Origin of the sequence: Mogibacterium kristiansenii, assembly GCF_009695905.1 — a bacterium.
GTDB classification, from domain to species: domain Bacteria; phylum Bacillota; class Clostridia; order Peptostreptococcales; family Anaerovoracaceae; genus Mogibacterium_A; species Mogibacterium_A kristiansenii.
The window spans coordinates 57,672-171,688 of record NZ_VUNA01000003.1 but is presented as its reverse complement, the minus strand read 5'-3'; the positions used below and the strand labels follow the sequence as shown (position 1 = coordinate 171,688).

The window sequence follows — 114,017 nt, the reverse complement described above, 5'->3', positions numbered from 1 at the left end:
CAAGCACGGGCTCCATTGCACATAAAGTGTAGCTGGTGCTATGGACATCCATTCCGATTTTTAGTATTCTATTCATAAATGACCTCCTTTTGTATGTGGTAAACCACTGTCTATTGATTTAGTCGTCAATTACAGTATAGTGGCGAATCCACGATATTACAAATGTGAGGTCATTTCATATTATCTTATTCTTCCGTCGAGAGGCGCAAACCCTTCACCGGGAAATCCGCCCGGAGCCAGTGTGAGTTTGCGCCCCCCTCCCGGGAAAGCCTTATTACTCCGTTGAGAGGCGCAAACCGGTTGCCCGGAAAAGGCGCCGGCGGCCGTGGGAGTTTGCGCCTCCTTCCCGGGAAAGCCTTATTTCTCCGTCGAGGGGCGCAAACCCTTCACCCGGAAAAGCCCCCGGCGGCTGCGGGAGTTTGCGCCTCACTCCCGGGAAAGCCTTATTTCTCCGTTGAGGGGCGCAAACCCTGCACCCGGAAAAGGTGCCGGCGGCTGTGTGAGTTTGCGCCTCACTCCCGGGAAAGCCTTATTTCTCCGTCGAGAAGCGCAAACCTTTCACCCGGAAGAGGTGCCGGCGGCTGTGTGAGTTTGCGCCTCACTCCCGGGAAAGCCTTATTCTTCCGTCGAGGGGCGCAAACCCTTCACCCGGGAAGAGCCCCCGCCGCCGGCGGGAGTTTGCGCCTCCCTCCCGGGAAAGCCTTATTCTTCCGTTGAGAGGCGCAAACCCTTCACCCGGAAAAGCCCCCGGCGGCTGTGTGAGTTTGCGCCTCCCTCCCGGGAAAGCCTTATTCTTCCGTTGAGGGGCGCAAACCCTGCACCGGAGAATCCGCCCGGAGCTTTTTCTGAAGGGATTCGGCGCACACCGAGGCGGAGGAAAAGGCGAACTGCAGGTTGTAGCCGCCGGTAATTCCATCCACATTCAAAGCTTCCCCTACGGCGAAGAGACCGGGATGCTCCCGGAATTCCATGGTGCGCAGATCCAGCTGGGACAGGGCGATGCCCCCGCGGGTGGCCATGGCTTTGTTCCAGTCCGGGAGGCTTTCTACCGTAAAGGTATCGTCGCAGAGAAGAGCGGACACTTTCTTTGGGGAAAGTCCGTTCACATTCGAGCTACCCCTAAAAACATCATCCGCGTCGATGGATTTTCCGAGGCTCCGCAGGAGAATGCTCTGGCAGAAGCGTCGCGGCAGGCTCAGCCGGGACGCCATGGCGGAAACCGGGTTTCCCTTCTTCCCGCTGAAAATCTCGGAGAGAATTCCGGTAACTTCCTCCCGGCTCCGGGGATACACGTAGTTGATGTGGAGTGCATCCCCGGGCTCGGCCGCGCCGCAGATGTTCAGCGCGGCCGGGCCGGAGAAATCCCGATGGGTAAGGAGCAAGTCTCCCACGCTCCGCTGGATTTTTTTGCCGGGAGCGGTAACGGAGAGTTCCGCGGTTTCAAAGGACAATCCGGCCACGGGGCCATAGGGATACGAGCGAACCGCTACCGGTGCCAGCACCGGCCGGGGGGAAATCACTTCCACATCCAGGTCCCGGCTCAAAACGTCCCACATGCGGCCGTTTGAGCCGGTAGCCGGGAAGGATTTTCCCCCGGTGGCGATGACCATCGCCGCGGTTCGGAAGGCGGAGCCGTTGTCGCAGGCGACCTGCCAGCCGGCGTCCGGGAGCCGAGTCACTTGGGAAACTCGGAATCCTTTTTTTAGGGCGAACCCGTTCTCCGCGGAAAAATCCAGAAGAAAGTTCAATATATCCTGAGCCTTCTCGGATTTTGGGAACACCCGGCCTCCGTCCCGGGAGAAGGAAGGAATCCCGTGGCGGTCCAGAAAATCCACGAAAGCGTCGTTGTTGTACCGGTAAAGCACTCGGCGGATGGCACGGCCCTGTTCCCCGTAGGCCGCCACCATGTCCTTTACGGAACCGTCGTGGGTGAAATTGCAGTGCCCGGCGCCGCTCATGCGGAGTTTGGTCCCCGGGGAATCCGTCGCCTCCAGTATCAGGCCGGCCCCTTTCGGCGAAAAGGCCGTCAGATCCAGCCGGGCGGCGGTGAGAAGCCCCGCCGCCCCGCCGCCGATAATGATGCAGTCGTATTTCTTATCCATGCGTACCTCCGAAATCAATATTCTTTCAGTATAACAAAGACCGTCGGAAGTTGCCACAATACGGGGTTGAAAAGAAAAGCCTTTCACATGTATAATCGAAGTATGAACGAGAGAAATGAGACGAGAAAAGTGAATCATCCTCTGTACATGAGCCACCTGGCCCTGGCGGAATACGTGAACTGGGAGATGTCCGCGGCTCCGGTGCTTTTGGCGGAAACCTGGAAGAACAGCAAGTGGGCGGATGCCGTGGTGATTACCGGCCCGGACCGCTACGAGGGTTTCCTGCAGTGGCAGAAGTTCCACCGGGAGACCGGAAAGGACGTGGCGGCTTACGAGCATTGGGTTGCCCGAAAAACAGACCTGCATCGCCATCTCCTTCGCCAGCTGGAGGACTCAGGCTTGGGCAGCGGTTCCTATCGAGCCTGCCGCTACATGATTACCCGGCTGACCGACGAGGGCTACCTTCGGTACAACCGAAACGAGGCGGCGGAGATTTGTTATGCCAACTCCTGGGACGTGGAGCTGGCCGAGGGCATGCTCCAATCCATGGATCCCATCGGCGTGGGCACGGCAGACGGGGCGCAGTGTGTTCGGTTTCAGCTAAAATCAGGTTCGCCGGCAATTCCGAAACCGGGCATCCGGTATCGTGACCGGGCGGCGGAGCCTTACGTGGTGCCGGATATCGTGATTCGGCGCGGCCGAGAGCAGGCGGATGCCTTCCTGGATATGACCGGCATTCCGATGCCGCTGGTGGACAACCGCTACCGGTCGGTGATTCCGGATCTGACGGACCCGACAAAAATAGATTTTCTCTCCAACTGTTTCCGGGAGGCCGAGGATTTGATTTACAATTTGAACGTGCGAAATTACTTCCTCCTCCGGGCAGCGGATGTTCTGACGGAGGCCAATCAGGACTTTTTCTTGGGGCGGCAGGAACTTCCGACGGAGATTACCTCTTTGAAGCTGAGTACCGAGACGGGAATCCCCCTTCCGGAAGTCGAAGGAATCCTTCGGGGAAAGTACGTCCGGTGCGGAAGAGATTTGTATTCTTTGTCTTATTTTCTCGGGTAGACTTTGGGAAAGAAGGTATATAAAAAACCAATGCATACATTTGATGGAATTTGAAATTTTGATGAAAAATACAAAAAATTCTTGACACCGCCGAGCAAACTGATAAAATGAATGAGTAAAGTTTGTTTTTAACGGGCTTCATTAAATTTGTTATTCTACACTTGCCATTTGTATTGTGCAAAGACCACCCCCAGGATACTAGCTCGGCATCTGGCAAGTATAGAATATATATGCATAGTAATGTGTTGCAAAGGGTCCCTCGGGCGTACGCCCGAGGGACCTTTCCTGTTTTTGGAATGCAAAACGCGGGGTGTAAAAAAAATCGGCAGTTGTTATTTTTTTACAAATTACAAAAAATAAACACAATTTATTGAAAAATATTTCTTCATTGTGTTAAAATTACTTTGTTCGGAAATCCGAACGTCAACGTATTGAGGTAATAGTAGTAAGGAGAAAAGACATGATTGCAAAAAGCATGGAACCGTTCCTCGTTGGAAGCTCTGTCATCAGAGCGATGTTCGAGGAAGGAAAGAAGATGGCAAAAGTTTTCGGTGAAGAGAATGTATATGATTTCAGTGTAGGCAACCCGGGACTGCACCCACCGAAAGAAGTAAAGGAAGCCATCAACTATATCAACAACGAGATGGATCCCCATGTGGTTCACGGCTACATGGCAAATGCCGGCTATGAAAGCACCAGACAGGCCGTAGCGGACAATCTGAACAAGCGTTACGGTTCGGATTTTGACATGAACAACATCATCATGACTGTTGGTGCGGGATCCGCCCTGAACGTTATCATGAAGACCGTATTCGATCCGGGCGACAAGCAGGTGGTATTCGCTCCGTACTTCGTAGAGTATGCCAACTGGGCACGCAACTACGGTGCAGAGACCATCGTGGTTCCGCCGAACGAAGCCAACGGATTCGAGCCGGATCCGGAAGCACTGAAGGCTGCACTGGATCCAAAGGTAAAGATTGTTATCATCAACAACCCGAACAACCCGACCGGTGCCATCTATTCCAAGGAGACCATTCAGGCAATCGCCGATGTTCTGAAGGAAGCGGAGAAGGAATACGGACACCCAATCTACATCCTGTCCGATGAACCGTACAGAGAACTGGTATACGTGGACAGAGAAGTTCCGTACATTCCGGATTTCTACGACAACACCCTGATCGCATACTCCTGGTCCAAGTCTCTGTCCCTGCCGGGTGAGAGAATCGGATACATCGCAATTCCGAAGAAATCCGACAATTCCGAGGAGTTCTTCAATGCAGCGGTTGTTGCCAACCGTGTATGCGGAGACACCAACGCACCGTCCCTGATGCAGCTGGTGGTTGAGCGCTGCATGGACGCGCAGGTAGATATTCCGTATTACGAAAAGAACGCGAAAGACCTGTACAAAATCGTAACCGATGCCGGATTCGATGCACTGGTTCCGCAGGGTGCATTCTACCTGTGGATCAAATCTCCGGTGGCAGACGAGAAGGAGTTGGTTGCGGCAGCAAAAGAGGAGAGAATCCTCATGGTTCCGGGAAGCGCATTCGCTTGCCCAGGATACGTAAGACTGTCCTTCTGCATTTCGAACGAGACCATCCAGAGATCGGCGGAATCCTTCGCAAATCTGGGAAAGAAATACTTCGGCTAGTCGGACGTGTAATTGAACAGAAACAGGGCGGCGCTCCACATTTTGTGGCGCCGCCCGCTTTTTTTACGAAAAATCCCGGAAGTTGGCAAAAAACCCCGGATATGCTATTATGTTAGGGATTCTTTTAGACAAAGGAGAAAAAACATGAAGAAAATTGCAAGCTTTACCGTAAATCATGACACCCTTCAGAAGGGCATGTACATCTCCCGCATCGATGGGGATGTGGTGACATACGACATTCGCATGAAGCGCCCAAACATGGGGGACTACCTCACCAACGGAGCGCTCCACACATTCGAACACCTTTTTGCCACCTACGCGCGGAACACGGCGCTGGCGGATTCCGTCATTTACATCGGACCGATGGGCTGCCGCACGGGTTTTTACTTCCTGGTTCGGGACACGGTGAGCCATGAGGAGGCGCTGAATCTGGTAAAAGAATCCTTCGCGTTCGTCCGGGATTTCGACGGGGAGATTCCGGGATCTCGCCGGGAGGAGTGCGGCAATTATTTGGAGCACGATCTGCCGGGTGCCAAAGCGGCGGCAAAGGACATGCTGGACGTGCTGAAGGATTGGACTGTGGAAAGGATGGATTACAACTATGGAAAATAAGAGAAACGGCATTGTCGGAACCTCAGGCCCGCGGCCGGTGGGAATCATCTGCGCGCTGGAGGTGGAGCTGAAGGACCTGTTGGCGGAGCTCCGGGACCGGGAGGATGTTGCGTTTAACGGATACGAGTTCCACTGCGGCCGTTTCGGGGAAATCCCGGCGGTGCTGGTGCAGTGCGGCGTGGGAAAGGTGAATGCGGCGCGTGGGACCCAGATGCTGATCGACGCCTTCGGTCCTTGCTGTGTGATCAACAGCGGAATTGCCGGCGGAACAAAACCGGGTCTGGCTATCGGCGATATCGTGATTGGCGAGGATTTGGCGCAGCACGATTTTGATGTGACTGCTTTCGGATATGCCCTCGGGTATATGTGCACCGGAGAGAACAGCAGTGAGCCGACCCGCTTTACGGCGGAATCGGTGCTGGTGGAGGAACTGGAACAGGCGGCCCGCACGGCGGCGCCGGAGCGGGGCGTGCACCGTGGCCGAATCGTCAGCGGCGACCAGTTCATTTCCGGAGCCGAGAAGAAGAAACAGCTCCGGGAGGCGTTCAATGCGGTGTGCGCGGAGATGGAAAGTGCGGCCATCGCCCAGACCTGCCAATACGCCGGAGTGCCTTTCGGCATTCTCCGGGTAATCTCGGATCTGGCCGACGGAACGGCACCGGAATCCTACGATCGGTTCGAGCGCACCAGCGCCGACCTGTCTGCGGCAGTGATTTTGGAATTCTTGAAAATCCACCGGAAGCTCCGGGCAGAATAATGTAAATAGTGGAAGAGAGTGATGATGAGAAGAGATGCACGAAGGCCGTGAAAGCCTTTCGTGCATCTCTTTTCATCTTTCATCTAAACGCGGCCCGGGTCTAATTCGGGCGGCCGGTACAAATCGGAAAATTGATGCAGGAACACTGAAAAATGATGTTCCTGCATCAATTAGTCCGCAGCTTCCAGCTTCCGGTTCGCGCCTGATTCCCCGCAAACCCAATGAATTCGGTTTTTGAGCGCGAACCGAGAGGCCGGGAATCTGAAAAAGCCGGCCCGTGCACAAGGAAAGTTCGCGCCTGATTCCCTGCAAACCCAATGAATTCGGTTTTTGAGCGCGAACCGAGAGGCCGGGAATCTGAAAAAGCCGGCCCGTGCACAAGGAAAGTTCGCGCCTGATTCCCTGCAAACCCAATGAATTCGGTTTTTGAGCGCGAACCGAGTGGCCGGGAATCTGAAAAAGCCGGCCCGTGCACAAGGAAAGTTCGCGCCTGATTCCCCGCAAACCCAATGAATTCGGTTTTTGAGCGCGAACCGAGAGGCCGGGAATCTGAAAAAGCCGGCCCGTGCACAAGGAAAGTTCGCGCCTGATTCCCTGCAAACCCAATGAATTCGGTTTTTGAGCGCGAACCGAGAGGCCGGGAATCTGAAAAAGCCGGCCCGTGCACAAGGAAAGTTCGCGCCTGATTCCCTGCAAACCCAATGAATTCGGTTTTTGAGCGCGAACCGATGGGCCGGGAAAAAGGAAAAGCCGGCCCGTGCACAAGAAAAGTTCGCGCCTGATTCCCTGCAAACCCAATGAATTCGGTTTTTGAGCGCGAACCGATGGGCCGGGAAAAAGGAAAAGCCGGCCCGTGCACAAGAAAAGTTCGCGCCTGATTCCCTGCAAACCCAATGAATTCGGTTTTTGAGCGCGAACCGATGGGCCGGGAAAAAGGAAAAGCCGGCCCGTGCACAAGAAAAGTTCGCGCCTGATTCCCTGCAAACCCAATGAATTCGGTTTTTGAGCGCGAACCGAGTGGCCGGGAAAAAGGAAAAGCCGGCCCGGCCTCAAGATATAATAACAATCTATAACCCACTATTTATTATTGAAAATTGACGGGAGACCCGGATGGAGTTATTATAATGCTACCAACCAACCTAGTAAGTAGGCAAAAGAAAAACGCCGGACGGGCAGCGCCCGAGCAAACAAAAGACTGGACGATAGTAGAAACAAGGAGAAAAAACAATGGCTAACAATAATAATTACAAATTCGAGACACTGCAGCTTCACGTAGGACAAGAACAGCCGGATCCGGCCAGCGATGCGAGAGCCGTTCCAATCTACGCCACCACATCTTACGTATTCCATAACAGTCAGCATGCGGCAGACCGCTTCGGTCTGGCGGATCCGGGAAACATTTACGGCAGGCTGACCAACTCCACCCAGGGCGTTTTCGAAGATCGAATCGCCGCACTGGAGGGAGGCGTTGCAGGACTGGCAGTCGCCTCCGGCGCCGCTGCAATCACTTACACCATCCAGGCTCTGGCACAGAAGGGCGAACACATCGTTGCTCAGAAGACCATTTACGGCGGCAGCGTTAACCTGCTGGAGCACACCCTTCCGCTGTACGGCATCGAATCCACACTGGTGGACGTACACAAGCTGGACGAAGTAGAAGCGGCAATTAAAGAGAATACGAAAGCACTTTACATTGAAACCCTGGGAAATCCTAACAGTGATATTCCGGATATCGAAGCATTGGCGGAAATTGCCCACAAGCACGGGCTGCCGCTGGTCATCGATAATACATTCGGCACACCGTATCTGATTCGTCCGATCGAACACGGCGCAGATATCGTGGTTCATTCCGCTACCAAATTCATTGGCGGTCACGGAACCACCCTGGGTGGCGTCATCGTGGACGGCGGAACCTTTGACTGGGCCGCTTCCGGACGCTATCCATGGATTTCGGAACCGAATCCAAGTTATCACGGCGTTAAATTCACGGAGGCAGCAGGTGCGGCAGCATTTGCCACATATATCAGAGCGATTCTCCTCCGGGATACCGGGGCTACCATTTCTCCATTCGCGGCATTCCTCCTTTTGCAAGGCACCGAGACACTGTCCCTCCGAATCGAGAGACACGTGGAGAACACGAAGAAGGTCATCGAATATCTGTTGAACAACCCGAAGGTAGAGAAGGTCAACCACCCATCGCTGCCGGATCATCCGGACCATGCGCTGTATGAGAGATACTTCCCGAACGGCGGAGCTTCCATTTTCACATTCCAGATTAAAGGCGGAAGAAAAGAGGCATTTGAATTCATCGACAACTTGGAAATATTCTCCCTGCTGGCCAATGTGGCAGATGTGAAATCTCTGGTCATCCATCCTGCAACTACCACTCATTCTCAGATGACACCGGAGGAGCTGGAAGACGCCGGCATTCACGAAAATACCATTCGTCTGTCCATCGGAACAGAGCATATCGACGACATCATCGCGGACCTGGAAAAGGGTTTTGCCGCAGTGAAATAGGGGTGTTTCGTATAGGGGTATACGAAAGATTAGGGAGCGGGGAAGGTTGATTCGATCGACCTTCCCGATTATAATAATTTTAAGATGAATCATGAGAGAAAGGATCGAATCATGGCAAAAGTATATACATCGGCCGATCAGCTGGTCGGCGGTACGCCGCTTCTGGAACTCACGAATCTGGAGAAGGAATTGGGGCTGAAGGCGCGTATTCTGGCAAAATTAGAATATCTCAATCCGGCAGGATCCGTAAAGGACCGGGTGGCAAAAAGAATGATCGAGGATGCGGAGGCTCGCGGGGACCTGAAAGAAGGTTCTGTCATCATCGAGCCGACTTCCGGAAATACAGGTATCGGCCTGGCAGCCATTGCGGCGGCAAAAGGATATCGAATCATCATCGTGATGCCGGAGACCATGTCTGTGGAACGGCGCCAGCTGATGAAGGCGTACGGTGCAGAGCTGGTACTTACCGATGGCAGCAAGGGTATGACCGGAGCCATCGAGAAGGCCAATGAACTGGCGAAGGAAACACCGGGCGGATACGTTCCGGGACAGTTTGTGAACCCGTCCAATCCGGCGGCACACAGAGAGACCACCGGTCCGGAAATTTACCGGGATACCGATGGAGAAGTGGATTACTTTATTGCCGGAGTGGGCACCGGCGGCACTGTCACCGGCGTGGGTGAATACCTGAAGAGCCAAAAGCCGGAGGTAAAGGTCATCGCGGTGGAGCCGGCATCGTCTCCGGTTCTGACTACCGGAAAGGGCGGTCCGCACAAGATTCAGGGAATCGGTGCCGGTTTCGTACCGGACGTGCTGAACACAAAGGTGTACGATGAGGTCATTCCGGTATCTAACGAGGATGCCTTTGAATACGGCCGCAAAGTGGGAAGACATGAAGGCGTGCTGGTGGGAATTTCCTCCGGTGCGGCAGTAGCTGCGGCAGTGGAAGTGGCAAAGAGACCGGAGAGCGAAGGAAAAACCATCGTGGTACTGCTGCCGGATACGGGAGATCGGTACCTGTCCACACCGCTGTTTTCGGAATAAGGAAAGCCGAGGCGAAATTATTTTTACGGAAAAATGAAGAGGGTCGCTGTTCTGCAAGAAGGTTGCGGGACAGCGCCCTTTGTGGTATATTCCAGTTGAAACGGATTAGCATTGAGTAGGAGGGTGTAAAATGTTGGTCTCAACGAGAGGGCGTTATGCCTTGCGGGTGGTTATCGATTTGGCGGAGAATGCCAACGGGGGGTATATTCCCATGAAGGATGTGGCAAATCGCCAGCGTATCTCTCTGAAATACATCACGAAAATCATGCCACTGCTGACGAAGGGCGGCTTGGTGGAAGGGGTTCACGGAAAGGGCGGCGGATATCGGCTGCTGAAGGAGCCTCAGGACTGTACGTTGGGGGAGATTTTGCGGCTGACGGAGGGAACTCTGGCGCCGGTCAATTGCGTGGAGCTCTGTTCGGAGCCTTGCGACCGGGTGGAAGATTGCCGTACTCTTCCCATGTGGCGGAAGCTGGACGAGCTGATTGAGAATTATCTGGACAGCGTGACCGTTGCGGATTTGATGCAGCGGAATCTGGCGGATAATTACATTATATAATTTACTAATACGATGTTTTGTGGAAAGGAGCAGTCATGGCACATTGCCTTACTCTTAAGAAATCCAATTGCAAGAATTGCTATAAATGCATTCGAAACTGCCCGGTGAAGGCCATCCGGTTTTCCGGCGATCAGGCCCACATCATCGCCGACGAATGCATCCTCTGCGGCCGATGTTTTGTAGTCTGTCCGCAGAACGCCAAGGAGATTGTCAGCGAAGTGGAGAAGGTCAAGGTGATGATTCAGAGCGGAGAGCCGGTAATCGCCAGCATGGCCCCTTCTTTCATTGCCAATTACGACGGCGTGGGCATCGACGCGATGCGGGAAGGTCTGCAGAAGCTGGGTTTTGCAGATGTGGAAGAGACGGCGATTGGAGCGACCATGGTAAAAACAGATTACGAACGCCTGGTGCACGAGAAGCAGAAACCGGTGATCATCAGTTCTTCCTGCGCGTCCGTTAACCTGCTGATTCAGAAGCACTATCCGGAGATGATTAAATATCTGGCGGATACCCTTTCGCCGATGCAGGCCCACTGCCGCGACATCAAGCGCCGGAATCCGGAGGCCAAGACCGTGTTTATCGGCCCTTGTGTGGCGAAGAAGGACGAGGCACAGCGGTATCCGGGAATCGTGGACGCGGCCCTGACCTTTGAGGAGCTGACAGAATGGCTGGAGAAGGAAAACGTCCGGCTGGAGAAGAAGGTGGACAGCAATCCGGAAAGCCTGGCCCGCATCTTCCCGACGGTGGCGGGCATCCTTCGAACCATGAAGGACCGGGATCCGGAGTACGAATACGTGGCTGTGGACGGAATCGAGAATTGCATCGCTGCTCTGGAAGATGTGGCGGCCGGACGTGTGAACAACTGCTTTATGGAAATGTCCGCCTGCAAGGGAAGCTGCGTGAACGGACCGGTGATGGAGAAATACCATCCATGGTTCATCACCGACTATCTATCGGTGACCCGGTATGCGGGAGATAAGGACTTCCCGGTGGAGCAACCGGAGATTAGCGAGCTTTCCAGACGATACGATATTCTGGAGGGCATGAAGGATATGCCGACGGAGCGGAAGATTCAGGAAATTCTCAGCAAAATGGGAAAGAAGAAGCCGTCCGACGAACTGAACTGCGGTACCTGTGGGTACGATACTTGTCGGGAGAAAGCCATCGCTATCTATCAGGGCAAGGCGGAAATCGAAATGTGCCTGCCGTACCTGAAGGAAAAGGCGGAAAACTTCTCCAACATCATCTTTGACAACACGCCGAACGGACTGCTGGTGCTGAACGAGCGCTTGGAGATTCAGCAGATTAACCCGGCGGCCTGCCGAATCATGAACATCCGCAGACCGTCCGATGTGCTGGGATCCCAGATTGTAACACTGCTGGATCCGAAGCCGTTCCTGGATGCCCTGGAGAGCCGGAAGAGCGTATTCCAGTGCGCATACCTGGCGGAGTACGACCGGTACGTGGAGGAGCAGGTGCTGTATGACCAGAGTTACCGGATGCTGTTCTGTATGCTGGAGGACGTGAGCGATGAAGCGGCAGAGCGGGAAAAGAAAGCGGAAATGCGGCGCCAGACCACCGAAGTTGCGGACAAGGTGGTGGAGAAGCAGATGCGTATCGTTCAGGATATTGCATCCCTGCTGGGAGAGACGGCAGCGGAGACGAAGATTGCGTTGACGAACCTGAAGGAGTCCATGAAAGATGAATGATTTAAGCGTTGACATCGGATACAAGAGCATCAACCATTACGGAGAGTATCTGTGCGGGGACCATGTGGATGTGGTGCAGCAGGAGAACAACGATTCCAAAGTGGTGGTGCTGGCGGACGGACTGAAGAGCGGTGTGAAAGCCAGCATTCTGTCCACCCTCACCGCAAAGATCATTTCCACCATGATGGCTCATGGCTTGTCCCTGGAGGAGTGCGTGAATACCATCGCCGCCACCCTTCCCATCAGCTCGGAGTACGGGGTGGCCTATTCCACCTTCACCATCATGCACATTATCGAGAATGAGACCATGAGCCTGATTCAATACGATAACCCGCTGGTTATCATGATTCGGGACTGCAAGGTGGTGGATTATCCGAAGATTGAGAGCATCATCGACGGAAAGAAAATTTATCAGTCGAAAATCCCGTTGCGGGAAAATGATATTTTTATCGCCATGAGCGACGGCTGCCCGGGGGCCAACGACACGCTGAGCTACAACAAGAACTGGACGGAAAAGGAAATCGGGGATTTTATGGAAACCATCTCCCCTATCGGCTATACCGCCAAAACCCTGGCGTCCATCCTGATTGAGGAGTGCAACAAGCTGTATGACGGCAAGCCCATCGACGACACCACGGCCTGCATCGTGCGGGTGATCAAGCGGTCTCAGGTGAATCTAATCTTCGGACCGCCGGCGAACCGGGACGACTGCGATCGGATGATGTCCCTGTTCTTTTCCAAAGAGGGCAAACACATCGTCTGCGGCGGAACCACCGCATCCATTGCGGCGGAATATCTGGGCAAGAGCATTCGCACCAGCTCGAAGTACAACGTGAAAGGGGCACCGCCGATGTCGGAAATCGACGGGGTGGACCTGGTGACGGAAGGCGTGGTGACGATTGACAAGGTGCTGAAATACGCCAAGGACTACGTCTCTCGGGACGAGTCCTACACTGAATGGAGCGTGCAGCACGATGCCTCGGCGCTGATCAGCCGAATCCTTTTTGAAGAGGCCACGGATATCAACTTCTTCGTGGGCCGCGCGGTGAATCCGGCCCATCAGGACGTGAGCATTAATTTTAACGTGAAGATGTCCCTTGTGGAGGAGCTGTCCCAGTGCCTTCGGAAAATGGGAAAGAGCGTAAAGGTAAGTTACTTCTAAAGACGAAAGGAATTAGAGATTGAATCAGATTTCGATGTTTGACAATGTGGACACGACGGCGAACGAGCCGCTGGCGGAACGACTGCGTCCTCGGACGCTGGAGGAGTTCGCGGGTCAGAAGCATCTGATTGGAAAGGGCAAGGTGCTCTCCAATCTGATTGCCAACGACCGGGTGACCTCCATGATCTTCTGGGGGCCGCCGGGGGTGGGAAAGACCACTCTGGCAAAAATAATCGCCAACACCACCCAGTCCCGGTTCATCACCTTCAGTGCGGTGACCAGCGGAATTAAGGAAATCCGCCAGGTGATGCAGGAGGCGGAGCAGAGCCGGAGATTCGGCGAGCGGACCATTGTCTTTATCGACGAGATTCATCGCTTTAACAAGGCGCAGCAGGATGCTTTCCTGCCCTTTGTGGAAAAGGGCAGCATCATTCTCATCGGCGCCACCACAGAGAATCCGTCCTTTGAGGTGAACGGGGCGCTGCTGTCCCGCTGCAAGGTATTCGTGCTGAAGGCCCTGCAAAAGGAAGAGGTGGTGGATCTGCTGAAACGGGCCATCCGGGATCCCCGAGGCTACGGGGACAAGGATATCGTCATCACCGATGAAATGCTGGGGGCCATTGCCGTGTTCTCCGGAGGCGATGCCCGGTCGGCGCTGACCACCTTGGAAATGCTGATTCTCAACGGAGACTACTATACGGAGGCAGATGGAGGCCAGCGCATTACGGTGACCCGGGACACCTTCGAGCAGTGCACCTCCAAGAAAATGCTTTTGTACGATAAGGATGGGGAGGAGCACTACAATCTGATTTCCGCCCTGCACAAATCCATGCGGAATTCCGATGCGGATGCGGCGGTGTACTGGCTGGCGCGTATGCTGGAAGCGGGGGAGGATCCCCTCTACGTGGCGCGGCGGGTGACCCGTTTCGCCGCAGAGGATGTGGGTCTGGCGGACCCGCGGGCCATGGAGATTGCCATCGCGGCCTACCAGGCCTGCCACTTCATCGGCATGCCGGAATGCTCGGTACACCTGACGGAGGCAATCATCTACCTGTCCCTGGCACCGAAGTCCAACGCCATGGAGACGGCCTATTTCGCCGCCCGGGACGATGCTCGGCAGCACCTGCAGGAACCGGTTCCGCTGCACATCCGAAACGCACCCACTAAGCTCATGAAGGAGCTGGATTACGGAAAGGGCTACAAGTACGCCCACGATTTCGAGGAAAAAGTCACCGCCATGCAGTGCCTACCGGATTCTCTGAAGGATCGGCAGTACTACAACCCAACGGAGCAGGGGAACGAAGGACGGTTCAAGGCTCGCTATGAGCAGCTGAAAGAATGGAAGGAGAACCACCGGAAATGACAATTTTACTGCTGGCAGCGCTGCTGCCGCCGCTGTTTCTGATGATTAAAATCTACAAGCTGGACAAGGTGGAAAAGGAGCCGGGGGGGCTGATCGTAAAGCTCTTGATCTTCGGCGTGCTGACCACCGTTCCGGCGGCCTTTCTGGAAGGCTTTCTGATTAGTCTGGTGGGAGGCGTCATCTCCCCGAAAACCACCCTGTTCATCCTGGTGGAGAATTTCTTCTGCGTGGGATTGGTGGAAGAAGGGGTGAAGTATTTCGCCCTAAAGAAGGGTTCCTGGAACCACCCGGCCTTCAACTACACCTTCGACGGCATCGTCTACGCGGTAGCGGTATCCATCGGATTTGCCGCCGCGGAGAACGTGCTCTACGTGATGGAGTACGGAATGGCCACGGCGGGAGTCCGTGCGGTCACCTCCATCCCGGGCCACTGCATCTTTGCCATCTACATGGGTATTTCCTTCAGCCTGGCAAAATACTGCGAAGTGCACGGGAATCTGCCCCTGCGGAAAAAACATCTTCGCAACGCCATTCGGATTCCGATGCTGCTGCACGGATTTTACGATTTCTGCGCGTCCATGAAGGAGCCGATTTGGACCATCATTTTCCTGGTGTTCATCGTGGCGCTGGATGTGGCTGCCTACAAGAAGGTGAACGAGATGGAACGGCAAGACCGGCCACTTTAATATTATGAATCTAAAAGAAGGGCGAAAGGAGCGCTGTTGCAGCGCGCCGTTCCATATGGGATTTTAAGTGTGTGATAACGACAATAGGAATAGAATGCCGCTGCTTCCCTGCCGACATACGCACATACTATATAATTTGAAAAATTTCAATCAGCAGTAGCCATGCCAGGCCGTAGTAGGTGACCACGGCCACCAAATCGTTCACCGTGGTAATCAGCGGGCCGGACGCCACTGCCGGATCGATGTTGATTTTATGGAAGAGGAGAGGCACCAGCGTACCCACCAGGCTGGAGATGATGATGGCCACCAGGAGGGAGACGCCCACGCAGCCGGAAATCAGGAGGGCGGTGCCCATGGCATATCCCTTGAAGAGGGCGATGTAGATGCCCAGAACTAGGAAGGTCATGACGCCCAGCAGGGAGCCGTTGCAGAAGCCTACCTTCATTTCTTTGACCACCAGCCGGAGTTTGTCCGCGCCGCTAAGGTTCTCGTCCATCAGCACTCGGATGGTCACTGCCAGGGACTGGGTGCCCACGTTTCCGGCCATGTCCAGAATCAGGGACTGGAAGCAGATGACCACCGGGAGGATGGCCACAACGCCTTCGAAGGCTCCCACCACCGAGGAAACCACCATGCCCAGGAACAGCAGGATGATCAGCCATGGAAGACGCTTTTTGATGCTCTCTTTGGTAGATTCGCTTAGATCTTCTTCTGCGGACAAGCCGGCCAGCTTTGCGTAGTCCTCACTCATCTCATCGTCCACCGCTTCCACAACGTCCTGGGCGGTGATGATGCCGATGATTCTTTTATCCTTGTTCAGAACCGGCAGGGAGTCCTCCGCGTAATCCTTAATCGCTTCGATGCTGTCCGAGATTTTGTCGTGGTCCGTCAGGTACGGATAGGCGGTGCTGATGATGGAGTCCAGGGCCACGTTTTCCCGAGCGATGATCAGATCCTTCAGATCGATGGCGCCGCAGAAACACTTTCTGTCGTCCACCACGTACAGGGTGGAGATGTTGTCCTTTTCCCCCGCCTGTTTCACCAGCTCGTGCATGGCCTGACGAATGGTCAGGCTGCGGCGGATGCAGATGTAATTGGTGGTAATCAGGCTGCCGATTTCATCTTCATCATAGGAGTTAATGAGCCGGATGTTCCGGCGGGTTTCCGGCTTCAGCATGGGAAAAAGCTTCACCTGAACGCTCTCGTCGATGTCTTCCCACAGATCCGCCGCATCATCAGCATCCATTTCGTTGATCACATCCGCCAGCTTATCGATGACAATCTCTCCGATGTAGTCCGCCGGATTGTCCATGTAGGAGATGATATCCGCCAGGGATTGGGCGTCCAGTCCGGTGTACAGGAGGTTCCGCTCCGCCCGGCTCAGGTGCTCGAAGCTCTGCGCGATATCGTGGTCGTGGTACTCCCGCAGCTGTTCCTGCATCGCCTCCACCGACGGGGACTGCCGGATGATTGCCGGAATCTTCTCGGTGCTGATCGGTTCTTTCAAAATTTCTTTTCTCATCATTGTAAGCCTCCTTCTTTTCGCCCAAAAAAGGGCATAAAAAAACCATCGTAACATCGACCGTTACACAATCAGAAGTTGTGAATTCGCTCATAACGATGGATTCCGGCTTGCAATATATTTCAAAAAATGGCGCACTTACAGACACTTGAAACCGATTCCAAGTCTCAATCCATCATTATATGTTTTTCGACTTCGACTGTCACAACCGTCCATATATTTCGCCTCCTTTTCTTGATTTTATTTACTTTGAAAGTGTAGCATTCCGAGAAATGATGTTCAAGTAAAATTTGTCATCGGTTTCGATAAAAATATTGTAAATTATGGTATGTACAGCCCCCCTTTTTATATAGCTAAAAAATATGCTCTATGTTATAATCATAACTGGAAGCTTAAATTTATGTAAGCAGACACAATACGATTTATAATTAGGAGGGGAATATACCCATGAAGGATATTGAAATCAGGGAATTATTCAGAAACAAGGAGAAGTACGGCGATCAGGAAGTGGTAGTCCACGGATGGGTTCGAGGCAACAGAAGTTCGAATCAGTTTGGATTCCTGTCCATCAATGACGGAACGTTCTTCACTCCGCTGCAGGTGGTATACGAAGCGGACAATCTGGCTAATTTTACCGAAATTTCCAAGGTGCATCTGGCAGCCGGCGTAACGGTACGAGGAACTCTGGCGCTGACTCCGGAAGCAAAACAGCCGTTTGAAATCAAAGCGAAAGAAATCGTGGTGGAAGCGGATTCTCAGTCGGATTACCCGCTGCAGAAGAAGCGTCATACCATGGAATTCATGCGTGAAATCGCACACCTGAGACCGAGAAGCAACACCTTCTCCGCCGTATACAGAGTGCGCAGCATCGTTGCGTATGCAATTCATAAATTCTTCCAGGAACAGAATTTCGTCTACGTTCACGCGCCAATCATCACCGGAAGTGATGCAGAGGGTGCCGGCGAAATGTTCCAGGTAACCACATTGGATCCGGACAATCTGCCGAGAACAGAGGACGGAAAGATTGACTACTCCCAGGACTTCTTCGGAAAAGAAACCAATCTGACCGTATCCGGACAGCTGGAAGCGGAAGCCTTTGCACTGGCATTCCGCAACGTATATACTTTTGGCCCGACATTCCGTGCGGAGAACTCCAACACTGCGAGACATGCATCGGAATTCTGGATGATCGAACCGGAGATTGCTTTTGCGGATCTTCAGGACGACATGGACCTTGCCGAGGCAATGGTTAAATACATCATCACCTATACGCTGGAGCACGCACCGGAGGAGATGAACTTCTTCAATCAGTTCATCGATAAGGGCCTCTTGGAGCGCTTGGATCACATCGTGAACTCCAGCTTTGAACGGGTAACTTACACGGAAGCGGTTGAAATCCTGCAGAAGTCCGGTAAGGAATTCCAGTATCCGGTAGAATGGGGACTGGAGCTTCAGACGGAACACGAGCGTTATCTGACAGAGGAAGTGTACAAGAAACCGATTTTCGTAACGGATTATCCGAAGGACTGTAAGGCGTTCTACATGCGCCTCAACGATGATGGAAAGACCGTTGCAGCGTGCGATATGCTGGTGCCGGGCGTGGGCGAAATCATCGGCGGAAGCCAGAGAGAGGAACGTCTGGACGTGCTGGAAGCGCGGATGAAAGAGCTGGGAATCAGCGAAAACGGCTATGAGTGGTATCTGGATCTTCGTCGTTACGGCGGCGTGAAACATGCCGGATACGGCCTGGGCTTTGAGAGAATGATCATGTACCTGACGGGTATGAGCAATATCCGTGACGTGCTGCCATTCCCAAGAACTCCAAAGAGTGCGGAGTTCTAAAAACACTGCCTGCGGCTTCGTATTTAAATATACCTGTATTGATGAACGCCGGCAGGCAATCAATGTGAACCGACTTGCCCTTGGGCAAAAAACATATCGGTTGTAAATTACAGGAGGATACTATGAAAGGTTATTCAAGTGACAAAATCAGAAACGTTGTACTGCTGGGACATGGAGGATGTGGTAAAACGACCTTTCTGGAGGCGGCATTACTCGCGACAAAAGTAATCAACCGCCTGGGCAAAGTGGAAGACGGAAATACCGTGTCCGACTATGACAAGATGGAAATCGAGAAAAAATATTCCATCAATACGACGATGGTACCGGTAGAGTACAATGGTTACAAGTACAACTTCCTGGATACTCCGGGATTCTTCGACTTCGTTGGCGAAGTAGATTCGGCAATGAGTACGGTCAGTGCGGCCATTATTATGGTGGATGCATCCGAAGGAATTCAGGTGGGTACCGAGAAGGCATGGGAACTTTGCAGTGAAACGGATACACCTAAATTCATGGTCCTCACAAAAATAGATAAAGACAGTGTTGACTGCGACAAGCTAGTAGAGCAGCTCCGTGAGAAGTTCGGTAACTCCGTGGTTACCGACGATGACGAGGATGCGCTGAGAGAAGCGGTTGCAGGTACCGACGAAGCGCTGATGGAGAAGTTCTTCAACGACGAACCGTTCACCGATGAAGAATTCACCAACGGCCTGATGGATGGTATCGCCAACGGTGATGTCGTTCCGATTATCAAGGCATCCAGCTTCACCGGCGAAGGAATCGACGAGGTACTGCGTTCCATCGCCAGATACGTGCCGACTCCGTCCAAGCACGCGCCATATATTGGAAAGAACAGCAAGAACGAAGACGTGGAAGTCATCACCGACGTCAGCGCCGACCCGGTAATGTATGTCTACAAGACAATCGCAGATCCTTTTATGGGAAAAATTTCCTACGCAAAGGTTCTCTCCGGAACGGTTAAGTTGGGACAGGAGCTGTACAACCCGAGATCACAGAAATCCGAAAAGCTGGGTTCCATGTTCTTCGTAAGAGGCAAGCAGCAGGAGAACGCAACGGAAGTTCCGGCGGGCGATATGGTGGCTCTGGCAAAACTGCAGCACACCAAAACCGGCGATACGCTGTGCCTCAAGGCAAAAGCGGTAACCATGCCGGGAATCAACTTCCCGAAGCCGAACTACTTCGTTGCCGTTGAGCCGGCAGAGAAGAAGGACGAGGAGAAGATGGCGCAGGGTCTGCACAAGCTGATGGAAGAAGATCCATCCTTCGTACTGGAAAGAAATGTGGAGACACACCAGTCCCTTCTGGGCGGCCAGGGAGATATCCAGATCGGTATCATCCGTGCAAAGCTGAAGGAAAGATACGGCGTATCCGTAAAGGTAATCCCGCAGAAGATCGCATACAGAGAGACCATCAAGGGTTCCTCCGATGTACAGGGTAAGCACAAGAAGCAGTCCGGCGGTGCCGGTCAGTATGGTGACGTATGGATTCGGTTCTCCCCATCTCAGCAGAACTTCGAATTCTCCGAAGAGTTGTTCGGCGGTTCCATTCCGAAGAACTACGTTCCGGCAGTTGAAAAGGGATTGCTGGAATGCATGGACAAGGGTCCTCTGGCAGGATGCAAGGTTCAGAACGTAAAGGCTGTTCTTTACGACGGTTCTTATCACGACGTGGACTCCAACGAAGTGTCCTTCAAGATTGCCGCTTCCCTGGCATTCAAGAAAGGTATCGTAGCGGCAAATCCTTGCCTGCTGGAGCCAATCATGAAGCTGGAAATCACCGTTCCGGAAAAGTACACCGGCGATGTGATGGGCGACATGAACAAGAGAAGAGGCCGCATCCTGGGCATGGAGCCGACGGACAACGGCAAAACCAAGCTGCTGGCAGAAGCACCGCAGTCCGAGCTCTTCGATTACGCAATCGTTCTGAGAGCAATGACTCAGGCAAGAGGAACCTTCACCGTGGAATTCTCCAAGTATGAAGAGCTTCCGGCTCACCTGGCAGAAAAGGTCATCGAAGCCCACAAGGCCGAGGTGGAAAAGGAACACAAATAGGATCATTGAGACAAATAGGATCATTGAGAAGAGAGGCGCATTGCACGTACCGTGCAATGCGCCTTTTGCTTTTTGGCATCAAAAAGCGGAGCTGCTACAGCAGCTCCGCGACATCATAATTCTTTCCGATGAAAACCGGGATTCGATCTCGGAAAATCCTTCCCGAATAGGCCTCGTGAGGGAAATCCACGAAGGTGTTTTGTTTGGAATCGTGGGGGATGGTTCGGTATAACGGGTCCCCGATGATATATCGGGATTTTCGAATCAGTTCCGCCAGCACATCCTCCGGGAAACCGTGGTCCACATCCGGCCAGACGGCGAAGGCCCGGAGCCCGTGGCGGCAATCCGGCGTCAATTGGTTGATTGCGGCGGCCAGAGACTGGGCGAACACCTCTTCCCCGATAATCAGAATCTGACCGTCCGGGACGTCCCAGCGTTCGTGCGCCGGATTGCCTTTCCAGAGGCAGATTCCTTCGGAATCTCCTTTTTTCTTTGCCAGCAGCATTCGGAGGGAGCCGGAGGTTCCATCCAAGGCTCCATGCGAATCTTCTTCCAAAGAAGCCCGCTTCTTCTCATACGCTTCTTTTGCCAGTTTCGGAAGGCGGGCGGCGCCGTAGGCGCCGATGGGTGTGCCTTCCACGTAAGGAATTCCGGCGGTCTGTTCCATGTAGCGGGCGAGGCGCCGGCCGCAGGAAGAAACCACCACGTTCACCGAAGCGCGGAAGATGTGCCGAAGGGAATCAAAGGATTCTCCCATGGCGGCGCAGCAGTTCACCGGGATGCCGGCATCTTCAAAGACTTTGCGCATGGCGTCCACATTTCCGTTAATGGAAAAATCCAGCGGCGTTACGCCCAGCAGGTTCACCGAGAAGGATTCCGGGCCGGCAGCGCCCTCTAAAGTATTCGCGGAGCAATCCGGGCCTCCCGAAGAGCTGACGCGATACGGGCTTTCCAACGAATCGGCGAAGCGTTTCACCCATTCCGTCAGGGCGGCGCCCACACCGGCCACGTAAGAACGGTTTCCCGTAGTGGTTACCGGGAGCATGGGAACGCCGGTGCGTTTTTCCAGCAGGTGAGCCACGCCCTTGCAGTCAAAGGCGATGATGTGGGGAATGGAGCCGCTGCACAGGGTGACGAAGCGGGGCTTCAGATCTCGAACGGCGTGAGTCACGTCGTCAATCAATACGTTGTCGTCCCCCAGGACCGCCGTCATTTCATCCAGCCCCGAGACGAACATCAGGCTGTCGGTGTCAAACCACCGCGGCTCGTCGTGGGTGGAGTAGGTGGAGTTGCATCCCGAAGGATCGTGGATGACGGTCATTCCACCCAGCTCGTAGAGTGCCGAGCAGACACCGGAAACGTCCGCCGTATATGTACTGGTAAAAACATGTGTCTGATAATCACTCACCGCATTCACACTCCCATCCTTTTACTTGAACCAGGTCCCGCATCGGCTTCGGGTTCCGGAAGGCGTCGGAAATCAGATCCATCAGCCGGCGGAGGCCCCGGTAGCCATACATTCCCGCGTTTTCCACCTCGTTGACGAAGTAATCCGAGTCCATAAAATAAGCGCTTTTCTGTCCGATGCACAGGATTTTGCCCGCGTGGACCCTCTGCATCTGCCGGATATTCCAGCCGTAAGTTTCGTAGATACGAAGGGTCGGCTTGGTGTTCCGAAGCTTCTGGAATACATCCTCCGACTCGGTAAAGTTGTCCACCATCACGGATTCCACGTTGAAACCGTGATCCAGCAGGAACTGCGCCAGCTCCAACGGGCAGTCCACCGCCGTGTAATCGATGGAAACCGGCGTGTCTTCCAACAGGGATTGGGTTTCCCGGATGCACGCCTCCGTCCGCGCCTTCTCCGAATCCAGGAAGGACTGTTTCGGTTCCGGAATGCCCAGTATGGACGCCGCTTTTCGCAGGTCCTCGTCGTATTCATCGTAGGCGTAGCCCGGGCGCATCCGGTACCACGGCTGCTTTTGGCGAATTTCCAAATCCTTGGCGGCGGCGATGCCGCTCTTGTGGAACAGGAAATTGCAGGTGGATTCCGCCATGGTCAGGTATTCATCGTAATCCTTGCAATTGCAGGCCTCCAAGACCTTAATGCCGTTGGCTTCCAGCAGGGAGACCAGGTCGCAGTATGCTCCTTCGTGAGGGAAGCAGTTGCCCAGAAGGGTGACCTGCTTCGGATTTTTCGCTTCGGTATAGCGGAGCACTCGATGCATCTGCCGCCACAGGGACGGAACCACCGGATTGGTGCGGCGCATAATCGGGTCCATGTAACAGTCCACGAAATCGATTTCCGGAAATTCTTTTGCCAGAATATTGTATACCCGCTGGTAGTTGACCGCCATAAAATGATGGATGCAGCTGGTGAAAATCATCATCATGCGGGGTTTTTCCGGCAGCTCCCGGATGACCCGTTCCACCCCGTGCTGCAGCATTTCTTCCATGTCCCCTTCCAGGATGTTCTCTTCGCCTACGGTGATGGTGGACATTTTGTCCATGCGGCCCAGCTCCGCGGTGGTGAGCACTACGCCCCGGAGGCAGCTGGTAGGACAGACGAAAATCTGGTGACCTTGAGGTACCAGGGTGGCGATGTGGACGATGTTCCACACGCCCCGAACCGGGGAGGCGTAGGCCAGCCCGATGTCGGCGGAATATTCGTAATCCATATCCCGAATCTCACGAAATGCTCCTTCCATGCGGGTGCTGTGGAGGGCGGAATTTCTTTTTGTGAGATTATCCTTCTGAATATCACTGAGCTTCTGAATCATGGGTGTTCTCCTTGTCATAATCCGCCAGCATTTTGCGCGCCAGATCCCGAACGGCATTGACGTAATCCGAATCCGGTGCGGTCTCGAACACCGGCAGGCCTTGAACCTCCGCATCGGAAATGGCATTTTCCCGAGGCAGATCGGCGGCAATGTCCGTGTGAATGTCCGCCGCCAGGGTTTCCACTTTGGCACGCTCGTCCGGCACATCTCGGCGGTTCAGAATCAGGCCGCCCAAGGAAGCGTAGCCCCGCTCCCGGAAGTTCTCCACCGCCATGGCGATATTGGCTGCCGCGTAGATGGCCATGTTCTCGCCGGAGGTGACGATGTAGACCCGGTGGGCATAGCCCTCCCGGATGGGCATGGCGAAGCCGCCGCACACCACATCCCCCAGCACATCGTAGAGCACCACGTCCGGTTGGATGATGTCGAAGGCATCTCGGGCTTCCAGCGCCTCGAAGGCGGCGGCGATGCCTCGCCCGGCACAGCCCAGGCCCGGTGTGGGACCGCCGGCTTCCGCACAGACGATGTCCTTATATCCTACATGTACCAGATCCGCCAGATCCGCCGAATCTCGCTTCTGCCGGAGCACGTCCAGCATGGTGTCGATGCGCTGACCGCCGTGAAGGTACAAGGTGGAGTCCGCTTTCGGGTCACAGCCTACCTGCAGCACGCGCAGCCCCATTTCAGCAAAGGCACAGGACAGGGCAGTGGTAACCGTGGACTTTCCGATGCCTCCTTTTCCGTATATTGCAAAACGATACATTGTTTTCTCCTTCCGATTCCGGTACAAGATAGTTTTTTCAATCTGTAAAATCATCCTAATCATAGCACAAACGGACTTCCGATACCATGGGGGTCAAACATGAAGAAGTGTTGGGGCAAACATCTTTTATTCTTCACATTGATGTGATATTATGTCAATCTGTGATTAAAGAAAGGGCAAAGATGATTATACAGAAAAAAAGCAAGAGGAAAATAGCTTTGATGATAATAAAGATTCTGGTGATTTTGGGCATTCTGGGACTTCTAATCGTCCTGGGAATGGACCGGCAGGTGAAAAAGGAAGGCGGCAAGCACCTCACCACTTTGGAGGAGAGCCGATACACGAAGGCCAAGCCGGCAGACTGTGCGCTGGTGCTGGGTGCTTCGGTGTACGTGGACCGGAAGCCGTCGCCGATGCTGAAGGACCGGCTGGACCGGGGGATTGAGCTGTACAAGGCCGGAATCGTGAAGAAACTTCTGTTCAGCGGCGACAACGGTCAGGTGGAATACAATGAAGTGGAAGCCATGAAGGAATACGCCTTGAAGGCGGGAGTGAAGAAAAAGGACATATTCCTGGATCACGCGGGCTTCTCCACCTACGAATCCGTTTACCGGGCGAAGAGCGTTTTTGCGGTGAAAAGCATGATTGTGGTGACGCAGCAGTACCACGAGTATCGGGCGCTGTACACCGGCGAGAAGTTGGGCCTGGAGGTCGAAGGCATTCCGGCAGAGGATGTGACCTACCGCGGGCAGACCATGAGAGATCTGCGAGAGGTGCTGGCTCGGGCAAAGGATATGGGCAAGTGCATGTACGAACCGGAACCCACCTTCCTGGGAGACGTGATTCCCATCAGCGGAGACGGACGGAAAACCTGGTAGTGCCGGAATATTTTGCAATACGATAGGGGCTTCGGGGAAGCCCCTTTTGTTTTACTGAAAAAACAAAATGACGGGGCGAAAAACAATTGCGAGGGCGGCCGAATTTTGGTATAATAATTGCGTATTATTTTTAAATATATTTGCGCGAATATAAGGAATTTTCGAGAAGGTGGCGATGAAACGGGACCTGGGTTCTTCATCACTCTCCGGACGGAAAAACCTTATCTTTTTTATTTTTTGGAAGTTTTTTAGGCACCCGCGGGGCGCGGGGAAAGAAAGGGAGGGCATGATGAAAAAGTACATTTTTGTAACCGGAGGCGTTATTTCCGGACTTGGAAAGGGAATTACGGCGGCGGCGCTGGGGCGGCTGCTGAAGTCCCGGGGGTACAAGGTGGCCTCTCAGAAATTGGATCCGTACATCAATATCGATCCGGGAACCATGAGCCCGTATCAGCACGGCGAGGTGTTCGTCACGGAGGACGGCGCGGAGACGGACCTGGATTTGGGTCATTACGAGCGTTTTATCGATGAGAATTTGAATCGCTATTCCAACCTCACCACGGGAAAAGTGTACTGGAACATCCTGAACAAGGAGCGGAACGGGGAATATCTGGGCAGTACCGTGCAGGTGATTCCGCACGTGACGGATGAAATTAAATCCTTCATCTACACGGTGGGCCGCACCACGGATGCGGATGTGATTATCACGGAAATCGGCGGTACCGTGGGAGATATCGAGAGCCAGCCGTTCCTGGAGGCCATCCGTCAGGTGGCCATCGAAGTGGGCCGGGAGAACAGCATGTTCATCCACGTTACCCCTCTTCTGCATGTAACGAGCAGCGGGGAGTACAAGACGAAGCCGACCCAGCATTCGGTAAAGGAACTGCGAGGCCTGGGCATTGCACCGGACGTGTTGGTGCTTCGTGCCGAGGGAGATATCGACGATGAAATCCGTGAGAAAATCGCCATGTTCTGCAACGTGAAGCCGGATTGCGTCATCTGCAACAAGGACGTGCCGGAGCTGTACTACGCACCGGTAATGCTGGAAGAATCCCGCTTCAGTGAAATCGTGTGCCGAGAACTTGGACTGGATCCGGGGGTATTGGATCTGCACGAATGGAACGAAATGCTGCAGCGGATTGAATCCCGCCGGGGTCATGTGACCATCGGACTGATCGGAAAATACACCAAGCTCCACGATGCTTACCTTTCCGTGGCAGAGGCGCTGCATCACGGAGGCTACGAAAACAGCGTGCACGTGGACATCCGCTGGATCGAATCGGAGGATCTGGAGGAACAGGATCCGGGAACCATTCTGGGGGATGTGGACGGCATTCTGGTGCCGGGAGGCTTCGGCGTCCGGGGCGTGGAAGGCAAAATGCAGGCGGCTCGGTATGCCCGGGAGCACGATGTGCCGTATCTGGGAATCTGCCTGGGCATGCAGACCGCGGTGATGGAATTTGCCCGGGATGTGCTGGGCTATGAGGATGCGGACTCCGCCGAGTTCAACGAGGAGAGCACCCACAAGGTCATCGACTTCATGCCGGATCAGCGGGGCAACATCCCGAAGGGCGGCACCATGCGGCTGGGGGCATATCCTTGCGTCATTCGCAGCGGAAGCATTTTGGAACAGGCATACGGGAAAAAAGAAATTCAGGAACGCCACCGTCACCGGTACGAATTCAACAACGAGTATCGGGAGGCGATTCAGCTGGCGGGAATGGACGTGACAGGCACATCGCCGGACGGTCGTCTGGTGGAAGCGGTGGAAATTCCGGCCTTGAGGTTCTTCGTGGGCGTGCAGTATCATCCGGAATTCAAATCCCGCCCGAATGCCGCACATCCGCTGTTCCGGGAACTGGTTCGGGCAGCCATGCAGAAGTAGGGAAAATTCATTTTCATTTTCTCGTTTGATGCCATAGAAGTATTGAATAACCGGGGATTCTAGACTACAATAGAAGTCTAAAAAGAAAGCAATTTCGAAACCAATGATGGAAGCAAAGGAGTGGGAAGAATGGAAATTAGAATTGAAGAAATTATCAATGCAATCGCCACTTCGGCGAAGGATACAGAATACTACTACGACACCGAAACCGGAGATCTGGAAATGACCATCGACGGGGAGATTCTGGGAAACAGGGATATCGATTTGACCGATGATGAACGGTACATCCGCCTGCCGGATCGGTATGAACTGGATGAAAAGAAGATGGTGACGGATTTCGCCCGCCATGCGGACGATCCGGTGCTTCGGGCAAAGCTGCTCCAGGTGATTTCTCAGGATGACAGCCTGAACCTGTTCCGGGAGACGGTGCAGGATCTGAACGTCTCCGTTCACTGGGACCACTACCGGGAAGCGGCCTTCCGCAAAGTGGCGACGGAATGGTGCGACTACAACGATATCGATTACGTGGATGAGAATCGGGATCGGGTCATTGAAGGTGCGGTATACCGCCACTTCAAGGGAAAGAAGTACCGTGTTCTGGGCGTGGCAAAGCACAGCGAGACGCTGGAGGAGCTGGTGATTTACCAATCCATGGATGCGGACAAGGTGCTGTGGGCGCGCCCGAAGAAAATGTTCTGCAGTAAAGTGACCGTGGACGGCGAAGAGAAGGAGCGGTTCGAACTGGTTGAAAGGCCTTAAAACATTGACATTTCGGCGTTTTGGTGATAAAATACGATGCTACAACGAAGCCTTTGGCAGGGAATCTGCTACGGGCTTCGTCCTTTGACTGCTTAAAGATATTCACCGGCGAACCGAAGGGTAGAGGGACAGCATATGAACAACAAGAAGTATGACGGCGTTTATTATGAAGGGCCGTATGTGGAGACACTGAAGGAAGTTATTGAGAACACGGTGGCGGAATATCCGGATCGCACGGCCTACATGTACAAGGACGTGCATAAGGATCCTTTCCAATCCATCACCTATAAGGAATTTGACGTGCAGCGCCGGGCGCTGGGAACCGCGCTTCTCGGCATGGGCCTCAAGGACAGCAAGATTGCGGTGACCGGAGAGAACTCCCATCGTTGGGCGCTCTCTTATTTTACCGTTGTGACAGGTGTGGGCGTCATCGTTCCGATTGACAAGAGCCTCCAGATTGGAGAAATTGAGAACTTGCTGCGCCGCGCCGATGTGGAGCTGCTGTTCGTCTCCCCGAAGATGGTGGATTCTCTGATTCCGTGCCTGGATGCGGTGGAGTCCCTTCGGTATCTGGTAATTACGGATTCTCCGGAAAAGGATTATTCCAAGTATCGAGAGGATTCCCGAATTCTGCTTCAGTCCGAATTGGTCAAAGTGGGTAAAAGAAAACTTCGGGAAGGTCACTGCGAGTACGAGGAGGCGGAAGTAAACGCGGACGATTTGTCCACGATTCTGTTTACCTCCGGCACCACCGGCCTGGCCAAGGGCGTAATGCTTTCCCATCGGAACCTGGCACAGAACGTGTACAACATGTCCAAGTTCTTCCGTATTCCGGATGGTGGTCGGGTGCTGTCGGTACTGCCGATTCACCATGCTTACGAAATGAGCTGCACCGTGATGACCAGTTTTTACCAAGGAGCCACGGTGGTAATCTGCGAAGGCCTGAAGCACATTCAGTCCAACTTCGCTGAGGCGGAGTGCAGCGTTATGCTGGGCGTTCCCCTGATTTTTGAGAACATGCACCGGAAGGTATGGAAGCAGGCAGAGAAGAGAGGTTCTCTTTCCAAACTGCAGAGAGGAATCGCCCTGTCCAAGAAGATGAAGTTCCAGAACCATCCGAGGGCGACCCGGAAGATGTTCCAGACCATTCACAAGCTGTTCGGCAAGAACCACTACATGTTCATTGCCGGCGGTGCGGCAATCGATCCTGCGGTGATCGATGATTTTGAAGCCATGGGATTCCCGATGTTCCAGGGATACGGAATGACGGAATGCTCCCCGATTATTGCCATGAACTCGGATCGGTATCGGAAATCCGCAGCGGCAGGCAAACCGCTGCCGGGTACCGAAGTTCGAATTGTGGATGAGAATGAGGAAGGCATCGGCGAGATTATCGCAAAGGGACCGTCGGTGATGCAGGGATATTACAAGGATCCGGAGAACACGGCGAAAACCTTGCGGGACGGATGGCTGTACACCGGCGATTACGGATACTTCGATGAAGACGGCTTCCTGTTCATTACCGGACGGAAGAAGAATGTCATCGTCACCAAGGGTGGAAAGAATATTTTCCCGGAAGAGGTAGAATACTACCTACAGCTGGATGAGCGGATTCAGGAAGTCATCGTCTACGGCAAGCATGACGATACAAAGGATGACCTGGTCTGCACGGCAATCATCTATCCGAACTACAGCGTTCTTCGGGAACAGGGCGTTCAGGAAGATGGAGAGATTTACCGCGTCCTTCGAAAAATCGTGGACGACGCCAACGACAAGATGCCGCCGTATAAGAGGGTAAAGCGGATTGAGGTTCGAGATGAAGAATTCATCAAGACCACCACCCTGAAGATAAAGAGATTTGAGGAACAGAACTATGAATACAAATTTGATGATCGGTCGATCCATTCCGGCAGAAGAGTATAAGGAAATCCGCCGGCAGGAGCGGGCGGAAATGGACCGGATTCAGGAACAGATTGACAACTGGTCCAACCCCCGCGTACAGTACCGAGGACACGATATTCCGGTGGACCTAAAGGATTTGCTGGAGACCACGGTGGCACATTTTCCGGAGCGGGCCCTGTTCAAGCAGAAGTTCAACCGAAACGAGCCTTTCCGGGAAATCACATTCCGCCAAGTGCTGGACGATGTGTATGCGCTGGGAACCGCATTTCTGGATTTGGGACTGCGGGAGAAGAAAATCGGCGTCATCGGAAAGAACAGCTATCAGTGGTGTGAAACATATTTGGCGGTAACCGGCGGCGTGGGCGTCATCGTTCCGCTGGACAAGGAACTCCACGAAGAGGAACTGAAGCAGATTACCGTCAAGGGTGAACTCAGCGCCGTCATTACGGTGGAGAACAAATATTACGAGACATTCAAGGCCATCAAGGAAAGCGGAGAATCTCAGCTGGAATACGTAATCAACGTGGCCATGGAAGAGGATGAGTCGCCGAAGGACGGATACATCTCCTGGAATAAGCTTCGGGAGACGGGCCGGAAAGCGGTGCACAACGGCGATCGAAAATACATCGATGCCCCGGTAGTCAATACGGACCTGTCGGTCATTCTTTTTACCTCCGGCACCACCGACGTATCCAAGGGCGTAATGCTGAACCAGAAGAACTTGGTGCTGGACACCTATCTGGCACAGACCCTTCTGGAAGTGCGCCAGGGAGAGGATACCTTCTTCTCCATCCTGCCGCTGCACCACACCTATGAGTGTACGGCCACCTTCCTGGAGTGCGTGTACAACGGAACTACTATGGCGATTTGTCAGGGTCTGAAATATATCGTAAAGGATATGCAGGAAACCCGGCCGAACCTGCTGCTGGGCGTTCCGGTTATCTTCGAAAATCTGTACAACAAGATTACGAGAAACGTTCGGAAGAGCGGCAAGGAAAAACAGCTGAACACCCTGTTCCGAATCAACCGGGTGACGAAGAAAATCGGCCTGGATATTTCTAAGCGGGCCACCAAGCAGATTACGGAGCTCTTTGGCGGAGAGCTTCGCACGGTCATCTGCGGAGGTGCGGCGGTGGACGGGGACATCCTGGATTACTTCGGCGATCTGGGATTCCGGAGCGTGCAGGGATACGGCCTGACGGAGTGCTCTCCGGTTATCGCTTTGAATCCGGACAACGCCAAATTCATCAACAACAAGTCCGCCGGATACCTTTTCCCGCTGAGCGAGTGCAAGATTGTGGATAAGGATGAGGACGGATGCGGCGAGATCTGCTTGCGCGGTCCGACGGTGATGATGGGATATTACAAGGATCCGGAGCGGACGGCAGAGGCCATCGATTCCGACGGCTGGTACCACACCGGCGATCTGGGATACATCGATGAACAGGAGTACGTCTACATCACCGGTCGAAAGAAGAGCATTATCATCACCGGAAACGGTAAGAACGTGTACCCGGAGGAGCTGGAGTTCTACCTCCAGAAGAGCGAATACATCAGCGAGAGCATGGTGTGGGGCGATGAAACCAATGCAGACCCGACTCGCCGCGGTATATATGCTACCATCCGGGTGAACAAGGAGGCCATCGAGGATAAATTCGGTGCGGATTACTCCAAAGAGCAGGTGACGGAATTTATCAACCGAGAGGTGGATAAAGCCAATGAGAAGCTGCCGCTGTTCAAGAAAATCACCCACGTAATCATTCGGGAGCGAGAATTCAACAAGACCACGACGCACAAGATCCTGCGCCGAGATGAGGACAACAAATGGGCATAGGAGGCACGGGGATGACAGAGAAAAGATATCCTGCGATTGTGATTGACCACGAGAGCCTGAGACATAATGTAAAAACAATTTGCGATTGGTGCGAGGATACCGGGATTTTTGTGGCCGGCGTCATCAAAGGGGCCAACGGCATTCTGTCGGTGGCGGAAGATTACGTGGCCGGCGGCGCAAAGATGATTGCCTCCTCTCGCATGGAGCAGCTGAAGCGCTGCCGCGAGGGAAACATCGGCGTTCCCCTGCTGATGATTCGGGTGCCGATGCTTTCGGAGCTGGATGAGCTGGTGCAGGTGGCGGATTGCAGCCTGAACAGTGAACTGGTTACCCTGCGGGCGCTGGACAAGGCGGCCGAAGCTCACGGCGTGGTGCACAACGTGGTGCTGATGGCGGACCTGGGCGACCTGCGGGAAGGCTACTTCAACTACGATGAGCTGGTGGAAACCGCAGAAACCGTGGAACGGGAACTGCCCCACCTCCATCTGGCGGGAATCGGAACCAATCTGGGCTGCTACGGATCGGTAATGGCCACGGAAGATAAAATGCAGGAGCTGGCGGACCTGGCGATTCGGGTGGAGAAATCCATCGGCCGGGAGCTGGAAATCGTGTCCGGTGGAGCCACATCCAGCCTGATGGGTGTGTTCGGCGGATACATGCCGGAGAAAATCAACATGCTGCGCATTGGCGCGGCCGCTCTGGCGGGATCGCTGGAGGACATGCGGGTTTGCTACGGATATTCGGAAATGGATGCATTGCGAGATGATGCTTTTACCCTGGAAGCCCAGGTAGTGGAAGTCAAAAAGAAGGCCTCTCATCCAATCGGGCAGCTGGGCGTGGATGCTTTCGGCAAGAAACAGACCTATGTGGACCGGGGCGAGCGAACCCGGGCGCTGGTGGCCGTGGGTCGCGCCGACTACGGAGAAATTTCGGATCTGGTGCCGACGATAGAGGGCATGGAAGTCATCGGGGCTTCGGGCGACCACACCATTCTGGATATTGAAGATGTTAAAGAGCCGATTGAAATCGGAGATATAATTACGTTTAAACTGAAGTATTCCGCGATTCTGAGAATTACCGGAAGCGAAAATGTTCGAAGATATGAAAGGAGCAACTAGAACATGGCGAATGCAATGCATGAAATGACGAAGGTCGGTTACGATAACCTGGTGAAGGAACTGGAGAACTGCACCGGCCCGATGCGGCTGGAGATTGCGGCAAGACTGAAGGAAGCGATTTCCTACGGAGATATTTCCGAGAACTCGGAATACGATGCAGCGAAGGAAGCGCAGGCAGAGAACGAAGACCGCATCAAGGAAATCGAGGAAATTCTGAGAACCGCAAAGGTTGTGGATGCCGATGACCTGGAATCCGAGGGAACCGTGCAGACCGGTGTTACGGTTCGAGTAAAGGACCTGGTATACGATGAAGAGATGACATACCAGATTGTAGGAAACACCGAGGCGGATCCGTTCAACGGAAAGCTGTCCAACGTATCCCTGGTAGGCGAGCACCTGATTGGCACAAAACAGGGCGACGTTGTGGAATTCTCCGTACCGGAGGGAACCGCAAAATACGAGATTTTGGAAGTTTTATAGGAAGTTTGTACGCGCAGCACATTGCAGAAAGGAAAAGAAAAAGGAAACGACATGAGTAACGATAATCACAATGCTCCCGAGACCGTGGAACTGACCGCAGAAGAAGTCAGCGAACAGCGAAAAATCCGCAGAGAGAAATTGCAGGAACTTCGTGATATGGGCAGAGACCCATTTGTACAGGAAACGTACAACGTAACTGCACACAGCAAGGACATCAAGGAGAACTTCGAAGCCATGGAAGGCGAGGAAGTTGCCATCGCCGGCCGTATTATGAGAAAAAGAATCATGGGCAAGGCGGCGTTCTTCGATGTACAGGATAAGCAGGGCAGAATTCAGTGCTATATCAAGAGAGATGATATCGGCGTCGATGAGTACAAAATCTTCAAGACCTACGACATTGGTGATATCGTGGGCCTGCGCGGTTTTGTCTTCAAGACCCGTACCGACGAGGTATCCGTTCACACTCAGGAGCTGACCCTTTTGGCAAAATCCCTGCAGGTGCTGCCGGATAAGTGGAGCGGCCTTCAGGATATCGATCTGAGATATCGTCAGCGTTATGTAGACCTGATCATGAACGAAGATGTTCGGAAAACCTTCTACAACCGTGCGAAGATTGTAAAGACCGTTCGGGAAGTATTGGAAGAGGATTACGGATTCCTGGAAGTAGAGACCCCGGTTCTCCAGACCATCGCCGGCGGTGCAAACGCTCGTCCGTTCAACACCCACCACAACGCCCTGGACTTCGACCTGAAGCTGAGAATCTCCCTGGAGCTTCCGCTGAAGAGACTGATTGTCGGCGGACTGGACAGAGTATACGAGCTGGGCAAGGTTTTCCGTAACGAAGGTATGGACAAGAACCACAGCCCGGAATTCACCTCCATGGAAGCGTATATGGCATACGGCAACCTGGAAGATATGATGGACCTGATGGAACAGGTTGTGTATAAGTGCGCGATGGCGGTAAACGGTTCTCCGATTATCACCTACGAAGGAAAGAGCTTCGATGTTACTCCGCCGTGGAACAAGATCGATATGACGGAGACCGTTATCAAGGTAACCGGAATTCCGTTCGACAAAATCGACGATGATGAAGAAGCTCGTGCCGCAGCAATCAAGTACGGCATGAACGAGGAAGACGTAAAGAACTGGACGCGCGGCAAAATCATCGCCGAGATGTTCGAAGAATACTGCGAGGACCTGCCGGGCCTGCTGGACGGACCGGTATTCCTCACCGGACATCCGGTAGACGTATCCCCGCTGTCCAAGAGAGACCCGAAAGACCCGAGAATCACTCGTCGTTTCGAGGCATACATCAACGGATGGGAACTGTCCAACGCCTTCTCCGAGCTGAATGACCCAATCGACCAGTACGAGAGATTTGCAGAGCAGCAGAGAGAACTGGACCTGGGTATCGACGACGAAGCACACCCGATGGACACCGACTACGTCAATGCACTGGAAATCGGTCTGCCTCCAACAGGCGGCATCGGAATCGGTATTGACCGCCTGGTAATGCTCATCACAGATTCCACAACCATCCGTGACGTACAGCTCTTCCCGGTTATGAAGCCGCTCGCAGGCGAGTAAGCTTCGAAGAAGCGCCACTCGACTGCGCCGAGGAAAAGCGCAAACGGGTTTGCGCCCGAGGCGAGCGGCGAATGCAGCGGATGGAGCATTGCCACGACTGGGCAGAAAAGGAGCAATGCGACAGGAGTCGCGAAAGCCGAGTCAGAACTAGCGAGCTCCGCAGGAGCCGAATAGAAAACAAAAATGCCGACCTCAAACGTCTGTTTTGAGGTCGGTATTTTTGTTTACCGATTGATGGGCATAAGCATGTTGGCGCTATCCTCCCCGCAAAGCCTTTGTCTTCCGCCTGGTCACGCCAACAAGCTCAGGCTTATTCTTGTGGCCCTTACCATTGACATCCTTGCCGGGACAAGTGAAGAGTAAAAAGATTGCGAAATGATTGTGGTTCGCAATCAAAAAAAGATATAATGAAAAAAAGAGGAGGTGACATCAATGGCAAGAACTGCAAGTGTATTCGCACGTGTTGAACCTGAAGTGAAAGAACAGGCGGAGCAGGTACTCGATCGACTCGGTATTCCAATGTCCAATGCGGTGGGAATGTTTCTGAGACAGATTGTGCTTCAAAGAGGAATCCCTTTTGAAATGAAACTTCCATCCTGTGAAGAGCCGGTTTCATATGGCTCTTTGACAAAAGAGCAATTCAGTATAGAGATAGAGAAAGGGATGGAAGATATTAAGGCTGGCAGAGTGTATTCGGCGGATGAAGTTGAAGCAGAAATGAAACAGGAATTTGGTATATGAAGTATAAGGTGACGTATACAGCAGCGGCAAAGAAGGATTTACGAAATATTTTCAGATATATTTCAGAGAGATTGCTAGCACCCCAAAATGCTGCAGGGCAGACTGAACGGATTATGGCTGCTATTCGAAGCTTGGATACCATGCCAAAAAGAAATCGTCTTTAAGAGAAAGAACCATGGCATGGCAGAGGACTTCGATTTTTCCCGGTGGACAATTACCTGGTATTTTACAAGATAGATGAAGAAACTGAAATGGTATACGTAGTGCGAATTATGTATAGCGGACGTGATATCCATAAACTGTTACGGCAAACAGAAGATGCTTTAGAAACCTAAAAGAGGAGGGCGCATGAACAAAAAGTGGCTTTTAGTAATCCTGTTGATTGCATCGGCATCGTTTAATTTTGTTTTGTTAACGTTGCCGGAATCCCCGAAGGAAACGTGTTGACGTTGGATGGTAATGCCAAAGACAGAATGTACCATTCTGATGAGGACATCATTTATAATCTCGATAAGAATAGGTTCGCAGCACAGACAGACAAGCAGACCCGTGATTTCGAAGTTCGAAGTCGTGGGTCTACTTTTACTTTTTTCTGTGGTACAATATATGTATTGCGAAAGGCAGTGCAGCATTATTGAGAGCAAAGGCTTGGATGAAGTAATTGAAAGAAGGACGGCCATGGAATCCATTGAACAAAACAGCCTTTATGGGCGGAAATTTTCAATAGCAAAAGAGAACCCATCGATTCCCGGATGCACAATTTCAAAAGAAATTCATAGCGGCGAGAATTATATTACCGTTTTTTCACTGGCGAAGAACACGGACATTAGCGCCGAGATTTACCCTTATTATAAGATGATCGTTGTTGCAGCCGGAAGTCTGGAGGTGTATGGAAACAATGGTTTTACCCGAAACCTGGAAACCGGGGACAGCATCGTGACACTGACAGACACGCCGATGGGCATGCGAACGTCAGAAGGAACCGTTTATACCGAAGTAGCAGTAAGAAAGGATGATATTATGAACGAATTAATTAAAGCCGGAGAGGTTTTTCGTTTGGCAGAACTTGTACCTTATGCGGATGGCAAAATTGTAAATATGGATGTGGTGCACAACGATAAAATGAAATTCGTTGTCATGGCATTTGACGAGGGAACCGGGCTGTCGGAACATGCCGCTCCCGGGGAGGCAATCATATTCGCGCTGGATGGCGAGGGGGTCATCGGTTACGAGGGCGAGGAACATCCGATTCAAGCCGGTGAGAACTTCCGCTTTGCGAAAGGCGGGCTCCATTCAGTAAAAGCAACGAGGAAATTTAAGATGGCACTTCTTCTTACGTTGGAATAGGGAGGTGCGAATATGGGGATAGACCCGTTTAAGGAGTATTTGAGAGAATCTGAACCGGATAAGGTGTACAAAGGATATGCTTGGAGCACAGCAATCGGGCTTCAGGCGGTGGATGGACTCAAGCCATCTAAATACTTGATTGAGACTGCCATTCAAAATATTGAAGGCAAGATTACAATGAAAGAAGCGCAGAATCTTATCGACAGTTACTATGAAGAACGTCCGATGCACTTGATGGAGGGGGAACGTACGGAAGAAGCGGATAAGGTTTCTTCTCGTATTGCGGAAATTCTCTCCGAAACAGCGTTCTCGTTTTCGCCCAATGAATATATTTCTATTCACCGTAAACTATTTCAGGGAATTTACGAACACGCTGGAAAGATTAGAGATTATAATATTACAAAGAAAGAGTGGATCCTTGATGGAGAAACTGTTGTGTACGGCAGTGCTTCCGAACTGATGGCAACCCTGGAATATGATTTTTCACAGGAGAGGAATTATAGCTATAGAGGGCTGTCGATGGATGAAATCATTCATCATTTGGCGGTTTTTATCTCGAGGTTATGGCAAATCCATATTTTCGGCGAAGGAAATACGAGAACAACGGCCGTGTTCTTCATCAAGTATTTGAGAACACTGGGCTTCTCTGCAACCAATGATATTTTTGCGGAAAATGCGTGGTATTTCCGAAATGCACTTGTTCGTGCAAACTATACGAACCTTCAAAAAGGTATTCACGAAACAACAGAGTATCTGGAAACGTTTCTCAGAAATCTGCTTTTGAACGAGAAAAATGAACTTCATAATCGAGATCTTCATATAGGTGAAACTTTGAATAAAGAAAAAGTGGACATTCGAGTCGCTAAAGTGGACATTCAAGATAAAAAAGTGGATATTCAAAACAAGAAAGTGGACATTTTAAGTGTACTTGCCGAGAGAGGAGGGAGCTTTTCGATAAAAACAACGGTTCATATCCATAGGCTTTTCGACAAATATGGTTTTGATGGAGTATTCGGAAGAAGTGCAGTTATGGAGATTCTTGAGCTAAAAGAGTCAGGTGCATCAAAACTTCTTTCCAATCTGATGCAGGCAGATATTATCGAGCCGGTATCTGGTCACGGAAAAGGAAAGTATAAATTCAAGAAGTAATTAGAAATTCCAAGGAGTGACACTATGAACAAACAAGAAACCTATCAATATCTGAAAGATCACAACATTCCGTTTGAAATCACGGAGCACCCGGCGGTGTACAATATGGAAGAACTGGAGTCCATCGATCTTCCCTATCCGGAGGGGGACGCCAAAAACCTCTTCGTCCGGGACGACAAGAAAAAGAATTATTATCTGATCACGGTAAAAGGTGACAAGCGCGTCAACCTCAAGGATTTCCGGAAAACCCACGGGCTGCGGCCACTTTCTTTTGCCTCGCCGGAGGATTTGAAAAAATACATGGATCTGACGCCGGGAGCCGTGACACCTTTGGGATTGCTGAACGTGGAAGAGGCACCGATTACCCTGTATTTGGATTCGGAATTCAAAGACAGCATCATCGGCATTCACCCGAATGAAAACACGGCAACGGTGTGGCTGAAGGGAGACGACCTGGTGGCGCTCCTTCGCGAAAACGGATGCGAAGTGGAAATTGTGGAAATATAGGAAGACAGATGGTACGAGAAATTATGAAAGATCCCTTTTTCCTGGGACAGAAGTCGGAGCCGGCAACGAAAGAAGATCGGACAATCGGCCGGGATTTGATGGACACCCTGCAGGCGCACCGAGACGGATGCGTGGGCATGGCGGCCAACATGATTGGCATCCGAAAGAACATCATTATCGTAAACATGGGCATCATGGATATGGTCATGTTCAATCCGAGAATCCTCTCGGCAAAGAAACCCTTCGAGACGGAAGAAGGATGCCTCTCCCTTACCGGTGTCCGCAAGACTACCCGCTATGAAGAAATCGAGGTGGAATTCCGGGACATGGATTGGAAGCTGCAGCGGAGAGCGTTCACCGGCTGGACTGCACAGATTATCCAGCATGAAGTGGACCACTGCAACGGCATTGTCATCTAGTTTTCCTTGGGGATTATAATCGTATCTCCCACAAGCGCCTTCTTGACAATTGGAGCTTATCGAGCAGATGCAATGAAATACGCCTAGAATTTCAGAGCGACTTCACGCTGCTTTTCCAAATTAAGCTAATTAGCGTGAACGTTATTTCTGTGATACATGGTTTCGCCATGGTATTTCCTGTGTGAAAGTCAACCTGATAAGAACGGTTCACGCTTTTTTGAAGGAAATCAGCGTTCTGGCGTGAATTGTCAATGGCAATCCGACACTCCCAAATTAGAATTTTGCAAAAGCAGCGAATTGCGTTCACGCTGAATTCGCATTTTCAGTCAAAAAGCGTGAACTGTCTTTGAAATTCTAGACATATGAGATTGCGCGGGCAAAGCATAGATGATGCAATTAGAACAGCGCTTTTGACCTTGACTTATATCAAGTCGAAAACGGAAAGGACTTCACCGCAATCTGCGAAGTCCTTTTCATATACCTTATTTTTCATCTTCCGAATCCGAAGCTTCCAATTCAATCGGCTTAATCGGGTATTCTTGAATCACCTGTTTCAAACAGCGAATAAAATCATCCACCAGCGGGCTTCGGCCCGCATTTTTCTTTCTCGAAAGTCCGATTTCCCGGCAAGTCTCCGGCTCAATCGGCAGGATTTTCGGCTGCAATTCCGGAATTTCCGCCACCACCCGGTTGGAATCGATCATCAGACCGGTGGAAATCGAATATCCTCTTCCCACTGCCACGTTGGTATTTACCGACATCATGCTGATGGTGTTGTCGTTCGGCACCTGATAGGAAATGTCGTACTTATCCAGCAGATTGGTAATATCCCGGTTTCCGTATGGGTTCGGGATGAAAATATATTTGTCCTCGAAATCCTGCACCGAAACGGAATGCTGATGCGGGTCGTTTTTCGGAAGCAGTCCGAAGAAACGATCCTGAATCAGCGGCGTCCAACTGTAATCCGGATCGGTCCAGGAGCGAACCGTCAGGCCCACGTCCGCATCGTCGTCCCGAAGCCATCCGTTAATCTGGAACGGGTCTCCGGTAAAAACATTCACCGGGACGTCCGGGTGTTCCGCAGAGAAGCGGGAAATGGTCAGCGGAATCCATTTGATGGAAGCCGACTCGATGGCGGCAATGTTAAGTCCCGCCGCCATGCTGCTTCGCCCCAATGCAATGGAATGCTCCAGTCGTTCCATGGAATCCAAAACATTCAGGATGTCCGGCAGAATTTTTCGGGCATTGGCGGTAGGAATCCGACTGGTTCCCTTTTTCTCCAGAAGGGAAAAGCCCACCTCATCTTCCAAGCTTTTAATCATGTAAGAAATTCCGGCGTGGGTATAGCCGAATGATTTGGCAACCTTGGTATAACTTCCGGTGTTGCACACAGCCACAAAGGCCTTCAATTTATTAATATCCATAGTCAAACTCCATCATTCTGATGTAAAGAACTAATCATTTTCATTATAGAATTCAATGAATATTAATGCAATATATGAAAAAAATTTATCAAACGATAGATAGTTAATAGAAAATATCGATAAAAACTTGACAAGATAAAAGCCTTTAAAATCAAGGAAAATTTAGATAAAAAGAATTCCTTGCAAAATGAAAGTAAAACCATTTGTTAAAACGCTCACAAAATCGCCCGTGGATATTGACGAAAAATTAACGGTTGGTATAATGGAATTGCATTAAAGAAAACACAAAATGTCAGGGGTGGAAAATGATCACACTGGGAATTGATATCGGATCGACAACATCGAAATGCATTCTCCTTCGGGATGGAAAAGAAATCATCGGAAAAAGTCTCCTTGTGGGAGGTATGGGTACGGACAGTCCCAAGAAAGCGATGGATACCGTCCTGAAGGAGTGTGAAATAACACCCGAGGACGTTGCAAGAACGATTGTAACCGGATACGGAAGAAAAAATTTTGAATTCGGCGACGGCGAGGTCAGCGAGCTGACCTGTCACGGACTGGGCGGACGGTTCGTTTTTCCGGAACTTCGAAGCGTCATTGACATCGGAGGACAGGATGCGAAAGTCATCGTCTTGTCGGAGAGCGGCAGAATGTCCAACTTCGTCATGAATGACAAGTGTGCGGCAGGCACAGGACGTTTTCTGGATGTGATGGCAACGATTCTCCAAATGGACATTGGCGACTTTGATGCCTGTGCAGCAAAATCCAGCGATCCGGCCTCGATCTCAAGCACTTGCACGGTGTTCGCTGAATCGGAAGTCATCAGCCAGCTGGCAAATGGGGTGAAACGAGAAGATTTGATTGCAGGAATCTGCAGCAGCGTGGCAGCCCGGGTGTCCGCACTGGCAAGGAGGGCTGGCGTAATGCCTATGGTGTGCATGTCCGGCGGAGTGGCAAAGAACGGTGCTGTACGAAGAGCATTGTCCGAAAGCTTGGACATGGAGATCGCGGTGGATCCGCTGGCACAGTACTTCGGTGCTATCGGCGCAGCGCTGTACGCATATCGACAAGCGATAAAATAGCCGGAAGAGCTATTGAAGAGAATATTATTTTTACAACACATTACTGAATTGCGAAAGAAAGCAGGAGGTTCTTATGGCAGAGGAAAAGAAAGCCCGCCGTCCGGTGGATCCGAATTCGGCGAAGTACAAACTCGGTAAAATCGCTTCCGATGCATTTGCGGATGCCATCGAGGCGAAGAAGGAAGGAAAACCGGTTGCGTGGGTATCCAGTAACTTTCCGGTAGAAATTCCGGAAACTTTGGGACTGGCAACTGCATATCCGGAGAACCAGGCAGCGGGAATTGCTGCAAGAGGTGCCGGCGAAAGAATGTGCGAAGTGGCAGAAGCGGATGGATATTCCAACGACATCTGTGCGTATGCTCGAATCAGCATGGCGTACGCGAAGCTGAAGGAATGTCCGGAGCAGGATGTGGCAATGCCGGATGTACTGCTCTGCTGCAACAACATCTGCAACTGCATGATTAAATGGTACGAAAACCTGGCCATTGAACTGAATATCCCGATGATCCTTCTGGACATTCCGTTCAACCCGGATTACGAAGTGTCCCAGGCGGAAATCGATTATGTATCCGCTCAGTTCTGGGATGCGGTACACACCTTGGAGAACCTGTTCGACCTGAAGTGGTCCGACGAGCGGTTCAAGGAAGTGACCGGATTCAGCTGCCGCTCCAGCAGAGCATGGCTGGATGCAACGGCACAGGCGAAGTACACACCATCTCCGTTCAACGGATTTGACCTTCTGAACCACATGGCGGTAATGGTAACCGCAAGAGGCAAGGAAGCGGCCGGAGAGGCGATGGAGCAGCTCCTGAAAGAATACAAAGAAAACCACGAGAACGGCACCAGCACCTATCGCGGCGAAGAGAAATACAGAGTGATGTTCGAAGGAATCGCTTGCTGGCCATATCTGAGAGCGACTTCTCACGGCCTGCGGGACAGAGGCATTAACATGGTAACTACCATTTATGCCGATGCATTCGGTTTCGACTACCACTCTTTCGATGAGATGATCGCCGCATACTGCAGCGTACCGAACGCCATCAACCTTGAGAAATCCAGAGACAAGAGAATCAAGCTCTGCAAGGACAACAACGTGGAAGGACTTCTGGTTCATACCAACCGTTCCTGCAAACTGTGGAGTGGATTCATGAGCGAGATGAGCCGTCAGATCGGCGAAGCTTGCGGAATTCCGGTAACCAGTTTCGACGGCGACCAGGCAGATCCGCGGAACTTCTCCGAAGCACAGTACGATACCCGCGTACAGGGCTTGATGGAAATCATGGAAGCGAACAAAGAAGCGAAGGGAGAGTAACGATGGTAAACGAAATTTTCGATCAGTTTCATAAGATAGCAACAGCACCGCGTGCTCAGATGGATTCCTATCTCCAACAGGGTAAAAAAGTCGTTTTGACTTCCCCTGTCTATACTCCTGAAGAAATACTCCATTCAATGGGATTCGTGCCAATGGGCGCGTGGGGTGCTGATGTTGAACTGAACCGTTCCAAAGAATATTTTCCGGCATTCCTATGTTCCATCGTGCAGTCCATGCTGGAACTGGGAATCAACGGAGCCTATAAGGGTGCCAGCGCAATCGTCATTCCGTCTCTGTGCGATACACTGAAGACGCTGGGAGAGAACTGGAAATATGCCGTGAAGGATATTCCGTTCATTCCGATGACTTATCCGCAGCACAGAAAGCCGGCATACGGCATTGCGTACACAAAGGCCGGATATGAAAGAGTGATTCACGATCTGGAAAAGCTGGGTGGCAAGTTCGACGCAGCCGCACTGGCAGAATCCAATCGAATCTATAACAGACACAATCAAGTAATGCGCCGGGCAGAAGAAGTTCTGGCGAACCATCCTGAAATCACAGCGGCACAGCGTAGCGACCTGTTCAAGAGTGCGTTCTTCATGCTAAAAGAAGAGCATACCGCACTGGTAGAGCAGCTCATTAAGGAACTGGAAGGCACCGCACCGGCGGCGGAAAATCTTCCGGTTATCGTCTCCGGTATCCTGACAGACGCACCGCAGCTGAATGCCATCATGGATGAGCTGGGATTCCACATCGTGGCCGACGATGTAGCGGCACAGTCCCGTCAGTATCGGACCGATGTTCCGGAAGGCGAGGATGCCCTTCAGGCACTGGCAGAGAAGTTCGGAAACATGGACAACTGTTCCGTTCTCTACAATGTGGAAAAGCCAAGAGTGCAGTGGATTGTGGACACAGCAAAAGAGAGAAACGCCAAAGGCGTTATCGTGGTCATGACGAAGTTCTGCGATCCGGAAGAATTCGACTACGTGATGATCAAGAAGGCATGCGAAAAGGCGGACATTCCGGCGACATTAATCGAAGTAGACCGTCAGATGAAGCAGTTTGAACAGATTCGAACCAATCTCGAAACATTCCGGGATATGGTGAATATGTAGCTTAGAAAAGCAGGAGGTTATGAAATGAGCGAAGTAAGACTCCCCCTGGAAGGGGTGAAGGTTGTAGAGCTGGCAACATTTATTGCCGCTCCTTGTACCGCAAGATTCCTCGCAGACCTGGGTGCAGACGTTATCAAAGTGGAAGCTCCGAAGGGAGACCCGCTGAGATACACCGCTGTAAACGAAGGTCGTCCGCTGGATCAGAAGGAAAACACATCCTACGACTTGGAGAATGCCGGCAAGAGATGTATTTCCTTGAACACAAAATCCGAAGAAGGAAGAGAAGCTCTGGAGAAGCTGATTGCCGATGCGGATGTATTTATCTGCAACTGGCGTCAGGGACCGCTGAAGAGAGCCGGTTTGGATTGGGAAACCCTCCACGCAAAGTATCCGGCACTGGTATTCGGTTATGTTTCCGGATACGGCGAAGTGGGACCGGACAAAGATCTGCCGGGATTCGATTTCACCGCATTCTATGCAAGAGGCGGAATTCTGGGACCTCTGAGAGATAAAAAGAGCCTGCCGATGCTCACCGTACAGGGCTTCGGAGATCACCAGGTGGCAATGAACCTGGCGGCCGGCGTGCTGGCAGCACTGTATCGTGCAAAGACTACCGGTGAAGGCGATCAGGTTGTTGTATCCCTCTTCCACAGTGCCGTATGGGACGTATCCCTGATGCTGCAGGCCAGCCAGTACGGCTCCGACAGCTGCAAGTTCCCGATGGAGAGATGGGAGAACGGAAACCCGCTGACTCTGGCATATCAGACCTCAGACGATCAGTGGCTCCAGATTGCGATGCCGCAGTATGACAGACATTATCCGGTTCTCATGAATGCCATGGGACACCCGGAAATGGCAGAGAATCCGAAGTTCTATCCGCAGAAGAATCTGGTTCCGAACAGAAAAGAATTCTCGGAATGGATTACCAACGAGTTCCGCGGAAAGACCTGCGACGAGTGGTGCAAGATTCTGGATGCGGCCGACCTGCCTTACGCAGTGGCACAGAACTGGGATACCCTGCTGGAAGACAAGCAGGCATGGGCTTCCAACATCTTCTATGAAATGCAGTACAGCAACGGAAACAAGCGTACGCTGGTTAGACCGCCTGTAATGTTCAAGGAAATGGGCCTGCCGGAATACAACAGAGGACCGTATCTGGGTGAACAGACCGAAAGCATTCTGAAGGAATACGGATATTCCGATGAAGAAGTAGCAAAACTTCTGGAAGAGGGCGCTGCCATTCCGATGGACCCGGCACTGAGAGATTAGTGGGAATATCGGAAACGTGTAGATCGTGAAAATGTTTTTACACCAGCTGCTATAGAGTTAGGGACTGGAAACAAATTAGTGATCAAAACGGGACCCGGCAGAGGGTCAAAAGTAAAGGAGAAGAAGATATGAAAATTGCTGCTTATGAAGTCCGTCCGGACGAAAAACCGGTTATTGAAGCTCGCTGCAAGGAACTGGGAATCGAACTGATTTCCACCGGATCGATTCTGGATTCTTCCACCGTAGAGATGAGCAAGGGCTGTGACGGCGTGACCACACTGGGACAGAGTGATTTCTCCAAGAGCATTCTGGACACCATGGTAGAGAACGGCGTAAAGGTTCAGGCATTCCGCTGCGTTGGATACGACTATATCGACGTTCCCTATGCAAGAGAGCTGGGACTTCGGATTACCCACGGAAGTTACGCTCCGAACGGCGTTGCGGAATACACCGTAATGGCAATCCTGATGAGCATCCGGAAAGCGAAGAAGGCGCTGTACAATACAAACGACAACGACTTCACTCTGAAGGGTAAAATGAGCCGGGAACTGCGTTCCCTCACCGTGGGTGTTATCGGTGCCGGCAAGATCGGATATACCGTTATCAAGATTCTGTCCGGATTCGGATGCCGTATCCTGGCATACGATATGTACCAGAACGATGCAGTAAAAGAATATGCAACTTACGTGGATCTGGATACCCTGTACAAAGAATCCGATGTTATCACACTGCACACCAACCTGTCCGAGAGCACAGAGAATATGATCGACGGAGAGGCGCTGTCTAAGATGAAGAACGGCGTGGTTCTGGTGAACAATGCCCGCGGCGGTCTGATGGATATCGATGCCATCATCGACGGCGTGGAATCCGAGAAAATCGGCGCACTGTTCATGGATGCATTCCCGGGCGAAGAGGGCATCATCCACATCCCACACGATGAGGATATCATCCGCACACCTGGAATGCCTTACTTCAAGCTGAAGTATCTGCGGTCCTTCGTGAACGTAATTCACACACCGCATATGGCATTCTTTACAGAAGAGGCCAGCAGATCCATGGCACTCTCCGGTATCGACGGAATTTACGAAGTGCTGACCAAAGGTTCTTCCGCACACGAAATTCCACAATAAAATGAATCGGTAAGGCCGGGAGGGGGACTTACTCTCCCGGCATTTTCAAAGCAAAAATCAAGGAGGAAAACATGATTCTTGACAAAAAGCATGCCCTGCAGCAGAAGCTGTTCCGTCAGTTTGCAGAGACGGAATTCACCAAAGAACTGCAGGACGAACTGGATCTCACCGGGGAATTCAACTGGGAGATGCATAAAAAAATGGCTCGTTACGGCTTCATGGGAACAAAGATTCCGGCAGAATACGGCGGAGCCGGCGGTGATAGCCTGTCCTATGTACTGATGGACGAAGAATTTGCTCGTCAGGACCTGGTACTGGCAATCTATGCAAACACATCCAACTCTCTGGGCGGCGGCCCGCTGATGCTGGCAGGAAGCAAAGAGCAGAAGGAAAAATACCTGCCGCTGGTTGCAAGCGGTGAGAAAATCATGGTATTCGGATTGACCGAGCCGGGTGCCGGCTCCGATGCCGGTGGTACCACCACCACCGCAATTCCGGATGGTGACGATTATATCATCAACGGCCGTAAGTGCTTTATCTCCGGCGCACCGATGGCAGACTGGATTATTATTTTCGCAAAGACCGATCTTAGCCTGAAGGGTTCCAGAGGAATCTCCATGTTCATCGTGGACATGCACGCCGACGGCGTTTCCCTGGGCGCTCCGGAGAAGAAGATGGGGATCAAGGGTTATCCGACTTGCGACGTTGTATTCGAAGATGTTCGCGTTCCGAAGGAAAACCTGGTAGGACCTCTGAACAAGGGATTCCAGTATGCGATGAAGACTCTGGACGGCGGACGTCTGGGCGTAGCCGCAATGGCAATCGGTCTGGCACAGGGCTGCCTGGACGAAGCCGTGAAGTATTCCATGGAGAGAAAGCAGTTCGGACACAGACTGGCAGATTTCCAGGCTATTAGCTTCAAGATTGCTAAGATGCAGACCGAACTGGAAGCAGCTCGTCAGCTGACCTATCACGCAGCGGTTCTGAAGGATGCCAACCATCCGGATGCCAGCAAGGCGTGCTCCGAAGCGAAGTTCTTTGCCGCAGAGATGGCAAACAGATGCGCATACGAAGCCGTTCAGATTCACGGCGGATACGGATACATCGAAGAGTACAGAGTGGAAAGAATGTACCGTGACGCTCGTATCCTGAGCATCTTCGAAGGAACCAGTGAAATCCAGCAGGTGGTTATCGCCAACAGCCTGCTCAGAAAGTAAGGAGGTAACGGAAATATGAAAATTTTGGTAACTGTAAAGCAGGTTCCTGATACCTCCGGCAAGGTAGCAGTGAACGATGACGGTACGCTGAACCGTGCATCCATGCAGACAATCATCAACCCGGATGACCTGAATGCGGTGGAAGCGGCTCTGGCGCTGAAAGACGAATATGGCTGTGAGGTAGTTGCATTCACCATGGGACCGCCTCCGGCAGAAGGCATGCTGAGAGAGCTGATGGCAATGGGCGTGGACGAAACCGTGCTGATTTCCGCAAGAGAATTCGGCGGCTCCGATACGTATGCTACATCTCAGATCATTGCAGCGGCAATCGACACCTACGGACTGGGCGACGAAGACATCATCATCGCCGGACGTCAGGCAATCGATGGAGATACGGCACAGGTTGGACCGCAGATTGCGGAAAAACTCCATCTCCCGCAGATTACATATGCCGGAAAGATTGAGAAAGACGGAAATACACTGACCGTTCAGAGAATGCTGGAAGACGGCTACATGGTAGTAAAAACACACACACCATGCATGATTACCTGCATCAAGGAGCTGAACGAGCCGAGATACATGTCCGTAGCAGGAACCGAAAAGTGCTTCGACATGCCGGTTAAGGTAATGGATTACGAAGCGTTGAAGGATCACCCGCTGATCGACAAAACCACCATCGGTCTGAAGGGATCCCCGACCAACATCTTCAAGTCCTTCACTCCACCGAGGAAGGGCGCCGGAATGATTTTGGACGGCTGCGGAAAAGAAACAACAGACGAGCTGGCAGGTATCCTCACCGGCAAGCACATCATCTAAGAAAGGAGAAATATTTATGGCTTACGATAGTGCAGATATTGCTGCTTTCAAGAATGTATGGGTTTTCTGTGAGCAGCGTCAGGGCGTAATGATGCCGACAACTTTTGAGCTGATTTCCGAAGGCCGGAAGTTGGCAGACGAACTGGGAGTAAACCTGTGCGGTATCCTCCTGGGAGAAAACGTAGAAGGAATTGCAAAGGAATTGGGCGGTTACGGTGCCGATCAGGTCATCGTATGCGACAGCCCGCTTCTGAAGAACTACACTACAGATGGATACACCAAAGTCATCTGTGACATGGTAGAAGAATACAAGCCGGAAATCATGCTGTTCGGCGCTTCCAACATCGGAAGAGACCTGGCACCGAGATGTGCCGCAAGACTTCACACCGGTCTGTGCGCAGACTGCACCCACCTGGATGTAGATTTGGGCGGATACATCGACTTCCTGAAGACCGGTTCTTCTCTGGATGTGGAGAACACCAAATTCGAAAGCAAGCTCTTCGATGTAAATACCAATATGAAGATGACCCGTCCGGCATTCGGCGGACATTTGATGGCAACCATCGTGTGCCCGAGATTCCGTCCGGCAATGGCAACGGTTCGTCCGGGCGTTATGAAGAAGAGACCGTTCGACGAAGCAAAAGCAAATGCGGTTGAACTCGTTTATCCGGAATTCAAGCTGGAAGCATCGGATATCGAGACCGAAGTAGTAGATATCGTGAAGGCTGCTAAGAAGATGGTAGACCTGATTGGCGCGGACTTCATCGTATCCGTTGGCCGTGGTATCGCGAAGGATGTAGACGGCGGAATTAAGCTGGCAGAAGAACTGGCAGACCTGCTGGGCGGCGTCGTTGGCGCATCCCGTGCGGTGGTAGATGCCGGCTGGATCGGTGCGGATCATCAGGTTGGTCAGACCGGAAAGACCGTACATCCGAAGGTATACGTAGCACTGGGAATTTCCGGTGCGATTCAGCACAAAGCCGGAATGCAGGATTCGGAATGCATCATCGCTATCAACAAGGCAGACAATGCACCGATTTTCGAAGTGGCAGATTACGGCATCGTTGGCGACCTGTTCAAGGTTGTTCCGCTGCTGATTGACTCCATCAAAGAGGCGAAAGCGCAAGCCTAGCCTGCATAATAACTACCTGCTTGGATTGCCTGCGGCCGATGGCTGCAGGCAATCGCTTGAGCAGAAGGACACCGAATGAAACGCAAAGGAGACCGAGATATGCAAATCGTAGACGGCAAAAAGATCTTTACGATTGTAACGATCAACCCGGGATCCACCTCTACAAAAATCGGGGTATACCGGAACGATCAGAAGGTATTTATAGAGAACATCTATCATACCAAGGAAGAACTGGAGCAGTTCGACTGCGTCCAGTCTCAATTGATGTACCGGGCAAAGCTGGTAGAAAATGCCTGCCGGGTGAATCAGGTGAATTTGGATGATGTGGACTCCTTTGTGGCCCGGGGTGGCGGGATGGCATCCTGTGTTTCCGGCGTGTATTCGGTAAATGATCAGCTGATCTACGACTGTCAGACCGCACGAACCGGTGTCTCCCACCCGGCGATGCTGGCCTGTCAGATTGCCCGTTACCTGGAATCCAGATACGGCGGGAGAGCACTGGTATTCAATCCACCGGATGTGGATGAGTTTCAGGATTTGGCTCGCATCAGCGGAATTAAAGGAATGTATCGGGACAGCCATGTGCACTGTCTGAATCAGAAAGAGGCGGCACATCGATACTGTCTGGAGAAAGGCATTCGATACGAAGATCACAATTTTGTGGTCGCTCATATCGGTGGCGGGGTTTCTTTTACCGCCCATCGAAAAGGAAAGATGATTGACAGCAACGATAATCTGGCGGGAGACGGTCCGATGACGCCGACCAGAGTGGGTTCTTTTCCAACGGTGAAAATCATCAAGATGGCGTATAGCGGAAAGTACACCTACAAACAGATGGAGGAACTGCTTACTCGAAAAGGAGGTCTGTACAGTCACCTTGGAACGGACGATATGCGTGAAATTGTGTGTCGTATCCGGCACGGAGATGAGTATGCAAAGCTGTGCACCGATGCCATGGCGTACCAATTCGGAAAGGCCATCGGATCCTGTGCAGCCGCCTTGCAAGGAAAAGTGGAAGCGATTATTATCACCGGTGGCGTGGCGCATTCAACCTATGTGATCGATCAAATCCGTCCGTACGTGGAATGGATTGCGCCGGTGTGGGTTCTCCCGGGAGAATACGAGTTGGCGGCGCTGGCGAGAGGCGCATGGCAGGCGCTTACCGGGGAAGCGGAAGTGCTGGAGTATACCGGAGATCCGGTGTTCAAGGGATTTCACGCAGCCCGTTACGGCCTATAAAGAAGAAAATATCAACAATAGCGATAAAGCATTCACCCGAAGAAGCATGCAGTTTCTATGGGTGGATGCTTTTTTTCCTTGGAATTACACTTATTATACTGTACAAAATAATACAAGAATTAAACTAGAAGAACTATTTACAACACAAATGGTAAAGAATAAACTATACTGTGGAGAAAAAGAATAGTTACTCTCGGTAGTATTGTTTTTTTCAATGTATTTTTTCTTTATGTTTATTTTTTTACGTATTTTTTCTTTGAGGTGTAACAATGGGGAACAAAATTCTTAGGAGGGCGACCTTATGGTTGCTGGTTTTATTTGCTGTGTTTTGTTTTGCACCATTTTCGTCATCTGCGGACGATGGTTATGATGCACATTTTTTTATTCGGTATGACAGCAGTACGCAGAAGGAGGATGGTACAACGCAGTACAGTCCAAAGCACTACTTCCCGGTAGGTACTACTGCGCCGGATTATGTGTACGGAAACAGCGGAAGTGATTACACTTCTGTGGACGGAAAGGTGCTGACCAAAGTCGCAAACGTGCCCGGTGCAGAAAAGGTAATTACCGGCGGTAACGTGAATCTGTACGATTCTTTCGGTACAGAAGCCAATACGGAAGCACTGCACAAGTATTTCAAGACCGTATACGACAACATCCTTCAGGAACCTTCCAGAGATGTTATTCAGGCATCCATTGAGAAGGCACTGGGAGCCAAATATGCAACGCTGTATGCGAAAGGAGAAATCGACGTCCTGTGGTACGTATCCAAGGCGGAAAGCTCCTATGTTAACGTGGACGGTGTTGTGTACTACGTGAAGACCGGACAGGTCGTAGATAAGCCGGAAACGGACCGCGGTACGGTGGAAATTGATGGTATTAAGAATCTGAAGGGGCGGAATTTCAAGAAGGGAGATTCCTGGAATTTTGCCATTCAGGCGGATACGGACGACGCACCGATGCCGGAAAAGACAACCGCCCGCATTCAATCGGAAGACGGCGCGGTGGAATACTTCACCTTTGGCGAAATTCATTTTACCCGTGCGGATTTGAAGGGATCGAACTCGAAAACCTTTAGATACACGATTACCGAGAGCGGAAGCGTGGCCAACGTAACCAACGATTCTGCATCGCATACGGTAAACGTGACCGTTTCGTATGACCGAAATAAGAGCAAGCTGAGCGCGAAAGCAGAATATCTGAACGGCGGTAAAAGCGGCAGCTCGGCAGAATTCAATAACGAATATCATAAGCCGGTGACCCGCGTTCAGGTAGAGAAGGTTTGGTCAGATTCCAACGACCGGAGCCGGATGCGCCCGGAATCTATTACGATTCACCTTCTCCGAAACGGCGAGGAAATCAAGACCAAGACGGTCACCGAAGCGGACGACTGGAAATGGACGTTCGACAATCTGGATAAGTTCGATGCAAACGATAAAGAATATAAATACACGATAAAAGAAGATACGGTACCGTTCTACACTTCCGCAGAGAGTACGGATGCGGATGGAAATACGGTAATCACCAATACATACAAGCCGGAGAAGCTAGAACTGAAAGGCGATGCCGCACTGAAGGTTACAAAGGTTGTAATCGGAAAGAAATCCACAGAACCGTTCACCTTCAAACTGACTGCAGCGGAAAATTACGGGGATGCGGTGAAGATGCCGGCGAATACGGAAGTGAAGACTTCCGACAGTATTCCGGCAGACGGTGCGGAAACAAAATCCTTCCAGCCGGTGGAAATCACCAAGGCCGGAACATATAAGTTCAAAGTAAAGGAAACGACAACCACAACTGCAGGCGGTTGGAATTACGATAACCGGGAACGCACGCTTACCGTAAAGGTGGCAGACAATAAGGGCCATTTGGAAGTGGTTGACGCAGACAGTACATTGTCCGCAACCGTAACGAATACCTTTACCCCGGCAGTGATGGACGCTGATACCGCCATCACCGGACGCAAGACGCTGGTTGGCCGGAATATGCTGAAGGACGAAGAATTCAACTTCACGCTGAAGGCCGGCGATGCGGCCACTCGGAAGGCTATCGACGAGAAGGATATCGTGCTGGGAAGCACCAATGCAAGGGTAAGCACTTTGGCGGACGGATCCACTACGACCTTCATGTTCGGCAGAGCGGAATTCTCCAAGGAAGGAGAATATACCTTTATCGTAACGGAGAAGGATGGCGGAAAACCGGGAATGAAATACGACACCGAAGGAAAAGTCCTGAAGGTGAAGGTTTCCAAGGAAGATGGCGTCCTGAAAGCGGTTCAGATGAATTCGCCAAGCTGTAAGAACGTCTATGAAGCCGCCGGAGAATACACACCGGCAGGAACCAAGACTCTGCTGAACGAGAATGGAAACAAGCTGTCGGTGAAAGACGGTCAGTTTGAGTTTAACGTATACTATTCCGGTCATGAGGATCGGGAACCGGTGACCACCGGAACCACAGGAAGCGGCAAGGATGCACCGATTCACTTCGGAACCCTGTCCTACACCATCTCCGACCTGGAGAAGCTGGTGGCAAAGGGATATGCGGACAAGAAGGTGCTGGCAAACGGCGCCGAATACAGCATTAACTACGCGGTAACCGAGAAGGAGACGGGCAACAGTGCGCTGCAGCAGAATACGCAGACTCAGACCTTCCGGGTAGTAGTGAAGGATAACGGAACCGGAAAGCTGACCGTGGAATCCGGAACCGGAAAGAAACTGAATTTCGAGAACATATACAAGTCGGATAAGGCAACCGTAAACTTCGAGGGACAGAAAGTACTGGAAGGCCGTAAGCTGAATGCGGATGAGTTCACATTCCATGTGACTTCCGATGATGAAAATGCACCGATGCCGGAGCAGACGGAAGTGAAGAACAAGGCCAACGGCCGGATTAGCTTCGGAACCGTCACCTATGGAAAGGACGATCTGGGCGATGCGACGGAGAAGACCTTTACCTACAAGGTAAAAGAATCCGGAAACCGGCCGGGTGTTGCCAACGACACCGAGACAAAGACCGTAAAGGTAACGGTAAAGGATGACGGAAAGGGCCACATCACAGCAGAGACCGATCCGAAGACGGCACCGCTGTTTACGTTTAACAATACGTACAGCACCACCTCTCAGGAATCCTCTGTCACCGGACAGGTTCAGATCAAGAAGGCTCTTGCCGGACGGTCTATGGAAGAGGGCGAATTCCACTTCGTACTGAAGAACGAGGAGGGAAAGACCCTTGACAATGCTGTCAACGATAAGGATGGAAACATCACCTTCAAGAAGCTGACCTTCAAGAATGTGGGAACTTACAACTACACAGTAGAAGAAGTGGCCGGAAAGGACAGCCACATCACTTACGACGCGACTCCATACAAAGTCAGTGCAGTTGTAACGGATAATCTGGACGGAACATTGAAGGTAACCTGGACCAGCGGAACCGGAGCAATCCTGTTTAAGAACACCTACACGGTGGATCCGACGGATGCGACTCCGAGCGTGGAAAAGAAGATTGCCGGAGGAAATCCGGCGAAGGACAGCACCTTCCGCTTCACCCTCACCGGCAAAGACAATGCGCCGATGCCAAAGGGCAGTGTGGACGGCGAGAAGACGGAAACGATTACAGGGGAAGGACAAACGGACTTCGGAAAGATTACCTTTACCCGGGCCGGAACCTATACCTACAAGGTAACCGAGAAACTTGGCAATGAGGCCAGCTACAATTACGACTCCACCGAATACACCCTGACCTACAAGGTAGCGGATGTACGCGGTGAACTGAAAGCAGAACAGAGCATCACTGCCGGCGGAAAGAGTGCAGACAGCATCGTATTTACCAATGAGTATGCACCGGCGTCCATGGAAGGCGATGCGGCTATTACCGGTACGAAGGAACTGGTGGGACGCAGCATGCAGAAGGACGAGAAGTTCGAGTTCACGCTGAAGGCAGGCGATGAGGCAACTCAGAAGGCCATCGACGAGAAGGATATCGTTCTGGATGACACTAACGCAAGCCTGAGCGGCATGAAGGACGGCGAGAAAGCCACCTTCTCCTTCGGCAGAGCCGAGTTCTCCAAAGAGGGAGAGTACACCTTTACCGTAACGGAGAAGGACGGCGGAAAAGCCGGAATGACCTACGACACCAAGGAAAAGACATTCAAGGTTAAGGTTGCCAAGGTAAACGGCATCATGACGGCGGTTCAGGAAGAGACACCGGCATTCCGAAATACTTACGAGGCAGCCGGAGAGTACACGCCGGAAGGAACGAAGACACTTCTGAGCGAAAAGAAGAACAAGCTGACGATTAAGGCCGGTGAGTTCAAGTTCAGCGTATACTATGCCGGTCATGAAGATCAGAAACCGGTAACCACGGGAGTCACCACAAGCGGCAAGGATGCAGCCATTCATTTCGCCCCCCTGTCCTACACCGTTTCCGATCTGGAGAAGCTGGTGGCGAAGGGTTACGCAGCGAAAACCGCAAAGGATGACGGTGCAGAGTACAGCATCAACTATGTGGTAACCGAGAATGCAGCGGACAACAGTGCCCTGCAGCAGAATACCCAGTCCACACCGTTCCGGGTAGTGGTAAAGGACAATGGCGGCGGAAAGTTATCCGTGGAATCCGGAACCGGAAAGAAGCTGGATTTCGAGAACGAATACAAGTCGGAGAAGGCAGCGGTAAGCTTTGAAGGTCTGAAAGTGTTGGAAGGCCGTAAGCTGAATGCGGATGAGTTCACATTCCATGTGACTTCCGATGATGAAAATGCGCCGATGCCGGAGCAGACGGAAGTGAAGAACAAGGCCAACGGCCGGATTAGCTTTGGAACCGTCACCTATGGCAAGGATGACCTGGGCGACGAGACGGAGAAGACATTTACCTACAAGGTGAAAGAATCCGGAAACCGGCCGGGTGTTGCCAACGACACCGAGACAAAGACCGTAAAGGTAACGGTAAAGGATGACGGAAAGGGCCACATCACAGCAGAGACCGATCCGAAGACGGCACCGCTGTTCGCGTTTAACAACACCTACAGCACCAAGCCGATGGATTCCGCTGTCACCGGTCAGGTTCAGATCAAGAAGGCTCTTGCCGGACGGTCTATGGAAGAGGGCGAATTCCACTTCGTACTGAAGAACGAGGAGGGAAAGACCCTTGACAATGCTGTCAACGATAAGGATGGAAACATCACCTTCAAGAAGCTGACCTTCAAGAATGTGGGAACTTACAACTACACAGTAGAAGAAGTGGCCGGAAACGACCGACACATCACTTACGACGCGACTCCATACAAAGTCAGTGCAGTTGTAACGGATAATCTGGACGGAACATTGAAGGTAACCTGGAAGAGCGGAACCGGAGCAATCCTGTTCAAGAACACCTACACGGTGGATCCGACGGATGCGACTCCGAGCGTGGAAAAGAAGATTGCCGGAGGAAATCCGGCGAAGGACAGCACCTTCCGCTTCACCCTCACCGGCAAAGACAATGCGCCGATGCCGGAAGGAAGCAAGGACGGCAAGAAGTCGACATCTGTTACGGGCGAAGGAAAGGCGGACTTCGGAAAAATTACCTTCGATAAAGCCGGAACCTACACCTACAAGGTGGCAGAGGAGAACGGAAACGAGTCCAGCTACAACTACGACTCCAATGAATACACTCTGATCTACAAGGTAAAAGATGTGAAGGGCGAACTCAAGGCAGAACAGAGTATCACCGCCGGAGACAAGAGTGCAGATGAAATGGTATTTACCAATGAGTATGCACCGGCATCCATGGAAGGCGATGCGGCTATTACCGGTACGAAGGAACTGGTGGGACGCAGCATGCAGAAGGACGAGAAGTTCGAATTCACGCTGAAGGCCGGCGATGAGGCAACTCAGAAGGCCATCGACGAGAAGGATATCGTTCTGGATGACACCAATGCAAGCCTGAGCGGCATGAGAGACGGTCAGAAGTCCACATTCTCCTTCGGCAGAGCCGAGTTCTCCAAAGAGGGAGAGTACACCTTTACCGTAACGGAGAAGGACGGCGGAAAAGCCGGAATGACCTACGACACCAAGGAAAAGACATTCAAGGTTAATGTTGCCAAGGTAAACGGCATCATGACTGCGGTTCAGGAGGAGACTCCAACCTTCAAGAACGTTTACGAAGCATCCGGTGAATTCACACCGGCCGGAACTAAGACTCTGCTGAGCGAGAACGGAAACAAGCTGTCCGTAAAGGATAACCAGTTCAAGTTCAGCGTGTACTACACCGGCCATACGGATGGAGAAGCGGTAACTACGGGAACTACCGGAAACGGCAAGGATGCCGAAATTGGTTTTGGCAAGTTGTCCTACACCATTTCCGACCTGGAGAAGCTGGTGGCAAAGGGATATGCCGACAAGGCAGAGCTGGATAACGGTGCAAGATACTACATCGACTATGTGGTAATCGAAAACGCATCGGAGAACAATGCCCTGCAGGCAAACACCCAGGCGCCGACCTTCCGGGTAGAGGTAACGGATAACGGAGACGGAACCCTGAGGGCAGAATCGGAAGAGGGATCGAAGCTTGCTTTTGAGAACCTGTATAAGTCGGATAAGGCAACGGTTCACTTGAACGGTCAGAAGGTGCTGGAAGGACGCCCTCTGAAGGCGGATGAGTTCACCTTTAACGTGACGTCCGATGAAGAGAACGCACCGATGCCGGAGAAGACGGAAGTGAAGAATGAAGAAGGCGGAAACATCGACTTCGGAACTATCACTTACGGAAAGGACGACCTGGGCGACGCGACGGAGAAGACATTTACCTATCAGGTAAAAGAATCCGGAGAGCAGCCGGGAGTTGCCAACGACACCGGGACAAAGACCGTAAAAGTCACCGTAAAGGATGATGGGAAAGGTCATATCACGGCAGAGACGGAACCGAAGGAAGCACCGCTGTTCGCGTTTAACAACACCTACAGCACCACTTCCAAGGAATCCTCTGTAACGGATACGGTGAAAATCCGGAAGACACTGACCGGCCGGAAACTGAAGAACAAGGAATTCACCTTTGTTCTGAAGGATAAGGACGGAAAGAATGTTGCGGAAGCGAAGAATAATGCCGACGGAAGTATTGCCTTTAAGAGCCTGACCTTCGACGAAGTGGGTACCTACAACTACACCGTCAAGGAAGTAAAGGGCAATGCAAAGCGTGTATCCTATGATGCAAATGCATATCAGGTAACGGCAACGGTTACGGATAACCTGGACGGAACACTGTCCGTAAAATGGTCCACCGGAACCAAGAAGGAAATCCACTTCTATAACCGGTATAAGAAGAAAACAGTCACACCGAATCCGAGCGGAAAGCACGGCGGAAAGGCAGATAACAACAATATCGGGCCGTTCACCGGAGATGACAGCAACGCAGACCTGTATCTGGGTCTGATGGGCGCATCCGCTGCAATCCTCGCAGCGCTGGCCGGAAGCCGGAAGAAGAGAAAACTGTAAAAACAGGCAGATAAGGTAATCTGCTGAGAGCGAAAGAGGCTGCTGCACCGGAAGGTGCGGCAGCTTCTGTTTTTTTTAGCAGCCGGCAGCCGACAATGGAATTATCCCCTTGACAGATACCCCATGGGGGTATATTATATTGGATGTAATGATACCCCATGGGGGTATCCGGAGCCAAAGACCCCACTGAGGAAGGCCCCATTGCGGAAGGCCCTGCTGAGGAATGACTTGCAATCAATAAACGGCAACAGCCGGAAAGGAACCAACATGGATAACGAACACAACGAAATGATAGAGAAATCTAGCGAGCAAACTTGCGAGAACTCCAGCGAGCGCTCTTGCTGCTGCGGGACGAGGCACAAGAAAAGGACGGAAGAGGAGCAGAAGGCGCTGCTTACCCGGCTGCGTCGAATCGAAGGACAGATTCGGGGCTTGGAAAAGATGGTAGAAAACGACGCCTACTGCCCGGATATTTTGGTGCAGTCTTCTGCGGCCACCAGTGCATTGAACAGCTTCAACAAGGTGCTGTTGGGATGCCATATCCGAAGTTGCGTGGCCGAAGACATCCGTTCCGGCAAGGACGAGACTGTGGACGAACTGTGCGAGCTGCTTCAGCGCTTGATGAAGTAGAATAAGGAGGATTATATTTTGGAACAATATATCGTAACGGGAATGACCTGCGCCGCCTGCCAGGCCCACGTGGAAAAAGCCGTGAGCGGCGTGCCGGGGGTGGACCGCGTGAACGTATCGTTGCTGACCCATTCCATGACGGTGGAAGGCGCAGCAGCGCCGGAGTCCGTAATTTCTGCGGTGCAGAATGCGGGCTACGATGCGGAGCTAAAAAAAGAATCCGCCGGGCAGGGACGTCCGGGGATGACCGAGCGTTTTCAGGCCGAGGAGGATGCCCTCCGGGATCGGGAGACCCCGAAGCTCCTTCGCCGGTTAAAACTCTCCATCGGCGTGCTTTTGGTGCTCATGTACATCACCATGGGCCACAATATGCTGGACTGGCCGGTGCCGGAATTTCTGAACCACAACCACATTGGCCTTGGCATTTTGCAGATGTTGCTGGCTCTAATCATCATGACCATCAATCGGGACTTCTTCCGCTCCGGCTTCAAATCCTTGCGGCACGGAGCGCCCAACATGGACACTCTGGTGGCCCTGGGCTCCGGCGTATCCTTTCTATGGTCCCTGTTCATCCTGCTGAAGATGACATATATGATCACCGACGGCACGGATAACATGGCGCTGATGCCGCTGTACCACAACCAGCTGTACTTCGAATCCGCGGCCATGATTTTGGCCCTTATCACCATCGGGAAGACTCTAGAATCCATTTCCAAAGGCCGCACCACCGATGCCCTGAAGAACCTGTTGCAGATGGCGCCAAAGACCGCATTGCTGGAACGAAACGGCGAGCTGCAGGAAGTACCGGTGGATTCGGTACAGATCGGAGACATCTACATTGTAAAATCCGGCGACGCCATTCCGGTGGACGGGGTGGTGCTGGAAGGCACGGCCGCCGTGGACGAATCTCCGCTGACAGGGGAATCCGTACCGGTGGACAAGGCGCCGGGAGATTCCACCTCCGCCGCCACCATCAGCCAATCCGGCTATCTTCGGTGCCGGGCAGCTCGGGTGGGAGAGGATACCACTTTTGCCCAGATTATCCGGTTGGTAAGCGATGCGGCAGGCACGAAAGCCCCGATTGCCCGGATTGCGGATAAAGTCTCCGGAATTTTCGTGCCGGCGGTAATCGGCATCGCTGTCCTGGTCTTCGCTCTTTGGATGCTGCAGGGGGCGGCAGTGTCCCGGGCACTGGAACACGCCATCACCGTTCTGGTAATCTCCTGCCCTTGCGCCCTGGGGCTGGCAACCCCGGTGGCCATCATGGTGGGAAACGGAATGGGCGCCCGGAACGGTATCCTGTTCAAGACTTCGGAGTCACTGGAAAACGCGGGTAAAATCAATATCATCGCCCTGGACAAGACCGGTACCATTACGGAAGGTCGGCCTAAGGTGACGGATCTCCTTCCGGCGGAAGAAATTTCGGAAGAAACGCTTTTGAAATATGCCGCCGCGCTGGAGGAACGCAGCGAGCATCCTCTGGGAAAAGCCATTGTGGAATATGCCGGAGAAAAGGCGGGGGAGACGGAAGTGAAAGATTTCCGAGTACTCCCGGGAAACGGCTTGCAAGGCTCCGTGGATGGCGGTACTATAGTGGGAGGTTCAGAGAAATTTATCCGAAGCCGGATTTCCGTTCCGGAGGAATTCACGAAGGCCTCCGCCCGGTTGGCTGCCTCCGGCAAAACGCCGATTTATTTTACCCGGAATGATGAGATTCTGGGAATTATCGCCGTGGCGGATACGGTGCGGGAGGATTCCCGGGAAGCCATTGCGCAGCTGCGGAACATGGGCGTGGAAGTGGTCATGCTCACCGGCGACAACCGGAACACGGCGGAAGCCATCGGCCGAGATGCGGGCGTGAAGCATGTTATCGCCGGGGTGCTGCCGGAAGGAAAGGAGCAGGTGATTCGCCGGCTTCAGGAGCACGGAACCGTGGCCATGGTAGGGGACGGAATCAACGATGCACCGGCCCTGACCCGAGCGGATATCGGCATTGCTATCGGCGCCGGAACGGATGTGGCGGTGGACTCTGCGGAAGTGGTATTGATGAATTCCCGCCTTTCCGACGTGGCGGCGGCCGTTCGGCTGAGCCGGGCCACCCTTCGGAACATCCACGAAAACCTGTTCTGGGCCTTTGCCTACAACATCCTGCTGATTCCAATGGCAGCGGGGCTGTATTCCGGGATTAGCTTGAACCCAATGTGGGGCGCGGCGGCCATGTCCCTGTCCAGTTTTACGGTGTGCATGAATGCCCTTCGCCTGAACCGTTTCCGGATGCAGGATGCAGGAAAAGATCGACCGCTTCGAAAACAGGCGACATCGATGGAAGAAATCGAATATGAAATGGAATCGTTGTTGAAATCTAATGAAACAGAGGAGGAAAAGGAGATGACAACAGAAGTAAAGATTAAAGGAATGATGTGCGCGCACTGCGAGGCTCACGTGAAGAAGGCACTGGAGGCACTGGATGGCGTGGAGAGCGCGGCACCGGATAAGGATGCCGGCAATGCGGTGCTGACTCTTTCCAAGGATGTATCCGCCGATGCGGTCAAAGCAGCGGTCGAAGATGCGGGATACGAATTTCTGGGAATGACCGAATAAGAGGTGTAATCCTGATTCTCATCGGAATCGAAATTTTCGTAACGGGAATATAGATAAACAGAAAACGGCGCTCCTGACGGGTTCAGGGGCGCCGGATGTTTTTTGCGTTCAATCCGGGGATAGGGTATAATGGGGCATAGTTTCGAAATCAGGAGGAATGGGAAATGACGAATAATACAAAAAAAGAATGGACGCCGGGCAAGCGAATCCGGCACGGATTGATATATGGATTTTGCACGGCACTGCTGGTGCTGGTGCTGGAAGGCGCGCTGCGGGATTACGTGGTGGAAGGGGCGTTCCATCTGAAGATTGGTACCACGGCCGGCGGCCTGGTGCTGGGCGTGCTGATGGCAGCAGTGGAGGAATTCCTCTGCTGGTATTTTCTGTGCCGCAGTGAGAAGCAGCCGGGTTTCGACCGGTATGCCTTCCGGAGCTATCTCCATTCGGGCTTCTGGATTGTCCTGGGCTTTGTGGGACTGCTCTCGGCACTCACCACTTTGGGCGGAGGTGCGGTTCCGGCGGACGTGCGCTGGAACACCATTTTGAGCCCGTTCTTCACCATGGTGATCATGAGCTGCCTGCTGTGGAAGGGGTCTCGGGAAGGCGCGATGATTGTTCCGTGGTTCATCCACGCTTTGTGGCTGTGCCCGCTGCTGATGGTGCTTCCGGGAAATGAAGTTACATCCGATATGGACCGAACCGTGGTGACCTTCGTTCTTGTTTTTACCCCGGTGTTCTACGTGGCGGCGATGGTTCTTTTTATAAGAAACCGAAAGAAGGTACGGGATCCGAAGGAGTACATTCCGGCGGGACACGCCGTTTCCCTGCGGGGCAAGAAGAAGTCCCGAGAAGAGGAACAGCCGGCGCTGAGCCAGGCATTTGCAGAGGCGGCACCGGCGGAATCTGCGGAAGAAGCGGAAGCGGAGGACGCGCCGGATGTTGCGGAGGTGACGGACCGGTATGCGGCAGAAAAAGTGGAAGATCACTACCTATAATATAGAAGAAAGGGAATGCGTATGACGATGCAGGAGCGTAGAGAGTTGGAAGTAAATGAGGTGCTGCACGGGTTTCGGGTGCAGCGGCGGGTGCCTTTGGAGGAGCTGCAGGGAACCCTGATTCAGATGGAGCACGAAACCACCGGGTTGAAGCTGATTTGGCTGGATCGAGCGGAGGAGAACAAGACCTTTGGGATTGCATTCAAGACGCTGCCGTGGAACGACACCGGGGTGTTTCATATTTTGGAACATTCGGTACTGTGCGGGTCGGACCGGTATCCGGTGAAGGAGCCCTTTGTGGAACTGGTGAAGAATTCCCTGAACACATTTCTGAATGCCATGACTTTTCCGGACAAAACCTTGTATCCGGTGGCCAGCAAGAATAACAAGGATTTCATCAATCTGATGCGGGTGTACATGGATGCAGTGCTGCATCCGGCCATCTATCGGAACCCGAACATTTTCCGGCAAGAGGGCTGGCACTACGCCTTCGACGAAGCCGGGACGCCGTCTTACAAGGGCGTAGTGTTCAACGAAATGAAGGGGGCCATGGCCAACGCCGACGAGCTGCTGGAGGATGCCATGTGTCAGGCGATGCTGCCGGATACGCCGTACCGATTCAATTCCGGTGGCGATCCGAAACACATTCCGGATTTGACCTACGAGGATTTCATCCACACCCATCGGAAATTCTATGCACCGTCCAACGCCTACATCTGCCTGGACGGAAATCTGGATATCGACGAAGTGCTGGGCATTCTCCAGGACGAATACCTGAAGGATTTTGGACGGACCGAGCCGGTTCACTTCCCGCCGAAACAGGCGCCGGTGGACGGCGGAAGCCGCACGGTTACCTACGAGATTGCGCCGGATGAGGAGAACGAACCGCGGATGCGGATTGCCTGGGGCGGCGTGATCGGCGATTACGATGACCGGGAGAAGCTGGTGGCCATGCACGTGCTGCACAGCGTCATCGCCCACAACAACCACTCCCCGCTGGTAAAATGCATTCTGGACAGGGGCCTGGCCGAGGACGTAATCGTCTCCGTGATGGATTCGGTGCGGCAGCCCTACGCCCGTATCGAAGTCCGGAATTATGCACCGGAGAATACGGATCTCATCCGCACCTTGATTCACGATGAGCTGAATCGTCTGGTAAAAGAAGGATTAGACCGGGAGGAGCTGGATTCCGCCCTGGCCAATACGGAATTCATCATGCGGGAACGGGATTTCGGATCCTACCCATCGGGCTTAATCTACAGTTTTAACATCCTGGAGAGCTGGCTGTACGGCGGAAAGCCGGAAGCCAACCTGCAGGTGGGAGATATTTTCGAGAAGCTTCGGGAGAAAGCCGATCAAGGGTATTTCGAGGAACTCCTTCGGGCGGTTTATCTGGATAACGATCACCGCTGTGAGGTTATTATGGAACCTTCCCGCAGGGCGGGCGAAGAACGGCGAAAGGCAGAGGAACGGCGACTTCGGGATGAGGAAGCATCCTGGGATTCGGCGGAGAAGGAAACTCTTCAGCGTCAGGAAAGAGAACTGCAGAAATGGCAAGAGGAAACGGATTCGGAGGAGGATCTGCAATGTCTGCCGCACTTGACTTTAGCGGATATTCAGGATATGCCGGAGGATATCCCGACGGAAGTGCGGGACATGGAAGGCACCAAGGTGTTGGTGCACGACATCCCAACCGGCGGAATTCTGTACGTAACGGCATTTTTCGACATTACGGACCGGACCGAAGAAGAGCTGTCTCGGATTTCATTCCTGACGGAAATCCTGGGCAAAATCGCCACCCGACGGTCCACCGCGACGGATCTGCTGAACCGGAGCCGCCTGTACTGCGGAAACATTGATTTTAGCACGGCAACATTCTCGAAGAACAACGACGGAGAATCCTATAAAGCGAAGCTGGTCGCTACTTTCAGCACTTTGCCGAAGAATTTGGAAGCGGCGGTGGCCTTGGTAACGGAAGTGCTGAGTGAAACGCAGCTGTTGGACGAAGAGGCGGTTCGAAATCTGCTGAAGCAGGACCGCGGAGACATGCAGCAGCAGATGGCCATGGCGGGCCATTCCCTGGGACTGCGCCGTCTGACGGCCATGTTCACCGGCGCCGGTGTGGTAAATGAATGCACCGACGGACTGACCTATTACGAGTGGATGAAGAGGCAGGAAGAGAATTGGGACTGGACCTCCTTCCAAAACCTCCTGACCGAGGATCTGCACCGCTGCGTAAACCCGAACAAAATGATGCTGAGCATCACCGGGGGCACGGAGTCCGACGTTCAGACGCTGGTGACGGAGTTCCGGAACGGCTTGCCGTCAGAGGAATTCGAAGGGGCTTCGTCGGAAGCGGAAGGGCAGCCGGCGGTTCGTCCGTGGGGCGCCCGGAAAGAGGGTATCGTAATTCCGGCGGACATCTCCTTCGCCATCCGGGGCGGAGATATTACCAAGTTCGGCGCGCAGTGGAACGGGGAACTCTCCCTGGCGGCACGGATCGTTTCCTACGCCTACCTCTGGAATATCATCCGGGTGCAAGGCGGTGCTTACGGAACCGGCCTGACCGCCGGCGTGTCCGGCCTGACGGCCTGCTACTCCTACCGGGACCCAAAGGGTGCGGAGTCCTTGCAAAAATACGAAACCGTGGGAACCTTCCTGAAGGAGTTCACCGACGCCGATCCGGACCTTACCGGATTCATCATCGGGGCGGTGTCCGAGTCCTCTCGCGTACTGACGCCGCGCCTCAAAGGAAACGGGGCGGACAGCATGTACCTCAGCGGGCGGACCTACGAGGACCGCTGTACCGAGCGGCGGCGGGTGCTGAATTCCACGCCGGAGAAGCTGGCGAAGTATGCGGAACCCCTGGCAAAAGCCATCGCCGAAGGGGGCATCGTGCTGGTGGGCGGAAAGAACCAGCTGGAAGCCTACGGCGAGCTGGACCGGGTGATTACGGTATAGAAATAAGATTGAAAAGAGAGAAATAGATGAACTAAAGGGGGTATGACCATGAGAAAAACGAAAATAATCTGCACCATCGGACCGGCCAGCGAGTCGGAAGCTGTTTTTACCCAGATGTGTAAAGCGGGACTGAACGTGGCTCGGCTGAACTTCTCCCACGGAAATCACGAGGAACATCTGAAGCGGATCCGGACGATTCGGAAGGTTCGGGAGGAGCTGAAGCTTCCGATTCCAATCATGCTGGACACCAAGGGACCGGAGTACCGTATCGGCGTGTTCAAGGATCATCGGGTTACCCTGGCGGATGGGCAGGATTTCACCTTCACCACGGAGGATATCGAGGGGGATGAGACTCGAGTTTCCGTAAGTTACAAGGGATTCGCCAAAGATCTCCGGAAGGGCGATCGGGTGCTGGTGAACAACGGCCTGGTGGTGTGCACGGTAAAAGAAATTAACGGCAATGACGTGCTGTGCCGGGTGGATATCGGTGGCGAGCTGTCCGACCGGAAGAGCATGAATTTCCCGGGCCGGCTGATGAGCAATGCGTTCCTCAGCGAACAGGATAAGAAGGATTTGCTGTTCGGCATCGAGCAGGACGTGGATTACGTGGCGGCGTCCTTTATGTCCACCAAAGAAGATGCACTGGAGATGCGGAATTTCTTGGATGAGAACGGCGGTCAGGACATCGATATCATCGCGAAAATCGAGAACCAATCCGGCGTGGACAATGTGGAAGCGATTTCGGAAGTGGTGGACGGCATCATGGTGGCCCGGGGGGATCTGGGTGTGGAGATTCCCTTTGTGGAAGTTCCGGCGATTCAGAAGCAAATCGTCTCCAAGTGCCGGATGCTGGGAAAAAGAGTTATCGTGGCAACGGAAATGCTGGAATCCATGATTCACAACATTCGTCCGACCCGGGCGGAGATTTCCGATGTGGCCAACGCGGTGTACGAGGGAGCTTCGGCGGTGATGCTGTCGGGAGAAAGTGCCGCCGGAAAATATCCGGTGGACGCGGTTCGCACCATGGCGGAAGTGGCGGAATATACGGAAGAAAAAATCGATTACCGGAATCGGTTCCGCAAAACAGATTTCACCACGAAGAATATTCTGGACGCCATTTCCCACTCCGCCTGCCAGATGGCCATCGATGTGGAAGCGAAGTGCGTGATTGTCAGCTCCGTCAGCGGACTTACCGCGCGGATGGTAAGCCGTTTCCGAAATGCGGTGCCGATTATCGGAACCACCATTCGCCCGAAGGTATACCGGAAGCTGGCCCTTTCCTGGGGCGTCATTCCGGTGCTCTGTGAGGAATACGAATCCATGGACGTGCTGTTCTTCCATGCCATGAAGGAAGCCACCCGGATTCTGAACCTGGAAGTGGGGGACAACGTAATCATGATGGGCGGAAAGCTCAGCGGTATCACCGGAAATACCAATATGATTAAGTTCGAGACCATTAAGCGGATCTACGAATAGAAAAGCTAAAACCCTGCACGGTCAGCAATCACTTGATGCTGACCGTGCAGGGTTTTTTATTGAAGGAAGAATGCGGCGGGTCGGCGGGCCAGGTTCGCGCCCGCCTGCCCGCAAAGCCAATGAACTCGGTTTTCGAGCGCGAACCCCGGGGCGAAAAAAGCAGAAAAGCCGGCCCGGCGGCCGATCCGGTTCGCGCCCGCTTGCCCGCAAAGCCAATGAATTCGGTTTCCGAGCGCGAACCCCGGGGCGAAAAAAGCAGAAAAGCCGGCCCGGCGGCCGATCAGGTTCGCGCCCGCCTGCCCGCAAAGCCAATGAATTCGGTTTCCGAGCGCGAACCCCGGGGCGAAAAAAGCAGAAAAGCCGGCCCGGCGGCCGATCCGGTTCGCGCCTGCCTGCCCGCAAAGCCAATGAATTCGGTTTCTGAGCGCGAACCCCGGGGCGAAAAAAGCAGAAAAGCCGGCCCGGCGGCCGATCCGGTTCGCGCCTGCCTGCCCGCAAAGCCAATGAATTCGGTTTCCGAGCGCGAACCCCGGGGCGAAAAAAGCAGAAAAGCCGGCCCGGAGGCCGATCCGGTTCGCGCCCGCTTGCCCGCAAAGCCAATGAACTCGGTTTTCGAGCGCGAACCCCGGGGCGAAAAAAGCAGAAAAGCCGGCCCGGCGGCCGATCAGGTCCGCGCCCGCCTGCCCGCAAAGCCAATGAACTCGGTTTTCGAGCGCGAACCCCGGGGCGAAAAAAGCAGAAAAGCCGGCCCGGCGGCCGATCCGGTTCGCGCCCGCTTGCCCGCAAAGCCAATGAACTCGGTTTCCGAGCGCGAACCTCGGGGCGAAAAAAGCAGAAAAGCCGGCCCGGCGGCCGATCCGGTTCGCGCCTGCCTGCCCGCAAAGCCAATGAACTCGGTTTCCGAGCGCGAACCCCGGGGCGAAAAAAGCAGAAAAGCCGGCCCGGCGGCCGATCCGGTTCGCGCTCGCTTGCCCGCAAAGCCAATGAATTCGGTTTTCGAGCGCGAACCCCGGGCCGAAAAAAGCAGAAAAGCCGGCCCGGCGGCCGATCCGGTTCGCGCCCGCTTGCCCGCAAAGCCAATGAACTCGGTTTCCGAGCGCGAACCCCGGGGCGGGAGTACCCAAGATTCTTTTCTTAAGAAATCTTAAGAAACTTTTTTTGTATAGCAATGTTATTTTAATTTCTAGATGGTACAATTATGAAAATGAATGAAAGAAAGTGGTGTTCTGTGTATAAAGCGGAGGGCGGAGCGATGAGAAGATATATTGAGATTATTATCGGGTGTGCACTTGTTGGAATTTCGATATTGGTGCAAATGCGATACATTCAGGCAATAAAAAAATATGATTGAAAAACCTATGGGAATACATATCACCTACTTTGCATAAGTTTGCTTTCCGAACTTCCGATAATTTGGATGTACCGGAATTCTATTGCGGCAAACCAACAGGAAATCACCGGGATTGTTCGTGCCCTTATTTTTATTTTGGTTGTGCAAACGCTTCTTAGCGCAGTACTCAGTTTTACTTATCGGAAAAAGAAGTAATCGGTTATTTCAGAGAGGATTAGAATTGACGACGAAAAGGGGCAGAGGAAGCATTCGTCGTCAATTCTTTCTCCTTTGGAATTATGATGAGAAGAAGAGATGCACGAAGGCCCACGCCCCTTCGTGCATCTCTTTTCATCTGAACGCGGCCCGGATGCGGTGCGCCCCGATTCAATTCGCTCGTGTACTTGGGTGCAGGCTTTGCTGCGGGTTCGGCGCACCTCTAATTCGGGCCGCTTGCCGGGAAGTGGTGGAAAAGTGATGCAGGAACGCTCCGAAAAGAGGTTCCTGCATCACTTTTTAGGAAGCGCCGGGCGGTCAGCCCATCCGACCCTAGAGACGTGGTGCCCCGCGACGAAGGAACAAGGGTTAGCGGGGAGCGGAGCACCACGCCCAACTTGCCGGCGCCCCATCCGGCCCTAGAGACGTGGTGCCCCACGACGAAGGAACAAGGGTTAGCGGGGAGTAAAGCACCACGCCCAACTTGCCGGAGGCCCATCCGACCCTAGAGACGTGGTGCCCCGCGACGAAGGAACAAGGGTTAGCGAGGAGTAAAGCACCACGCCCAACTTGCCGGAGGCCCATCCGACCCTAGAGACGTGGTGCCCCGCGACGAAGGAACAAGGGTTCGCGGGGAGCGGAGCACCACGCCCAACTTGCCGGCGCCCCATCCGACCCTAGAGACGTGGTGCCCCGCGACGAAGGAACAAGGGTTTGCGGGGAGCGGAGCACCACGCCCAACTTGCCGGCGCCCCATCCGCCCCTAGAGACGTGGTGCCCCGCGACGAAGGAACAAGGGTTAGCGAGGAGTAAAGCACCACGCCCAACTTGCCGGAGGCCCATCCGACCCTAGAGACGTGGTGCCCCGCGACGAAGGAACAAGGGTTCGCGGGGAGCGGAGCACCACGCCCAACTTGCCGGAGGCCCCAGCAGGCCCGCTCCCCGCCCGGCTGCAATAGCAAAGCCGGTAAATCAAAAAATCGGGAGTTGCCCGCGGACAGCTCCCGATTTTTATCTGCATTTGTAATCCTGATTTTTAATCCTGCGGCTGTGCAGGATTCTTTCCCTTCGTGAACCCTTATTTTACCAGGGTATAGGTAACCTTTACGGTTTCGCCGTCGTCCGGAAGGTTTGCCGGCTTGTATTCGATCATCATCGGGGTGTCGAATCCGGAAGTGATTCCCATGTAGCATCCGCCGAAGCAGGTGATGCACCCGGTCTTTGCGCTGCGCTGGTTTTCCAGGTTTCCGGAGAATCCTATTTCGTAGCTTCCGTCATATGCCTTGCCCTTGTAGGTAGGATCGGTGATGACATCCTTCAGGTCGTAGTCCTTGCCGCCCCAGGAAACGGTCACCTTGAACTTCGCGAAATCAGAGTGGCCGGTGCCTTCCTTCAGCAGGTCCTCGATGGACTGATCTTCGCCGAACTCGGTATCCGTGTCGTTCCAAACTTTCTCGCCGGCAACTTCGGTCAGTGCCTTGTAGAAATCATCGGTGGTTACGGCGGTGTTCAGGATGGACTTCTTTGCCATGGATCCGTCCTTGTTTACGATGAACCAGTGCTTCGGGCTCTTTACCGCACCGTTTACCACGCAGTCGATGGATACGGTTCCGGCATCCTTATCGACGGTCGCCTCGGTGCTTGCTTTCTCGGACGCTTCTTTCGACTTCTCGGACTTGCTGCCGCAAGCGCTCAGTGAGAACATTGCAATCAGCGCGATGAGAAGAATCGGTAAAAACTTTTTCATCTTTTTCATATTATCCCTCCAAAGTAATTCCTTAAAAGATTCATAATTAACTTTCATCAATATAATATAACGAGAGAAAGAAGTCAAGGCGACCACCCGGCGAAGGGAGAGGAGCTGACGCCATAGAGGCGGATGAACCAATTGACAACCTTTTTGGTATGTGATAAATTTAAAGATAACTTAAAAAGGTTTTACGCGATTCAGGTGCCGGCCGTTTCCGATACAAATGGGAAACCGGGGCCGGTGAAAAGGGAATCCGGTGAGAATCCGGAGCGAAGCCGTCACTGTGTTAGGGAGTGAATCCGCAGCATCACTGGAAAAGTCCGGGAAGAGCGGAGGAGCGATAATCGAAGTCAGGAGACCTGCCTGAGTCGGGGATAGGGATTTGCGGTACTCGAATCCGATTCCGGGCAGAACAGCGAAGCACTCTTCCAAAGCAGGGACTACAAACGCTTTGAAGAGCGGCTTTTTCGGTATGTTCTTTTGAAAACGCCCCCGGAGACAGAGGAGGGAAGGGCTGCATGTTCGGCAGCCTTTTTGTGTATCCAAATCACTGAGGGAAAAGGAGATTTAAGATGAAAAAGAAAATGCTGTGGGTGCTTCTGGCCACAGTGACCTGTGCGCTGGCACTGACGGGATGCGGCAAATCCGATCAGGACAAGGCGGATGAAGTGGCGGAGAAAATCGATGCCATCTATGTGCAGAATTGGACGGAAGACACGGAGAAGCAGTGCAAAGAAGCCAAAGATGCTTGGGATGCATTGACTGAGGATCAGAAGAAAATGGTCAAGGGAGAGAATGCGGACCCGGATTATTTTGGCAAGGATACGGGGGATGCGTCCAAGGACGATCCGCTGAACGAGAACAAGATTGGAGACAAGGAAATTCTGGTGGTCAGCTTCGGAACCTCCTTTAACGACAGCCGTGCCAAGGATGTAGGCGGCGTGGAGAAGGCCATTCAGAAGGCGTATCCGGACTGGTCCGTTCGCCGGGCGTTTACCGCGCAGATCATCATCAACCACGTGCTGGCCAGAGACGGCGAGAGCATCGATAACGTGAATCAAGCGCTGGAGCGGGCGGTACGAAACGAGGTAAAAGAGTTGGTAATTCAGCCGACCCACCTGATGCACGGTGCGGAATACGACGAGCTGATGGATTCCGTGAAAGAGTATAAGGGCAAGATCAAATCCATCAAGGTTGCGGAGCCGCTTCTGGGTGAAGTGGGCAAGGATGCTTCTAGCGTAAACGCCGACAAGGCAGCCGTTGCGCAGTACATTACAGCGGAGGCGGTAAAAAAAGCCGGATTCGGAAGCCCGGAGGATGCCGCAGCGTCCGGCACGGCGTTCGTGTTCATGGGGCACGGAACCTCCCACACCGCAAAGATTTCCTACAGCCAGATGCAGAAGCAGATGGAGGATCTGGGATATTCCAACGTATTTATCGGAACGGTAGAAGGAGAACCGGAAGATACATCTGCCGAAGCGGTAATCAAAAAGGTAAAGAAGGCCGGATACAAGAAGGTCATTCTCCGTCCGCTGATGGTAGTAGCCGGCGATCACGCCAACAACGATATGGCGGGTGAGGAAGAAGATTCCTGGAAGAGCCAATTCGATGCATCCGGTGCGTTCAAATCCGTCACCTGTCAGATTGAGGGTCTGGGCCGGATCGACAGCGTGCAGCAGCTGTACGTGAAACACGTGGCGGAGGCCATGAACAAGTAGCATAAACCGTATTGAAATTTACAATAATTCACATGCGTCGAATCGAAAATTAGAATGAGGAGAACCATATATTAATGAAGAGAATTGAAATGACAAAGAAGAGCAAGTTATGGCTGATTGCAGCGCTGTCCGCCATCATGATTTTCACCCTGGCAGCCTGCGGCGGCTCCGACAAGAATTCCTCCGGCCTGGAGGACGGTACCTACACCGCGGAGTTCACCACGGACAGCCGCATGTTCCACGTAAATGAGACCAAAGACGACAAGGGCACCCTGACGGTAAAGGACGGAAAGATGACCATTCACGTGACGCTGGCCTCCACCCATATCGTGAACCTGTATCCGGGAACTGCAGCAGAGGCTAAGAAGCAGGATAAGGACGACCTGCTGCAGCCGACGACGGAGAAGGTGAAGTACGATGACGGAACCACCGAAGAAGCCTACGCCTTCGATGTTCCGGTGCCGGAAATCGACAAGGAATTCGACTGCGCCCTGATCGGCACAAAGGGAAAGTGGTACGACCACAAGGTAAAGGTCACCAATCCGGTGAAAGAAGATAAATAGAGATGAACAGGATGCAGTTGAGACGAGGTTTTTCCGGAATTCGGGGGCTGGTTCTTCTGCTGATTCTTGCCGCAATGCTTTCCGGATGCAGCTTGTCCGGTGCCGGCAGCGAGAAGGCACAATCCTGTGAAGTGACGATGACAGGGGGTTCCGGGCGCGCCAGCGTGGAATCCCCTGCTGACGTTACGGAGAAGAACGGTACGCACCGAGTGAGACTGGTGTGGAGCAGCTCCTACTACGACTACATGGTGGTGGACGGTCGGAAGTACATGAACGAGGCGAAGGCGGGGGAGAATTCTGTTTTTACCATCCCCTTCGAGGAATACGATGAAGCGTTCGAGGTAATCGGGGACACCACCGCCATGAGCGAACCTCACGAGATCAAATACCGGATTACGGTGCACGCCCCGGGAACGTCCTCCGGCAAAAACAAATCCGCCGAGGCAAAGACTGCCGGCTCCGATGGGGTGAAGCGGGGGGATATCACCGAAGCGCCGGAAATTTCCGGCCTGAAGTACCGGGGCCGGGAGAAGCTGGAAGCGGCCAAGGAATTCACCCTGGACCGGTACGAAAAGGACGGAAAGACCTACACCCTGCTCACTTTGGGGGCCAAGGATCTGTTTCTCCTGATTCCGGAAGGGGCGAAGGCGCCGAAGAATTTGTCCAAGAACATCACGCCGCTGTCGCTGCCGCTGCAGAACACCTATGTGGTGTCCACGGCGGCCATGGATCCCATCCGCCAGGTTGGCGGCTTGACCGGCGTAGGGTACACGGGAACCCGGGCAAACGGATGGCACGTGAAGGGAATCGCCAAGATGGTGCAGTCCGGGAAGATTCAATATGCCGGCCGGTACAGCGCACCGGACTACGAACTTCTTCGGGGAAAGGGCTGCGATCTGGCCATCGAAAATACCATGATCTACCATTCGCCGGCGGCGAAGGAGAAGCTGGAATCCCTGGGCATTCCGGTGATGGTGGAGCGGTCCAGCTACGAGAAGAGCCCGCTGGGCCGGCTGGAATGGGTGAAGCTGTACGGAGCGCTGTACGGCAAATCCCAAGCCGCGGAAGCTTTTTTTGAAAAGGAAGCGGCCCGCGTCCGCAAGTTGTCGGAGAAGGAGCGCACCGACAAAACCGTGGCGGTGTTCGCCGTGAACTCCGGCGGAAGCGTAACGGTACGAGCATCGGGGGATTACCTCTCCGCCATGATCCGTCAGTCCGGGGGAAAATACCTGGCGGCGGAAAAGGCGTCGGAGGAGTCCATGCGGTCCACCTTGAACATTCAGATGGAGGATTTTTACCGCATCGCTAAGAGTGCGGATGTGCTGATCTACAACAGCACCATCGAGGAACCCATCGACACCGTGGGGCAGCTGAAGAAGAAATCCCCGCTGCTGAAGAAATTCAAAGCGGTTCGGGAAGGACGGGTCTACTGCCTGCCGCCGGGATTCTTCCAGAACAGCACCAAAGCCGCGGATTTTATGGAAGATATGAATCAGGTGCTGAAGGGGGAGGACCGTTCCCTCAAGGTGCTGAAGAAACTGAAGAAATAACGGAAAGGAGTCTGCGTGAAAAGGGATAAAACATCCGGAACGAGGTACGTTTCGGCTTTGGCGGGATTGGCTGTTCTGCTGTTTTTACTGGCAGTGCTGAATCTCTGCCTGGGGAGCAGCGCCATCTCCCTCCGGGAAATCGGGCATCTCCTACGGGGAAGCGGGGAGAGCACCGCATATGACATCGTGTACAATATTCGCCTTCCGCGGATTCTCGCCGGAATTCTGCTGGGAGGCGCCCTTTCCATATCCGGATATCTGCTGCAGATCTTTTTCGCCAACCCCATCGCCGGACCCTACGTGCTGGGCATTTCCTCCGGGGCGAAGCTGACGGTGGCGCTGGCCATGGTCTTCCTGCTGGGGAAGGGCATCACCCTCAGCGCATTGGGAATGACGCTGACCGCCTTTCTGGGATCCCTGCTGGTGATGGGATTCGTATTGCTGCTTTCGGGAAAAATAAAGAACATGTCCCTGCTGGTGGTGGCCGGGGTAATGGTGGGTTACATCTGCTCCGCGGTGACGGATTTCGTGGTTACCTTTGCGGACGATTCCAATATCGTGAACCTGCACAACTGGTCCATGGGCAGCCTGTCGGGCATCCAATGGTCCGGCGTGCGCTTGTCTGCCACCTTGATTATGTTGGGAGTTCTGGCGGCATTCTTCCTGTCCAAGCCCATGGGAGCCTACCGGCTGGGGGAAACCTACGCCCGGAGCATGGGAGTGAACATCCGTGGGCTGCGCATCGCCCTGATTCTGATTTCCAGCTTGCTCTCCGGAGTGGTGACTGCTTTTGCGGGCCCCATTTCCTTTGTGGGAATCGCGGTGCCCCACTTGATTCGGGGATGGATCCGTTCCGACGAGCCCATCCGGATGATTCCCGCCTGCTTCCTGGGAGGCAGCGTGGTGACTCTGATGTGCGACGGCATCGCCCGCACCCTGTTCGCACCCACGGAGCTGAGCATCAGCTCGGTGACTGCCGTATTTCTGGTGCCGGTGGTGCTCACCATGATGGTACGGCGAAAGGGGGGACGCCCATGAGTACGGAACTGAAGACCCGCATCCTGGATGCGGGATACGACGGGAAAATCGTTATAGGAGATGTAAACCTTCAGGTGAAGCCCGGAGAAGTGCTGGCCCTGATCGGCCCCAACGGGGCGGGAAAATCCACCCTGCTTCGCACGGTGACTTCCCAGCTTCCGGAAATTCACGGCACGGTATTTCTCAGTGAGAAGCGAATTCAGGAAATCGAACGGACGGAACTGGCCCGGAAGATGGCGCTGGTTACCACGGAGCGGCCCCGGCCGGAATGGATGACCTGCCGGGAGATGGTGGCTGCGGGACGCTACCCGTACACCGGGAAGCTGGGCATCCTTTCGGACGCCGATTGGCAGATTGCGGAGGAAGCCCTTCGGATTGTGCAAGGGGAAGCCTTTGGGGATGCGGATTACAACCGAATCAGCGACGGGCAGCGGCAGCGGATTATGCTGGCCCGGGCCCTGTGCCAGGAGCCGGAAGTTCTGGTTCTGGATGAACCCACGTCCTTTCTGGACATCCAGTTCAAGATGGATCTCCTCTCGGTGATTCGGCGAATTGCGAAGCAGAAGAAAATCGGGGTGATTCTCTCCATGCACGAGCTGGAGTTCGTTCCGGCCGTGGCGGACCGAGTGGCATGCATCGGCGGCGGCCGGGTGGCCTGCCTCGGGACACCGGAAGAGGTGATCACCGGGAGGAATCTGGAACAGTTCTTTGGGCTGCAAAAGGATGCCGGGGAAGAAGTGGCCCGGGGAATTCACGAATACGCACAAGCACTTCGGAAATGGATTAGATAGATGGCAAAAGTAATTATGGTACAGGGCACCATGTCCAACGCGGGGAAAAGCCTGCTGGCCGGCGGGCTGTGCCGGGTATTCCGGCAGGACGGTTTTCGGGTGGCGCCCTTTAAATCCCAGAATATGGCGCTGAACTCCTTTGTGACGAAGGAGGGCCTGGAGATGGGACGAGCTCAGGTGATGCAGGCGGAATGCGCCGACATCGAGCCCTCGGTATACATGAATCCCATTTTGTTAAAACCCACCAATGACATCGGATCTCAGGTTATCGTCAACGGGGAGGTGCTTCGGGACATGCCGGCCCGGGAATATTTTCGCTACAAAACCCGGCTCATTCCGGATATCCGGAAGGCCTTTCAAAAGCTGGCCGCGGAGAACGACATCATCGTCATCGAGGGCGCCGGAAGCCCGGCGGAAATCAATCTCAAGGAAAACGATATCGTGAACATGGGACTGGCGAACATGGTGGACGCACCGGTAATCCTGGTGGGAGATATCGACCGGGGCGGCGTGTTTGCCCAGCTTTACGGAACGGTAATGCTGCTGCCTCCGCAGGAACAGCAGCGAATCAAAGGTATGGTTATCAACAAATTCCGAGGGGATGTCACACTTCTGGATTCCGGCATTCAAATGCTGGAGGAGAAGACGGGCATCCCGGTGATCGGCACGGTGCCCTATTGCCCGTTGAACATCGACGACGAGGACAGCCTCAGCACTCGATTTGAGGGAACGGCGCCGAGCTTGGTGAACATCGGGGTTATTCGGCTGCCGCGCATTTCTAATTTTACGGATATATCGCCCTTTGAAATGGTGCCGGGGGTAGGGATTCGCTACATTACGCGACCGGAAGAGCTGGCGGGATTGGACATGGTCATCCTGCCCGGAACCAAGAACACCATCGGGGATCTGCGCTGGCTTTGGGAGACGGAGCTGGCGGAGACCGTTCAACGGATGGCGGCGCGGGTGCCGGTGTTCGGCATTTGCGGCGGATACCAGATGCTGGGACGGATGGTTTCGGACCCGGATTCGGTGGAAGAGGGCGGAAGTCTAAAGGGACTGGGCCTTCTCCCCGGGGAGACGGTGCTGAAACGGCAGAAGAACCGACGGCAGGTAAGAGGACGACTTTCCCTTCGCACCGGAATTCTGGGCATGCCGGAGGATACGGAATACCGGGGATACGAGATTCACATGGGAGAGACCCGAAACGAGGGGGGCGAGGCGCTGACCTGCCGGGCGGACGGTGAAGTGAACGGCCTTCAGCAGGGGAATGTGTACGGAACCTACGTCCATGGAATTTTCGATACCGGCAATGTGGCGGAGCAGATCTGCCGGACGTTGGCGGCAAAAAAAGGCGTGGTTTTACCGGAGAATTCCGGGGAGAGCTTTCGGCAGCGCCGGGAGAAGGAGTACGATCGACTGGCGGACCTGGTGCGGGAAAGCCTGGATATGGAGAGGATTTACGGCATGCTGCGGGAGGCGGCGTGGCGCGACGAATAGGAAGGAAACGGGAGAGATGAAGGAGATTCAGTTGGAATACGTGCTTCCGGGGAATATTGAGAAGCGGAGTTTTGAGATTATCCGGGAGGAGCTTCGGGAGCGGGGCATTTGGCTTCCTGCAGATCAGGATCCGGTGACGCGGCGGGTGATTCACACTACGGCGGATTTCGACTACGCGGAAACCATGACCTACTCTCCGGATGCGCTGGACACCGCCTACCGGGTGCTGCGGTCCGGCGGGGATATCGTGACGGATACCAATATGACCCGGTCGGGCATCAACAAGAAATTTCTCCGCACGCTGGGAGGCGAAGTGCACTGTTTTATGGCGGAGCCGGATGTGGCGGCGGAAGCCAAGGAGCGGGGCGTGACCCGGGCGACAGTGAGCATGGAGCGGGCCTCGAAGCTGACCAAGCCCCTGATCGTGGCGGTGGGAAATGCGCCCACGGCGCTGGTATCCCTGCATGAAATCATGGAGAACACGGGCTGGCGGCCGGAGCTGATCATCGGCGTGCCGGTGGGTTTCGTGAACGTGGTGCCGGCCAAGGAACTGATTCTCCGGTCCGGCGTGCCCTGCATCATCAATCGGGGCCGGAAGGGGGGCAGCAATGTGGCGGCGGCCATCTGCAATGCTCTGCTGTATCAGATTCGGGACGGAAAAGTGCCGGAAAGGAAATAGACCATGGATTCAAAGAAGGAGCTTCGAAAGGGGTTTACCACCGGGAGCTGCGGAGCCGCGGCGGCAAAAGCGGCGCTGTACATGCTTCTCACCGGCAGCGTGAAGGACGAAATTGAAATCATCACCCCCGGAGGCGCGGTGTTCCGGACCGAGGTAAAAGATATTTTTCGGGGAGAAAACCGGGTGCGGTGCGCCGTGGTAAAGGACGGCGGGGACGATCCGGACGTGACCACGGGACTTCACGTGACGGCGGAGGTGCGTGCCGAAGAGCGGACCGACGGCGACTTGGAAATCCAAATTGAGGGCGGCCCGGGCGTGGGCCGAGTGACCCTTCCCGGTCTGGATCAGCCCGTAGGCAATGCGGCCATCAACCGGGTGCCTCGGCAGATGATTGAAAAGGAGCTTTCGGAAGTGGCGGAGCTGCTGGATTTTCGGGGCCGGATCCGGGTGATTCTCTCCGTACCCGGCGGCGAGGCGGCCGCGGAACGGACCTTCAACCCGCGGCTGGGCATCGAAGGCGGAATCTCCATCCTGGGCACTACGGGGATTGTGGAACCTATGAGCACCCGGGCGATTCTGGACACCATTCGGGTGGAGCTGAACCAGCGGAAGGCGCTGGGCGACCGGATTGCCGCCGTCTCTCCGGGAAATTACGGACTGAATTTCATGAAGGAAACCTACGGCTACGACCTGAACCGCAGCGTGAAGTGCAGCAACTACGTGGGGGATACGGTGGACATGGTTCGGGAGATGGACTTTCGGGGCATGCTCCTCACCGGCCACATCGGCAAGCTGATTAAGGTGAGCGGCGGCATCATGAATACCCATTCCAAGGAAGGGGATGCCCGGATGGAGCTGCTGGCCGCCGGAGTGATTCGCGCCGGCGGAAGCATGGACACCCTGCGGGGTATTCTGAACTGCCGGGTGACGGAGGAGGCGCTGAGCATCATTCAGGCGGAATCGCCGGCGCTGCTTCGAACGAGCATGGAATCGGTGATGGACCGGATTCTGTACTATCTGAGGAAACGGGGCGGAGAGGAACTTCCGGTGGAGTGCATACTGTACTCCAATGAATTCGGCTTGCTGGCGGCGTCACCGGGAGCGATGGATATGCTGGAGAAATTAAGGAAAGGATAAGGGAGCGATGGTATATTTCGTAGGTGCCGGCTGCGGTGCGGCGGATTTGATAACGGTACGGGGAATGCGGCTGATTCAGCGGGCGGATGTGCTGATCTACGCCGGGTCGCTGGTGAATCCGGAGCTTCTGGAATATGCGGATTCCGGCTGTGAGATTCACAACAGCGCCGAGATGACCCTGGATGACATCATTTCGGTGATGGTGCAGGCAGAGGAAGCGGGAAAGACGGTGGTGCGGCTGCATACCGGAGAACCCAGCATTTACGGCGCGGTGCAGGAGCAGATGCGGCAGCTGGATGCTCGGAACATCAAGTATGAAAGCTGTCCCGGCGTCAGCGCCTGCTTTGGGGCGGCGGCATCTCTGAACCTGGAATACACCCAGCCGCAGGTGTCCCAGTCCCTGATCATCACCCGGATGGAGGGGCGAACCAAGGTGCCGGAAAGGGAACAGATCGAATCCTTTGCGGCCCACCGCACCAGCATGGCCATCTATCTCAGCACCGGAATGATGGCGGAACTGTCCCGGCGGCTGATGGCGGGAGGATATCCGAAGGACACGCCGGCGGCCATCGTGTACAAAGCCACCTGGCCGGAGGAAGAGAAGTACATCTGCACCGTGGAGACCCTGGCAAAGACCGCCGAGGAACACGGCATCCGAAATCTGGCGGTGGTCCTGGTGGGGGATGTGATTGCCAAAAGCGGCTATGCGGATTCCCGGCTGTATGCGCCGGAATTCGAAACCGCCTACCGGAAGGCGGTGCAGCCATGATGGGGAAGCGATACATCCGAATCGCCTGCTTTACCCCTCGGGGGCGGGAGCTGGCGGAGCGCTTGATGGCGAACTGGACGGAGTACATCCCCCTCTGGCGTCGCCGGGAGGAATCCCCGGAAGAATGGGCGGCAGAGGGCTTTCGCATGCACCAGCCCCTGCTCTTCGTGGGGGCGGCGGGGATTGCCATCCGAACGGTGGCGCCCCTGGTGAAGGATAAGCTGCAGGACAGCCCGGTGCTGGTGATGGACGAGGGGGGGCGGCACATCATACCGCTTCTGTCCGGACACATGGGCGGCGCCAACGCCCTGGCCCGGGACATCGGAGCGCGCATCGGGGCGGATCCGGCCATCACCACCGCAACGGACGTGAACGGATGTTTTGCCATCGATGATTTCGCCCGGCGGAACGGGCTTCGCATCGGGAACCGGGAAGCCATCCGCCGGGTGTCCGGGAAGCTGCTTTCGGGGGAAAAAATCCTTCTTCGAAGTACCGTGCCGGCGGAATTTTCCGGGAGGGTGCCGGAGAACGTGGTGCTTCGGCAACGGAGCGACGGGACGGCCGAAGATACCGGCATCCCGGATGGGATTATCGGCTTTCCGGAGACGGAGGCGCCGAAAGAATGTCTGACCCTGATCCCCCGGAAACTGGTGATTGGAATGGGCTGCCGAAAAGGGGTGCCCTTTGAGAAGCTGAAGGAGTTCTTGGAATGCGTGCTGGAAGAAGAAGGGCTGCAGCCGGAAGACATTCGGTGCATTGCCTCCGTGGACCGGAAAGCCGGGGAACCCGGGCTGATTCAGCTGGCGCAGTACTGCCGGGTTCCCTACCGCTTATTCACTCCAGCGGAGCTGGAGCGGGTCTCCGGCGAATTCCCGGAGTCGGAATTCGTCCGGAGAACCGTCGGCACGGGGAACGTGTGTCACCGTGCCGCGGCCGCCGCGGCCGGCGGCGGCCGGGTGCGGCGGGGGAAGACGGCGATGGATGGGATGACCCTGTGCATCGTGGAGCAGGAAAAATGGCATTTTCAGTGGCAGCCGGAAAGGAATGAAATGTGAAGGGGCATATTTATGTAATCGGAATGGGACCGGGAAAACGGACCGGCATGACGGCGGAAGCCGCAGAGGCGGTGAACGCCTGCGATGTCATCGTGGGCTACACGGTCTACGTGGAGCTGATTCGGACGTCCTGGCCGGAGAAAGATTTTTTTACCACCCCCATGAGACAGGAAATCGCCCGGTGCCGAAAGTGCTATGAGATGGCGGAAGCGGGAAAAACCGTGGGGCTGGTGTGCAGCGGAGATGCGGGGATTTACGGAATGGCGGCGCCCATGTTGGAGCTGCAGCGGGAATACCCCGAAGCGGAAGTGACGGTGATTCCGGGCATTACGGCAGCGAACAGCGGGGCGGCGGTGCTGGGGGCGCCATTGAATCACGATTTCTGCGTGATTTCCCTCAGCGACCTGCTGACCCCGTGGGCGGTCATCGAACGGCGGATTCGCTGCGGCGTGCAGGGGGATTTTGTCATGGCGATCTACAATCCATCCAGCCGAAAGCGGGCGGACTACCTGCGGAAGGCGGCGGATATTATGTTGGCGGCCGGCGCGGAACCGAACCGGGCCTGCGGTTACGTGGAGAACATCGGCCGGGAGGGAACCCAGGCGGTGACCTGCACGCTGGCGGAGCTTCGGGAGGCGAAGGTGAACATGTTCACCACGGTGTACGTGGGGAATTCCCGGAGTTTTATTCAGGGCGGAAAGCTGATTACCCCTAGGGGGTATGAGTTGTAAGGAGTGAAGATGAAGAGAGTGCTGATCTACGGCGGTACCACGGAGGGACGGCGGCTGGCGGAAAAGCTGGCGGAAGCGGGGATTCCTTCCCTGGTGCTGGTGGCAACGGAATACGGGGAGCAGATGATGGCGCCGGGGGAGAAGTCCGGCCGGATTCAGGTGCTTCAGGGGCGTCTGACGGCGGCGGAGATGACAGCGCTGTATGAGCGGGAACAGCCGGCGGTCATCGTGGATGCCACCCATCCCTATGCGGAGGCGGTGAAAAAAAATATTCGGAAAAGCCGGGAGGGTTTCCGGCAAATCCCGTACTATCGGGTCTGCCGAAATCCGGAGGTGCCGGAGGAACGGGAAGATGCGAGGTATTTTGATTCCACCGCGGACTGCGTCCGGGCACTGCGGTCTGCTGCCGGAAACATTCTCCTCACCATCGGAAGCAAGACCCTTTCGGAATTCTGCCGGTATCCGGATCTTCGGGAGCGGCTGTACGTCCGGGTGCTGCCCAGCGTGGAAAGCTTGGAAATCTGTGGGGAACAGGGAATTCGGGGGGACCGGATCATCGCCATGCAGGGTCCCTTTTCCGAGGAAATGAATCGACAGATGCTGCAGGAAACGCATTCCGAAATCCTGGTGATGAAGGAAAGCGGCCGAACCGGCGGAGAAGCCGCTCGAATTCAGGCGGCGGAGAAGGCGGGGGCGACGTGCTTTATCATCCGTCGGCCTCGTGCCGCAGAAGAAGGACTTTCCTTGGAGCGGGTGTTCTCGGAAATACGAGAGCGGTTCCCATGGGAAGACATTGCCCGGGCGGCGGGGGGCGAAGGGTTCAGCAAAACCCGATTGAAGGTGGTGCTGGTGGGCATCGGCATGAACGGAGAACGCCATCTCACGCCGGAGGCCCGGCGGGCGCTGGACCGGGCGCAGGTGCTTTTCGGGGCGCCCCGCATGCTGGAATCCTTTGCCGGAAATTATAAAAAGTATCCCTTCTATACGAGGGACCGCATCCTGCCGGTTCTTTCGGAGTTGCAGGAGACGTCTCGAGAAGAGACGGTTTGTGCGGGGATCCTCTTTTCCGGGGATACGGGATTCTACAGCGGATGCCGCAACCTGGTTCCGGCATTAAAGAAGCTGGACGGAGCGGAGGTGCAAGTGCTTCCGGGCATTTCTTCCGTCTCTGCCCTGGCGGCGGCGGTGGGAATCTGCTGGCAGGACGGAAAGATTCTCAGCACCCACGGAATTTCGGAAGAAGACTGGATACCGGAATTCCTGGATGCGGCAGCACACCGAGAGAAAACCTTCCTGATTACTTCCGGTGCGAAGGACGTACAGCGGATGGGACAGCTGCTGGCGGAGCGGCATCGGGGAAACTGCATCTGTCACATCGGATGCAATCTGGGAACGGCGCAGGAACAGATTCTCCGGCTACCTCCGGAGGCGTGCAAGAATTTCGAAGAACCGGGGTTGTGCACGGTGCTGGTGGAGAATCCGGACCCGCAGCCTCGCCGGCTCACCCCGGGAATGGGGGATGATGTTTTTGTCCGGGAGAAGGTGCCCATGACCAAGGAAGAGGTGCGGGCGCTGTCCATTTGCAAGCTGCACCTCACCGCACCGGCGGTGGTGTACGATATTGGCAGCGGCAGCGGTTCGGTGTCGGTGGAGCTGGCCGGGTCGGATCCGTCGGTGAAGGTGTACAGCATCGAGGCGAAGGAGGATGCGTACAATCTGACCTGCCGGAATATTGAGAAATTTGGCTTTTCCAACGTAACAGCGGTCCGGGGAGCCGCCCCGGAATGCCTGGAATCCCTGCCGGATCCCACCCACGTCTTTATCGGCGGCAGCGGGGGGCACCTGGAGGAGATTCTGGTGCACCTGATGAATCGAAAGAGAACGATTCGGGTGGTGCTGAACACCGTTACGCTGGAAACTCTGGCGGAGGCTTCCCGGCTGATGGAAAAGTACGAGCTGGAGGGGGAAATCTGTCAGGTGCAGGTGAGCCGAAGCCGGAAGGCGGGGGCGTATCACTTGATGCAAGGGCAAAATCCGGTGAATATCATTTCTTTTGATCTTCTGTCGGGGGATAAGAACTGAGATTGCAAAAAGGGGAAAAACCATGAAGTATCCAAGAATTGTCATCGCTGCCACCGGCAGCGGGAACGGAAAGACGACGGTGACCTGCAGTCTGCTTCGGGCATTGCAGCAGCGGGGCGTTTCGGTATGTTCCTTTAAGTGCGGGCCGGATTACATCGATCCCCTGTACCACCGAAACGTCATCGGGGTACCGACGGGAAATCTGGACCTGTTTTTTACGGATGAAAAGCGGACGCGGAGTATTTTTTGCCGGGAATTCGCCGGGGATGTGGCGGTCGTCGAAGGCGTGATGGGCCTGTACGACGGGCTGGCCGGTATAAAAAGAGAGGCGTCCACGTATCATATGGCGGAGGCGTTGGACGCGCCGATTATCCTGGTGACAAACGGCTACGGAAAAGGACGTTCTGTTATTGCGGAATTGAAAGGCTTTTTGGATTTTGACAGGAGCAAACGCATCGCCGGTGTGATTCTGAACCGAGTATCCGCCGCATTTGGCGAGATTCTCGTGCCGGTCATCGAGGAAGAGCTGGGAATTCCGGTGCTGGGCTGCCTGCCCAACCGGAAAGACGATTTCTTCCGGAGCCGATACCTGGGGCTGGTGCTTCCCGATGAGGTGAAGGACTTTCGAGAGCAGCTGCAGACCCAGGCAAAGCTTTTCCAGCAACACGTGGATGTGGGTCGGATTCTGGAAATTGCCCGGGGAGCGAAAGAATTTCCGAAAGAAGAGGAGACTATGGACATCCGAATCGGGGAAGTGCAGTACCGAGAACGGTGGAAACCCCTCCGAATCGGCGTGGCCCGAGATGAAGCCTTCTGCTTCTATTACCGGGAGAACCGAGAGATGCTGCAGGATTTGGGTGCGGAATTGGTGGAATTCTCCCCGATGGCGGAGGAACACCTGCCGAAGGATATTTGCGGACTGTGGTTCGGCGGCGGTTATCCGGAGCTGCACCTGGCGGCGCTCAGCGGAAACCGCCGCTTAATGGATGAGATACGAGCATTGGCCCGGGAGGGGATTCCCATCCGCGGGGAGTGCGGCGGTTTTATGTACCTGGGGGACTCCATCGAAGACGCGTCGGGGCGGGTCTGGCCGATGGCGGGCATTCACCACGGACGGAGCTTCCGCAGCAAGAGCCGCCGGTTCGGGTATGTGACGCTGACCGCTCATGAGACCGGCGCGGTCATCCGAGGCCATGAATACCACTATTACGACTGTGACGATAACGGAACCGCCTACACGGCGGAGAAGCCGGTGACGGGCAAACAGTGGAAGTGCATCGTGAAGAATGGCGCCCAGCAGATGGGCTTCCCACATTTGTACTACCCGTCCAACCCGGAATTTGCGAAAGCGTTCGTCCGGGAATGCCGCCGGTGGGCAGAGGAGCGTGAACAGAGATGAAAAATTCCTTCTATTACTTCGAAAACCGGGACTGCCAATACTATCCCTGCCACAAGGGAATGGCGGAAATGAACTGCCTGTTCTGTTACTGCCCCCTGTATTTCCTTCCGGATTGCCCCGGAAAGCGGGTACAGATTGAACGGGACGGGAAGGTGATTCTGAGCTGCATGGACTGCGATTACCCGCACCGCCCGGAAAATTACGGCGAGATGATGAAGCTCCTTCAGAAAGCCATTCGGGAGCGATAGAGAGAAATGAAGGGGAGGACGATGGAGATTCATAAAAAAAATATTTCCGCCGCGGCGGTATTGTCCGGCCAAATTACCGTTCCAAAGGTGTCGCAGGAGTGGCGCAAAGAAATTCAAGGGGAGTGGGACCGAATTGCGAAGCCCCTGGGCAGCTTCGGCAAGCTGGAGAAAAGTCACACCGCCATCGGTGCCATCCAGCAGCGCCGGGTGCCGGACCTGGAGCGTATGGAACTGTTGGTGTGCTGCGGCGATCACGGAATTGTGGAAGAAGGGGTGAGCCAGTCCGGGCAAGAAGTGACGGCCATCTGCGCAGAAAATATCGGAAAGGGCCAAAGCTGTGCCGGCGTATTGGCGGCAGCGGCCCATGCAAAAATTCGAGCCATCGATGTGGGCATTCATCACCCGGGGCCGGTGCCGGGAACGGAGTTCCGGCGAGTGGCCGATGGAACAAAGAATTTCCTGAAGGAACCGGCCATGAGCCGGGCACAGTTCCGCACCGCGCTGCAGCTGGGACTGGACCTGGCGGCGGAGTGCCGAGAAGCCGGCGTAGGGGTGCTGGGCGTGGGCGAGATGGGCATCGGAAATACCACTTCTGCGGCGGTTCTGGCCGGAAGAATGTTGGGACTTTCGGCGGAGACGGTAACCGGACGCGGGGCCGGGCTGGATGGGGCCGGACTGCAGCGCAAGAGAAAGGTTATTGCGGCGGCGCTGAAAATGCCCGACGTGAACTCGGACGTGGAAGCCATATGGTGCCGGTTTGGCGGCCTGGAGCTGACGGCGATGATGGGCATCATTCTGGGGGGCGGCCTTCATGGCATTCCGGTGGTGCTGGACGGACTGCTGAGCCTGGTATCTGCGGAAGCCTCGGAACGATTGGTTCCGGGAATTCGGGAATACATGATTCCTTCTCATATCAGCCGGGAACCGGCGGCTTGCCGCCTGGCGGAGAGCCTGGGACTGGAACCGGTGCTGGATGCGGGCATGGGTGCCGGAGAAGGCGCCGGTGCGGCCATGATGATGTCCCTGCTTCGGGATGTGAACCGGGTGTACCGGGAAGCGAAGCGGTTCGACGGATACGGCATGGAACCCTATACCCGCTATGAAGAGTAAGAGATTCGCAAGGAGGACGGAACGATGATGGTATTGGTAACCGGCGGCAGCGGCAGCGGAAAATCTGCTTTTGCGGAGGAGCGGGCTCTTTCCTTTGGAAACCCCAATGCCTATTACGCCGCCACCATGGAGGTGATGGATGGAGAATCCCTTCGCCGGGTGGAGCGGCATCGGCAGATGCGGGAAGGAAAGGGGTGGATTACCCTGGAGCAGCCCCGGGACATTGAAGACATCACCGGACGCATTTGGAGCTACGATTCTGTGGTTTTAGTGGAATGCCTCACCAACCTGGTGGCCAACGAAATGTATCGGGAAGACGAAGAGTGTGAGAATCTGAAGGAATGCATCGGAAAAATCACCGGGGAGATTGCCGCTGTGGCGGATTCGGTGGAAAATCTGGTGGTGGTCACCGGAGATGTTTTTGACGATGGGGTGTCCGCTGCACCGGCACTTCGGAACTATTTGCAGGTCCTGGGCAACGTGAACCGGGAGCTGGCCGCAATGGCGGACGAAGTGGTGGAAGTGGTGGTGGGAATTCCCGTCTATTTGAAAGGAGATAGCGCGCGTGAAAATAGCATCTGTTTTTAAATCCGTGACGGTGGCTTTTTCCATGTATTCTCGGATTCCCATGCCCCGGTTTCGCTGGGAAACGGAGGATATGCGGTACCACCTGTGCTTCTTTCCCTGGGTGGGAGGCGTGATCGGCATCTTAGAATACCTGTGGTTTCTCGGAGTCGTGCGCTTTGAAATCGGTCCGACGGCGGCCACACTCATCGCACTGAGCATTCCCATCCTGATAACTGGCGGCTTTCACTTAGATGGATTCATGGATACCTGCGATGCCCTGTCCTCTTGGCGCACCCGGGAAGAGCGGCTGCAGATTCTGTCGGATCCTCACATCGGAGCCTTCGCGGTGATTCGGCTGGCATTGTTCGGATTGATCTATGGGGCGGCGCTGTCGGAACTGACGGCGGAAGGCCGAATTCTGTGGATGGGGTCCTTTTTCCTCTCTCGCTGCCTCAGCGGGTACACGGTGGTCGCCTTTCCGAAAGCGAAGAAAACCGGGCTGGCCCGAACGGAATCGGATACCGCGGCTCGAAGAACTGCGGGCATCCTTCTGCTGCAAGGAGGGCTTTGCATCACCTGGATGATGTGGCGGTCTCCGGCGGCCGGCGGCACGATGCTGGCGATTGCCCTGCTGGGAACCCTTCATTACCGTCGCTTCTGCGGCACTAAATTCGGCGGCATCACCGGTGATTTGGCGGGCTGGTTCTTGTGCCGCATGGAACTGGCCATGGTGCTGGGCCTTTGGGCGGTCGGCATCCTTACCGGAATTTTCTAAGGAGAGTGAAACATGAAACTGATTATCGGCGGATACGCTCAAGGTAAAAGCAAATACGGGGAAGCCCGCTTTCCCGGCCACATTCTCTATGACGAGGCGAATTTCTCGCTGCTGTATCGGGAAGCGCCCGGCACCGGAATCCGGATTAATCACCTGCACCGGATTATCCGGGAGAAGCTGGAAGTGGGGCAAACGGAAGAGGAGATTCTTCAGGAGGTGGAAGAAATCGCCCGGAACCATCCGGACTGCGTATTTATTTCCGACGAAATCGGCAGCGGCATCGTGCCCATGGATCCCCTGGACCGCCGGTGGCGGGAAGTGACCGGACGGATCCTCATCCGAATTGCGGCGGAATCCGACGAAGTGATTCGCCTGTTCTGCGGAATTCCTCAGGTGATTAAGAAAGGACTTCCTGCGGTGCGTCACATCTTCCTGATTCGCCACGGCGCCACCCCGGGAAATCTGGAGCATCGATACATCGGAAGAACCGACGAATCCCTGTCGGAAACGGGGCGGCGGGAAATCGAAAGGCACTGCTATCCAATCTGCGATGCGGTGTTCTGCAGTCCCATGCGGCGCTGCCGGGAGACCGCCGAGTTAATCCATCCGGCGCGAATACCGGTGGAAGTGGCGGATTTCCGGGAGACGGATTTCGGCCGCTTTGAGGGGCATACCTACCAAGAGCTGCAGGACAATCCCGCATATCGTCACTGGCTTCGGACAGAGGGGACCATTCCCTTTCCCGACGGGGAAAGCCGGGAGGAAGTCCGAGCTCGGGTGCTGGAAGGCTGGCAAAAAATGCTGCAGGAAGCCGAAGACCGGGAAAACATCGCCCTGGTGATTCACGGCGGCACCATCATGACTCTTCTGTCGGAACTCTTCGGCGGAAACTATTACGACTATCAGGTTAGAAACGGAGAAGGATATTCATTTGATGTATCACGGGACGGCATTTGCAGCGGGCTTCGTGCTCGATCTTATTCTGGGGGATCCGGAGACATGGAACCATCCGGTGCGGCGAATCGGTAACCTCATTCAGAAATTAACGGATTTTTTTCTGAAGCGAGGAGACGGGATTTCCGATTCGGCCGTCCGGGCTCGGGTAAAAAGAAAATACGGACGACTCCTGGTGGCGGCGGTTCTCCTGGTCAGCGGCGGGGGAACGGCCTTGCTTCTGGTGGGCGCGTACACGCTGCATCCTTGGGCGGGCTGCGCCCTGGAGGGCTGGCTCACCTACCGATTGCTGGCGGCCCGGAATCTCCGGGATGCGTCCATGCGGGTATACCGCGCCCTTCAATCCGGTTCGCTGAAGGATTCCCGGTATGCGGTGTCCATGATTGTGGGCCGGGACACCACTGTGCTGGATGAAACCGGTGTGACCAAAGCTGCGGTGGAAACCGTGGCGGAGAACACCTCTGACGGGGTCATCGCCCCGATGCTGTACATGGCCCTGGGAGGACCGGTGCTGGGCATGATGTACAAAGCCGTCAATACCATGGATTCCATGGTGGGCTATCGAAACGACAAATACATGGATTTTGGAAGAGCCGCCGCCCGGCTGGACGATGGGGTGAATTTCATTCCCGCCCGAATCAGCGGCCTGTTGATGGTGGCGGTGGCGTTTCTGATGGGATTTTGGGATCGCCTTCGCGGTTTCGAACAAATATACAGCGGCCGCCGGGCCTTCCGAATCTTCCTTCGGGATCGACGAAAGCATGCCAGCCCCAATGCGGCGCATACCGAAGCCGCCTGCGCCGGCGCGCTGGGTGTTCAGCTGGCGGGAAATGCCCGGTACTTTGGCCGGGTGGTGGAAAAACCAACCTTGGGAGAGAATCTGCGGCCGGTGGTGCCGGCGGATATTCTCCGGGCGAACCGGCTGATGCTGGGTACGGCGGTGCTGTGTGAATGCATCTGCCTGGGAACGATGGGACTGTTACTTTAAACAAAGGAGAGATTCGTGCACGGAGGAAATATATACGGGAATGAAATTGAATATGATTTTTCGGTAAACCTGAATCCATTGGGACCGCCGAAATCGGTGCGGGACGCTCTGGCGGCGGCACTGAATCACGTGGAGGAATACCCGGATCCGGAGTACCGGGAGCTTCGCCGGGGATTGGCGAATTACTGGCAGTTGGCGGAGGAACAACTCGTGCCGGGGAACGGCGCATCGGAGCTGATTCCCGTCATCATCCGGACCCTTTCCCCGAAAAGCTGCATGGTGACGGCGCCTTGCTATTCCGGCTACGAAACCGCGTTGAACGCCGCGGCTCCGTCCTGCCGGATTCACCGGATTCCTTTGCGGGCGGAAGATGATTTTACCTTGCCGGAAAATATCTGCCAAGAGATTGCCCGTGTAAAACCGAATCTGCTGATTCTCACCAACCCCAACAACCCCAACGGGAAGCGAATCTCGGCGAATCGCCTCCGGGAAATTGTCGATGCCTGCCGGACGGCGGGAACGGTGCTGCTGGTGGACGAATGCTTTCTGGCACTGAGCGGCGGGGATGAGGATTCCCTGATCCATTGCATCCGCAGCGAGGCACTGCCGGCGGTGGTGCTCCGGGCGTTTACCAAAACATTCGCCATTCCCGGGGTGCGCCTGGGATATGCCGTCTGCTCGGCTCCCACGGCGGAAAGAATCCGACGGGAACTGCCGGAATGGAATCTCTCCGTTTTCGCCCAGTACACCGGAACAGCGGCCGGTGGAACCTCCGGTTATTTGGCGGCCTCGGTGGAGGTGATTGCCCGGGAACGGGAATTCCTCTCGGAGGAGCTTGAAAAATTAGGGTTCCGGGTATTCCCGTCCGATGCCAATTACATTCTCTTTCAATCCCGGGACCGGGAACTGCACCAAAAGCTGCTGGACAAAGGAATTCTGATTCGGGACTGCCGGGATTACCACGGGCTGACCGCCGGGTTCTATCGGACGGCAGTGCGAACCCACCGGGAGAACACGGCGCTTTTGCAGTGCCTGAGAAACATCAAATAATTGGAAGAGATGCACGGAGGGCGGAAGTCGCCTTTCGTGCATCTCTTTTCATCATTCTAGACATACGAGATTGTACGATTGCAATATGGATAATATGATTGGATATACGGAGCCCGGCCGGTCTGCCGGAAAAAGTAAAGCGCCGGGCGGGCAGAATTATGTAAAGCCATTCACAAATATTGTTGAATCTGATATAATATATTGTAAAATTTAGTATCAAAACATAAAAATACATACAAAAAGGGAGATAGAACAATGGGAACACTATATCGTTTTGATTCGGATGTGGATACGGACCAGATTATTGCATCGCAGTACCTGCTGTATCCCACCATTGAGGAGATGAAGGGACATACCTTTGAATCCCTGGATCCGGAATTTGCCAACAAAGTGAAGCCGGGGGATTACGTGGTGGCCAACGAGAATTTCGGATGTGGGTCTTCCCGGGAACAGGCACCCGGCGTGCTGAAGGCACTGGGAGTAAAGGCGGTTATCGCCAAATCCTTCGCCCGGATTTTCTACCGCAATTCCATCAACATCGGTTTGCCGGTGATTGTGTGCCGGGATCTGTACGACTGCGTGAAAGATGGGGATGAAATGGAACTGGACTTGGATGCGGGCACGGTGACCAGCGGCGGAAGCACCTACGAATGCACCAAGCTGCCGCCGTACATGCAGAAGATTTTGGATCAGGGCGGTCTGATCGCTTCTTTGGATGAGGCGTAGCGCCGGAAACCGCAGGACGAGACGAGATTATTTTTAGCAGAAGCGGACAGGGAGACAGAGAAAAATGGGAATGACGATTGCAGAGAAAATCATCGCCCGGGCAGCCGGGGTAGACACCGCGAAGGCCGGTGAAATTCACGTGGTGACTTTGGATTACATGCTGAGTAACGACGGTACCACACATCTGACCATTGATAAATACAACAATTTGAAGAATCCGCACATTGCAGATCCATCCAGGCTGGTGTGGGTGGTGGATCACAACGTGCCTTGCGACAGCGTGAAGACGGCGCAGTCCCAGAAGAAGATGCGGGATTTTGCCCGGGAGCGCGGAATCGATTTCTACGAGGGCGAGGGCATTTGCCACCAGGTGATGGTGGAAAAATACGTTCGGCCGGGCCAGCTGATTTTCGGGGCGGACAGCCACACTTGCACCTACGGGTGTCTGGGGGCTTTCGGGACCGGCGTGGGGTGCACGGATTACCTGTACGCCATGGTGACGGGCAAATCCTGGGTGATGGTGCCGGAGACCCTTCGGTTCAATCTGACCGGCACGCTGCGGAAAGGCGTGACCGCTCGGGATGTGATTCTGACGATTATCGGAAAAATAGGCGCCAACGGCGCCAACTATAAGGCCATGGAGTTCGCAGGACCGGGACTGGCGGGGCTGTCCGTCAGCGACCGGTTCGTCCTGTGCAACCTGGCGGTAGAGGCCGGGGCCAAAACCGGACTGATGCCGGTGGACGAGGTGACTTTGGAGTACCTGGAGGCGCACGGCCGGAAGCCGCTGGCCTGCTATGAGAGCGACCCGGATGCGGAATTCGCCGAAGTGTACGATATCGACCTTTCGGAGATCCAGCCGGTGGTGGCAAAACCGCATTTTGTGGATAACCTGGCATTGGTATCGGAGGTGGCGGGAACGAAAATCCACGAAGCGTTCCTGGGTTCCTGCAGCAATGGGCGGCTGGAGGACCTTCGCCTGGGAGCTGAGGTTATCAAAGGAAAGAAAGTAGCAGAGGGCGTTCGCTTCCTGGTGGTTCCGGCCAGCCGGGATATCTATAATCAGGCGGCCAAAGAAGGAATTCTGGACACTTTCATGGAGGCCGGTGCCATCGTAATGAATCCAAACTGCAGCGTGTGCTGGGGCAGCTGCCAGGGCGTGATCGGCGAAGGGGAAGTGCTGATCAGCACGGGAACTCGGAACTTCAAGGGCCGGGCCGGCGACCGGAATTCCTTCGTCTATCTTGCGAACGCGGCGACGGTGACGGCATCGGCGGTGGCCGGTGAGATTGCGGAAGCTTGTTTTTAGGGAGAAGGAGAGGAACAAAATGGAACATTTTAGCGGAAAAATATACACCATGGGGGATGATATCGATACGGATATCATCATGCCCACGGAATATCTGGCCCTCCCTTCCGTGGAGGATATGAAGCCCTACGCCTTTTCGCCGCTGCGGCCGGAGTTGGCGGGAATGCTGGAGCCGGGAGACTGTATCGTGGCGGGAAAAAATTTCGGCTGCGGCTCTTCTCGGGAGCAGGCGCCGGAGGTGATCAAGGCCCTGGGCATTCGGTGCATCGTGGCCAAATCCTTTGCCCGGATTTTCTTCCGGAATTCCATCAACAACGGACTTCTGCTCATCGAAAGCGATCTGATCGATCACGTGCAGGAAGGGGATGTGATGGACGTGGAAGTGGGCCGACAGATTCGGGTGAACGGGGCGACGTATCCCATTGCGGATTTGCCGGAAAACCTTCTGGAAATTCTGGATGCCGGCGGGTTGGTTCCGGCGATGAGAAAGCGGAACGGGCTGGAATAGGAGGAGAGCATGGCGACATTAATTGAGAAAATTCTCCGGAGAAATACCGGAAAGAAGGATGCGAAGCCGGGGGACATCGTGACCGCGAAGGTGGACCGGGTGATGGTGCACGATATTTTCATTCCTTTTGTGGCGGACAAATTCGAAGAGATGGGATTTACGAAGGTGTGGGATCCGGACCGCATGGTGCTGGTGTACGACCACATGGTGCCGGCCAGTCAAGTGGACGATGTGCGGCACTTTCACCGGGGGGATGCGTTTGCGCGGAAATACGGAATCAAAAACGTTCACCGCACCGACGGAATTTGCCATCAGCTGATGGCGGAGAAATACGTGCAGCCGGGAGATGTGGTGTTCGGAACGGACAGCCACACGGTCACCTACGGCGCACTGGGCGCTTTCTCCACGGGAATCGGCTACACGGAGATGGCGGGAATCCTGGGAACCGGCGAGCTGTGGCTTCGGGTGCCGGAAACCATCCGGGTGAACATTCAGGGAACCCTGCCGGAGAACGTGACGTCGAAAGATGTGATTCTCACCGTTATCGGCGATATCTCCGCCAGCGGCGCCACCTATCAGTCGTTGGAATTTGCGGGGAGCACCGTGGACCGCATGTCCGTGGCCAGCCGCCTCACCATGTCCAACATGACGGTGGAGGCCGGCGCAAAATGCGGCCTGTGCTATCCGAACCGGGAGACGCTGCATTTCACCGATGCCCATCCGATGAGCAAGGGGATTTTCGGAGACGACTATAAAGATGCTTTTGACGAGATTTTCCGGACGGTTCTCACCGGGGATGTGGCGGCCAAAGCGGCAGATTCCGTCGAACCGGGTTCCCACGTTCCGGGGACTCCGGGTTTCCTAAAAGGAGAAACGGGCAGCCTGTGTTACGAGTCGTCGCCGGAGGGCACGGAGTTCGCGCGGGTGCTGAATTACCGGGCGGAGGATTTCAGACCGGTGCTGGCTTGTCCGTCGCAGGTGGATGCCGTTCGGCCGGTGGAAAAGGAAGCGGGAATAAAGGTGGACCAGGTGTTCATCGGTTCCTGCACCAACGGCCGCCTGGAAGACCTTCAGGCAGCGGCGGCAATTCTGAAGGGCAAGAAGGTGGCACCGTTCGTAAAACTAATCGTAACGCCGGCCAGCCGGGATGTGTACCGGGCGGCACTGGCGGACGGCACGCTGGAAACCCTGTCGGAGGCCGGCGCCATGATTACCACGCCGGGCTGCGGCCTGTGCTGCGGAAGAGCCGGCGGAATCCTTTCCGATGACGAGGTGGTGGTGGCCACCAACAACCGGAACTTCCTGGGCCGAATGGGCACCAGCAAGGTGCAGATCTATCTGGCATCGCCGGTCACCGCGGCGCACTGCGCCTTGGCCGGGGAAATTGCGTTATAGTCCCTACATAACCTTCTCGTAGAAAGTATCCAGGGAATCCCGGATGGTCTGGAAGAAGTCCGTGGCACAGCGGGCGTAGTGCCGGTTCCGGGAGGTCATTAAGCTGATGTCCACGGTATGGCCCAGTCCCTCCAGTTCCAGCGTTCGCAGGCCGGCTTGAACGATGGAGCCTTCCTTGTAGTACGCGAAGGATTTGGCGCAGAACATGGCGGCATCGAATCGCTTGCACAAGGAGGCCTGAACGGCGTATTCGCTGACGTTGATAATATTGTTCAGCTCGATATTCCGGCTCTCCAGGAATGGGTCGATAAGAAAACTGGTGGTGCTGTCGGACAGATCCCGGATGAAAGGGAGATCGGCGTAATCGGCGATGTCCACCGTTGTGGCATCGCCGGTCCGCGCCCGAGCGATGTGGTCCGGCACGGCCAGATATACCGGATCCTGGAAGAGCAGTTCCTTCTGCAGATTCCGGTGCGGGACGGCGTTTACCGCAATGATGCCGTCCAGCTTGTTGTCCAGCAGCATGGATTCCAGCTTCATGGTGATGTCGGAATACAGGTGGATTTTCACATGAGGATGGGCAATGTGGTACCGGATGATGATGTCGGCGGCAAAAGCACGAACCCGAGAGACGCTGATGCCGATGGAGACTTCGCCGGCGTCCCCGCTGTTGATTTCCGAAATAGTCTGGCGCACATCCCGGTCCATGGCTTCCTGCCGGAGAAGCATATCCCGGAGCACTTCACCGGCCGGGGTCAGCTGCACCTTCGGCTTTCGAATTACCAGCGTGGTTCCGTAATCCTCTTCCAGTTTCTTAATGTGCTCACTGATTCCCTGCTGGGTGATGAAAATTTTGTCCGCGGCGCGGGTGAAATTAAGTGTTTCACTGAGCGCCAGAAAGGCGCGTTCGCTGTTGGTCATGGAAAACTCCTTTTTTTGTGTTTTTCAACTAAGCAGACCTGTTAATGATTAAACATTATACCACAAGTAAATACTTGTTTAAATACAAAAAATTACTGTTTTTCAATTGTCCGGAAATAGAGTATATTATATTTACTAAGAGATAGAGCTTAGCTGTGAAAAAGCCAACCATTAACCATAAACCTTATAGATTCAGGAACGGAGCGTATCCATCGGATACGTTCTTTTTCTGTTTTTGGGATATTTTTAAAATAGAGGGTAACGCTGAAAATTGTTCAGATTTAATTAAAGCTTGTGAATAATAGGACATTATTTCACAATTGCATCGGGATGCGGGACTGTCTATAATGAAATCAAGGATTTTTGGAATGAGGATTTAATGTATGGAAACAAAAATAAGAACGGAAGAAACCTCGTGGGGCCGCCTGCAGCACCGGCTCTTTCGAATGGTATCCATCGGCACGGTGTCGGATCCCCTGAGTCTGGGTTACGACATCTTCAGCTCCCTGGCACTGATTGTCAATCTGACCGCCGCTTTTATGATGACCTATGACCATCTGGCGCAGACCTACGGCGCCGGATTGACGCTGGTGCTGGAAGTGACCACGGCCTTCTTTGGCGTGGATTACGTTCTTCGGCTGCTCACGGCGGAGTGCCTGTACCCAAATGTAGGAAAAGGCCGTGCAATGGGCAAGTACGTGATATCCGGGGCCGGCCTGATTGATTTGCTGTCCTTCCTCCCGGCCTACCTGCCGGTGATGTTCCCGGGAGGCGCCACCGCCTTCCGGATGTTTCGGGTGGCAAGGATTCTGCGCCTCTTCCGCATCAACCGGTACTACGACTCCCTCAATGTCATTTCTCAGGTGCTCGTTCGGAAGCGTCAGCAGCTTCTGTCTTCTTTTTTTATCATATTGGTGCTGATGATGGCCTCCAGCTTGTGCCTATACAGCGTGGAGCACGACGCTCAGCCGGAGGTGTTCCGAAATGCCTTCTCCGGAATCTGGTGGTCCGCTTCCACCTTGCTCACCATCGGTTACGGCGATATTTACCCCATCACCACGCTGGGCAAAACCTTCGGCATCCTCATCGCTTTCTTGGGCGTGGGCATGGTGGCTATTCCAACGGGTATCATTTCCGCCGGTTTTGTGGAGCAATATCAGCGGATTCAGAAGCTCAGCGAGTACGGGCTGGAGGCAGACATCCATTTCGTTCAGGTGATGCTGAAGCCGAAGGATGAGTGGTGCGGGCAGCTGGTTCGGGAGACGGCGCTTCCGTCCGGCTTGATGATTGCGGTAATCCTGCGGGGGACGGAGACGAAAATGCCCCACGGTGACGTACAGCTCCGGGCCGGCGACCGGCTGATTCTCAGCGGCGAATCCCCTCGCAGCAACGAGAACATGGAGATGAAGGAGATCGTGCTGCACCGCAGCCACCCGTGGGTGGGAGAGCGGATTCGGTCTCTGGACATTTCCCGCCGCAGTTTCATCGTTCTCCTGAAGCGCCATGGCCGGGGGATCGTGCCCAAAGGCAATGTGACACTGATGGAGGGCGACCGGCTGACGATGTATACCATAAAAGAAGGGGCGGAGGAGCCGGAGGAATTGCCGAGACCCATCGTGTAGTGACGGGCCGAAATCGCCCGAAACTTCTTTTAAGAAAAATAATCTGTCGTGACAAGAAATTCAATTTTTTGTTGTGCTTCGCTCATAAAAAGCATTGCCTTCCCGATGTTTTTAATGCTAAAATTATTATGTTGGGTGTTTTGAGGAGGCCGTGGACTTCAAGAAAACCACATAAATGTGCCACCGGAACACCAGAATTCAGATATAGTATAAGGACGGTATGGTCAAGAGTCAGAAAGGAGCACTATGGCAGGAAAGGTTGTTACATCTTATCTGAATAAATACGGAAAGAATATCGTAGACTCTCCGGAATTCGAACAGGCAATGAATCAGCGGCACCACCTGAGAAGCTCGGTGGGAATGCACACCATGCGCGTGGTGGCAGCCAGCGTTTGGATTTGCTATCTGCTGAAGAAGATTCACGTACATACGGACAGCGAATCGGTGGTGAAAGGGGCGCTGTGCCACGATTTGGGAATTCTGGACCGGGACGATAAATTTGATAATAACAAGGAATGCTACCGGGAGCACCCGGTGGAATCCGTGGAAGTGGCGAAGAAGCTACTGCCGGATCTGAGTGAGAAGTCGGAAGAGATTATCCGGACCCACATGTGGCCGGTGACTTCGGAGCTTCCTACTTGCCGGGAGGGCGTCATCGTCTCCCTGGCGGACAAGGTAGTTGCTGTTCGGGACTTTCTCAGCTTCGGCGAAAGCCGTTTCACAGACGGGGAAAGCTATTCCGCACCGGCGCTGCAGGGAATGGAAAACCGGAATCGGTATTCCGCATAATGAGGTAATGAGAGAAAGGGATTGGACGCGGCGTCCAATCCCTTTTTTCATTAACTATGGAGCGAAATCACATCCAAATCCTCCGGCACCAGCAGGTTTCCGGAGAAGTACTTCCGTCCTTCCTCCAGATACAGCTTTTGCCGCTGATCCCCGTGGGATTCTTCCGTGTGGTACAGGATGAGGTTCGGAACGGAATACCGCTCCGCCAGCTCACAGGCATCCTTCACCGTGGAGTGGGCGATTTTGTGAGGATGGAAGATATCATTGTCGGATTCCAGGCAAAACGCCTCGTGAAGGAGCCACTCACTGCCCGCCACGTATTTTTCCCCCTCCGGGCGGCAGAATTCGTCCCCCAGACAGGTGAGGCGTTTTTCCGGTTCGTATTCCAGGGAAAAACCAAATTGAATCGTTTTCGGGTTTCCGATGTCGAAAAAGGTGATGGGATGACCCAGCACCTGAGCGGTTTCGCTGTCTTCCACCGGAATAAGGTGGATGCGGCTGCCGATATGGCACAGCTCCTGCGGCCGGAGCAGCAGGTGGGCCACTTTGTCGATTTTGTCAATCACCGTCCGGGAAGAGTAAATGCGCACCTCCCCTTCATAATCATTCAGTTCCATTCCGTAACCGATTCGCCGCATCATCCAGATGATGCCCATAAAATGGTCCACATGCTGGTGGGTGACGAAGATGTCGTGAACATCTCGCCAGTCCAGGAAGGACTGTTCCAGCTGCCGGAGAATCTGATTTCCGCCGCCGCCGTCCACCAGGAAGAGGCTGCCGTTTTCCTCCAGAGCAAAGCAGGTATTGTAATTCTTTGTGGCCAGCGCAAAGCCGGTCCCAAGTACGTTCATTTTCATAAGAATAGCCTTTCGTAATCTCCGAAGTTCTCCCGGACACCCTTGCCGTCCGGATTGTTTTTTTATGGTATATTCTATCACAGAAAAAGGGACTGCGAAAACCGCAATCCCTTCTCCATGCTGTCAATCCCACAAGTTGTCAATGTACCGGCGACTTAATTACTTCTGGATTGCCTTGAAATCTTCGGTCTGAGCCTTAATGCCTCTTTCTGCAGCGAATCTCTCGATGGAGGAAGCGCCGAAGAAGCCATCCAGTTCCGGAATGTTGCTGATGATGTACTGCGCATCCTTTGGCTCTGCAATCGGGCCGCCGTGGCAGATAACCATAACATCCGGATTTACGTCTCTTGCTGCTTTGATAATAGCCTTAATTCTTGGAATGCAATCGTCCAGGGACAGAACGGTCTTTGCACCGATGGTTCCCTTGGAGGTCAGGCCCATGTGGGCAACGATGATGTCCGCACCGGCTTCGGCCATTGCAGCGGACTGCTCTGCATCGAATACGTATGGGCAGGTGAGCATATCCAGCTCGTGGGCTTTGCGGATCATGTCAACTTCCAGGCCGTAACCCATGCCGGTCTCTTCCAGATTCTGACGGAATACGCCGTCAATCAGACCAACGGTCGGGAAGTTCTGAACACCGCTGAAACCCTGATCCTTCAGCTGCTGCAGGTAAATGTCCATAACGCGGAACGGGTCGGTACCGCATACGCCGGCGAGAACCGGAGTCTCCTTTACCACCGGCAGAACCTCAGCACCCATCTCAACGACAATCTGGTTGGCATCGCCGTAGGACAACAGGCCTGCCAGAGATCCGCGGCCGGCCATTCTGTAGCGTCCGGAGTTGTAAATAATCAGGATGTCTGCACCGCCGGCTTCACTGCTCTTTGCGGTGATTCCGGTTCCGGCGCCAACGCCTACCAGGATTTTGCCGCTTGCAATCTGTTCCTTAAATTTTGCGATATTTTCTTCTCTTGTAAGTCTATTCATTGTGTACCCCTTTCGTCATAAAAATAGATTCATAAGTCCGATTTTTCCGATTCTTCTTACAGAAGGGAAATGAGTTTCTTTGCTGCTGCAACGGCGAATTCTTTGTCGTTGATATCCGTATCCAGCTCTACGATTTCCACGTTGGAATCTGCCAACTCGGTGCGGAGCGTATCGAACAACACCTTATCCGCCTCTGCATCGTAGAACGGCTGACCTTCCACGTCAATCATGGATACGCCCTTCAGCGGAAGCATCAGCGTGGTTTTGCCCGTGGCATCTGCCAAGCGGGTTGCAATCTCATGGCCGATGGATTTCAGCTCATCGGCAGTGGTGCGCATCAGGGTAACCGTTGGATTGTGCTTGTACAGATTCCGATCCTTGAACTGCGCCGGAACCGTATCCATCGGTCCGAAGTTCACCATATCCAGTGCACCCACGGAAACCACCTGCGGAATGCCGTTCTTGCCCGCTGCGGTGAGACGGTCCGGACCTGCGTTGAGCACGCCGCCCACTACTTCGTCGCACCATTCGGTGGTGGTGAGATCCAGCACACCCTTGATGAATCCCTGGTCGATAAGGGCTTCCATGCACTTGCCGCCGGTACCGGTTGCGTGGAATACCAATACGTCGTATCCCTGTTCATGAAGATAATCTTCTGCTGCCTTTACGCACGGTGTGGTTACGCCGAACATGGTAGCTGCCAGAAGCGGATTGCCGTCGCTTTCGATTTCCTTCCGGTTCTGAACCATGCCTACAATGGCGTTGGCTGCGTTGCTGAAAATTACTTTGGAAATGTCATTCAGACCTTCCGCATCCACAACGGATGGAATCATGACGATGTCGCTGGTTCCCACATAAGGTGAAACGTCACCGGACGCCATGGTGGAAACCATCACTTTCGGAACTCCCAGCGGAAGCTGCCGCATTGCCGGAGTGGCCAGTGAGGTTCCGCCGGATCCGCCGATGGAAATGATGCCGTCGAATTTGCCCTCTGCATAGAGCTGAGGAATCAATTTCTCCGTTCCTTTTGCTAAAACTTCTGTGGCGGTAGCACGGTCGCGCTTTTCCACGATGGCGTTGATGTCGGCACCGACTGCCGCCGCAACCTCCGCGCTGCTGATATCCGGTTCTACCACGGGTTCGAATACACCGGTGTTGATGCAGAGGGTTTTCAAACCCTGCTCTTCGATGCATTCCTTAATGAACTTGAGCTCCTTTCCTTTGGTATCAAAGGTTCCGAGTACTGCAACTGTTTTCAATGTTGTATACCTCCTTGTCCGCCTTTTCTTAATTGTATTCTAGCACGAACGAAAAAGTAAAAAATATGTTTTGATTACTAAAAATTGTGTTTATATAACATTTTTGTTGCAAGAAAAACTTATGGTTGTTTTTGCGTGACTCCCGCGTGTTGTTTCGACCGCAGCATGGTTTTGTAGTTTCGCGGCGCCATTCCCTTATACTTCTTGAAAATCTTGCTGAACTGGACCGAATCCGGATACCCCACCCGAAGGGCGACTTCCTGAATCGGCATTTCGCTGACCTCCAGCAGTTCGCAGGCCTTGTTGAGTCGGAAGCGAATCAGGTATTCCGTAAAGCTGATGCCCATTTTCTTTTTGAACAGGGTGCTCAGATATGGGGTAGAAACGTGCAGCACCGTGGAGAGCGCCTGCAGAGTAATGGGCTGTTCGTAGCTCTGGCGAATGTGCTGCTGTACGAACTCGATGTAGTTTCGGGAAGATTCCATTCCCTCCATGGCGGCCTCCCGCTTCTCGTCCAGTGCGCTGTCCATGGGATACTTGAAAGCGCGAGTGGAGGAGATAATCGCTCGCTCCGAAGGAATTCGTTCGAAAGAGGAGCCTCCGATAAAACCCTGCGCCGCCGTGTTCTCGTAGAAGTACTGGAGGTCCATCGGTGACTTAATCGGACCGGCGTAGACCATGCGAATCCGCTCCGGCGCCTTCTCCAGGCATGCGGAGAACACCTCGTCCGCCAGGAGTTTTGCCTTCTCTATGGATTGGGCTTTTTTCGGACCCATGGCGCCTCCCGGCGTGAGTCCCAGGTGGGCGCAGATGACGTCTGCTCCCGCGTCAATCATGGCTTCCGCCTGCTCTTTGCTGCACACAAAGGCTAAGGTGAAAAAATCCATTTCATGGGCAATTCGGATGGCTTCCACCTCATTGTCAAATCCCAGACCTTCTTCCTCCAGCGATTCCCGAAAAATACCGTCAATCAGTGCCACCGACGGGAAGTTGACGATGCCGGAAAGTCCGGAATTCTGAATATCTTGGATGTAGTCCCGGAGTTCGATGGTGGGATCCGAGCAGTTCAGTCCGAAGAGAACCGGGGTGTATGGGAGCAGGGTGAGCAACTCTCGCGCCGCAAAGCTTTCGACGATTCGATTGCTGTTTCCGTAGCACAGGTAACTGCCGAAGGACGGGCGCCCGGACGCCCGGAAGCATCCGGCACTGAGGGCCAGCACCATATCGGCCCCGCCGGTAACGGAGGCCAGCGCGGTATGCCCGCATCCGGAAGAAGCACCGATTACGTGCCCGTTGGCCCGGAGATGGTTGTTCAAATGTCGAATAATGTTTTTACGATTGTTCAGCATGGCATCCTCTCTATTGTTCAGTCTGTTGTTCTGTTGGTTCTTGGCCGTCCGATATGTCCCGGGCGAATTCCTCCGGGGTACATCCCCCGTTCACGCGAATTCGCGGCAGCAGGTAGGGATCGTCTCCCGGGTGTACCTTTCCGTATTCGGTGGTAAAAGCACAAAGGAAACCCGCTTCCTTCACCGCCGCCTCACAGGTGTCCGTGTAATCGCCGAAGGGATAGGCGAAGGCCTCGCCGCTGCCCAGCATGTCGATGGATTTCTTCAGGTCCGCTACGTCCTCTTCCTGAGACAGGGCGGTAAAAACACCTCCGTGGCCGATGGTTCCGCCGGGACGGTGCATGTTGTAGGAGTGGGACTGGAAGTTGATGTGCTTGGCATCGCCGTATTTCTGAAGCACATCTTTGCCGTTCTTAGCACAGATAACGAAACTGGTCGCGGTGATGTCGTATTTTTCCAGCACCGGAATTCCGTACTTCTGGAAATCCTTTGTGCAGTCGTCAAAGGTGAGCACCACGGATTTCACCGGCAAATCAATCTTTCCGTCAATGTAATCCCGCAGCTCCTGCCAGGATGGGAAATAATAATCCGCATCGATCAGATACTGCAGGATGGCGGACAGTTCTTCCGTGGACATGTAGTTGGGGTTCAGATCTTCCGGGGGATTGTTCGCATCGTAGATGTTGTGAAACATGCAGACCGCGATGCCGTGACCGTAGCTTGGAGAACTTTGGTCCGGCTTACGGTATGCCGTGCGAACCTTTCGGGTCTTCTTCATCCGGTTGCCGTAATCCTTCAGCGTGTAGGTGATCGTTCCGCTATAGGATTTCCACAGAGTGCCGTCCTTCCGAAAACTGCTTTGATCCAAATCCGTCTGAATGTGGGAGGAAATGTCTTTCTTCCGATAATCCTTCGCCGTGACCCCGGGGTCCGAGAATTTCTCGCCGGGATACAGCCGTAGGGTGGTGTCCCCCTTCAAGGAAATGACGGGTTTGCGGCTGAGTCCGCCAATCTGGTGGTGGGCCTGATAGCGAATCAGCAGCACTCCTCCCAGGAGGAGCAGTATCATGATAATTATGATGAGAAGAATGAGTGAATTCTTCCTCCGAAAACGTTTCTCTATATGATTCATCGATGTTCCTCGTGTGTTCCATTTATTCGATACATTATATATAACTGGATATATAACGTACTTTCGATATGTAGAAATATACCGCTATCATATCAGCATTAAAGCCGGAGTTCAACAGGACAGACTATTTGAAAATCGGATAGCGGAAACCCGGGATTGGACGAAACTTTTCTTTTATGGGAAATTGAGATATAATAATATTTTATGGAAGAAACAGTGTGGGCCTGCGGCAAAATGCTGCCGGGGCGCCGATCGTGTTGTTATCATTGACAAAGAGATTGAAATAGAAAGAGGGACTTTAAATGAAGTATTTAATTGATTTTGAAAACGTGGCCAGCAATGGGTTTGAGGGGCTGGAGCTTCTGGATGACGGATCGGAACTGCTGATTTTCTATTCGGAGCAGCACAGCACTATCAGCATTACGGTGCATCAGGAGCTGGAGCGAAGCCGGATTCGGAAGACGTACATGCCGATTAAGACCGGTGGCAAGAACGCCCTGGATTTTCAGCTGGTGAGCTGGCTGGGGTATGAGATCGCAAAGAACGGCGGGGAGCAGTTCGTTATCATCAGCAAGGATACCGGATTCGATGCGGTGGTGGATTTCTGGCAGAAGCGGAATGTGAACGTGTCCCGGCATCCGGACTTGCGCAAGGCGGTGAAAAAAACCATTCTCAAGAGGGCGCCGGAGGCGGCCATCGAAATCCCGGAGGAACTGCCGCAGCCGGAAGAGGCGAAGAGCGGGAAGGAGAAGAAGAGCAAGCTGAAGAAGAAGGAGAAGCGGGGCGAAAAAAAGAAAAACGCCGCAGCCAAGGAGAATCGGGTGTTCCAGGGGGATGTGAAGAGCTTGATTCCGGAGTTTTCCGGCGAGGCGAGCCGAATTGCGGAGACCCTTCGGGTGCATAAGACGAAGCAAGCGGTGAACAATGCCCTGGTGAAGATTTACGGCACCGAAATGGCAGGAAAGATCTATAAAGGCATCAAGCCGCTGCTGAAGGGACGGAAGGGTGAGTAGATGGACGTATTGGATTATCGAATGGAGCTGAACCCGAAGCAGACCCGGGGGACCCTGACGGTCCGGAAAATTGCGGACGTGGAGGACATGAACCACGGATTCTATTTTTATCCGGAAGGAGAGGCGCTGATGGCGGTTCCCTATGGCGATATGGGGCAGGTGCTGCATTTCACGGAACCGAATACCTTTCACCTGTACCTGTTTCGGAAGGATGCGGCCTATGCCAAAGCGGCGTTCCGGAAATTTCTGAAGGAGAACGGCTTGGAGGAGGCGTCGAAGGCGGTGGCCAAGAAATCTTTTGAGCCGGCGGAGGACCTGATTCCGATGCCGCTGGACAAGGAGATTCGGGAGCAGATTCGGAAGGACGACCGCAGCAAGTTGATTCACCGAGGAAGCTCGGAAAACTAAATCGAGCGAGACGGATTCGGGCAGACCGGAGAAAACAGCGGGGGATGAGACGGAAAGAGGATGAGTGGAGAGAAGAAAATGAGAAATGAGACGGCAGCCGGCAAGAAAAAACGGAAAAACCTGTATCAGATTTTCAATCGGGATCGGCACACCCGAACCATGGGTGTGATTCTGCTTCTGACTCTGGGAATTCTGCTGTGGCAAGAAATCAGCTGGCTGATACCGGAGCAGGTCACAGTTTCCTATGCGGGGATGGACGGAAAGACGAAAACCGTCACCGCCCTCACGCGGCAGACCACGGTGGGGGCTGTATTGAAGGAAGCCAAGATCGGTGCGTCGGAAATCGATACGGTGCACCCTTGCCGGGAGTACCCGGTGTCCGACAAGATGAAAATCACCGTGGAAGAGTGCATACACACCCAAATGGAAATTCACGGAAAGATGAAGGATTTCACCCTGAAATCCGGTACCGTTCGGGAGAACCTGAAGCTGAACGACATCCGCTACGATAAGGACGACCGCATCTCTCCGGAGCTGGATTCACCGGTTCGGGCGGACACGAAAATTACCGTGGACGAGGTGCATCGGAAGGTGACGGAAGGCACCAAAAAAGTAAAATCCGGGGATAAGGTGGTGCTGGACCCGGGCCTGTCTTCGGGCATGGTGCAGGAAACCGGCGGCCGGGACGGCGAGGGCCTCTATACCTACACCACCACCTATATCAATGGAAAAAAATCTGGTACCCGGACAAAGTTAAAGAAATGGATCACAAAACCGGAAGATCATACTCTTCGGTGCGGCACCTCGGAAACCGGGGAAAAGGGGGAAGTAAAAGTAAAAAGTACTTTTACCGCCAACACCACCGCTTACTATGCGGGAACCAATGCCCACGGCTCTACGGGTCAGCGGGTGCACTACGGGACCTGTGCGGTGGATCCGTCCGTGATTCCTTACGGAACGCGCCTGTACATCGAGGGTTACGGAATTGCGGTGGCCAACGACTGCGGCGGCGCGGTGCAGGGGCACATTGTGGACCTGTACATGCGAAGCACGGCGGAGTGTATCCGCTGGGGCCGCCAGAACCGGAAAGCCTATGTGCTGGCGGAGTAGAAGAAAAAGAAGCTGGGAAAATGCGGGACGCGTTGGCGTGGCCCGGCGAAGAAATAAGGCCATGCAGGGAGGACGGCGCCAACGCGGCTGGGGACCGCCCGGGAAAAACCGGAGCATGTTGGCGTGGCCCGGCGAAGAAATAAGGCTTCGCAGGGAGGACGGCGCCAACATGGGCGGCGGCTATACGGGAAAAACCGGAGCATGTTGGCGTGGCCCGGCGAAGAAATAGGGCTTCGCCGGGAGGAAGGCGCCAACATGGGCGGCGACCGCCCGGGAAAAACCGGAGCATGTTGGCGTGGCCCGGCGAAGAAATAAGGCTTCGCAGGGAGGACGGCGCCAACACGGCCGCCGGCTATACAGGAAAAACCGGAGCATGTTGGCGTGGCCCGGCGAAGAAATCAGGCTTCGCAGGGAGGACGGCGCCAACACGGCCGGCGACCGCCCGGGAAAAACCGGAGCATGTTGGCGTGGCCCGGCGAAGAAATAAGGCTTCGCAGGGAGGACGGCGCCAACAAAGCCGCCGGCTATATGGGAAAAACCGGAGCATGTTGGCGTGGCCCGGCGAAGGAATAAGGCTTCGCAGGAAGGACGGCGCCAACAAAGCCGCCGGCTACACGGGAAAAACCGGAGCATGTTGGCGTGATCCGGCGAAGAAATAAGGCTTCGCAGGGAGGACGGCGCCAACAAAGCCGCCGGCTACACGGGAAAAACCGGAGCATGTTGGCGTGACCCGGCGAAGAAATAAGGCTTCGCAGGGAGGCCGGCGCCAACACGGCCGGCGACCGCCGCCTCTAATTCAGGCCACTTTCGGGAAATCGGAAGAAATTGACGACGGAACCTCGATTCCCAACGTTCCGTCGTCAATTTCCCCGCGGCCGTCGGGAAGATTAGAGTGGAATGCCCGGGGAAGATGGTGAGCTGAGGGCTAGCGAGTAGAAAATCCGGTTCTGAAGAAGTGATTCTGGACACGGATTCAATTTGAATTAGAGTAAAAACATGAAGAAAAAATTGGATTGACGACAGACTTTTCGGATACGAGAGTCTGTCGTCAATTTTTTGTGGTGCCGAATGCAGGTTGGAGCAAGCGGCACGGGGAGATGATTAGAATTGACGACGAAAGGAGGGACGAGTGGTGTTCGTCGTCAATTCTTTCCTTTTGAAAATATAATAGAGGAAAAGTGATGCACGAAGGCGGGTGGGAGCCTTTCGTGCATCACTTTTCGTCTGTGCTCGAGGGCGTGGTGCCCCAAGACGAAGAAACAAGGGCTAGCGAGCGGTGAGGCACCACGCCCGCTCGGCGGGAACGGCTGCTGTGCTCGAGGGCGTGGTGCCCCAAGACGAAGAAACAAGGGCTAGCGAGCGGTGAGGCACCACGCCCGCTCGGCGGGAACGGCTGCTGTGCTCGAGGGCGTGGTGCCCCAAGACGAAGAAACAAGGGCTAGCGAGCGGTGAGGCACCACGCCCGCTCGGCGGGAACGGCTGCTGTGCTCGAGGACGTGGTGCCTCAAGACGAAGAAACAAGGGCTAGCGGGCGGTGAGGCACCACGCCCAACCGGGCATGGGCAAAGAAACGCGTGGGACTTGGTGCAAAGGGAACGGAGATATAAGGGCCGGCGGGATTTCGTGCACCAAGACGGCGCCGGCCACGGGTGAAGAAATGCGGGGGAATTGGTGCAAAGGGAACGGAGATATAAGGACTCGCGGGATTTCGTGCACCAAGTCGGCGCCGGCCACGGGCGAAAAAACGCGCGGGAATTGGTGCAAAGGGAACGGAGATATAAGGGCCGGCGGGATTTCGTGCACCAAGACGGCGCCGGCCACGGACGAAGAAACGCGTGGGACTTGGTGCAAAGGAAACGGAGATATAAGGACCGGCGGGATTTCGTGCACCAAGTCGCGCCCCGCACCACGCCCGCACCACGCCCGGCGCCCCACCACGCCCGAAAAAACGCGGGGGACTTGGTGCAAAGGAAACGGAGATATAAGGGCTGGCGGGATTTCGTGCACCAAGTCGCGCCCCGCACCACGCCCGCACCACGCCCGCCGGCCCGCACCACGCTTGCTCATACGGAAGTTTATAAACTTCCGCATGATAATAAAAGTGTACTGAAGGGGAATTTTTTCTGTGGCATAATACTTTCACCGGAAAGGAATCAGCGCTGCAATACCGGAAATAATATGAAAGGAGATGCAATATGAAAAGAACAATCCGTGTTCGGATTGCCGGCAGGAATCCGGAGTTATCCGGATTCCTTAGATTCCTGGGATTCTTGTTCCTTTTGTTTCTCGCGTTGTCTCGGCTGGGAACCGCGTTCCCGGCGGAAGCGGCCACCTCGTCCCCATCAGCCTATACATACGAGGATTGGAAGCATTCCCTGGACCGGGTAGCCGAGAATCTGGAGAAGGACGGATTTCACTACAGCGTAAACGGAGGGAAGGGATCTTACCGGAAAAGCAAAGAGACGCGGCGCGTGACCAACTGTGCCATCTACGTATCCTGGGCACTCCAGGATGCGGGAATTATCAAGAAGGGGCAGGTTTTCTGGATTGACAAAGGAGGTGCCATTCGAGGAAAGCGGAAAACCTGCATTACGAAAAACAGCAAGCTGAAGATACTTCATCCCCACAAAAAAGCGAAGCATGCCGGCCTCAAGAAAGGAGATATTTGCGGCTGGGACAGCCATATCCATACGGCGGTGTATGCGGGAAGAGATGCCAAAGGCCGAACTTTGTGGTACTCCGCCGGCCGAGACGGAGGTGTGAAGAAGAACGGAAAGTGGTATTTTAAAGCCGGTAAAACCAAAGCGAAGGTGCGGGCGGCCCGATATGACGGAAAAATCGCCACGGTGATTCGTATTCGGAATTTAAAGGCTGCTCCGGCAAAAAAACCAAAAAAAGCAAAAGCAAAGTCGAAGCCGATGTCCGCAGTAAAAGCAGACGAAGAATTAAACCATTCGGGCGAAACTTCCGATGTGGAATTTGAAGAAATCACCCCGGAATACGAAGAGGAAGAGGAGGTGAGCGAAACGGAAGACGGCGGACCGGCAGAGTCGACGGATACGCCGGATACGCCGGAAACGAATCCGGATGCATCAGAAGCGAATCCGGACGCATCAGAATCGAAACCGGAAGACACAGCAGAAAACGTAATCAGCGGAGGGGAGACTTCCGATGAGCCTCGGGATTTTGAGACGGAGGAAAACGATCCGGAGGATGAGGACGGTGCAACGGTGGATGACTCCGCCAACGATACCATTTTGGATCTGGACAAGAACGAGGTCATTTCCGTCAAAGACGGAACGCGGAAGAAAATCCAAGACGGTTACGAGGAAAGCCGGGACCCCGATAATCCGGACGAGGAAAGCCGGGACCCCGATAATCCGGACGAGGAAAGCCGGGGCACCAAAGGAGAGACAAATAAAGTTCGAAGAATCGATACCCCGGAAACCGGCGACGATGGTTTTGCGGTGGCCATGGTGCTGCTAATTCTCAGCTGCAGCGGACTGCTTGTAATGGCACATCGTCGAAACCCGGAAAGTTGACCCTGCGGAAACATCTGTGGTATTCTGTATAACAGTTAAAAAAATGCGTATCACAGATGGGAGAAAACAGTGAGATTATTTATATTACGACATGGACAAACGGATCTGAACCTGGCCCGGAAGGTGCAGGGGCACATGGATGTGGACCTGAACGCCACCGGTATTGAACAGGCAGAGGATTTGGCAAAGGTGGTTCGGGAGAAAAACCTTCGTTTCGATGCAATCTATTGCAGCCCGCTGAGAAGGGCGCTGGATACCTGCGAAATCGTTACCGGACAGAGCCAAGACACGTTTCACGTGGATGATCGAATCGAGGAATTTGATTTCGGCGAGCTGGAAGGCTATGCCTACCGGGAGCTTCCCGGAGAGTCGCAGAAATTCTTTTCCGCACCGGATGAATTTCTGCCGGCGGGGAGAGGGGAGACTTTTCAACATCTGATTCAGCGGATAACGGACTTTTTGGAAGAATTGAAGACTCGGGAACAAGGAAATGTGCTGGTGGCGTCCCACGGAACGGCCATTCACGCCATGCTCCTCTATTTCCGGCACAAAGAGTTGAAAAATTTCTGGGATGAGGATGTGCATAACTGCGATCTGATGATTGTGGACTGCATCGACGGCGAATACGTCGTCCGAGATGAGAAAATTGTGGTAGAGAAAAAAGAAACCGGTTACCTCTAAAGGGTAACCGGTTCGTAATCGAATCGCTTGATGGACTTATCTTCCTCAATCCGATAGACATGGTATTCCTCCGGGACTAACTCCGTCCCCTCCAGGAATACCTTTTTTGATTCATCGAATTTCTCCGGCTCCACCCGAACGGCGATTCCGCAGCTGGTGGAGATGTGCCGAGGCACCGGCATGATGGTGCAGCCCACCGGCTTCAGCAGCTTCTCGGTGGAAATGGCTCCGTGGGTGGATTCGAAAGTGTACAGGTAAAAAGTATCCGTCATGAACACCACCCTCTCCTACAGAGTGATAACCTTGGAAACTTCCTGCATTGCACCCAGGATGTCATACATGTTGCTGACGGTTCCAACCTTGCAGTCTTCCTTGATTCCGAAGAAGTTCAGGCAAGTGCCGCATACCAGAACCTTGGTTCCTTTCTCAATCAGAGTGTTCAGGTTCTCAATAATCTGAGGCTCTACGCCGGTGGTCAGCTTTACGCCGCCGTTCATGAAGAGCACGTAGGTCGGGATGTTTTCGCTCTCGGACAGGGTGAAGATGGCCATCTTTGCCAGGTTCATTCCCAGTTCGGCATCGCCGCTTCCCAGACCTTCCTTGTTGAAGAATACCGCGTAGCTTCCTTCGTCAAAGCCGTGAGCGGATTCCGGAATATTGCCGTCGCCATCCGCAAATGTAGCAACGAGCTTCTCTCCTTCCGGTGTAACGGTGATTTCTCTTCCATATGTCTTTCCCAGGCGGGACAGGTTGTCAATCTGAGTCTGACCATCTACCAGAATGGACAGATCCTGAGTGCCGTTGTCCAGCTCTTTCTTCGCCATGATTACAGGAATTGGGCATGCTTTGCCTGCAGCATCTAATCTCATAATGAATTCCTCCTATTATTAAACATAAATATACAAGTAAATAGTATCACCAAATCCCGTTTTTTCAAATAGAAAAATCTTATAAAAGAAAATCGGTCCCGCGAAAGTTTCCGGCGAGAGCGAACGGAAAACTCCCGCAAATCGAATTGCCCGTAAGACTTCACAGAAAGGAAATAATGTTGTAGAATTATCTATCATTGAATATACCAATAAGGAGAAGCAAATATGAAAGAATTTATCATTGAAATGGAAAACGGCGGCGTAATGGAAGGGGAACTGTACGAAGACATCGCACCGAAGACGGTGGAGAACTTCGAATCCCTGATTGAAAAGAAGTTCTACGACGGACTGATTTTCCATCGCGTCATTCCGGGATTCATGATTCAGGGCGGATGCCCGAACGGAAACGGCATGGGCGGCCCGGGATATACCATTCCGGGAGAGTTCAACTCCAACGGTTTTAAGAACGACCTGAAGCACACTCGAGGCGTTCTCTCCATGGCAAGAGCGATGGACCCGAATTCCGGCGGATCCCAGTTCTTCATCATGGTAGCGGATGCACCGCATCTGGACGGAGATTATGCCGCATTCGGAAAGATTACCAAGGGTATGGAAGTGGCGGATGCCATCGTGAACACCAAGCGGGATCCGTGGATGGACAAGCCGCTGGAAGATCAGAAAATCAAGAGCATTCGCATGAAGTAAGGCCGAGGACGACAGGAAAAGAAAGAGAGAGCAGTATGCAGCAGGAACGAAACATCATCGTAATTGGACATAAGAATCCGGATACGGATTCCATCTGCTCCGCTATCGCATATGCACATTTGAAAAACATGACCACCCACAGTCACCACTACGTTCCGATGCGGGCGGGAGAAATCAGCCAGGAGACCATGTACGTGCTGGACCGCTTCAACATGCCGGTCCCGAATTACTTGGGCGACATCGGTGCTCAGGTATGTGACATGGAAATTCGCCGCACGCCCGGGGCGTCCAAGGACATGACCATCAAGCAGGCATGGGATTTCATGGCAGAGACGGATGCGGTGACACTTGCGGTGACAGAAGAGGACCGGGTCATCGGACTGATCACCAAGGGAGACATCGCCCAGACCTTTATGGAGGCGGAGGACAGTCGGTTCCTGTCTCGCATGAAGCCGCGGTACCGGGATATTGCAGATACCGTGAACGGTACCATCGTGGTGGGCGATGGCGACGACCGCTTTGAAGAAGGCAAGGTATTGGTGGGTGCGGCCATGGTGGAGCGCATGCAGGAGCACATCGAGCCGGGAGATTTGATGCTCATGGTGGACCGGGTGGAAAACCAGATCGGCGCCCTGGAGAAGGGGGCAAAGGTGCTGATTTTCTGTCTGGGAGCCAAGGCCAACGAAGAAGTTATCGCTAAGGCCCGGACAGAAAAGGCGGTCATCATCGAGACCTCAATGGATACTTTTGCGGTTTGCATGGAAATCCACAAAAGCGTTCCCCTGGAATCTTTCATGCTGAAAGAAGACATCATGACGTTCCGGATGGACGACTATACGGACAAGGTGCGGGCGGCCATGGCGTCCACCCGCCACAGAGCTTTTCCGGTGGTGGATTCCAACGATTGCTATGTGGGAACCATCTCTCGCCGGAACCTGCTGGGAATCCAGAAGAAGCGAGTGATTCTGGTGGATCACAACGAGACATCCCAGGCCGTGGACAACATCAACGAGGCGGAGATTCTGGAAATCGTGGACCATCACCGCCTGGGCACCCTGCAGACACTGCAGCCGATCTACTTTGTCAATCAGCCGGTGGGCTGTACGGCGACGATTCTGTATGAGATGTTCGTGGAGAAAGGAATCGAGATTGCGCCATCCATCGCCGGACTGCTGTGCGCGGCGGTAATTTCGGACACGCTGATGTTCCGATCTCCGACCTGCACGCTGAAGGACAAGATGGCGGCAGGTGCGCTGGCGCTGCTGGCGGACATCGATATTGAAGCTTTTGCCACGGAAATGTTCGAAGCGGGCTCGGATCTGGGCAACAAGTCGGAAGAGGAAATCTTCTATCAGGATTACAAGAAGTTCACTTTCGGAAACACCAGCTTCGGCGTGGGTCAGATCAGTTCCATGAGTGCGGACGAGCTTCAGGAAATCAAGAAGCGGATTCAGCCGCTGCTTCGCCACGAGTGCGGAAAGAACGGCGTGTCTATGGTCTTCTTCCTGCTGACGGATATTCGGAACTCCTCGTCGGAAATGCTGTACGCCGGTGACCGGGCAGAGGAGCTGGCGGACATCGCCTTTAAGGATGCGCCGAAGAGCGACGGAAGCTATTATTTGGAAGGGGTTCTGTCCCGAAAGAAGCAGCTGATTCCGGCATTTATGCGGGCGATTAACTTGATGTAAAAGGGCTGTGAAAAGTTTTCAAAATACGCAAAAGAATTTTGAACATAAATTAAAAGATTAACATGAAAATCTATTGAAAGCAAGGTTTCAATGTGATAGTGTAATGGCTGTGCTATCCGGACTCCATATCCGGACTCGGGTGGTACAGCATTTTATTTTTTGATAAAAATTGAGGGAAGGAAATGGATTACACGAAGGTGCTGAAGGGAATCCTCGATCTCGGGGAGGCAATGATTAACAGCGGTGCAGAGATTGGCCGTGTGGAGGACAGCTTGTATCGGCTGTGCGATGCGTATGGCTTCAAAAAAAGAAATTGTTGGGTGATTTCGTCCAACATACAGGCGACGGTGGAGACTCCGAATGGGGAAACGCTGACGCAGATTCGTCATGTCCCGGGGGGCGAGATGAATTTCGACCGTCTGGATTATCTGAACAATCTGTCCCGTTTCATTTGTAAA

General features: G+C 54.0%; 91 protein-coding genes, 1 pseudogene and 1 riboswitch (1 of these 93 only partly in view). Of the genes and pseudogenes, 77 read left to right on the top strand and 15 right to left on the bottom strand.

The window, feature by feature from the left end:
- Positions 1-788: 788 nt before the first annotated feature.
- Complete coding sequence (locus FYJ65_RS02675) at positions 789-2,102, bottom strand: BaiN/RdsA family NAD(P)/FAD-dependent oxidoreductase (RefSeq protein ID WP_206157288.1); 1,314 nt, start codon at positions 2,100-2,102, stop codon at positions 789-791.
- Between the two features lie 102 nt (positions 2,103-2,204).
- On the opposite strand from FYJ65_RS02675, the gene FYJ65_RS02670 reads away from it, so the two are divergent.
- From FYJ65_RS02670 to FYJ65_RS02615, 11 genes are all read left to right on the top strand, one after another.
- Positions 2,205-3,173: an RNA polymerase factor sigma-54 gene (locus FYJ65_RS02670; RefSeq protein ID WP_206157287.1), complete on the top strand. Its 969-nt coding sequence runs from the start codon at positions 2,205-2,207 to the stop codon at positions 3,171-3,173.
- A 460-nt stretch (positions 3,174-3,633) separates the two neighbouring features.
- On the top strand, positions 3,634-4,824 hold the full coding sequence (locus FYJ65_RS02665; RefSeq protein WP_154553803.1) for a pyridoxal phosphate-dependent aminotransferase: 1,191 nt from the start codon (positions 3,634-3,636) through the stop codon (positions 4,822-4,824).
- A gap of 144 nt (positions 4,825-4,968) precedes the next feature.
- Positions 4,969-5,436: an S-ribosylhomocysteine lyase gene (locus FYJ65_RS02660; protein ID WP_154553802.1), complete on the top strand. Its 468-nt coding sequence runs from the start codon at positions 4,969-4,971 to the stop codon at positions 5,434-5,436.
- Entirely contained in the window at positions 5,426-6,193 is a 768-nt protein-coding gene (locus tag FYJ65_RS02655) for a 5'-methylthioadenosine/adenosylhomocysteine nucleosidase (protein ID WP_154553801.1), read from the top strand. The genes FYJ65_RS02660 and FYJ65_RS02655 overlap by 11 nt, the downstream gene beginning before the upstream one ends.
- A 1,227-nt stretch (positions 6,194-7,420) precedes the next feature.
- Positions 7,421-8,713, top strand: coding sequence for an O-acetylhomoserine aminocarboxypropyltransferase/cysteine synthase family protein (locus FYJ65_RS02645; RefSeq protein WP_154553800.1), 1,293 nt, complete (start codon positions 7,421-7,423; stop codon positions 8,711-8,713).
- A 111-nt stretch (positions 8,714-8,824) separates the two neighbouring features.
- A complete protein-coding gene (gene cysK, locus FYJ65_RS02640; RefSeq protein WP_154553799.1) occupies positions 8,825-9,757 on the top strand; it encodes a cysteine synthase A in 933 nt (310 codons plus the stop codon).
- A 130-nt stretch (positions 9,758-9,887) separates the two neighbouring features.
- Complete coding sequence (locus tag FYJ65_RS02635) at positions 9,888-10,316, top strand: RrF2 family transcriptional regulator (protein ID WP_154553798.1); 429 nt, start codon at positions 9,888-9,890, stop codon at positions 10,314-10,316.
- 35 nt (positions 10,317-10,351) lie between these two features.
- Positions 10,352-12,025: a [Fe-Fe] hydrogenase large subunit C-terminal domain-containing protein gene (locus FYJ65_RS02630; RefSeq protein WP_154553797.1), complete on the top strand. Its 1,674-nt coding sequence runs from the start codon at positions 10,352-10,354 to the stop codon at positions 12,023-12,025.
- A complete protein-coding gene (locus FYJ65_RS02625) occupies positions 12,018-13,187 on the top strand; it encodes a SpoIIE family protein phosphatase (protein ID WP_154553796.1) in 1,170 nt (389 codons plus the stop codon). Before FYJ65_RS02630 ends, FYJ65_RS02625 begins: the two co-directional genes overlap by 8 nt.
- 19 nt (positions 13,188-13,206) lie before the next feature.
- The gene (locus FYJ65_RS02620; RefSeq protein ID WP_330650702.1) at positions 13,207-14,550 is read left to right on the top strand and encodes a replication-associated recombination protein A; all 1,344 of its coding nucleotides are present in this window, start codon (positions 13,207-13,209) and stop codon (positions 14,548-14,550) included.
- The gene (locus FYJ65_RS02615; RefSeq protein WP_206157286.1) at positions 14,547-15,236 is read left to right on the top strand and encodes a PrsW family intramembrane metalloprotease; all 690 of its coding nucleotides are present in this window, start codon (positions 14,547-14,549) and stop codon (positions 15,234-15,236) included. The genes FYJ65_RS02620 and FYJ65_RS02615 overlap by 4 nt, the downstream gene beginning before the upstream one ends.
- A 127-nt stretch (positions 15,237-15,363) precedes the next feature.
- On the opposite strand, the gene mgtE is transcribed toward FYJ65_RS02615, so the two are convergent.
- Positions 15,364-16,761 (bottom strand): magnesium transporter, encoded by a 1,398-nt coding sequence (gene mgtE / locus FYJ65_RS02610; RefSeq protein ID WP_330679754.1) that lies wholly within the window; start codon positions 16,759-16,761, stop codon positions 15,364-15,366.
- A gap of 438 nt (positions 16,762-17,199) precedes the next feature.
- On the opposite strand from mgtE, the gene asnS reads away from it, so the two are divergent.
- Both asnS and FYJ65_RS02600 read left to right on the top strand, forming a co-directional pair.
- Positions 17,200-18,600, top strand: coding sequence for an asparagine--tRNA ligase (gene asnS, locus FYJ65_RS02605; RefSeq protein ID WP_439786285.1), 1,401 nt, complete (start codon positions 17,200-17,202; stop codon positions 18,598-18,600).
- Between the two features lie 122 nt (positions 18,601-18,722).
- The gene (locus FYJ65_RS02600; RefSeq protein WP_154553793.1) at positions 18,723-20,672 is read left to right on the top strand and encodes an elongation factor G; all 1,950 of its coding nucleotides are present in this window, start codon (positions 18,723-18,725) and stop codon (positions 20,670-20,672) included.
- A gap of 94 nt (positions 20,673-20,766) precedes the next feature.
- On the opposite strand, the gene FYJ65_RS02595 is transcribed toward FYJ65_RS02600, so the two are convergent.
- From FYJ65_RS02595 to FYJ65_RS02585, 3 genes are read right to left on the bottom strand one after another with little or no spacing between them, the layout of a single operon-like run.
- Positions 20,767-22,080, bottom strand: a complete 1,314-nt coding sequence (locus FYJ65_RS02595) for a nitrogenase component 1 (protein WP_154553792.1) — start codon at positions 22,078-22,080, stop codon at positions 20,767-20,769.
- Complete coding sequence (locus FYJ65_RS02590; protein ID WP_206157285.1) at positions 22,073-23,452, bottom strand: nitrogenase component 1; 1,380 nt, start codon at positions 23,450-23,452, stop codon at positions 22,073-22,075. The genes FYJ65_RS02595 and FYJ65_RS02590 overlap by 8 nt, the downstream gene beginning before the upstream one ends.
- A complete protein-coding gene (locus tag FYJ65_RS02585; RefSeq protein ID WP_154553790.1) occupies positions 23,433-24,215 on the bottom strand; it encodes a nitrogenase iron protein NifH in 783 nt (260 codons plus the stop codon). The genes FYJ65_RS02590 and FYJ65_RS02585 overlap by 20 nt, the downstream gene beginning before the upstream one ends.
- Positions 24,216-24,436: 221 nt before the next feature.
- Between FYJ65_RS02585 and FYJ65_RS02580 the strand changes: the two genes are divergently transcribed.
- The 14 genes and pseudogenes from FYJ65_RS02580 to FYJ65_RS02515 all read left to right on the top strand — a co-directional run bounded on the left by FYJ65_RS02580 (position 24,437) and on the right by FYJ65_RS02515 (position 38,821).
- A complete protein-coding gene (locus FYJ65_RS02580) occupies positions 24,437-25,093 on the top strand; it encodes a SanA/YdcF family protein (RefSeq protein WP_235898176.1) in 657 nt (218 codons plus the stop codon).
- Positions 25,094-25,382: 289 nt separating this feature from the next.
- Positions 25,383-26,978, top strand: a complete 1,596-nt coding sequence (locus tag FYJ65_RS02575; protein WP_154553789.1) for a CTP synthase — start codon at positions 25,383-25,385, stop codon at positions 26,976-26,978.
- Between the two features lie 129 nt (positions 26,979-27,107).
- On the top strand, positions 27,108-27,737 hold the full coding sequence (locus tag FYJ65_RS02570; RefSeq protein WP_235898175.1) for a DUF1653 domain-containing protein: 630 nt from the start codon (positions 27,108-27,110) through the stop codon (positions 27,735-27,737).
- A gap of 135 nt (positions 27,738-27,872) precedes the next feature.
- Positions 27,873-29,660, top strand: coding sequence for an AMP-dependent synthetase/ligase (locus FYJ65_RS02565; protein ID WP_154553788.1), 1,788 nt, complete (start codon positions 27,873-27,875; stop codon positions 29,658-29,660).
- Positions 29,611-31,473, top strand: coding sequence for an AMP-dependent synthetase/ligase (locus FYJ65_RS02560; RefSeq protein ID WP_154553787.1), 1,863 nt, complete (start codon positions 29,611-29,613; stop codon positions 31,471-31,473). Before FYJ65_RS02565 ends, FYJ65_RS02560 begins: the two co-directional genes overlap by 50 nt.
- A gap of 11 nt (positions 31,474-31,484) precedes the next feature.
- Positions 31,485-32,591 carry an alanine racemase gene (locus tag FYJ65_RS02555; RefSeq protein WP_206157283.1) on the top strand — a complete coding sequence of 369 codons (1,107 nt, stop codon included), beginning with the start codon at positions 31,485-31,487 and terminating at the stop codon, positions 32,589-32,591.
- 3 nt (positions 32,592-32,594) lie between these two features.
- Entirely contained in the window at positions 32,595-33,071 is a 477-nt protein-coding gene (gene greA / locus FYJ65_RS02550) for a transcription elongation factor GreA (protein ID WP_154553785.1), read from the top strand.
- A gap of 51 nt (positions 33,072-33,122) precedes the next feature.
- Positions 33,123-34,658 carry a lysine--tRNA ligase gene (gene lysS, locus FYJ65_RS02545; protein WP_154553784.1) on the top strand — a complete coding sequence of 512 codons (1,536 nt, stop codon included), beginning with the start codon at positions 33,123-33,125 and terminating at the stop codon, positions 34,656-34,658.
- A 432-nt stretch (positions 34,659-35,090) separates the two neighbouring features.
- A complete protein-coding gene (locus FYJ65_RS02540; protein ID WP_154553783.1) occupies positions 35,091-35,399 on the top strand; it encodes a type II toxin-antitoxin system RelB/DinJ family antitoxin in 309 nt (102 codons plus the stop codon).
- Positions 35,396-35,734 (top strand): annotated as a pseudogene (locus FYJ65_RS02535) (type II toxin-antitoxin system RelE/ParE family toxin). Before FYJ65_RS02540 ends, FYJ65_RS02535 begins: the two are co-directional and overlap by 4 nt.
- Positions 35,735-35,858: 124 nt before the next feature.
- Complete coding sequence (locus FYJ65_RS02530) at positions 35,859-36,746, top strand: cupin domain-containing protein (protein ID WP_331469429.1); 888 nt, start codon at positions 35,859-35,861, stop codon at positions 36,744-36,746.
- Positions 36,747-36,758: 12 nt separating this feature from the next.
- The gene (locus FYJ65_RS02525; RefSeq protein ID WP_154553782.1) at positions 36,759-37,895 is read left to right on the top strand and encodes a Fic family protein; all 1,137 of its coding nucleotides are present in this window, start codon (positions 36,759-36,761) and stop codon (positions 37,893-37,895) included.
- Positions 37,896-37,919: 24 nt separating this feature from the next.
- Positions 37,920-38,402: a prolyl-tRNA synthetase associated domain-containing protein gene (locus FYJ65_RS02520; protein WP_154553781.1), complete on the top strand. Its 483-nt coding sequence runs from the start codon at positions 37,920-37,922 to the stop codon at positions 38,400-38,402.
- 8 nt (positions 38,403-38,410) lie between these two features.
- Positions 38,411-38,821 carry a peptide deformylase gene (locus tag FYJ65_RS02515; protein WP_154553780.1) on the top strand — a complete coding sequence of 137 codons (411 nt, stop codon included), beginning with the start codon at positions 38,411-38,413 and terminating at the stop codon, positions 38,819-38,821.
- Positions 38,822-39,303: 482 nt separating this feature from the next.
- Here the strand turns inward: FYJ65_RS02515 and FYJ65_RS02510 are convergent, their stop codons facing one another.
- On the bottom strand, positions 39,304-40,245 hold the full coding sequence (locus tag FYJ65_RS02510; RefSeq protein WP_154553779.1) for a LysR family transcriptional regulator: 942 nt from the start codon (positions 40,243-40,245) through the stop codon (positions 39,304-39,306).
- 305 nt (positions 40,246-40,550) lie between these two features.
- Between FYJ65_RS02510 and FYJ65_RS02505 the strand changes: the two genes are divergently transcribed.
- From FYJ65_RS02505 to FYJ65_RS02430, 16 genes are all read left to right on the top strand, one after another.
- Positions 40,551-41,327 carry an acyl-CoA dehydratase activase gene (locus FYJ65_RS02505; RefSeq protein WP_154553778.1) on the top strand — a complete coding sequence of 259 codons (777 nt, stop codon included), beginning with the start codon at positions 40,551-40,553 and terminating at the stop codon, positions 41,325-41,327.
- Between the two features lie 73 nt (positions 41,328-41,400).
- On the top strand, positions 41,401-42,639 hold the full coding sequence (locus tag FYJ65_RS02500) for a 2-hydroxyacyl-CoA dehydratase subunit D (protein WP_154553777.1): 1,239 nt from the start codon (positions 41,401-41,403) through the stop codon (positions 42,637-42,639).
- A 2-nt stretch (positions 42,640-42,641) separates the two neighbouring features.
- On the top strand, positions 42,642-43,757 hold the full coding sequence (locus FYJ65_RS02495; RefSeq protein ID WP_154553776.1) for a 2-hydroxyacyl-CoA dehydratase subunit D: 1,116 nt from the start codon (positions 42,642-42,644) through the stop codon (positions 43,755-43,757).
- A gap of 24 nt (positions 43,758-43,781) precedes the next feature.
- Entirely contained in the window at positions 43,782-45,026 is a 1,245-nt protein-coding gene (locus tag FYJ65_RS02490; RefSeq protein WP_154553775.1) for a CaiB/BaiF CoA transferase family protein, read from the top strand.
- Between the two features lie 128 nt (positions 45,027-45,154).
- Complete coding sequence (locus FYJ65_RS02485; RefSeq protein WP_154553774.1) at positions 45,155-46,156, top strand: NAD(P)-dependent oxidoreductase; 1,002 nt, start codon at positions 45,155-45,157, stop codon at positions 46,154-46,156.
- A 71-nt stretch (positions 46,157-46,227) separates the two neighbouring features.
- The gene (locus tag FYJ65_RS02480) at positions 46,228-47,373 is read left to right on the top strand and encodes an acyl-CoA dehydrogenase family protein (RefSeq protein WP_154553773.1); all 1,146 of its coding nucleotides are present in this window, start codon (positions 46,228-46,230) and stop codon (positions 47,371-47,373) included.
- Positions 47,374-47,388: 15 nt separating this feature from the next.
- Positions 47,389-48,189 (top strand): acryloyl-CoA reductase electron transfer subunit gamma, encoded by an 801-nt coding sequence (gene acrB, locus FYJ65_RS02475; protein ID WP_154553772.1) that lies wholly within the window; start codon positions 47,389-47,391, stop codon positions 48,187-48,189.
- Between the two features lie 16 nt (positions 48,190-48,205).
- Positions 48,206-49,321 (top strand): acryloyl-CoA reductase electron transfer subunit beta, encoded by a 1,116-nt coding sequence (acrA, locus tag FYJ65_RS02470; RefSeq protein ID WP_154553771.1) that lies wholly within the window; start codon positions 48,206-48,208, stop codon positions 49,319-49,321.
- Positions 49,322-49,420: 99 nt separating this feature from the next.
- Positions 49,421-50,560 carry a butyrate kinase gene (buk, locus tag FYJ65_RS02465; RefSeq protein ID WP_154553770.1) on the top strand — a complete coding sequence of 380 codons (1,140 nt, stop codon included), beginning with the start codon at positions 49,421-49,423 and terminating at the stop codon, positions 50,558-50,560.
- 305 nt (positions 50,561-50,865) lie between these two features.
- Positions 50,866-58,026, top strand: a complete 7,161-nt coding sequence (locus FYJ65_RS02460; protein ID WP_206157282.1) for a Spy0128 family protein — start codon at positions 50,866-50,868, stop codon at positions 58,024-58,026.
- 288 nt (positions 58,027-58,314) lie between these two features.
- Positions 58,315-58,656, top strand: coding sequence for a metal-sensing transcriptional repressor (locus FYJ65_RS02455; RefSeq protein ID WP_154553768.1), 342 nt, complete (start codon positions 58,315-58,317; stop codon positions 58,654-58,656).
- 18 nt (positions 58,657-58,674) lie between these two features.
- Entirely contained in the window at positions 58,675-61,257 is a 2,583-nt protein-coding gene (locus tag FYJ65_RS02450) for a heavy metal translocating P-type ATPase (protein ID WP_154553767.1), read from the top strand.
- Positions 61,258-61,421: 164 nt separating this feature from the next.
- The gene (locus FYJ65_RS02445; protein ID WP_154553766.1) at positions 61,422-62,252 is read left to right on the top strand and encodes a hypothetical protein; all 831 of its coding nucleotides are present in this window, start codon (positions 61,422-61,424) and stop codon (positions 62,250-62,252) included.
- Positions 62,253-62,273: 21 nt separating this feature from the next.
- Positions 62,274-65,213, top strand: a complete 2,940-nt coding sequence (locus FYJ65_RS02440; protein WP_206157281.1) for an insulinase family protein — start codon at positions 62,274-62,276, stop codon at positions 65,211-65,213.
- Positions 65,214-65,261: 48 nt separating this feature from the next.
- Positions 65,262-66,689 (top strand): pyruvate kinase, encoded by a 1,428-nt coding sequence (gene pyk, locus FYJ65_RS02435; protein WP_154553764.1) that lies wholly within the window; start codon positions 65,262-65,264, stop codon positions 66,687-66,689.
- Between the two features lie 35 nt (positions 66,690-66,724).
- Positions 66,725-67,837 carry a hypothetical protein gene (locus FYJ65_RS02430; RefSeq protein ID WP_154553763.1) on the top strand — a complete coding sequence of 371 codons (1,113 nt, stop codon included), beginning with the start codon at positions 66,725-66,727 and terminating at the stop codon, positions 67,835-67,837.
- Positions 67,838-69,313: 1,476 nt separating this feature from the next.
- Here FYJ65_RS02430 and FYJ65_RS02425 read toward each other — a convergent pair.
- Positions 69,314-69,991, bottom strand: coding sequence for a YdjY domain-containing protein (locus tag FYJ65_RS02425; RefSeq protein ID WP_154553762.1), 678 nt, complete (start codon positions 69,989-69,991; stop codon positions 69,314-69,316).
- A 176-nt stretch (positions 69,992-70,167) separates the two neighbouring features.
- Positions 70,168-70,366, top strand: a riboswitch (cobalamin riboswitch).
- A 191-nt stretch (positions 70,367-70,557) separates the two neighbouring features.
- Between FYJ65_RS02425 and FYJ65_RS02420 the strand changes: the two genes are divergently transcribed.
- The 24 genes from FYJ65_RS02420 (at position 70,558) to FYJ65_RS02305 (ending at position 94,624) form a co-directional block, all read left to right on the top strand.
- A complete protein-coding gene (locus FYJ65_RS02420) occupies positions 70,558-71,703 on the top strand; it encodes a sirohydrochlorin cobaltochelatase (RefSeq protein ID WP_154553761.1) in 1,146 nt (381 codons plus the stop codon).
- A 74-nt stretch (positions 71,704-71,777) separates the two neighbouring features.
- Positions 71,778-72,266, top strand: coding sequence for a hypothetical protein (locus FYJ65_RS02415; protein ID WP_235898174.1), 489 nt, complete (start codon positions 71,778-71,780; stop codon positions 72,264-72,266).
- Positions 72,267-72,283: 17 nt separating this feature from the next.
- A complete protein-coding gene (locus tag FYJ65_RS02410) occupies positions 72,284-73,816 on the top strand; it encodes an ABC transporter substrate-binding protein (RefSeq protein WP_206157280.1) in 1,533 nt (510 codons plus the stop codon).
- A gap of 15 nt (positions 73,817-73,831) precedes the next feature.
- The gene (locus tag FYJ65_RS02405) at positions 73,832-74,854 is read left to right on the top strand and encodes a FecCD family ABC transporter permease (protein WP_288964876.1); all 1,023 of its coding nucleotides are present in this window, start codon (positions 73,832-73,834) and stop codon (positions 74,852-74,854) included.
- Positions 74,851-75,645 carry an ABC transporter ATP-binding protein gene (locus FYJ65_RS02400; protein ID WP_154553759.1) on the top strand — a complete coding sequence of 265 codons (795 nt, stop codon included), beginning with the start codon at positions 74,851-74,853 and terminating at the stop codon, positions 75,643-75,645. Before FYJ65_RS02405 ends, FYJ65_RS02400 begins: the two co-directional genes overlap by 4 nt.
- Positions 75,646-77,142, top strand: a complete 1,497-nt coding sequence (locus FYJ65_RS02395) for a cobyric acid synthase (RefSeq protein ID WP_154553758.1) — start codon at positions 75,646-75,648, stop codon at positions 77,140-77,142.
- Between the two features lie 16 nt (positions 77,143-77,158).
- Positions 77,159-77,821: a precorrin-8X methylmutase gene (locus FYJ65_RS02390; RefSeq protein WP_154553757.1), complete on the top strand. Its 663-nt coding sequence runs from the start codon at positions 77,159-77,161 to the stop codon at positions 77,819-77,821.
- Between the two features lie 3 nt (positions 77,822-77,824).
- On the top strand, positions 77,825-78,958 hold the full coding sequence (gene cbiD, locus FYJ65_RS02385; protein WP_154553756.1) for a cobalt-precorrin-5B (C(1))-methyltransferase CbiD: 1,134 nt from the start codon (positions 77,825-77,827) through the stop codon (positions 78,956-78,958).
- Positions 78,959-78,965: 7 nt separating this feature from the next.
- Complete coding sequence (cobM, locus tag FYJ65_RS02380; RefSeq protein WP_154553755.1) at positions 78,966-79,727, top strand: precorrin-4 C(11)-methyltransferase; 762 nt, start codon at positions 78,966-78,968, stop codon at positions 79,725-79,727.
- Positions 79,724-80,782, top strand: a complete 1,059-nt coding sequence (locus FYJ65_RS02375) for a cobalt-precorrin 5A hydrolase (RefSeq protein WP_154553754.1) — start codon at positions 79,724-79,726, stop codon at positions 80,780-80,782. The genes cobM and FYJ65_RS02375 overlap by 4 nt, the downstream gene beginning before the upstream one ends.
- Positions 80,779-81,513 carry a precorrin-3B C(17)-methyltransferase gene (cobJ, locus tag FYJ65_RS02370; RefSeq protein WP_328603031.1) on the top strand — a complete coding sequence of 245 codons (735 nt, stop codon included), beginning with the start codon at positions 80,779-80,781 and terminating at the stop codon, positions 81,511-81,513. Before FYJ65_RS02375 ends, cobJ begins: the two co-directional genes overlap by 4 nt.
- A 9-nt stretch (positions 81,514-81,522) precedes the next feature.
- The gene (gene cobK / locus FYJ65_RS02365; protein WP_154553753.1) at positions 81,523-83,595 is read left to right on the top strand and encodes a precorrin-6A reductase; all 2,073 of its coding nucleotides are present in this window, start codon (positions 81,523-81,525) and stop codon (positions 83,593-83,595) included.
- Positions 83,596-83,617: 22 nt separating this feature from the next.
- Positions 83,618-84,994, top strand: a complete 1,377-nt coding sequence (locus FYJ65_RS02360; RefSeq protein ID WP_154553752.1) for a cobyrinate a,c-diamide synthase — start codon at positions 83,618-83,620, stop codon at positions 84,992-84,994.
- Positions 84,991-85,242 (top strand): cysteine-rich small domain-containing protein, encoded by a 252-nt coding sequence (locus FYJ65_RS02355; RefSeq protein WP_154553751.1) that lies wholly within the window; start codon positions 84,991-84,993, stop codon positions 85,240-85,242. The genes FYJ65_RS02360 and FYJ65_RS02355 overlap by 4 nt, the downstream gene beginning before the upstream one ends.
- Positions 85,243-85,263: 21 nt before the next feature.
- Positions 85,264-86,352: a nicotinate-nucleotide--dimethylbenzimidazole phosphoribosyltransferase gene (locus tag FYJ65_RS02350; protein WP_206157279.1), complete on the top strand. Its 1,089-nt coding sequence runs from the start codon at positions 85,264-85,266 to the stop codon at positions 86,350-86,352.
- A gap of 24 nt (positions 86,353-86,376) precedes the next feature.
- Positions 86,377-86,940 carry a bifunctional adenosylcobinamide kinase/adenosylcobinamide-phosphate guanylyltransferase gene (locus tag FYJ65_RS02345; RefSeq protein WP_154553749.1) on the top strand — a complete coding sequence of 188 codons (564 nt, stop codon included), beginning with the start codon at positions 86,377-86,379 and terminating at the stop codon, positions 86,938-86,940.
- On the top strand, positions 86,918-87,694 hold the full coding sequence (locus FYJ65_RS02340) for an adenosylcobinamide-GDP ribazoletransferase (protein ID WP_288809159.1): 777 nt from the start codon (positions 86,918-86,920) through the stop codon (positions 87,692-87,694). The genes FYJ65_RS02345 and FYJ65_RS02340 overlap by 23 nt, the downstream gene beginning before the upstream one ends.
- A 12-nt stretch (positions 87,695-87,706) precedes the next feature.
- Positions 87,707-88,723, top strand: a complete 1,017-nt coding sequence (locus FYJ65_RS02335) for a bifunctional adenosylcobinamide kinase/adenosylcobinamide-phosphate guanylyltransferase (RefSeq protein ID WP_154553748.1) — start codon at positions 87,707-87,709, stop codon at positions 88,721-88,723.
- Entirely contained in the window at positions 88,629-89,636 is a 1,008-nt protein-coding gene (cbiB, locus tag FYJ65_RS02330) for an adenosylcobinamide-phosphate synthase CbiB (protein WP_206157278.1), read from the top strand. Before FYJ65_RS02335 ends, cbiB begins: the two co-directional genes overlap by 95 nt.
- A 15-nt stretch (positions 89,637-89,651) precedes the next feature.
- A complete protein-coding gene (locus FYJ65_RS02325; protein ID WP_154553746.1) occupies positions 89,652-90,686 on the top strand; it encodes a pyridoxal phosphate-dependent aminotransferase in 1,035 nt (344 codons plus the stop codon).
- A gap of 255 nt (positions 90,687-90,941) precedes the next feature.
- Positions 90,942-91,412, top strand: a complete 471-nt coding sequence (locus tag FYJ65_RS02320) for a 3-isopropylmalate dehydratase small subunit (protein ID WP_154553745.1) — start codon at positions 90,942-90,944, stop codon at positions 91,410-91,412.
- A 64-nt stretch (positions 91,413-91,476) separates the two neighbouring features.
- Positions 91,477-92,721, top strand: a complete 1,245-nt coding sequence (locus FYJ65_RS02315; RefSeq protein WP_154553744.1) for a 3-isopropylmalate dehydratase large subunit — start codon at positions 91,477-91,479, stop codon at positions 92,719-92,721.
- A 19-nt stretch (positions 92,722-92,740) separates the two neighbouring features.
- Positions 92,741-93,229: a LeuD/DmdB family oxidoreductase small subunit gene (locus FYJ65_RS02310; RefSeq protein WP_154553743.1), complete on the top strand. Its 489-nt coding sequence runs from the start codon at positions 92,741-92,743 to the stop codon at positions 93,227-93,229.
- 9 nt (positions 93,230-93,238) lie between these two features.
- Positions 93,239-94,624, top strand: a complete 1,386-nt coding sequence (locus tag FYJ65_RS02305) for an aconitase family protein (RefSeq protein ID WP_154553742.1) — start codon at positions 93,239-93,241, stop codon at positions 94,622-94,624.
- A 3-nt stretch (positions 94,625-94,627) separates the two neighbouring features.
- Here the strand turns inward: FYJ65_RS02305 and FYJ65_RS02300 are convergent, their stop codons facing one another.
- The gene (locus FYJ65_RS02300; protein ID WP_154553741.1) at positions 94,628-95,545 is read right to left on the bottom strand and encodes a LysR family transcriptional regulator; all 918 of its coding nucleotides are present in this window, start codon (positions 95,543-95,545) and stop codon (positions 94,628-94,630) included.
- A 383-nt stretch (positions 95,546-95,928) separates the two neighbouring features.
- Between FYJ65_RS02300 and FYJ65_RS02295 the strand changes: the two genes are divergently transcribed.
- Entirely contained in the window at positions 95,929-97,167 is a 1,239-nt protein-coding gene (locus tag FYJ65_RS02295) for an ion transporter (RefSeq protein ID WP_206157277.1), read from the top strand.
- 246 nt (positions 97,168-97,413) lie between these two features.
- Entirely contained in the window at positions 97,414-97,956 is a 543-nt protein-coding gene (locus FYJ65_RS02290) for an HD domain-containing protein (protein WP_154553740.1), read from the top strand.
- A 50-nt stretch (positions 97,957-98,006) separates the two neighbouring features.
- Here FYJ65_RS02290 and FYJ65_RS02285 read toward each other — a convergent pair whose 3' ends face one another.
- The 5 genes from FYJ65_RS02285 to FYJ65_RS02265 all read right to left on the bottom strand — a co-directional run bounded on the left by FYJ65_RS02285 (position 98,007) and on the right by FYJ65_RS02265 (position 103,480).
- Positions 98,007-98,807 (bottom strand): MBL fold metallo-hydrolase, encoded by an 801-nt coding sequence (locus tag FYJ65_RS02285; RefSeq protein WP_328603030.1) that lies wholly within the window; start codon positions 98,805-98,807, stop codon positions 98,007-98,009.
- Positions 98,808-98,972: 165 nt separating this feature from the next.
- Positions 98,973-99,803: a phosphoenolpyruvate hydrolase family protein gene (locus tag FYJ65_RS02280; protein WP_154553738.1), complete on the bottom strand. Its 831-nt coding sequence runs from the start codon at positions 99,801-99,803 to the stop codon at positions 98,973-98,975.
- A 56-nt stretch (positions 99,804-99,859) separates the two neighbouring features.
- Entirely contained in the window at positions 99,860-101,062 is a 1,203-nt protein-coding gene (locus FYJ65_RS02275) for a Tm-1-like ATP-binding domain-containing protein (RefSeq protein ID WP_154553737.1), read from the bottom strand.
- Positions 101,063-101,181: 119 nt separating this feature from the next.
- Positions 101,182-102,411: a phosphoenolpyruvate hydrolase family protein gene (locus FYJ65_RS02270; RefSeq protein WP_154553736.1), complete on the bottom strand. Its 1,230-nt coding sequence runs from the start codon at positions 102,409-102,411 to the stop codon at positions 101,182-101,184.
- 10 nt (positions 102,412-102,421) lie between these two features.
- Positions 102,422-103,480 carry a polysaccharide deacetylase family protein gene (locus FYJ65_RS02265; protein WP_206157276.1) on the bottom strand — a complete coding sequence of 353 codons (1,059 nt, stop codon included), beginning with the start codon at positions 103,478-103,480 and terminating at the stop codon, positions 102,422-102,424.
- 365 nt (positions 103,481-103,845) lie between these two features.
- On the opposite strand from FYJ65_RS02265, the gene FYJ65_RS02260 reads away from it, so the two are divergent.
- The 5 genes from FYJ65_RS02260 (at position 103,846) to FYJ65_RS02240 (ending at position 110,297) form a co-directional block, all read left to right on the top strand.
- Entirely contained in the window at positions 103,846-104,556 is a 711-nt protein-coding gene (locus FYJ65_RS02260) for a PIN domain-containing protein (RefSeq protein WP_154553734.1), read from the top strand.
- On the top strand, positions 104,557-104,964 hold the full coding sequence (locus FYJ65_RS02255) for a hypothetical protein (RefSeq protein ID WP_154553733.1): 408 nt from the start codon (positions 104,557-104,559) through the stop codon (positions 104,962-104,964). It abuts the gene before it with no gap.
- A gap of 78 nt (positions 104,965-105,042) precedes the next feature.
- Positions 105,043-106,074 (top strand): 3D domain-containing protein, encoded by a 1,032-nt coding sequence (locus tag FYJ65_RS02250; protein ID WP_206157275.1) that lies wholly within the window; start codon positions 105,043-105,045, stop codon positions 106,072-106,074.
- A gap of 2,195 nt (positions 106,075-108,269) precedes the next feature.
- A complete protein-coding gene (locus tag FYJ65_RS02245; protein ID WP_154553731.1) occupies positions 108,270-109,616 on the top strand; it encodes a hypothetical protein in 1,347 nt (448 codons plus the stop codon).
- A gap of 69 nt (positions 109,617-109,685) precedes the next feature.
- A complete protein-coding gene (locus tag FYJ65_RS02240; RefSeq protein ID WP_154553730.1) occupies positions 109,686-110,297 on the top strand; it encodes a histidine phosphatase family protein in 612 nt (203 codons plus the stop codon).
- Here FYJ65_RS02240 and FYJ65_RS02235 read toward each other — a convergent pair.
- Positions 110,294-110,569, bottom strand: coding sequence for a putative Se/S carrier protein (locus FYJ65_RS02235; protein WP_154553729.1), 276 nt, complete (start codon positions 110,567-110,569; stop codon positions 110,294-110,296). The two genes, FYJ65_RS02240 and FYJ65_RS02235, sit on opposite strands and share 4 nt — an antisense overlap.
- 15 nt (positions 110,570-110,584) lie before the next feature.
- A complete protein-coding gene (gene yedF / locus FYJ65_RS02230) occupies positions 110,585-111,166 on the bottom strand; it encodes a sulfurtransferase-like selenium metabolism protein YedF (RefSeq protein ID WP_154553728.1) in 582 nt (193 codons plus the stop codon).
- A gap of 225 nt (positions 111,167-111,391) precedes the next feature.
- On the opposite strand from yedF, the gene FYJ65_RS02225 reads away from it, so the two are divergent.
- The 3 genes from FYJ65_RS02225 to FYJ65_RS09625 all read left to right on the top strand — a co-directional run.
- Entirely contained in the window at positions 111,392-111,871 is a 480-nt protein-coding gene (locus FYJ65_RS02225) for a peptidylprolyl isomerase (protein ID WP_154553727.1), read from the top strand.
- Positions 111,872-111,906: 35 nt separating this feature from the next.
- Complete coding sequence (locus FYJ65_RS02220; protein WP_154553726.1) at positions 111,907-113,559, top strand: putative manganese-dependent inorganic diphosphatase; 1,653 nt, start codon at positions 111,907-111,909, stop codon at positions 113,557-113,559.
- A gap of 182 nt (positions 113,560-113,741) precedes the next feature.
- On the top strand, positions 113,742-114,017 hold the 5' end (the start) of the coding sequence (locus FYJ65_RS09625; RefSeq protein WP_235898173.1) for a threonine/serine exporter family protein. It continues 483 nt past the right edge of the window; only the first 276 of its 759 coding nucleotides appear in the window; its start codon is at positions 113,742-113,744; its stop codon lies off the right edge, out of view.

Bases quoted from the DNA above. Each gene is read 5' to 3' on its own strand.
- FYJ65_RS02675 (WP_206157288.1), bottom strand. From the start codon at position 2,102: ATGGATAAGAAATACGACTGCATCATTATCGGCGGCGGGGCGGCGGGG.
- FYJ65_RS02670 (WP_206157287.1), top strand. From the start codon at position 2,205: ATGAACGAGAGAAATGAGACGAGAAAAGTGAATCATCCTCTGTACATG.
- FYJ65_RS02665 (WP_154553803.1), top strand. From the start codon at position 3,634: ATGATTGCAAAAAGCATGGAACCGTTCCTCGTTGGAAGCTCTGTCATC.
- FYJ65_RS02660 (WP_154553802.1), top strand. From the start codon at position 4,969: ATGAAGAAAATTGCAAGCTTTACCGTAAATCATGACACCCTTCAGAAG.
- FYJ65_RS02655 (WP_154553801.1), top strand. From the start codon at position 5,426: ATGGAAAATAAGAGAAACGGCATTGTCGGAACCTCAGGCCCGCGGCCG.
- FYJ65_RS02645 (WP_154553800.1), top strand. From the start codon at position 7,421: ATGGCTAACAATAATAATTACAAATTCGAGACACTGCAGCTTCACGTA.
- cysK (WP_154553799.1), top strand. From the start codon at position 8,825: ATGGCAAAAGTATATACATCGGCCGATCAGCTGGTCGGCGGTACGCCG.
- FYJ65_RS02635 (WP_154553798.1), top strand. From the start codon at position 9,888: ATGTTGGTCTCAACGAGAGGGCGTTATGCCTTGCGGGTGGTTATCGAT.
- FYJ65_RS02630 (WP_154553797.1), top strand. From the start codon at position 10,352: ATGGCACATTGCCTTACTCTTAAGAAATCCAATTGCAAGAATTGCTAT.
- FYJ65_RS02625 (WP_154553796.1), top strand. From the start codon at position 12,018: ATGAATGATTTAAGCGTTGACATCGGATACAAGAGCATCAACCATTAC.
- FYJ65_RS02615 (WP_206157286.1), top strand. From the start codon at position 14,547: ATGACAATTTTACTGCTGGCAGCGCTGCTGCCGCCGCTGTTTCTGATG.
- mgtE (WP_330679754.1), bottom strand. From the start codon at position 16,761: ATGATGAGAAAAGAAATTTTGAAAGAACCGATCAGCACCGAGAAGATT.
- FYJ65_RS02600 (WP_154553793.1), top strand. From the start codon at position 18,723: ATGAAAGGTTATTCAAGTGACAAAATCAGAAACGTTGTACTGCTGGGA.
- FYJ65_RS02590 (WP_206157285.1), bottom strand. From the start codon at position 23,452: ATGATTCAGAAGCTCAGTGATATTCAGAAGGATAATCTCACAAAAAGA.
- FYJ65_RS02585 (WP_154553790.1), bottom strand. From the start codon at position 24,215: ATGTATCGTTTTGCAATATACGGAAAAGGAGGCATCGGAAAGTCCACG.
- FYJ65_RS02580 (WP_235898176.1), top strand. From the start codon at position 24,437: ATGATAATAAAGATTCTGGTGATTTTGGGCATTCTGGGACTTCTAATC.
- FYJ65_RS02575 (WP_154553789.1), top strand. From the start codon at position 25,383: ATGAAAAAGTACATTTTTGTAACCGGAGGCGTTATTTCCGGACTTGGA.
- FYJ65_RS02570 (WP_235898175.1), top strand. From the start codon at position 27,108: ATGGAAATTAGAATTGAAGAAATTATCAATGCAATCGCCACTTCGGCG.
- FYJ65_RS02565 (WP_154553788.1), top strand. From the start codon at position 27,873: ATGAACAACAAGAAGTATGACGGCGTTTATTATGAAGGGCCGTATGTG.
- FYJ65_RS02560 (WP_154553787.1), top strand. From the start codon at position 29,611: ATGAATACAAATTTGATGATCGGTCGATCCATTCCGGCAGAAGAGTAT.
- FYJ65_RS02555 (WP_206157283.1), top strand. From the start codon at position 31,485: ATGACAGAGAAAAGATATCCTGCGATTGTGATTGACCACGAGAGCCTG.
- greA (WP_154553785.1), top strand. From the start codon at position 32,595: ATGGCGAATGCAATGCATGAAATGACGAAGGTCGGTTACGATAACCTG.
- lysS (WP_154553784.1), top strand. From the start codon at position 33,123: ATGAGTAACGATAATCACAATGCTCCCGAGACCGTGGAACTGACCGCA.
- FYJ65_RS02540 (WP_154553783.1), top strand. From the start codon at position 35,091: ATGGCAAGAACTGCAAGTGTATTCGCACGTGTTGAACCTGAAGTGAAA.
- FYJ65_RS02530 (WP_331469429.1), top strand. From the start codon at position 35,859: ATGCCAAAGACAGAATGTACCATTCTGATGAGGACATCATTTATAATC.
- FYJ65_RS02525 (WP_154553782.1), top strand. From the start codon at position 36,759: ATGGGGATAGACCCGTTTAAGGAGTATTTGAGAGAATCTGAACCGGAT.
- FYJ65_RS02520 (WP_154553781.1), top strand. From the start codon at position 37,920: ATGAACAAACAAGAAACCTATCAATATCTGAAAGATCACAACATTCCG.
- FYJ65_RS02515 (WP_154553780.1), top strand. From the start codon at position 38,411: ATGGTACGAGAAATTATGAAAGATCCCTTTTTCCTGGGACAGAAGTCG.
- FYJ65_RS02510 (WP_154553779.1), bottom strand. From the start codon at position 40,245: ATGGATATTAATAAATTGAAGGCCTTTGTGGCTGTGTGCAACACCGGA.
- FYJ65_RS02505 (WP_154553778.1), top strand. From the start codon at position 40,551: ATGATCACACTGGGAATTGATATCGGATCGACAACATCGAAATGCATT.
- FYJ65_RS02500 (WP_154553777.1), top strand. From the start codon at position 41,401: ATGGCAGAGGAAAAGAAAGCCCGCCGTCCGGTGGATCCGAATTCGGCG.
- FYJ65_RS02495 (WP_154553776.1), top strand. From the start codon at position 42,642: ATGGTAAACGAAATTTTCGATCAGTTTCATAAGATAGCAACAGCACCG.
- FYJ65_RS02490 (WP_154553775.1), top strand. From the start codon at position 43,782: ATGAGCGAAGTAAGACTCCCCCTGGAAGGGGTGAAGGTTGTAGAGCTG.
- FYJ65_RS02485 (WP_154553774.1), top strand. From the start codon at position 45,155: ATGAAAATTGCTGCTTATGAAGTCCGTCCGGACGAAAAACCGGTTATT.
- FYJ65_RS02480 (WP_154553773.1), top strand. From the start codon at position 46,228: ATGATTCTTGACAAAAAGCATGCCCTGCAGCAGAAGCTGTTCCGTCAG.
- acrB (WP_154553772.1), top strand. From the start codon at position 47,389: ATGAAAATTTTGGTAACTGTAAAGCAGGTTCCTGATACCTCCGGCAAG.
- acrA (WP_154553771.1), top strand. From the start codon at position 48,206: ATGGCTTACGATAGTGCAGATATTGCTGCTTTCAAGAATGTATGGGTT.
- buk (WP_154553770.1), top strand. From the start codon at position 49,421: ATGCAAATCGTAGACGGCAAAAAGATCTTTACGATTGTAACGATCAAC.
- FYJ65_RS02455 (WP_154553768.1), top strand. From the start codon at position 58,315: ATGATAGAGAAATCTAGCGAGCAAACTTGCGAGAACTCCAGCGAGCGC.
- FYJ65_RS02445 (WP_154553766.1), top strand. From the start codon at position 61,422: ATGACGAATAATACAAAAAAAGAATGGACGCCGGGCAAGCGAATCCGG.
- FYJ65_RS02440 (WP_206157281.1), top strand. From the start codon at position 62,274: ATGACGATGCAGGAGCGTAGAGAGTTGGAAGTAAATGAGGTGCTGCAC.
- pyk (WP_154553764.1), top strand. From the start codon at position 65,262: ATGAGAAAAACGAAAATAATCTGCACCATCGGACCGGCCAGCGAGTCG.
- FYJ65_RS02430 (WP_154553763.1), top strand. From the start codon at position 66,725: ATGCTGACCGTGCAGGGTTTTTTATTGAAGGAAGAATGCGGCGGGTCG.
- FYJ65_RS02425 (WP_154553762.1), bottom strand. From the start codon at position 69,991: ATGAAAAAGATGAAAAAGTTTTTACCGATTCTTCTCATCGCGCTGATT.
- FYJ65_RS02420 (WP_154553761.1), top strand. From the start codon at position 70,558: ATGAAAAAGAAAATGCTGTGGGTGCTTCTGGCCACAGTGACCTGTGCG.
- FYJ65_RS02415 (WP_235898174.1), top strand. From the start codon at position 71,778: ATGAAGAGAATTGAAATGACAAAGAAGAGCAAGTTATGGCTGATTGCA.
- FYJ65_RS02400 (WP_154553759.1), top strand. From the start codon at position 74,851: ATGAGTACGGAACTGAAGACCCGCATCCTGGATGCGGGATACGACGGG.
- FYJ65_RS02395 (WP_154553758.1), top strand. From the start codon at position 75,646: ATGGCAAAAGTAATTATGGTACAGGGCACCATGTCCAACGCGGGGAAA.
- FYJ65_RS02390 (WP_154553757.1), top strand. From the start codon at position 77,159: ATGAAGGAGATTCAGTTGGAATACGTGCTTCCGGGGAATATTGAGAAG.
- cbiD (WP_154553756.1), top strand. From the start codon at position 77,825: ATGGATTCAAAGAAGGAGCTTCGAAAGGGGTTTACCACCGGGAGCTGC.
- cobM (WP_154553755.1), top strand. From the start codon at position 78,966: ATGGTATATTTCGTAGGTGCCGGCTGCGGTGCGGCGGATTTGATAACG.
- FYJ65_RS02375 (WP_154553754.1), top strand. From the start codon at position 79,724: ATGATGGGGAAGCGATACATCCGAATCGCCTGCTTTACCCCTCGGGGG.
- cobK (WP_154553753.1), top strand. From the start codon at position 81,523: ATGAAGAGAGTGCTGATCTACGGCGGTACCACGGAGGGACGGCGGCTG.
- FYJ65_RS02360 (WP_154553752.1), top strand. From the start codon at position 83,618: ATGAAGTATCCAAGAATTGTCATCGCTGCCACCGGCAGCGGGAACGGA.
- FYJ65_RS02355 (WP_154553751.1), top strand. From the start codon at position 84,991: ATGAAAAATTCCTTCTATTACTTCGAAAACCGGGACTGCCAATACTAT.
- FYJ65_RS02350 (WP_206157279.1), top strand. From the start codon at position 85,264: ATGGAGATTCATAAAAAAAATATTTCCGCCGCGGCGGTATTGTCCGGC.
- FYJ65_RS02345 (WP_154553749.1), top strand. From the start codon at position 86,377: ATGATGGTATTGGTAACCGGCGGCAGCGGCAGCGGAAAATCTGCTTTT.
- FYJ65_RS02335 (WP_154553748.1), top strand. From the start codon at position 87,707: ATGAAACTGATTATCGGCGGATACGCTCAAGGTAAAAGCAAATACGGG.
- cbiB (WP_206157278.1), top strand. From the start codon at position 88,629: ATGTATCACGGGACGGCATTTGCAGCGGGCTTCGTGCTCGATCTTATT.
- FYJ65_RS02320 (WP_154553745.1), top strand. From the start codon at position 90,942: ATGGGAACACTATATCGTTTTGATTCGGATGTGGATACGGACCAGATT.
- FYJ65_RS02315 (WP_154553744.1), top strand. From the start codon at position 91,477: ATGGGAATGACGATTGCAGAGAAAATCATCGCCCGGGCAGCCGGGGTA.
- FYJ65_RS02310 (WP_154553743.1), top strand. From the start codon at position 92,741: ATGGAACATTTTAGCGGAAAAATATACACCATGGGGGATGATATCGAT.
- FYJ65_RS02305 (WP_154553742.1), top strand. From the start codon at position 93,239: ATGGCGACATTAATTGAGAAAATTCTCCGGAGAAATACCGGAAAGAAG.
- FYJ65_RS02300 (WP_154553741.1), bottom strand. From the start codon at position 95,545: ATGACCAACAGCGAACGCGCCTTTCTGGCGCTCAGTGAAACACTTAAT.
- FYJ65_RS02295 (WP_206157277.1), top strand. From the start codon at position 95,929: ATGGAAACAAAAATAAGAACGGAAGAAACCTCGTGGGGCCGCCTGCAG.
- FYJ65_RS02290 (WP_154553740.1), top strand. From the start codon at position 97,414: ATGGCAGGAAAGGTTGTTACATCTTATCTGAATAAATACGGAAAGAAT.
- FYJ65_RS02285 (WP_328603030.1), bottom strand. From the start codon at position 98,807: ATGAACGTACTTGGGACCGGCTTTGCGCTGGCCACAAAGAATTACAAT.
- FYJ65_RS02280 (WP_154553738.1), bottom strand. From the start codon at position 99,803: ATGAATAGACTTACAAGAGAAGAAAATATCGCAAAATTTAAGGAACAG.
- FYJ65_RS02270 (WP_154553736.1), bottom strand. From the start codon at position 102,411: ATGCTGAACAATCGTAAAAACATTATTCGACATTTGAACAACCATCTC.
- FYJ65_RS02265 (WP_206157276.1), bottom strand. From the start codon at position 103,480: ATGATACTGCTCCTCCTGGGAGGAGTGCTGCTGATTCGCTATCAGGCC.
- FYJ65_RS02260 (WP_154553734.1), top strand. From the start codon at position 103,846: ATGAAGTATTTAATTGATTTTGAAAACGTGGCCAGCAATGGGTTTGAG.
- FYJ65_RS02255 (WP_154553733.1), top strand. From the start codon at position 104,557: ATGGACGTATTGGATTATCGAATGGAGCTGAACCCGAAGCAGACCCGG.
- FYJ65_RS02250 (WP_206157275.1), top strand. From the start codon at position 105,043: ATGAGAAATGAGACGGCAGCCGGCAAGAAAAAACGGAAAAACCTGTAT.
- FYJ65_RS02245 (WP_154553731.1), top strand. From the start codon at position 108,270: ATGAAAAGAACAATCCGTGTTCGGATTGCCGGCAGGAATCCGGAGTTA.
- FYJ65_RS02235 (WP_154553729.1), bottom strand. From the start codon at position 110,569: ATGACGGATACTTTTTACCTGTACACTTTCGAATCCACCCACGGAGCC.
- yedF (WP_154553728.1), bottom strand. From the start codon at position 111,166: ATGAGATTAGATGCTGCAGGCAAAGCATGCCCAATTCCTGTAATCATG.
- FYJ65_RS02225 (WP_154553727.1), top strand. From the start codon at position 111,392: ATGAAAGAATTTATCATTGAAATGGAAAACGGCGGCGTAATGGAAGGG.
- FYJ65_RS02220 (WP_154553726.1), top strand. From the start codon at position 111,907: ATGCAGCAGGAACGAAACATCATCGTAATTGGACATAAGAATCCGGAT.